This is a genomic window from Flagellimonas amoyensis (genome assembly GCF_003058265.1).
Classification (GTDB): Bacteria; Bacteroidota; Bacteroidia; order Flavobacteriales; family Flavobacteriaceae; genus Flagellimonas; species Flagellimonas amoyensis.
In genome coordinates, this window is the sequence record NZ_QBUK01000007.1 from 57,672 (window position 1) to 173,014 (window position 115,343).

Below are 115,343 nucleotides of genomic sequence, written 5' to 3' on the forward strand. Positions count from 1 at the left end.
TTTTGGCCAGATCAAAATCCAGGGCATTGTTGTCCATATCGATGTTCAACGCCAGACCTGCTTTATCTATTGAGGGATTGATGTCATAGGCCGGGGACAGCAGCCATCCCTTAGGAGTTAAAAGGAACCCATGATTCCTCAAATGGTCATCGGTATTGGAAATGGCAATATTGAACACGATTCGACGCCACAGTTGGTGTAGATTCTTTTCGACATCCACTCCATGGGTCTGGATGAATTCCGCAATGTCCAAATAGCTTGCAGGTTGGTCCCGGATGGTATCCTCATTGTTGCCCGTCATGGTCATGGCAGATGAAAAATGAATTCTTTCCTGTTTATCACGATCAAAGCGTTTGGTAAAAAAAGTATGGTATTTTCCCGTGATTCTTTCAATCCTTGAGGGCGCCATTTTGACACCACAATTGATTCCCAACAGGTAGGCCAGAAATTCCCAGCCTCCTTTATCGATGGTATCGTTCTTGGATGGAAACTTGGCTATCCAAAGATTGTCCTCTTCATCTTTTATATTGGCCTTGGGTCTTGCCCCGCCCAAAGATGATCCTGGAGCCATCAAAACGGCCAACCATTTTCCTATTTCGGTACCATCCGTTTCGTTCTCAAAAATATGGGCAGCCTGTTGCAGTTCCCTGACCGAGGTCCATGGAGGTGTTGGTTCCAAGGCGCTATCGTCGAGAAAAGGTCCTTCCGGATCTGTTTTAAATCGCAGCCCCCCCATTCTACTTTCATCGTAGACTCCCAACAAATAATCGATTTCATATAAGGTTCTCGGGGCCATATTGTTAAACCTTGCTTCTTGGGCAGCCCTTCTTTTCATCAATGTCCTTCCCCAAGTATCCGGCATACTGTCGAGGAAGATGCCAAAGTTTTCCTTGCCAGTGGGGTATTGGGGGCCGGAATAAAACTGGATGTCCGGATCCAACACCGATTGTTGGCCGGATTTCATCCAATCCCTATCATACTCAAAACTGAAGGCCTTTTTTCCCTTCGCATAATGTGCTGAAAGTATCCCGATCAGCATTGGCTCGGCCAACCCCTTCCAATGGGCATAAACAAATATGTCGAACTTCTTATTTGCCATTCAATAACGTTCTATAATAAATCCAGATCCTGTAATTTTCTTCCAAACTCATCATCCGATGCCAATTTCAAAAAATCATCCTGTAGGCCAAGAACCCTCAAAACATTGAAATAGGCACCTATGCCCACACTCGGATCTCCCTTTTCGATCAAGTATAGGGTACTTCGTACAATATCAGCCCTTTCCGCAACTTGGGTTGTTGTGAGTTTTCGTCTTTTCCTGGCCAATTTTATATTTTCACCCATGCTTTCCAAGATCTTTAAATGCTTGGGGAAGAGGGTTTGTTTTCTCCTGCTCATTACAATATGATTGTTATTTCATACAAAAGTAGCTTTTTTGACTGAAATAACAATCAAAAAATAATATTATTCCACCAAAACCCAAAGCATCCTATCGAACAACACTTAAATGGCCCCTTTCTTGTACACTTTCTCGGTCCTTGGATTTGGTACTTCTTGTTTCAGATTGCTCTTCCAAAACCTGTTTGAGGGCCTTCATGTCCTTGCTTATCTTTTTCTCCACGACCCTGGCATATTTCTGTGTGGTCGAGAGTTTGTTGTGTCCCAATAGCTTGGCCACGGTTTCTATCGGCACATTGTTCATCAGTGTTATAGTGGTGGCGAAGGTATGTCGTGCAACGTGGAACGTAAGGTGCTTTCCGATGTTGGCCCTTTGCCCAATGATCTTAAGATATTTGTTCACCTTTTGGTTTGAAAACACGGGCAACAACGATTGATCATTGTGGATGTCGGGATGAAGGGCATACTTTTCCAAAATGTCCTTGGCCCTCGCAAGTAAGGGGACCTTTAAAGGTGTCTTGGTCTTCTTTCGCTTGACATTGATCCATTGTTCCCCATCGACCCCGATGACTATGTCCTTAATTTTTAGAAGTTTGACCTCTATATAAGAAAGACCGGTGTAACAGGCGAACAGAAAGATATCCTTGACAATGTCGATCCCTTTTTCGGGAATGGCAAGGGAAAACAGTACTTCCAGTTCCCAATCTTCCAAGAAATCACTGTCATAGTCCTCATATTTCAATCTGTATTGGAGAAACGGGTCTATCGGCAAACATCTCAGTTTATAGGCAATGCCCACAAACTTCTTGAACCGTTCCAGGTGTTTCATGATCCCATTGTTGGTCAAGGGCTGGTGTTTATTGATAGGGTTACAGGTCCGAAGGAAACTCTCAAATTCCACAACGAATGAATAATCGATAAAGGACAATCTGATATCCTTGGCATGGAATCTTTTTTTGATGAAGCGTTTGAGATATGTTTCGGTGGCGCCATAGTTCTTGGTCGTACCAGGGGCCAGTTTGGGTATCTCGTGCGTCCGGTGGTATTCAAAAATATCCTCTAGGGTAAGAATCTTTTTATCTTTTCCCAGGTATCGCTGTTTTATGGCATTGGGGGAAATGGGAAGTCCCTCTGAAAAGAGTTGACGATGGCAATCCAAGAGTTTGGCACGGACCTCGTCCAGATACTTGTTGGTACTATTGGCTTCAGAGGACCTATGGTCCATCCTGCCCAATTTGGGACACCATCGTTCTTCCAAGGTCGATCTATGGACACTGAGGTCACAATAGCGCCCCTCAAATCTGATCCGGGCATAAATGGGAATCAGGCCATCACCCTTCTTGGCCGTTTTCTTCAGCCAATAGCCAATGCTAAAGGAATTTGAACAGTTCATGTGTATTCGCTTCAAGTGGAACAATCCGTTGAGCGAAAGTCAAATCACACGAAAAATCAGATCAGAACGTACAAGTTAAGGAATTTGCCCCTAAGAAAATAGGACATCGAATAGGACATCCTCAATATTGGTTCCAAATGGGCATAAAAAAAACCAGAAAATATTTAATCTTCTGGTTTTTAATGAATTATGATTTCGTTTATATTCACAAAATCATGGTTCGTCGGGGTGGCAGGCCCATCCCTATAAACGTAAATAGTTGATTTTCATTATTTTACACCGTTAACTTGGACCAGTTAACCGAACCCTGAACCGTGTTCAAATCGGTACATCCAGAGGCAAAACTTATGGGAGTTTCGCACCTCTAATTTAGGCATTAATTTTTGAATAATTATAAATCAATCTTGGAGAAAAGTAATATTTCGTTAAAGTCTTTTCTTAGTTATCAAAATCTTAATAAATTGTATATGCCATTGGTGGACATTGAAAATGCAAAATAATGGGAAAATTTGAAATAAAAACAGACAAATCCGGTAAGTTCCGATTTAATTTAAAAGCTGGAAATGGTCATGTAATTCTGAGCAGTGAGCCTTATGCCACTAAGGCAGACTGTGAAAAAGGTATTGCTTCCGTCATTAAAAATGCTTCTATTAAAACTAGATTCGAGAAACGGAAGGCATCAGATGGAAGCCCCTACTTTAACTTAAAGACCTCCAATGGTCAAGTTATCGGGGCAAGTGAAATGTATTCTAGCATAGCTGCCATGGAAAATGGCATTGTGTCTGTTATAAAGAATGTAAGTTCTATTAAAGAAAAAAGGAGTAAAAGAAATAGCCCTAATTTCAGGAACCAAAAAGTATATCTATCAAAAGAGGTGAATGCAAACAAAAAACAAGTTGAATTGACCCAAAAACTAAACCATAATAAAACTGTAGAAAGTAAAAACATAAAACCTAAACCTTGGATATTTAAGGGAACCTACTTCAAAGAAAACCCAAAAAGTACCTCAATTGATTCTAAAAATACCTATGACATATTTCTTCCATTATTTGAGTTTTTGAATTTTAGACAAGCAGATATTGCTAAAATTTTGGACGTGGATGTTTCCACAATATCTAGGTGGGGGCAATCTAATGTTGAATTATCACCTCTTCAATTAGCATATTTACTAAGAATCGAAAGAATAGTATCCGACGGAGAGCAGGTCTTTGGTTCCAAGGATGAATTTAAAGATTGGCTGTTTTCCAATAATATCACTTTGGGTGATAAAAAACCAGTTAATCTTTTAACTGATCCTTTTAGTATTGAACTAGTTGAAGAAGTTATTGATGCTCTTAGCTGGGGAAATTTTGTTTAATGGTCTATTATCGTTTATATCAAGATTCATCTGGAAGAACGTCCACTGGGTATGGGACAGGTGGAGCCAGATGGAACAAGAAGGGAACTCCAGTAATCTATTGCGCAAGTAGTATATCAATAGCCACATTTGAAATTCTTACTATCATGGGAAGTAAAGTATCTTCTAATCCCTTCATTATAGCCACAGTAGAAGTAACAGGCGTTTTGAATTATATTAGAGAAATTGATTTACCAAAAGATTGGAACGCAATTCCACGTCCAACTAGCACTCAAGAAATTGGTACTGCATGGGCTAAATCCATGAATAGCCTTGGCCTTATGGTTCCTTCAGCAAGATTACCACTTTCAGCATATCCTAACGAACATAACTTATTAATCAATCCTCTTTCTTCAGATTTTGCAACCCATTTTAATGTGATAAAGGAAGAAAAGTTTATTTTTAATTTAGGATCTTAGGTCTTAGACACACAGTTATTTAGCACGTGCTAACTAAATAATCCAGTATAATTATCAAATAGCTTTCTTAATTATAAGAGAGCCCACGCGTTGTATATGCTCTTGGCATTTAGTGAGTGTCACTGACCTCACCTTACGGGTGTACAAGTACCCTCGACCATTCTATTCAATCAATAATTAATTCAAGACCAGCTTTCTTAGCTTTGTATTCTATTTTGGTAATCAAATCACAATAGCTCCAATTTCTCAATACAAATCCCTCTTCTTTAGCAATCTCAGTTTTTTCCTTCTGATTCAAAAGTATGAGGGTTCCCGCTCTATGTTTAACGCAAAAATCAATCAACCTCCGGCTATAGACATGCAAACGGTTATGTACATATTTACGTTCCGTTTGCCCAAGCCTTTCAACTGCCTTTAATTTTCTTTTTATGCCCTTACCCGACTTGGAATATGTTGCCCCAATCTTAGCCCGTCTGTGAGCCGATTGTATCGCCAGTCTTCGGTATAAAAATTCTTCCTTTGTACCAATGGTAAGCCTTGCCTCACCAATCTTTACAACAATAGGATATTCAAGGGACAGAGAAGCCTCTGCAATAATCTCAGCTCTTAAATCATTCCTTTCCTTTTCAATTTCAAATACTGCCAATAAGAACACCTTGCCACCTTGAAGTTTTATATGTGAAGTGCACAGCTTGGTCTTGCCCTCCACTACCCGCTCCAACAACGTCCGTTTATCCGTAAAATCCTTTCCCAAGTAGGTTTTAATGGGAATCCGAAATAAACGAAAGCAAAAGGCTTTTTTCTCATCGTTATAGGCTAATCCACTCATACCCTCCAAGTCAAAGGGAAAGGCCATATCCCTTCTGAAATTTTTCAAAGAACGTTCACCATTCCAATACTCTGGTTGGTTCTTTTTGAAAGAGGAAATCAAGGCTTGGTTCAAATTGGACAGTACGTTTGTGGGGATTTCTCCTTTAAAACGGTCCGATACCACTCTATAGGTAGTGTTTATCCTAGAACGGTTAAGCATTCCTTGTTCATCTTTCTTTTCATCAGCCAATTTATATTTTACTCCCTCTGATAGATAAAAGAATTCCCTTATCATTTCCTGCACATAAAGGTGTGTCACTATTAGGTTGGCTGCCCTAAAGCATCTGTTCTGCCACTGGTACAGTTTATCCAAGGCCTCTTTTTTCTCTTCTTTGGTAGGGAGGTCGATTAGGAGTTGAATCTTTCGAGTCAGTTTTAGTGTTGACTTTTCCATGCTAGGCCGATTGCAATTGATGTTTTGCTTCCATTAGCCTATAGGCTATCATGAATTCCCGATGCACCTCCTTTTGGGAGAGATTAAGTTCATTGGCTATTTCGGAAAAGGAACACCTCAGTTCACAACGCATTTTAAGCACCTTTGTCTGTTCTGCGGTCATCTCGCCGGTAAACTTTATCTCATCCATATTGTTATTACTGGAATCGAGCTTATTGCCTCGATGAAGAATGGTTTTAATATCATCAATGGCTTCCTTTATCTCACTACAGGTTTCATTGATGCCTCTTCCCATTGCTATGGAAATAGCTTTATACTGGAAACCGTATTTCAAACACAGATTGATTACATGTCTTTTACTGTCATCCAATAAGGGAAGGACGCGTTGGATACTTTCAAACTTCTCTTGTTCCCCTTCCTGTAGTTTAAAATTCTTATTGTCTTCCGCAGGGTCATACCCTACCATATAGTCTTGGTAATTCTCAAAACTCTCCAAGGAGTGGACTTTCCTAAAAAACCTATTCTTGGGGCGTGTATAGTATGAAATGCACTCCCTTTTCATAACAAACCGAAGGAAAAAATAAATGTGCTTGGGTGATTCCAAGCTGTCCCTACTCACCCACAACTTTAAGAATACATCTTGTACCAAAGTTTCCACAACAAAACCATCATCAAGAAAGCTCTTTCCCAACCAGAAAATCTGTTTGTGATATTTGGTGTAGATTTCAGTAAAGGAAATAGCACAACCCTTTTTTAGGCGTTCATAGCATTCTTCTAGGGAATTTTGATTTTCCATTCATTTGTTTTTTGAGGTTCTCAGGTGTTGATGAACTTCTTATTCTTTGGTTTGGGATTTCTCCAAGCTGAAATTTTCGTTTAAATTAGTCGTGTTGAAAAATGTAACCCACCACAACCGATTGTAAATTACCAGTATAAGGTTGTATTTTACCAAAAGGGGGAAACAAAGGAATATTTTAAATATCTTTAAGTTATGCCGACAGAGACAAAAACTAATCATATAGGACGAAAGATTGCCCGAATAAGAGAACTCCGGGGAATGAAGCAAGAAACCCTAGCTGAGGAATTGGGAATCAGTCAGCAGAGTGTCTCAACCTTGGAAAAAAGCGAAATCATAGAGGATAAGAAACTTGAAGAAATCGCAAAGGCCTTAGGAGTAACTAAAGAAGGAATTGAGAATTTTTCCGAAGAATCTGTTTTAAACATTATTTCAAATTCTTTTCACGATCAATCAGCATTAAATGCAATTTTAAATCAACCTACTTTTAATCCGATTGATAAAGTAGTTGAACTTTATGAACGTCTAGTTCAAGCAGAAAAAGACAAGGTTTCTTACTTGGAGCAGTTGCTGAAGGACAAATAAATACCTCTTAATAAATAGATTACTTCTTCTGGATAAATAGATTACTTCTTCTGGAATAAAATGACATTTTGGCCCCTAAGGAGTTAACAGATGTAGTTGCATTTCTGAAACTTGCATCTTGATGAATCAAACTATACGATAAAGAATGCCCCCTTACATCGGCTTTATTCATATATTGGATGTATATAAGTGCCTTTTACATCTACATAAAAGTTGTGTGTAATACGGACAAAACATTTAGAATGAACATCAAAATGCAAAAAAAAGTCTTTAAAAAGACCAATTACTTATACGGATTAAAATAACATAAAAAAGGGCGAGGCTTCATCACGGGCATTTGGATTTAAGAATTACCTTTTTTGTAGTCAGACTTACTCATTTTCTTATTCAACAAAGCATGTAAAAGAGTATGATTAGAGTCCTCTGTCATTCATTTATATTTGCGAATCATATTAATTTATTATGGACCTGAAGGATTACAATATTCAAGAAGTATTTCAAAAATTGATTAAAATTGAACCAAAGGTAATGGCCATTGAAACAATGTTTAACAACCAGCGCAGATTGGAGAAAACAAACTATGCCCCACCATATCAAAGAAATTACGTTTGGGATAATGAGAAGGCCACTTTTTTTCTAGAAAGTATTATACTCGGAACAGAAATACCTCCTTTAATTTTTTTCAAAACAGATGAAAAAATTGAGGTTATCGATGGTCGACAAAGATATGAGACAATTTATAATTTTGTCCGTCAAAACTCAAAACAAAAATTGACCCCAAGCGGACTTTGGAAATTTAATGACCTTAAAAACAAGAAATTCAATGATTTAAATAAATCTATCAAAGATGTTTTTTGGGACACCAAACTTAGACTTATTGAATTCAGTTTTATCGATGAGAATGAATCAATTCAATACGAAGAAATTGTTAAACGCGAGGTCTTTAAAAGATATAATTCTGGGATAACACCTTTAAGAGCAACAGAAGTGGATAAGGCCAAATATCTAGATAATAACCTTAATTCACATTTTAAACAAAACATTCTTTCGGACAGAATTGTTCTAGATGATTTGAAACAAATTTTCCACTATGACAAAGTGGATATCGAAATTATTCTTAAAGAGATTCGCAAAATAATCGTATTGGACAATATTCCAATAAAGTATTACTCCACAAAAAAGGATATAATAATAAATAAGTTTTATGATTTCTTATACGGAGATTCAGAAGTAGATGTGGCATTCATTTATCTTAACTTTTTGAAAAAAATAGGATATATAGACAATATTCTTCGAAAGCTCAAAAATGTAGAAACGAATCGACTAATGGTAGAATGCCTTTATTGGGCTATTTCTGTATTAGAAAAAGAAGGGATTGAACTAGATTTAGTATTCTCAAAACTCAAGGAAAAGGAAAGCGAATTGGTGAACTTTATAGAAGAGAAAGTAAACATCTATACTATCGAAAGGAACTCCTTTGCTCCGCAAATTATTGAGCGATATTCTACTACAGCTGACTTTTTTTCAGAACTCTTTGTAATTGATTACGAAAATTATATTAACAATAATCAGGAGTTTAAAGATGAAAATAAAAAAATCGATAAAATGGAAATTACAGATTCATCGATTTTGGGCAAGTTTGAAAGTTTGAGACTAAACAAACCAGATGCATCATCTATTACAATCGATGATATTTGCCGTCAAATGCAGAGAAACCGTTTTTTGGTTAGGCCACCATACCAAAGGAACGAAGTGATTAACACGAGTAAATCTTCTGCTATTATTGAAAGTATTATACTAGGCATTAAATTACCTCCTATTTTCATCTATAAAAGACTTGACGGAGTATCTGAGGTAATCGATGGTCAACAAAGGCTTTTATCAATTATTGGGTTCATTGGTAAAAATTATATCGATGAAAAAAATAGGCAACAACTTTCAAAAAAAAATAAATTTAAGCTAAATCTCAAAAACGGCATACTCAAAGATTTAGATAGAATAAGCTTTGCCAATTTACCAGAGAAAGTTAGGAGTAAGATTATGGACTATGATTTATGGATTATAGAAATTAACCAAAAGAATAATCCTGAGTTCGAGCCAATAGATTTGTATCTCCGATTAAATACAAAACCTTTTCCCATAAAAGAGAATACATTCGAAATGTGGAATTCTTATGTACAACGTAACACTATAGATAGCATAAAGACTTTGCAAAAAGCTCATAATGAATGGTTCTATTTGAGGAAAAATAATCGAAGGATGAACAATGAAGACCTTGTTACGAGTTTAATTTACCTAAATTTTAAAAACTCAAATTCGTATCGAAATCTAAACAAGATTTATTCATTTCTAGATATATATAAAACCGGCGAAAGGATTGGTATAAGGATAAAATCTAAAAATGATATTACATCTATTTTAGAATCGAATGAACAGATAGTGCCCTTTAAAAATGCTGTAGAAAGTTTTTTTGATAATTTCATTCTAGTCCTAAAAAATCTTCTTGATAAGGAAGAATTTGCTGAGTTAAGTAATGAGCTTGATTATTTAATCGATGGAGCCAATCGAAGAACCGCTAAAAATTTCTACGCTCTTTGGTTACTTATTGCAAATTCAAAGCCAGAGCAATTATATTTAAACAAATCTGAAACAAAGTCAGACATACAGAAAATAATACGAATGACTAATGAAATTGACTCAAAAAAAGCTTTTGAGAATCATATAGTAGAGTTTTGGGAAAAATATAATATATGAAAAACATTTATAAAGAGTTTTACCCTCTTTCTGAGGCACAAACCAAAAAATTGTTCTTAAACTCAATCTTTGTTTTAGATACCAACGTCCTTCTAAATTTCTATAGATATTCCACAAATACTGTAAAAAATTATATTGATGCACTGTCCTCTATTAAAAATAAGTTATGGCTACCGTACCAAGTTGGACATGAATTCCATAGGAATAGAGTTAATGAGATATATAATCAGTGTAAAATTTATAATGAATCGATAAAGGAGCTGAATTTGATTCGAGAAAAATTTACCAATGTCCATCGAAACCCATTTTTGGATGAAAAGCATATTGATAATCTTGACAAGATTATTGAGGAATTGACTGCAACTAAGAATTATTTTGAGAATTTACCTCAGAATGACAAGATGCTAAAAGAAATCGAAATTCTTTTCAACAAAAGAACGTCGACAAGTCTTTTGCCAGAGGAACTTCAATTAATTTATACTGAAGGAGCAAAGAGATTTAAAAACAACGTCCCTCCTGGTTATATGGATGAAAAACAGAAACCGGAGGAACATAGAAAATATGGAGATTTGATAATATGGAAGGAAATCATAAAAATAGCAAAAGAGAAAAAGCAGAATATAATTTTTGTAACCTCTGAAAAAAAAGAAGACTGGTGGAGCGTTATTAATGGCAAGTTAATTGGTCCAAGACCGGAGCTGAGAAGAGAATTTTTTCAATTGGCGGATAGACAGTATTACTCTTATCAGCCATTTAGGTTTTTAGAATTGATAAAGAAGTATTTTGATTTACAATTGGATATTGAAACAATACGCGAAGTTAAAGAGGTAAATAATTCAGTTAAGACTAGTAGTGTAGCATACTCCTATCCTGTTATAATAGAAAGTTTATCCGTTATACCTGCCTTTACAAAAGAGCTGGAATCTTTTGGATATGATATTGCTGTTGAAGTTTATAGAGATGATTACCACGAGGTAAAAGTTAATCTACCTGAAATACCTGACTTAAAGAGAAAATTTGAAGATCGGCTGAGTTCGACTTTAATAAAATATCCAATTTACCTTGTTTAAAATCTGGAAGTAAATAAAAGTAAATGTATAAGGAAGTATTAATATGTGTAGACTCCCTTAAAACCGAACTTTTTAAAAGTAGAATAACAAAGACCCCAAATCTTACCCCAACTTTTGCGCATGGATCCTATCGGGTTTTTGTAGTGTTCCGGTAGATAAGCGTGAAGCAAAAACCCGATAGGGCGCAACCTACTTTTTGAATTTCAGTAGCCCATATCCTCACCCGTACCCCTAGCCTTATCAATGCCCCTTCCAAGAGCCTTGATGATCTTGGCAGCCATCTGTACTTTATTGGTTGGTATACTGGGAGCTTTGACTCCCATCGTTTTAAGTAGTTTAAAGGCCATGTCCTTTTCCTTGGTGGGCAGTCCCATCACCTTGGCAAAGAACTTTCCCGGTTCCTTGGCATGGGCCTTTCTCCCAACATAGGATTCCACATAGTTCCTTTTGAACCCTGTTGTTCTATCAAAGGTCTTCTCCGCTGCTTGGTAAAAACTGTCCCTATCAAATCCCCTCTTGACCGTCTTTCCGTTCAGTTCCACTTCGGATGCCTTATGCTTGGCCATGGGTGAAAGCGTATAGGTGTTCGTTACATCCCTTCTACTGACAATGATATGGATATGCGTCTGTAGCCCCTCTTTTTGCATACCCGCCGCCACCAATTGTCCGCTCTGTTTGTGTGGTGCCAATCTTTCCTGCTCTTTGATTCTTTTTTCAAGCTCTTTGACATTCCCGATGGACTCGCCCCGTTCCACTTTCCTTATCTCGTTCCTGAGCCTTGCTATCTCGCCACGGTAGGGAGCATTCTCCTGAACCTGTTTGTCAAAGCCCCTATAGGTGCGCTCATGTTCTATTTTGGCGTAATATTTCAGGTTTTCGGCCATTACCTCTTGGTTACGGTGGAAACTCTTGGCATAGTCCTCCATAAGCTTCCTTGTGTATTCCCTTAGCAGGTTCGGATCATTACCGATGGCCTTCAGTTCCCTTTTATTGGGACTGACCACGATGGAATAGAATTTTGGGTCTTTCTGCCTAAGTTTGGCCGTATTGGCATCTATTTCATCGACGACCGTTTGAGGGCTTACGCTGTCGTTCTCTTGGTCAAAAAATTCCTCCATTTGTTCGGGCAACCTATCCTCGTTTTCCTTTTCCAGATAGTCCACATAGTTCCCTACACTGGAGTGGTAGGTACTGCCCATTTTCTGTGCTGAGATGGTAAGGTACATGAGCGTTATCTTAATTGATATTTCAAACTTTCAAAATCCCCGATGCCCATATTGATTTTCAGATATGGCTTTCCCATCATTGGCTCAACCTTCTCTACATTTAGAAGCATTTCATTGCAACGCTTTTTATATTCTTTGAATTCTAGCAATATTCTGTCATGCTCCACTTTTGGAACAGTGTTTCTAGGCTCCAAAAAATCCATTCGTTCTTCCTGTATCTGGACGGGTTCCCTTCTCGGTTTCCTCCCATCCTTCACATAGGCTTCATAAAGAATCAACATCATTTCATAGGTGGGCCGTATACTGGTCTTCTCCATGTTCTTGATAATGGCGATGAGCCTATCGAATTTTTTCATCATCTGACGCTCCATCTTTTTGATACTGTCAAGGATGATCTTTGTTCCCTCTCCATAAGGGTCAAGGTTGTTATCCTTAAAGTATTGTATCATTCCATCCAAAACCTCGCTATGGGATTTGTTGAACCTTTTGGAATAGCTCCGAAAACGTGTGGCCGTTTCTTTCTTTACGGTGATGTTCGAATAACCCCCCGTCCCTTTCTTTGTTCTGCCATTTGTGGATTGCTTTTCCATAGGTGCGATTTTGTTTTTTAGTGAAATTGCGTCAATTTTTTCGTCAAAAATTTCCAGTGTTTATTGGACTTCCCTAAGGGTTTACTGTAGATTTTGGAAAAGTCTACTGTAGCCCCTGATTTTGCAAAGTATTCCAAAATCTATTCAATCAACTGGTTTTCAACTTGTTGAATACCCGAAAACAACCGTGATGGCGCAATTTGCGCATCACCCTCTTGCTATTCCTACGTCCCGCAAGCGGGACCGAATGAATACAGCCTTATTATCCTTCGGCTGCTTTTTTGGTCTGCATATGTTCTATAAGGTTTTGCATGTCCTCCCCTATCTTATGTTCCAAAACCCTTGCATAGATCTGGGTAGTGGTCAATTTGGTATGGCCTAGCATTTTGGAAACGGTTTCAATTGGAACACCATTGGAGAGTGTTACCGTTGTGGCAAAAGTGTGCCTGGCAGTATGGAAAGAAATATTCTTATAGATTCCACAAGCCTTTGTAATCTCCTTTAAATAACTGTTGGTCTTTTGGTTGCTCAATACAGGTAACAACTTTCCGTGTATCAATCTTTCATTGCAGTTTTTATATTTATCCAAGATTTGTTTTGCTTTGGGAAGTAAGGGAACCTTGACCGCTTCATCAGTTTTTTCCCTTTTCGTATGGATCCAAAGGTTTCCATCGATACCCAACCGCATATTATCAATATCCAGTGCCTTTACATCTCCATAGGCCAATCCTGTATAACAAGAAAAAAGAAAGGTGTCCTTGACCCTCTCATACCCCCTTCCTGAAAATGTTGTTTCCTCAATAAGCCTGAGTTCCCTTTCAGTCAAAAAAGAGCGTTCATTCTTCTTATAATGCTTTTTATAGTTCACAAAGGGGTCTTTGTCCAACCATTCCAACCTCACGGCAAGGTTCACCATTTTCCTTAACCGCTCCAAATGTTTCATGGCCCCATTATTGGTACACTTCTTTCCCTTTTGTAGATCAGGCCCATTTATCAAATAGTTCTCAAAGTCGGTAATGAATTTATAGTTCAATCGCTTTAAGTTGATGTCCTGAATTCTTCGGGTATGCTCCAAAAACCTTTTGAGATATTTTTCTGTACCATAATAGTTTTTCATGGTTCCCGGGCGAAGCTTACTCTTTTGTGATTCGTAATGGTACTTGATAAGCTCCATAAGGGTCTTGTGCTCTTCATCTTGTCCAAGATAACGGGCCTTGATGGCCTGTGAAGTTATAATCTTGTCCTCACGCAACAACTGTTTATGGGTGTCCATAATCTCACCGTAAACCTCATCCAAATAGCTGTTCAATAAACGGGCCTTGTGGGTAAGTCCATGGAGCCTTCCCTTATTTTCATCCCATTCATTCACCGAAACATAACGTTTCAAACTTATCTCGGCACGTTTTCCATTGACGGTGATACGGGCATAAATGGTCAATTTTTCAGGGTTGTTGGAAATGTCCCTAGTGAAGATTATAACCTTTAAAGTGTTGGAATTGCGCATAATACATAATTTTTGGGTTTGACAAAACTGGTTTGCAAAACACCCATAAACAGCGTCAAACTGAAGCTAAATTATGCACAAGAAACGTACCGAACCATTCACCGAACTCTACACCTTTTATATGGTTTTATTTGATATCAGATGAATGCATAAAAAACAAAAAGCACTGTCAATCAGTCGATTAACAGTGCTTTAATACCACCTATTTAGTGGTTCGTCGGGGTGGCAGCACCAAGTTGATTCCACTACACCGCTATATATCAATAAGTTACATCAATTTTTCAAAATCAGGTAACCGAATAGGTAACTTTTGACCGTTCCGAGTTACTTTTCAGATTAAAAATAGTAAAATCCAACTTGAATTGATACGAGGGTAAATAAAATAGTTAACAAAAGTAAATTACCATAGAAGACCAGACCTTACATAATCTATAGTTGGGTTTTTACTTAAAACGCTTACCAAAAATTTAGCGGGGACACTCAATAAATCAAAATGCCCCCGCTGCAAACTAGCTAACTCAAATCTCAAAATTTTACTCTAACCAAATATGCTTTCAGAAAATATTCAAATGTTTTTTAATGGGCATCAAGTTAAAAGATTCCCGTTCTCGTCCCATTCGGCCACGATGTTGCGCTTGCCCTGGTCCACACACTTGGCCAGCCATTCCGGGTCGTACGATACCCCGTGCTGTGCCAGCACATCATCGGGTACCCCGTCCCATACATTGGGCATGTTCCCCTTGTAGCCCAGTTCCTCGATCCCGATCTTCGAGGTGTAGAAACCCGTCATGGTCAGGTTCCTCACCATCGAGAAGAAGTTCACCTCGAAGGGACGCTCGTTGCCCGGCACCTCCGGGTCGTAGTATGCGATCGTGTCCAGTATGGCCTTCTGCTGCGCTTCCGTGGCCGCCTTGAACTCCACCCCATGGTCCAGGTTGCTCCTGTGGTCCAGCCACATCACCCCACCGCGAAGGTCCACCTGCATCGTTGGTATGTCCTTGGCCATGAACTCGATGAAGGACACCACATCCGCATCCGAGGCACTCTTATATTCTTCGCTCCCCGGCAATATCAGGTCGCACAGTATTGTGAGGGTCTCCTCCTCATGGGCCGTCAGGAAACGTTCCGCCTCCAGTTCGGCCAACTGCTCGTTCTCCCTGGCCGTGCGCCACTTCAGCATCGGCACCTCTTGTACCGCTGTCTCTGGGACCGTGGGCTCCGGCCTGCAGCCATGTATGGCCAGTCCCCCGGCCACGGATCCCAACACTATCGATTTCAGACTCTTCCTTCTGTCCATTTCCTTACAGGTTTTGTTGTTTCAATTGCTCCACTATATAGTCCGAGGCCCTCCAGGAGAGTGCCAATATCGTCCAGGTACAGTTCTTGTCCGCCTGCGAGGTGAACACCCCGGCGTCCACCACGAAGACATTGTCCACGTCGTGCAACTGTTGGTACCTGTTGGTCACAGAGGTCTTCGGGTCATCGCCCATACGGGTGGTGCCCACCTCGTGGATGATCCTCCCGGGGGCGTGAAGGCCATAGTCCACTTCTTTCCCTGGTTTATCGCCTAGAGGCTCACCCCCCATTTTAATGATTATTTCTTCAAAAGTATCTTGCATGTGCTTGGCCTGGTTCTTTTCATAGTCCGACCATTTGTAATGGAAGCGCAATACGGGAATCCCCCATTCGTCCACCGTGGTCGGGTCGATCTCGCAGTAGTTGCTCTTCAGGGCGATGGATTCCCCTCGACCGCTCATCCCCACCAAAGCACCATAGTATTTTTTGGCATCGCTACGGAGGATGTCCCCATAGCCGCCCACCTTTGTCCCGAAGAACTTGTTGAACTCGTTCACGTTGAAGCCGAAGCCATATCCTGGCATTCGCATACCACCACCAATTTCAATATGATATCCCCGTGGAAAGTCCAGCTTGGAGTTGTCCCCCCACCATGGCGAATAGACGTGCATACCGCCCACACCGTCCTCATTGTAGGACACCTTGCGGTTCATTAGATCAGGAACAAATCCGACTCTATCCGCACCTGTAGAATCATGCAGGTACTTGCCCACATGGTCGCTGCTGTTGCCCAGCCCGTTGGGGTGCTGCGGGCTCTTGGAGTTGAGCAGGATCCTCGCCGTGCTACAGGCCGATGCACCGAGCACCACGACCCGGCCCTTGAGCTTGTATTCCTTGCGGTCCTCCTTGTTGATGTAGGAAACGCCCGTGGCACGGCCCTCCCCGTCCACCGTCACCTCACGCACCATACAGTTCACGAACAGGTCCACCTGCCCACGGCTCTTCTGCGCGGGGAAGATCAGGCAGGTGCCCGCCGAGAAGTCCGCATACACCTGGCAGGCCCTGGAGCACTGCCCGCAGTAGAAGCACACCCCGCGATCGTTGTTGATCCGCTTGGTGAGCATCGACATCCGGGAGGGGTATACCGGCACCCCGGACTTCTTCGCACCCCTGATGTAGAACAGTTCGTGCAGCCTTGGTTTGGGCGGGGGAAGGAAGAACCCGTCGGGGTCGTTGCGAAGCCCCTCGTTGGTGCCGAACACCCCGATCAGCTTGTCCACCTTGTCATAGTACGGTTTTACATCGTCGTAACCGATCGGCCAGTCGTCCCCGTGCCCATCGATGCTCTTGTGCTTGAAGTCGTCGGGGCCGAAACGGAGCGATATCCGCCCCCAGTGGTTCGTGCGGCCGCCCAGCATGTGCGAGCGGAACCAGTCGAACTTCGTGCCGTCCTTGTGCGTGTACGGCTCACCTTCTATCTCCCAGCCCCCATAGGCGGCATCGAAGTCCCCGAAGGGACGTACCGTGCCCGCACCGCGCCTGGGCGACTCGTAGGGCCAGCGCAACTGGGTCTTCTGCTCCGGGTCCGCAGGGTCGAAGAAAGGGCCCGCCTCCACCACGGCCACCTTAAGCCCAGCGTCCGCCAGCACCTTGGTCGCCATGCCCCCGCCGGCGCCCGAGCCCACTACTATCGCATCGTATACCGTTCCGTTTTCCTTTATCTGCATTTTAATCCTTTTTTAAATTTAAAAATCCATTTTTTGGCTCAAACTCTACCATTGCTATACTCCGATCAAATATTTTCAACTATACTTGGATTTAATTTTAAATCATTGTCGTTTATTGCCTTTAAATAGGCTAGCTAAAGAAATTGAACTTTAATCATCAAAGTTATCTGTACGAAATGCAGAAGCAGGCAAATCATGACTATTGTACAAATTTGGCAAGGCTTTATCATAGAACGCAAATCGAACTGCAATTGGATTTTTAACTTTAGATGAGCTTACAATAACAGTGTTTCCATCAATTTTTGCCTTTGCCGGATAAAACTTTTCATCTACACCAGCAATGTAAAACTCGTTTAATTCCTTTCCCTTTTTCCTTAATCCATGTTCAGCATATTCAAAATGAACAACAATTTTATTCTTATTAATCTCCATTGATTTATAAACCGGCCCACTAAAAGGGATACCTTTAATTCCATAGGTTTTGGCCAAAGCCCATAAAGCCAACCTATGACCAACTTCCTGCTTATTCCTGGGATGAATGTCATCCAGGTTTCCAATATCATTGGTAACAGCCATTCCTGTATTTTCCACAGACTTTAAGGTTGTCAATTGTGCATCCCTTATCAAAGCGGCTTTTAAATCTTGGGTATCCCTTACATAAGTATATGGGGCTATTTGAGCATACAAAAAAGGAAAGTCTTCCTCCCATAGGGCTCTCCAAGAACGAATCAACATTGGAAATGACTTATAATAGGATTTTGCATTGACACGATTTGATTCTCCTTGGTACCAAATGACTCCTGCAATCTTGAATTTTGCCAGTGGGTAAATCATACCATTGTAAAGAGTACCCAAAGTTTTAGGTGCCCCTGCACTACCTTCGAGGTATACCTTTGCATCATTCAATTCCTTGTCATTTTCAATTAAATTTCGGGCCATCCAAACTTCAATAGGAGTCCCACCCCAATTTGAGCTTATAATGCCTATTGGGATTGATAGATCCTTATGTAATTTTCTTCCGAAAAAATAACCGACAGAACTAAAATTCTGCATTGTTTTCGGTGAAGAAGACACCCATTCGCCATAAGTGTCCTCAACAGGCACATCTGAAACAAACTTGGGAACTGTGAAGAACCTAATATTTGGATAATCTGCATTCTGAATTTCTTCATCAGCATTGTCCAAGCCCATATTCGGGGTCCATTCCATATTGGATTGGCCTGAGGCAATCCATACTTCCCCTATCATTATGTTATCAAAATTTATGGTTTCATGACCGCTAATCGTTAGTGTAAAAGGACCTCCCGCACTTGGTGTTGAAAGCTTTACTGACCAAGAACCTTGATAAGCTCTTGTAGTGACTTCATTATCATTCCAAGACCCTTTCACTGTAATAGTTTCTGCCGCCTCTGTTGTCCACCCCCAAATGGTCACGGTAGATTGTTGCTGCAAAACCATATTGTCCGAGATGATCCTAGGTGTCCATATTTTTGCAAAACAAAAGTTTGAACAAAAAAATACTATCAATAACCCTAGGAATGTGTTTTTTGTACTATTCATATTTTGATTTTAGGTTCACCTATTAGACCCCAACCACAACTTCCAATTAAACTATTTTGATGCTTAAGGCTTCCTTTATACTATAGCCAAACTCAAAAAGATGTTGAACTGGAACCATAAACATTTCAAGGGTAGGTCCCAATCCCAGTTGGAAATATTATGTACTCTTTAATTCTTATAAAAAACAATTATAAAAAGCTATCATTTTTGGATAACCTTTAAACCATTTGGGGCTACTATCTCCGTATGAACCGTTCCGGTTTTATTCTTTTTATGACTGATTTTCAATTCTCCAAATTTGGTAGGATAAGTGCCCTTTACCCATTCCAAATTTCCCAGATGAGGCTCAATTACTACTGTGTTTCCACCATCTTTCACCTTGACGCCTAGAACATGTCTACTGAGCCAAGCTGTGGGACCACTGGCCCACCCATGGCAAAGGCTATGTCTATAACCTATATAGCAATAATCCCCAAAATCACCGTGGATGTCATTGACATCTTCTGCATTTAGTTCGTCTATTCGACCAGAATACTCCATATTATCAACATTAAAATCTTCCCAGAAGGTAGTTGCGCCTAAATCAAGCATGCCCCCCCAGTAATCCTTAATCAAGTCAATGGCAGTTTCGTATGCTCCCGCTTTTGACATTGCCTCCAATATGTAATAGCCATAAAATGTGGACATATTTCTAGGTCCATCCTTTTTAAGAATCCTATCATGGATTTCTGTGGCGTTCCCAAGTCCACCCAGAGCTACTAATGCCCCTGCTTGTTTGCTTGAAAATTCCTTAGGCAGATAATCCCTAAGCTTGTTTGCGACTTCCTTATAATGAGCAGATTTTTTTGGCAAATCCATAACTTCCATGATATCCGCACCTGAATCAAACGTCAAGGCCATCAATGCCTGTAAGCCTGCATGGATCTCCTTTGGACTTTCACTTGTTGGCCAATCCAAAAATCTATGGCCATCAAGCTTCTCTACACCCTTAGAATCGATATATGACTCGAATTTAGCCAGCAACTTAAGTATGTAAGGTTGTTGTTCCATCAAATATTCCATGTCGCCATGTGCGTCATACCACTCTTTATGAATAATCAACCACCACATGGAGTACGAACTTATTCCATTCATCCATTCCAGTGACGCATGTTGATCTCTGGCAAAATCCAAGCTTTTGGGTACCACTTCATTCTTTCCGAAAACAGTATTGATGGTCATTACCTCAGGGTGCATATCCCCAACCCATACCAATCTATCTCTTTTGATACCGTCCCAAAGAAAATCCTGCATGTTCAAATGGACAGTATAAGCCCCTGTCTTCCATATCGAATCCAATCGGGAATCGCTCGACTCAAAAGAACCCAAATAGGGGATATCCCTAAATTGAAAAATAGCCTCAACCGATTTCAATGGTAAAGTAACATTAGGGTCCACTAAATCCAGCCTGACAAATCTAAAGCCTGAATTCCCCACCTCAATGCTGCCCAACCAAGGCAGTTCCACAATAAAATCACGCATGGAGTGTTCATTCGTAGCATTCTGATCGCCACCGATTTCTGCCATTGCTTCTCCAGCAGATTCCCCAAATCGAACCCTTACCTTGATAGGCAACTTACTTTCCCCTATGGCTCGCGTTAAACGGATGCCCCCATAAATTTCTTTTCCAAAATCCAGTAAAATTCCAGGTTTGTCTATAGCGTTACTGACCAGTTTGACAATTTCCGGTTCATTTACCGATACCTGACCACTGCCCTTTTTTAGGAGAACACCCGGATTCCCCACAATAGTACCTTCAGCACTTGACTTCCATACAATGCGCTGGGCCGTCAGGTTCACTTTGGTCATTTCGGTGGTACGAACCTTATCTTGAAACTCGTTACCGAAAACTGGTGGTAACTGACCATATACCCTTGGGAAAAGGGCCAAGAATAAAATGGCTATTGTAATTCTTAGTTTCATTTTTCTTTTATTGTGCTTCAATGGTTACTGGCCCTATCAAGCCCGAAGTTGGCAATTCTTCATCCTCTTTAACATCACTGACTAAAAACCAGGTGCTTCGGTCTTTTTCATCAAGTCCCATATCTCCCTTGAGCCTGTTCCTCCATAGATTTGCCACTGTAACCTCAATACTATTCTCCCCTATTTTCAGGTTATTGACATCCACAGCCAATCGGAATGGAGCCATCCAAGTAGTACCAAGATCTACCCCGTTCACCTTCACTTTTCCCATGACCCCTACGTCGCCTAGGTTGATAAAAACCTTTTCCTGTGTCGGAAGCTGTTCCAATTGAAAGTTCGATTTGTATGTTACGCTACCGGAATAATATTTTATAGAATCGTTATCCGATGAACTTAAATCCATTAACTTTTCCAAAACCACTTCCTTCCCAGGACCAGCCCTCTTGTCAAATTGAAGCGCCCAAGGATCGTCCAAAGTTTGGATCGTTTTAAACTCTGGAAAGTTTTTTGTTTGGTTTTGGGTTATTCCATCTTCCGCAACGAACACTACAAACCAACTCTCATCAATTTCAAATTGGAGTGGGACAGATGTTCTGTCCTCATCGACTCGATATTCCGGTAGATTACGAATTTCTCCTGTTACCGCATTCCAAAGTTGTGGTTTTTTTCCACTTACCCTAAACGATGGCTCAACTTGCATAGGTTTTCCACTTTGATTGGTCAAAAAGTAGATGTCGGCTCCTTCTTTTATGTTTCTATGGGTCCAAAGAATGTCCTTTTCGTCTGTATCTGGAATCAACACGTCAGGTGCTATTCCAAAATCACTTAAAGCCTTCCCTAATTTTTGAGCCATTTGTTCAGGGGATTCATCGAATGATTCCACCTCAATGAAGTATTTTTCATTCCGAAGTGACCTGCTCAGTGCAGCCACCTCATCATCTGCTTCCGGATAATCAGTATAGCTTGGCGATTGCTCTGGCAATTTACCAAAGACAGGTACTCCATTTTTGACCAAAAACTGAAGTTTTTTTAACACGGCGGGCCTCATTTTAACAGTCGGAGGTAACACCAACATACTATAGGCTACACCACTTGGTAAAACCATTTTATTGTTCTTCACACTGATATCGCTTAATATCACCTCAGCATTGATATAGTCATAAGAATAACTTTTGGACAATTCCGGCTTACGCTCCCCAGTCATAATTGGGGCGTCCTCACTTATAAAATAACATACATCGGCCACATAGTTTCCAGACTCCAGGAGAACTTGACTTCTTCGTAGATAGTCTATCCAAGCTTTACTCTGTTCAAACCATGTATTATGGCGATTGATCTCTGTGCCGAACCACGCATTAACACCAGGTTCGCGTTCATCATCCGGTTGATGGATATAAACGTGCAATACAAAGTGATTGATCCCTTCGGTAAAGCTCCAATCTCCTCTTTTTCTCAATTTTGCAGGATGTCTCAAAAAGACTTGCTGAGAGGATGTGAATGCTTCGGCCGAAACTCGATTTTTACCATAAATATGTGCTGCAGATGAGGCTGCTTTACACTCAATATCCCCTAATGTTCCTTCGTTCCAAAATTCACCACTCACAAGGTCAGATTGCCCTCCGTACATTAAGAATTCCGAGGGATATCCCCAGTGTCCATAATTCTCAAGCCATAATTTCAATCCATTTTCGTTACTGATCTTTCTGAGGCCACCAACATATTCATAGGCCACCAAATCAGCAACAATCCTGCGTAAATCCCATAAAAACCGTTCTGATGCATCTACACTTTCTACAACCATACCTGAAAAAACAGGGAGGAATCTTACAGGGTCATACCCAAATTTACTTTGGAACTTTTGGGCAAAATCATCCGTCCAATTGGTGCTCCCCATCTCATAACTATCGGCAACGATATATTTCAGGGCATCCTTGGATTCCTCTGGAATCCTTTTAATCAACTCACCAACGAAGTTTTCAAAGTGAAACCGGGCTAAAGAATCATTCATCTTATCGATTTCAAATCCTTTCCCTTGAGGTGCTGAAGGTGTGTTCCGTGTTCCGGTTGGACTCATGCCAAAGCGCTGCACACGCCATTTCCCTTGGGGCACTTCCCATTTCAAAACACCATTGTCGCCCAACTTATTGGATATATCCATAACCTTGGAGGGATCGACGACGCCTTTGCCATTAATGGGTTCCTCTTGGGCATCCCAACGGTAACTGGCATATGTTGGTTGTGGTGTTGGGTACATTTTTCCCAATTGTTTTTCAACGTAATGGTCCAGAACCAATTTTGAACTCAACTTGATTTCCGAAAAGCCAAGACCATTTGATCCCTTCAAAATACTTCCGTAAGTCCTTCGTATTCCAGAGCATGTCAACCTAAACTTTGTTGACTTTCTAGACGGGAAAGATATACTTAATTCACCTTGCTGGATAGGACCTATGTTCACATCCATGTTTTGTCGGTCAAACTCAAACGTTTTGACGACTTCATACTTATCCCCTTCAAGTGATTCCAAGGTACAATCACATTTAAATGGCGTACCCATTGGAGCAATGCTTAAATTCTGTACTGAATTTGCTTCCTTAAGTTCAAAATCAATGATCAATTGATTTCCTTTGGATAAATCCAACGGAACCCCTGTGGTCACATCATTGTCGAACCATGAAGAAAGGTTTCCTAGGTTCTTTGGTGTTGTGGATAATTTGGCATTGTTCAGATCAAGTAAGAACTCATTTTCGGAAGATACCGGGGTAGCAAGTAGATAGGTGTCTTGAAAATCCAGCGTAGGCTTATCCAGTTTAACCTCTACCATGGCTGGTCCTTCTACTATAGTTGAAGAATACGTTACGTAACGCATAGCCTTATCCGAAGTCACCCACGGCCCTCCTGATTGACTCCATCCCGGGCAGTTGAAAACGCCAATGTCAATACCGAGTCTTTTACCTTCTTCCACAGCATGAACCATGGTTTCCCACCACGCTTCGCTCAAAATGGGAACCCTGCCATCTTTCTCATCCGGATTGACATTTCCAATCAAGGCAGCTCCGATCCCAACCCGTTTCATTGCTTCCAAATCCTTGGTAACACCTTCTTTCGAAATATCATCATTGATCCAATACCAGTACACCCATGGTTTTGCAGAATCGGGTGGTGAGGTAAACTCACTTGCGAGTTTCGAATAAGTCAAACTCTCAGGATCAGCCCCAGGTATTTTCTGGCATCCACTGATGATTAAAATCAACATTGGAACCATTGAAGAAAATAAAATAAAAATGCATCGAGTATGCTTAGCAGATAAGGTCATTTTATGAAAATTTTCAAACCGTTAGCAAACTAAACAAAGTAAAAGGGGTAAATTATCCTGTACTATGCTGTATCTATAATTAAATGTTTGATTAGATTCTTACGTGATTAGGTCAATTAAACTTTTTCTACCACAAATCCCTTTTGACAATAACGCAATAAGACCGGACTTGGAGAAATCACATTGACAACCTATCTATGAAATCAAATTCGTTTTTCACAGCACCGGACTGTTTATTCAATAACATGCTAGCAGCCGTTTTGCCCATTGCCCGGAAGTTCGTTGAAATCACAGTAATTCCAAGCAGTTCCTTCAAAGGGGTGTCATTGTAGGAAATCACACCGATTTCTTTGCCAAGATTCAACCCAATCTCCCTGATTCTTTTCAACAGTGTCACCAGGTCAGCTTCCTCGATAACTATGAAAAGATCCCCCTTCTTTAAAATCATTTCATCATATATCTCATCATACACCTCGAAATCCAAATGATGATGCGAACAAAATTTTCGGAAACCATGTAAAATTCGTTTTGGATAAGGATAGATTGTTTTTTGAGGATATACCAATACCAGTTTATTATAGTTGACTATTTTATCCAAACCTTCAACAAGAGCGCTGTAAATATCATTTTCAAAGTCTTGATAAATTTCAAATTGGCATTTCCCGTCGTAACCTTTATTATTATCCAAAATCGCCAATTTCTCAAATGGAATCCGCTCCAAAATCTTCTTTACTTCATCCGTGGAGCTCAGATGATGTAATTCTTCCGTTTTGAAATGGGGCATTATTACATAGAAGTCAAATGCCCCCAAACTTTTGTTCAATAGGTTTAAAAACAGGGATTCGTCGCAGTGGTACACTTGTAAATCGACATGGGCCTCAGCACCAACAGTTTCAATAAAAGAATTATAAATTCGCATTTTATAATTGCTTGCCTTATTGATCAGGAACAAGACATTGGTTTTTGAAATCAGTGGTGTCTTATTCACAAAATATCCTTTTCCTTTTATGGAAACAATAACCTTTTGATCCTTTAGTATACTATAGGCTTTTTCCACTGTGTCCCGGGACAAGTAAAACTCCTCGCTTAAATTGTTGATAGAGGGCAATTTCTCATCGATCGGTAAATTACCAGAGGCTATATTGGCAATTATGCTTTCAACAATTTGCAGATATTTCGGTTTCCGAGACTTTGGGTCAACCTCTATGTAACTATACGAATCCATAATTTCCAGGGGGTTTCAATTTCTGGCAATAATAATCTAATTTACTGGAAATATTAAAAAAGTAAAAATTACGGTACACCACAGGATAGCCGAAGAATATCGATCAATTAAGTTAGCGGTTCCAACATTAATCAAACACCAATGAGCATAGACATCAAGGAATTTAAGCACGTAAACTATCTGTGGGACGAGGAGCGGGCCCTGGAACTCGGCGACGACCAGGTCGCCCTGTTCCTCTACAGGTCCAACATCCTGGGAGCCGACCTGAGGATCACCAACTACGGCGGGGGGAACACCAGCTGCAAGACCATCGAGAAGGACCCGCTCAACGGCGGAGATGTCGAGGTCATGTGGATCAAGGGCTCCGGGGGCGACATCGGCACTCTGGACCGCAGCGGTATCGCCGGGCTCTACACCGAGAGGCTCAGGAACCTCAAGCACGTCTACAGGGGGCTGCACGACGAGGACCGGATGGTCGGACTGTTCAACCACTGCATCTATGATCTGGATAGCCGTGCCCCTTCCATCGACACCCCTTTGCACGGGCTGCTGCCCTTCAAGCACATCGACCACCTGCACCCCGATGCGCTCATTGCCGTGGCTGCGGCCAAGGACAGTGAAAGGGTCACCAAGGAAATCTGGGGGGACACCATGGGATGGGTCCCGTGGCAGAGGCCAGGGTTCGACCTCGGCCTACAGCTCGAAAAATGCCTCAACGACAATCCCGGCATCAGGGGGATCGTTCTGGGGAGCCACGGCCTGTTCACCTGGGGGGACACCTCCCATGAATGTTACATCAACAGTTTGGAGGTCATTGAAAAGGCATCGGACTATATCGAAAAGAAAATAAAGGGGAAAGGAAGTGTCTTTGGCGGGGCCAAGGTAAAATCCCTCCCATCCGAAGGGCGTAAAGAAAAGGCCGCACGGTTGATGCCCCTTCTCCGTGGCCTTTGCTCCTCCGAAAAACGAATGATCGGCCATTTTACCGATGCGGACGTGGTGATGGAGTATATCAACAGCAACGACCTGCAAAGGCTCGCTCCCATGGGGACCTCGTGCCCAGACCACTTCCTCAGGACCAAGATCCAACCGTTGGTGTTGACACTTGACCCCAAAGAAGATGTGTCAGATCCAGAGGAAGTTCTTAAAAAATTGGAACCTGCCTTTGAACAGTACCGGAAAGAATATAAAGAATACTACGAGAACTGTAAACACGATAACAGCCCTGCAATGAGGGACCCCAACCCCGTGATCATCATTTACCCCGGGGTCGGGATGTTCAGCTTCTCGAAGGACAAGCAGACCACCCGGGTCGCCAGCGAGTTCTATGTCAACGCCATCAACGTCATGAGGGGGGCCGAGGCCATATCGGCCTACACCTCACTCCCAAGACAGGAGGCCTTCGACATCGAGTACTGGCTCCTGGAGGAGGCCAAGCTACAGCGCATGCCCAAGGAAAAACCGCTCTCCAGAAAAATCGCCCTTGTCACAGGGGCCGGTGGGGGGATCGGCAAGGCCATTGCCGACAAACTTGCAGAACAAGGCGCAAATGTCGTACTGGCCGATATTGCAGAAGACCGATTGAAAGAAGCCATCGGCACCTATAAAAGAGACGTGGCAGGCTATGTTGTTTGTGATGTCACCGACAAAAAGTCCATTCAGGAAGCCTTCAAAACAGCATGCCTTGAATTTGGTGGTGTAGATATAATCATCCACAGTGCCGGGCTAGCCATCTCAAAACCTCTGGAAGAAACCACAAGTGAAGATTGGGACCTGCTACAGAATGTTTTGGTAAAAGGCCAATTTGAGCTCTTCAAGCAAGGCGTTGAAGTCATGGACAAACAAGATCTGGGGGGGGATATTATAAGCATCGCCAGTAAGAATGGACTGGTTTCCGGCCCCAATAATGTAGCCTACGGAACGGCCAAGGCCGCCCAACAGCACATGGTACGACTACTAGCTGCTGAGCTCGGGCCAAAAGACATTCGCGTGAATACCGTAAATCCGGACGGCGTCATCGTGGGCAGCAAGATCTGGGAGGGCGAATGGGCCGAAGGCCGTGCAAAGGCATATGGGATAAAAGTAGAGGAGCTCCCGGCACACTATGCCAAGCGTAATCTAATGAACAAAATAATCTATCCCGGTGACATTGCCAATGGTGTATTTGCCTTGGTGGGCATTTTGGATAAGAGTACAGGTTCAATCATAAATGTCGACGGTGGAATGGCCAATGCATTCGTCAGATAAAGAAAAGAGTAAGTTGGTTTAGTTTAATTCAAGTATCCCCGGGCCAGTTCATCTGGTCTACGGATTTTAAAAGTTTAAGAAATGAAGTTAGATAGAGTGCAAATAGAATCGGTCAACAAACCTAAAATCGAGTTACAACAAAAAAAATTCGAGGCTTTGGGTATTGATTTGGAGCATCAAGGCATTGAAGTAAAACAACTATTAAAGAAAATAAAGGAATTTCAAGTTGCCATTCCCAGTTGGGCATTGGGAGCAGGTGGAACCAGATTCGGTAGATTTTCAGGGCAGGGCGAACCCGGGACATTGGAACAAAAAATAGAAGATGTGGGACTTATACACGCCCTAACCAATGCAGCTGGTTCCATCTCTTTACATATTCCTTGGGACACCCCTCAAAACATTGAGGAAATCAAAGCAAAATCAAAAAGTCAAGGGTTAAGCTTTGACGCAATGAACTCAAATACTTTCCAAGACCAGCTTAACCAAAAGCATTCCTATAAATTTGGTTCATTAAGCAGTCTAAATCATGCTTCAAGAGAACAAGCAATTCAACACAATATTGAAGTCATTGAATTAGGTAAAAAATTAGGTTCCAAAAGTTTAACGGTTTGGTTGGCCGATGGATCAAACTTCCCTGGGCAGAACAATTTTCAAACGGTACTAAAGAACACACAAGATAGTCTTCATAAAATCTATAAGGCACTTCCACCGGATTGGAAATTGTTAATAGAATATAAACCGTACGAACCTAACTTTTATAGCACTGTGATTCAAGATTGGGGAACTTCATTTATGTTGGCCAATGAATGTGGGCCAAACGCATATACCTTGGTGGATTTGGGCCATCATCTCCCCAACACAAATATCGAACAAATTGTCTCCACCCTTATGCTAAAGGGAAAACTGGGAGGCTTTCATTTCAATGACAGTAAATATGGGGACGACGACCTAACCGTTGGCAGCATTAAGCCCTATGCCCTTTTTCTAATATTCAACGAACTGGTATATGGTATAGCAAACAATCCCCAAAATCCATACCCTTCATGGATGATCGATGCCAGCCATAATATCAAGGATCCGATGGAAGATCTGACCCAGTCACTGGAGGCAATATTGGAAGCATATACCAAGGCACTGCTGATCGATCAACATAAATTAAAGGAAGCACAATCAGTCCAAGATGTTGTGGCATGCCAAGAAATTCTCCAAGCCGCTTATCGTACCGATGTACGTCCGTTATTGGCTGAGTCGAGGCTACAGTCTGGGGCAGCACTGGATCCCATCGACGCCTTTCGAAAGCTAAAAGTAAGAGAACAACTGGTGAAGGAACGGGGAAAAGCAACCATTGCATCCGGCCTATAAAATGTATATATGGAATTAGAAGTTACAGGTGTTTTTGATATAGGGAAAACGAATAAAAAGTTCTTCCTTTTTGATGCCAATTTCGAGGAGGTATATCGAGAATACACACAATTGGATTTGATAGAGGATGAGGATGGCTATCCTACAGAAGACTTGGAAGGACTCTGTAATTGGATCAAGGGAGTATTTGAAAGAACCATTAAGTCCAAAGAGTATAGTATAACAGCTCTAAATTTCTCCACATATGGGGCAAGCCTGGTCCATTTGGATGAATTTGGCGAACCGTTGACCCCACTTTATAATTATACCAAGCCATACCCAGAAGAAATAAGACAAGAATTCTTTCAAACGTATGGCCCAAAAAATGATTTTCTAAAAGCAACCGGGTCAGACGATTCAGGAATGTTAAATTCGGGGCTTCAGCTCTATTGGCTAAAGCGAACAAAACCTGAAATATTCAAACGTATAAAATTCTCCATCCATCTTCCCCAATACCTTAGTTATATATTTACAGGAATCCCGGTCAGTGAATATACCAGTATTGGATGTCATACCGGAATGTGGGATTATGGTAAAAAAGACTACCATGATTGGATCTACAAAGAGAATTTGGCACAGCTTCTCCCCAAAATAGTCCCAACGGAAACTAGTCTCAACATGAATTATGACGGCCATCGCATTAAAATCGGTGTCGGAATACATGATAGTTCCGCAGCCCTCCTCCCCTATGTGAGAAGTTCGGAACAACCCTTTATCCTTTTGTCCACGGGTACCTGGAGCATAGCATTTAACCCATATCAAGATGGTCAACTGACCGATTTGGACATTGCCGATGATTGCATCAATTATATGCGTATCAACGGCAAATCAGTTAAGGCATCCAGACTTTTCCTTGGCAATGAATATAGGGAACAAGTAGCTTTTTTGACCAGGTATTACGACGTCGACACCAACTATCACAGAACTGTAAAGTTTGATTATGACGCCTATTATGATATTACCAAGGATTTCGAGCATATTTTCAGCTGGTATAGCCTAAAGTCCGAAAATATGCCACATAAGACAGTTATAAAGTATACCTCCTTCGAACATGCGTATCACCATTTAATGATAGAATTGGTAATGCTGCAATTGGGAAAAATAAAAAAAATATCAAGTTTAAACCATGAGGGCAATCTATATATAGATGGTGGATTCAGTGACAACGACATATACATCAATTTGCTTTCACATTCATTGCGGAATATGAAAATAATGACGACCGATTCGTCATTGGGAAGCGCCATAGGTGCAGCAGTCGTAATTTCTGATAAGAAATTGAATTCCAAATTCTTAAAAAAGAACTATGCTTTAAAAAAGCATGTTCCGTTCATCATCAAATAAATCAAATCACATTTTGGGAGGCCAATATTGTTAAAAACCATTCAATTATGAAACTAGCCATACAATTGCCCAGTTTAATTTTAATAACCGTACTATTTTTCTCCTGTGGGAGGAACCTTTCCGATGGGCCAAAAGTCACCGGCCTGAAAGTAGAGCACATGATCTCACCCATCGGGATAGATGAAAGTGCCCCAAGGTTTTCATGGAAAATGGACAGTGAGAGTAGTTTTGGTAACCAAAAAGCCTACCAAATCCTAATCGATACGGATTCTTCCGAAGTTGCATCAGGGAGAGGGTATCTATGGACCGCGGAAGTCGAATCGGACAGTTCATTGATTGTGTATAAAGGTAGCCCACTCCAAGCCAACACCAAATACTATTGGGGTATAAAAATACGAACAGCAGAGGAACATTATGGCCCCATATCCATCTCTTCATTTGAAACTGGATTGATGGACTCGGTAAAATGGCAGGGGCAATGGATTACGGACCAAGAAGATGTTCATCTAAAGGAGGCCCCCTATTTTAGAAAAGAATTGCGCACTTCAAAGGAAGTTATCAGGGCACGGGCCTATATCACTGCTGCCGGTTTATATGAGTTGACCATCAATGGACAAAAGATCGGAGATCATTGGTTAGACCCCATATATACGAGGTTCGATAGGCGTAATCTCTATGTAACCCATGATATAACCCCTTTCTTTCAGAAGGAACAAGTTGCTATTGGTGTACAGTTGGGCAACGGTTGGTACAATCATCAATCCACGGCAGTGTGGAATTTTCATGAAGCAGGTTGGAGGAAAAGACCCCGATTCTTGATGAATATCAAACTTTGGTACGCAGACGGCACCTCTGAAACCGTAGCAACAGACGCTACTTGGAAAACCCATTTAAGCCCCCTTGTCTTTAATAGTATTTATACGGCAGAACACTTTGATGCCAGGCTTGAGTTGGAGGGTTGGGATAAAAGTGGTTTCGATGACAGTCAATGGAGAAATGCAATCACTGTAAACGCCCCTTCGGCTAAAATCAGTGCCCAGGCCTTACCGCCCATAACAGGGGAAAAACTGAAGTTTGCCTCCATGGACAAACGTACCGACCAACAATACATTTTTGATCTGGGCAGAAACATAGCCGGGGTTACCGAGCTCAAGGTCAAGGGAGAAAAAGGAACACAAATTAGGGTCACACATGCTGAGCAATTGGACAGCATCGGCAATCTAGATCTTTCCAACATCATTGTACATTACCGTCCAAAGGACAGTTTGGACCCCTTCCAAACTGATGTATATACACTGCAAGGAAAGGGCGAAGAGGTTTTCAGGCCCCGATTCAACTATAAGGGCTTTCAATATGTCCAAGTTGAAAGCAATCAACCAATCGACATTGATTTGGGTAACATTTCAGCATACTTCATGCATAGTGATGTCACACCTATCGGAAAAATAAATACATCCAACGAGGTCATCAATAAAATTTGGGAGGCCACCAATGCCAGCTATTTGTCCAATCTATTTGGTTATCCAACGGATTGTCCACAACGTGAGAAAAATGGTTGGACAGGTGACGCACACATCAATATCGAAACGGGGCTCTATAATTTTGACGCCATATCCGTATATGAAAAATGGATGGACGACCATAGGGACGAACAACTGGAAAATGGGGTGCTCCCATCCATTATACCAACTTGGGGCGGATGGGGATATGATTGGGGTAATGGTCCGGATTGGACCAGTACCATAGCCATCATTCCGTGGCAATTGTACCAATTCTATGGAGATGACAGGGCACTAAAAGAAATGTACGAGCCCATGAAAAAATATGTTGACTATATCACTTCCATTAGCTATGATGGAGGATTGACCAATTGGGGTCTAGGTGACTGGGTCCCCGTAAATTCGGTCACTCCCAAGGAGTTTACATCCTCCATCTATTATTATGTTGATGCACTGATCCTGTCAAAGGCCGCACTTCATTTTGGCAAGCATGAGGACCACCAAGAATATGCCCATTTGGCACACAATATCAAAAAGGCCATAAACGACAAATACTTGAATAGGGAAACAGGTATCTATGGCAGTGGATACCAAACTGAGCTGAGTGCACCACTCTATTGGGGCATTGTCCCAGATGCGTTAAAGGATAGGGTAGCTGAAAACCTAGCGTTGGAAGTACAAAAAACCAATCATATTGATGTTGGTCTTTTGGGCACTCGAACCATTTTGGGTGCATTGAGTGAAAATGGATATGCCGACCTTGCCTATATGCTGGCCTCTCAAGAATCCTATCCTTCGTGGGGGTGGTGGATCAAAAATGGCGCTACAACCTTATATGAGAATTGGGATATTGATGCATCTTCGGATTTGTCCCGAAACCATATCATGTTTGGTGCGATCAGTGGATGGTTCTATAAAGGATTGGGAGGAATCAGACCGGATGAGGCAGCGCCAGGATTCAAACATTTTCTTTTGGAACCCAACTTCGTCAAGAAGTTGCAACAATTTGAAGCCACCTACAATAGTGTCCAAGGGCCCATAATTTCAAATTGGGAATGGGCAGGCAACGATGTCCTATATTCTTGTGAGGTGCCCTCAAATAGTTCAGCAACGCTTAGATTCAAGGGTAAATCTGCTACTATGGATGGCAAGGCCATAGGGGAAATTTCGGGAGGAATCGTAATGATTCCACTTGCTCCAGGTAATTACAGTATACGAATTGCCTTTGATTAAAGCATCTTGTTATGAAAAATTGAGGAAGGGGCCTTTCACAGTATTGATTGGCCCCACTTTGTAAAGTTTACCGGAACCATCGGAGCATGTCTAAAATCAATCTGTCGAGTCAAAAAATATACCGCTTACTGCTGCATTTTCACCTCGAACTTGGTTTATCCTAATTCGAATTGGACCTTCGGCCATAAAACTAAGGTATTTGCCTTTTTCATAGTTTTTGATTAGCTGGACTGGACCACTTAGGGTCAAGTTATTTAAATCAAAGACTTCGACTGCACTTCGTCTTTTCTTTCTATCCCAATCCAAAAAATAAAGTGACACCTTGTACGAGGACTTTTTGTTGGCATGTACATCTATAGTCATGCTCTGACCCGTCGGTTGTGGATCTCGAGTAATCATTGCGGATGAATGTCTACCTTTCGTTCCATTTCCCTTCAATTCCAAGTTTCGGGAATCACTGCCATTCCAATTTACTGTTATGTTTTGTGTTGTTTGAATACTATCAATGTAATTGGGCAACTCCCCATCCTGTACGTCAATGGGCTTACCTAGCAACCTAAATCCATGCTTTCCATATTTCCCTTTCCAATCACCAGAGGTCATACTATCTTGAACAAACGACTCAATTTCATAGTTGTAACCCTCCTCTTTGGATGAAGTTGACTCGGATAAATCAGTATATTTCAATTGTAGATTATAAGTGCCTGTATACAGATTTTTTAAGTAAACGAAAGATTTATCCTGTTCAATATCACGCTTTTCTTTTAAGGTTTTCGTGTTATGGGACCAAAGTTCCTTCCCATTCATACCAATGGACTTTAATCGGTTCCCCAATTTTGGGATTACGACCTCGTCTGCTTTGGTATTAGGGGGAACTATAAGATGGCCATTGCCAGATTTGAGGTCAAAACTAGCCTCGATTTTTCCATGGGGTGTTGGTAAACTTCCTTTCAATTGATATATCGCATCACTAAGAAATGGAAATACTGTAAAGGACTTAAAACCCGCTTGATTCGGTTTTATTCCCAACACATTTTCCGTCAACCATTGTGTAACACCGGCCCCCCACGGGTGGGTAAAACTTGTGTAACCACATTGGTTGTTCGGTGGGGCATCATTATTACCCAGTATAGTGTTCCACGAAGGGCGATACACTTCAAAAAAGGTAGTTCCTCCATATTCTAATTGGCCTCCCCAACTGTCCTTGATGGTTTGCAAGGCTACATCCTTTTTGCCTGCTTTGGCCATGGCTTGGATTATGAAAGTTTGATTAAAAGGTGAGTATGAAAGTCGGTTCAACCTATTACTGAACAACTTATCAGACATGGAGGCCACGGACTCCAAATCCAACAAACCTGCATTGACCACTTCTGAAATAGCATGCACACCAAACTGGCCAACAAGTCTATCATTACTTTCCAACTCATTGTATTTTTCACTTACATAACCATCATATTTATTAGCTAAAGCATGTTTCCCAACGGCGGCCAATACTTTCGAAAACTTAGTCCAAGCATGTAAACAAAGCATTTTATACGTGTTCTGGGCCTCTAAAATATTTGGGTTCTCAAAACCCGCTCCCAGTCGCTCGTCCCAACCCATAAAATGGAGATCGGGTAAGTTGTCATAATGATTGTATGCATTCTCCAAGCGATTATTGGCATTATCGATGAAGGAGAGTAAAAAATCCTTGTCCCCACTATAGAGATAGTAATCTAAAAGTCCCAGCACCCAATAAATGGAATAGGACGCAATTCCATTGTCTTGTTTTGAGGTGAAAACGATGTTCTTTTTAACAAAATCATAGTTACCGAATGCCACTAATGATGCGGCTTGGGCTGGGTATGCGTCCCCTGTCCAGGAGTGTCTATCACTCCGTTCCATCAAAATGGCGCCAAAATATTCCTGCAATAAATTTAGTTTTACCGTATAGGCACCGGTGTACCAAATTTGATTCAGTGTCGAATCATTTGAAATAAAACTTCCCTCATAATTTGTTGGCTTGATTTGACAAACAAGCCTAATGTTCTTAATATGCCAAGGTTTGGAGAAATTTTTTATGTGGATCCAACCGAATCTTACACCTTCATATAAATAATCATTTAATTCCAGCCTGTAAACATTCCCATATTTGACAGGACGTTTAGTTTTCACTGGGTTCTGAGCCCCGGTATTCAAAACCGCAGGTTCATTATATTCGCTTATGCTCATTTCCACCTCCCCCGAAAGGTCATCGGATTCAAATTCCAGCCAACCAGCACTTACCCTTCCAAAATCAAGCATTATTTCACCTTTTCCTGAAATCAAAATCGTAGAATCCTTAATTTGGTTGAAAGATTGCGGTGGATAGAAATTTATTTTTTCCGGATTCAAGTAGTAAATCTGTAAAGAATCAGATGCACTTGGTGAATCCCAAACATAGTTTATCAAGGGATCTGGAGAATATACATTTTTATCCTTCAAATAATTCCCTCCGTGGAGGGATTGATACGGTTGGCTAACTTGGCAGTACGCCACCAATGTTCCCGCTAGCCATACCAATCCCACCAAAAGCAATATATTTTTAGGCAAGTGAAATTTACCTGGAAATGATTTCAAACCACAAATATTTAGGTGGACAAACAAAAACCTTTGACAAAAACTACTTGGGAAAACCATAATTACATTCTTTAAGAAAATGAAATTACCAAGATGGTTTTGGAGATCTATTATAGTAAATGTGCCATTATTTATATTTTGTGATAAAACTTGAATACCAGTCTTAATAACAATTGGCAACACAACTCTTGATGCCCTGTAGAAATTGCATTAATCCATTTGGCCTCAATGCTAACAGATTCTGGTATTATTGATAAACAGGCTAGGGAACACCTAAGCTTATAGAGGTTTTTCAATCTTTCACTTCATTCATTCCTGGGGATAAATGATACTTTCCATTCTATATTTCTTTGGTGAAATGCCATATTTCTTTTTGAATAATTTTGAAAAATAAAAGACATTGTCGAACCCAACTTGGTGGCCTATCTCACTTATGTTCAAAGCAGTCATATTCAATAGATTTTGGGCTCTTTCCAATCTTAAGTTAAGTAGGTACTGATTTGGTGAATGGCCATTGATCTGTTTAAACTTTTTCCGAAAAGTGGAATATCCCATGGGAAGTTCACGTGAAAGTGCTTCCATACTAATGGAGTGCTCAAAAGAATCCTGCATGATATGTTTCGCCTTGGCAATCAGTTTTTCATCCAGGCTATTCATTGGGCTTTCATGATTTGCCTTCGTATTGATCAGCCCCAAAATTTGCAGTGCAATACCTGAAATCTGTTGTGCATAACCAATCTGCGATGCCTTGACAATTTCGATCATTTTGGTGAAAAGTGTCAGAATATTACTGTTGAAACCTACCTCAATGATTGGACTATGCTCATCAAAAAACCCTTGTTTCATCAAATATTGGATTTGTTTACCATTAAAACCAACCCAATATTCCTCCCAACCAAATTTAGCATTTGGCTTATATCGATGTCTAACACCCGGAAACAGAAAAAAGCAATTCCCAGCTCCAATTTCCGTAGGTGGGGTAAGATCTGAGCTATATAACCCTTTTCCTTTCGAAATAAAGACTACATAATAATCATTCAATATGCGCCCCTTGTTCCAAGTTAGGTGATGGCTTTCTGGGTGTTGTTCGGCTGGATATTGATGATATGAACCCACCTTGGAAAAACCGACGGAAGTCACATAAGTTCCCCATTGGTGCTCCGTAGGAGAAATGGTTAAATACTTAAAATAGTTTCGTGCCATTTTCTTTCCTTACCACATTAATATTTCATTTCTCGAACAAATGATGCGTTCATTTTAAGCATTAAACAAATTTTATGCCTCAAAAATAGTTATTTGATTAAAAAATATCAAAAAGTACAAAAAAAGAAAGATTTAAACCAGTAGGTATCCCACTGCACTATCCTATTTTTGAAGGAATATCCAAGCACTATGTGCAATAAAATTAATTAACTATGAACTACACACTAACAAATGATCAGATTCAGAGCTACCGCTCCAATGGATTTTTGATCCTCGAAGACTTTCTGACTCCTGATGAAACAAAGTATTGGAGAGACACCATCGATTTGGCCGTCAAAAATAGGAAAGGAAGGAAATTTCCCCATTCAGAAGTCAAAACTGGGGAATCCGATGGCATCAATGACAATGCTGAATATTTCGGCAAGGTGTTCGACCAGATCGTGAATTTGTGGATGACCGACGATAAGGTAAAGGAACTGATGTTGGACAAGAGGATAGGTAAAATGGCATGTCAACTGGCCGATGTTGATGGCATACGCGTCTGGCATGACCAATCATTGGTCAAACAACCTTGGGGCAATCCAACAGCGTGGCATTTGGATACACCGTTTTGGTCTTTTGAACATAAGGAAGCGCTCAGCATTTGGGTAGCTTTGGAGGATGTGACTCTTCAAAATGGGTGTATGTACTTTTTGCCGGGGACACAACTTGAAACCGAATTTACCGAACCGGGTATTGGTTCCAACATGGACGATGTATTTAGAACCTATCCAAAGTTTAGGACAAACAACCCTGTGCCTGCTGTAATAAAGGCCGGAAGTTGTACTTTCCACAATGGATTGACCATCCATGCCGCTGGTGTGAATATGACCCCGAATACCAGAAAAGCCATGACTTGCGCATATATGCCCGATGGATCGGTGTTCAATGGAAAGAAAAATGTATTGCCCGAAGACTATTTCAATAGTCTTACCATCGGTGACCTTTTGAACAATGAAGCACAAAACCCATTGATCTACCATAAAGATTGGGAAAAAGAGGCTGTATGACAAAATGGGGGTTCTATGAAGCAATGAGGCCTACTGAAATTGAGGCCATTTTGGAAAACAATCCCATAGTCTTTCTTCCATGGGGCGCCCTTGAATATCATGGCCAACACAACCCAATTGGCTTGGACAGCATCAAAGCCCATCATCTGTGCATTGATTTGGCAAAACAAGTTGGCGGTTTGGTGATGCCAGCGGTCAACTTGGCCGCCAACCTTATCAAATCTTATCCAGGCCATGGCTTTAAGAAACATTCCATCGAATTTTCCGAACAACTTATAAAAACAATCTGTGAGGAATATTTGGGTCAACTTGCGGAGCAAGATGTAAAGATTATTGTTTTATTATCAGGGCATGCCGGAGAACCACATTTACAGATCCTGAAGGATGTCGCTGCCGAATTCAATAAAAAGAATCCAGACAAATTCTGTTGGACCTTTGCTGAATTCGAAATTGTTCCAGACAGTTTACTGGTTGCCAATCATTCTGCGTTGGGAGAAACATCCCTACAGCTCCATTATGCGGAAAACACTGTCGATTTAAGTGTGTTACCAAAGGATAGGCCCATTACGTTGCAATTGGATGCTGTTTCAGGGGAAGACCCCAGATCGGCAACCGCGTCCAAAGGTGGACAGATTGCAAAAGTATTTGTTGAAAATGCTACAATTGAAATACAAAGACTAATCAAAAAATACAAAAGCGAATGAACTATAGGACACTTGGCAGAACAAACTTGGAAATCAGTGAAATCAGTTTGGGCACATGGGCCTTTGGAAACAATGTATATGGCGGTGTCGACGAAAAAGAGGCAATAGACACTATCCATACCGCAATGGACCTGGGCATCAACCTTTTTGATACTGCGCCACAGTATGGAACGGCCCAACAGGACGGCATTGCTGAAATTGTTCTGGGAAAAGGACTTAAAGGGATCAGGGACAAAGTCTGTATTTCAACAAAATTTGGAAGAAACCCTTGTATTTCCAAGGGTGCTTCACAATTTTATAAATCAAGGGTGGTCAATTCTGTCGAAGAGAGTCTAAAACGATTGCAAACGGATTACATAGATGTACTGTTCTTTCACTCCCCTTTTTTCCCATCCGAGATACATGATGATGTTTGGGAAGGAATAGATCAGGTTAAAGAACAGGGGAAAGTACGATTTGTTGGGCACTCCATATCCAATTTTGCGGAAACCAAAGATATGGCACTACATTGGGCACTTGAAAAAAAGATTGATGTTGTGCAGGTGGTACTGAGCTTGATGAACCGGGAAGCAGAAGCATTGATCCAACAATTGCAGGCCATTGGGGTTGGCGTTTTCGCACGGGAGTGCTTGGCCAACGGCTTTTTGTCCGGAACAATCAAAGAGACCACCAAGTTTGCTCCTGGTTCTTTAAATTCTAGATACTCCAAGGAGGAACTACGAAAGCGGATCGATCAGGTCGAAGCCTTTAAATTTTTGACACGCGACAACAAAATAAGTATGCCTCAGGCTGCATTGCGTTGGACATTGGATCAAAATGGAGTTTCCACAGTCTTGTCTGGAGCAAAAAATAAACGAGAGCTCCAAGAAGCTGCAGCGTCTTCAGAGATAGAACCTTTTGATTCCATAAATTTGAACAAGGCCAAAGAGGTACTTCGAGAAAATTTTGAAGCTGCCTAGTGGGTTCTTTACTAGGATTGTTTTTACACGCAATAGGAGGCTTTGTGGCCAGAAGTTTTTTCTGCCATTTAAACCCTCAACGTTTTACGGGTACATGAAGGACTTCGATTTGGAAAACTATTGTAATAGGTCAGAAGACCACAGCCTAACGGAAAGGACAAACATCGATAGCCCAAGGACAAAATGAACTTCCAACAGCAACTCAACCGATCTGTCCATGAGGATTTGAATCTAAAACAAATGAAGGAGTTTAAAACCTTTATAGATGTCAGTGAGACTTCAAGGAAAGAACCCTGACGAGTTTAAGCCTTTACTTCAAAAGATTTTACCCAGTGCCATTTATTTATAATTTCATAGCGAACTTCAAACGGCCAATAAAGAATATTCCATTATTCCAACTATATATGGTTTGTATTCCTTCTTTATTAGTGTAAGTCAAGGACAGGATAGTACATGACAGGAATCCGTCCTATGCTCAATAAATTGCATTTATTTAGGTAGTATGAAGAAATTAAATGTCCATGTCAGGGCCTTACTGGAAGTTGGTAGCCTCAATTTCCAAAAACCAAACCAAGCAAGGCTACTTTGAATTGTAGACATATATTGAATTCCCGTTACCTTTTTTACAAGGTAGTTGATTGATAAATTTTAGAGAAATGAAGAAAGTAATTTTTGTTTGTTTAAGTATAGGCCTTTTGATTCTAGTTGCCACAGGTTGTTCAGAACAGGAACAACTGCCCGAATGGAAAAGAAAGTATGAGAACACCCAAACTGTTCGTTCCATGTTCATGGATCCCCCGATGTTTTATGCACCTCATGCCTTCTGGTTTTGGAACGACACCATTAGGGATACCCATTTTCCTGCTTCCATGGCCCAAGAGATGGCTAAACAAAGATTGAACCCAGGTTACGCCCATCCCCGGAGTTCGATGAGTCGTTTAAATCCCAAATTTCCTTCACTTCCCTACAGTCAATATTTAGAGGACATATGGTTCGACAGTTTTGGAAATGCCTTGAATATTGCCAAAGAAGAAGGTCTGACCCTAGGATATTGTGATGAATATGACTGGCCAAGTGGTCAAGCCGCTGGTCGTGTTCTGAAAGAACGCCCAGAATTGGAAGCCAAACATTTGGATTGGCAAAGGTTTGAAATAGCGGGTGGCCAAACAGTCAGATATGATTCTATTGATTTTGCCGTGGCCGCCAAGTTAATCGATAATAAAATCAACTCAAATACCCTGGAGTTAATTGGTGAAGGCAAGAACATCAGTTGGAACGTTCCTGAAGGCAATTGGGTCATTTACACCTATACAAAAAAACACCATAGGGGATATGATGGAGGCAAAGTAAATTATCTCGACCCCAAACTAATGGAATACTTTATACCCCTAGTCCATGAGCAATACTCCGAACGATTTGGGGAAGAAATGGGCAAATCTATACCAGGGGTCTTTGTTGACCATGAGGGGGATTATGGTTGGCGAATGGCCTGGTCGGAATACCTTCCAATACGATATCAGGAAATAAAAGGTCGCGATATGCGTCTTTGGCTTCCCCTCCTAACCGAAAAGGATAATGAAGGGCTATACCCAAAAGCGCGTGTTGATTGGTTTGAAGTGATATCAGATGTCTATGAAGAATGCTTTTTTACACCCATGATAGACTATTTGAATGAGCATGAAATGTATTATATTTCAAATTTATGGGAAGAGTCACTTATGTTCCAAGCCGTAGCAATGGGTGATTTTATGAGGGTTACCAGAAAGGCGACGATGCCAGGCACAGATTGTCTTTTAATGAAATCCCAAGATGTACATGACTTTAAGGAAGTACAAACAATTTCAGAATTTGAGGATAGGCCTTTTATGAGTGAGATAATGGGTGTCGCAGGCTGGGTTCAAACCCCTGAAATGATGAAAATGACCATAAATTCAATTACATCATTTGGCGTAAATCATGTGGTCCCACACGGCATCAATTTAAATCGCCGACATGAAACCAATCCATTCCCGGCTGATTGGTTCAATGATAACCCTTTTTGGCCCTATTTGCACAACTGGACTGATTTTTCCAGGAGGGCCTCATTTGTGAATAGACAAAGTAGCTTGGTTGCCGATGCCTTGTTGTTTAATCCCCAGGAAAGTGTATGGGCCAATTCTGAGGGGATTTTTTCAAATGATCCAAATCGTCATATTTCAGACGGAGCCGAGGATTGGGATAGCCTTGCAATTAAGGTTAATCAGATTTATTCGGATGCAATGAGAACAATGAACAAAAACAATATTGATTTTTTAATTGCCGATAACCATTATTTGCAATTAGGCAAAGTATTGGATAAAAAAGAGCAATCTAAAATTTCGGTTAAGAACCACGAGTTCTCTTCCATAATCCTTCCGCCTGTTTTTGTCATGTCAACAGTTTCGATGGGCAAGATTTTGGAATTTGCCAAAGCAGGTGGATTGGTCATTGTTTTGGGGGATTTACCTAAAGGGTCCGTTGAGAATGGCATAGGTGATTTAAAAATTCTAAATCAAAATGAGGAATTGATCAAGTTGCCAAATGTAATTGATCTTTCGCGCTCGGAAAATACTCTGAACGAGATGATAGAGGTTTTGAACAAAAAAGTACCCCCCCAAATAAAAATAAAAAATTCGGGGAGACTTTTTACCTCCCACCGTAAGAAAGATAAAGATCATTTCTACTGGTTTGCCAACAATTCGGACAGCCTCCAAGTTTTTGATGCTTGGTTAAGGGAAGGGAAGGGAGTAGCGGAGATATGGGATTGTGAAACCGGTAAAATCCGTACTATCCCATCAAAAGAAGAACAAGGCTACCAAAAGGTTTCCCTCCAATTAAAACCCTATGAGGCCTATTGGTTGGTATTCAATGAGGAAGGTAAAAAATTCCACCAGAATACAGTAACGGAGGACAATTCCATTAAAAAAACCATTCCTACCGAAGATTGGTTGGTGAGCTATCCGATGACAGACACCATCTATCGTACTTCGTCCTTATCGGAACTATCTTTGGACATAAACATTGATCAAAAGAAATTGGGCCTTGGTTTTAACGATTCAGATTGGAGCTACAAATCATTTATAAATAAAGAGCCCTCAGAGGCTACCGCCAAATCAAATCAACTTGAATATTGGCGTATTACGATACCTATTGGTTCAAAAGCCTTGATCTTTCCAGATGAAATGAATGGTTGGGAAGTCTGGTTGGATGGAAAAAAACAGCTTCTTTCGAACAATAAAACCAATTTATCCAAAGAAAATAGACTATTGGCCTTTGTTGCCACACCCAACAGTAAAAATCTACCTAAAGAGTCATTGAAATTTGTGGTTGGTAAAAACTCGAAGACTGAACTGAAATCCTGGTACACCTATGGTCTAGAGCAATATACAGGATTTATGGATTATGAAACCACCGTTACCATGGAATCCGAATGGGATAAAGCTACGATTGATTTAGGGGATGTGAAATATGTGGCAGAAGTCTTCATCAATGACACATCGGTCGGTTCACGAATGTGGACCCCATTCAATTTCAATATATCCAATTATTTGAAAAAGGGTAAAAACCAAATCAGGATACGGGTTGGCAACTTAATGGTCAATGAGATTTGGAAGTTCTATGATTTGGGGGAGCTTCGTACTTGGGGTTGGACGGGAGTTCCTGACTATAAGGACTATGATGCTGGTTTATTTGGCCCTATTACTTTGAATGTTTCAAATTAATGCTTCTTGATTCCATAAATTTGACCAGGGCCAAAAGGACACTTGAACAAAGTTTTGACGAAGCCCCATGGGTGCTTAACCAGAAGTTACTTTTTAATGGAACAAACTCTTAAAACTGAATAAAAAACAAAACAATGGGTTCATTAATAGGATTGTTTTTACACGCAATTGGAGGCTTTGCGGCCGGAAGTTTTTATATGCCATTCAAGCTGATCAAAAAATGGCAATGGGAGTCATCTTGGTTGGTTCTTGGAGTCGCGGCTTGGATATTGACCCCAATGTTCGTGGCATGGTTGACCTTACCCAACCTATTTGAAGTATTCAATGCCTCTCCATGGGATGCAAAACTGTATGCTTTTCTGTTTGGGGTACTTTGGGGCATAGGCGGTTTAACCTTTGGCCTTTCCATGCGGTATTTGGGTATGTCCCTCGGTATGGGGATTGCTCTCGGTTTCACAGCAGCGTTCGGCACGCTGATTCCCCCCATCTATGACGGAAGGATACTGGACTTGGTCCAGACCAAAGGGGGATTGTTCACCTTGGCAGGCGTGGCTATTTGTCTTTTTGGGATCAGTATTACCGGAAAAGCAGGGATATTGAAAGAGAAAGAACTGAATGACGATGAAAAACAGACGAGTGTTCCAGATTATAATCTAAAGAAAGGAATTGTAATTGCCATCATATCAGGCATTCTAAGTGCATGTTTTGCATTTGGGCTTCAAGCGGGGAAACCCATTGCCGATAAAGCGGTCGAATACGGAACAACCGATATATTCATGAACAATGGTATCCTGGTTTGGATTCTTTGGGGTGGGTTTGCAACTAACTTTATTTGGACAGCCATCCTTAGTATTCGGAAAGGCAGTTATCGTGACTTCTACGATCCAAAAAATAACAGGAAAACCCGAAATTATCTCCTGGCAGCAGCTGGCGGAATTACGTGGTACTTTCAATTTTTCTTTTACGGAATGGGTGCCACTTTTCTGGGTGAGGAGTTTGAGTTTGCCAGTTGGACCCTACATATTTCTTTCATTCTTTTCTTCAGTACCATGTGGGGCATAATCTTCAAGGAATGGAAAGGCGTTTCCAAGAAAACAATGCTAACATTGGGTCTTGGTCTTGTGATAATTCTTTTGGCAACCATACTAATTAGTTTGGGAAACAATGTCTAGGAATTTTAGTCGCGGGAAAAGCTTCTAAATAAACCGTGAAGTTTGAAATTAAACTATACGTAACACCATTCGCTCCACCGAGGCGCAGAATAAATATCTGGGTTGGACCAACTCAATTTGAGAGAGACTAAAGGGATGATAAGGAAACCCTTAAAACTCTACAGAAAAATGGACTTAAAGAAATTAGAAATAAATCTAAAGATTTATGACCAAGACTTCATCCGACATTCTTAATAAATAAGTTTAACCCTTAAATTGGATTTGTCAGATAAGTACAGAAGAAAAAATCATCAAACCAAAGTCAGAACTGCTGGAACTTCTTTAAATTGAAAAATCAAAAACATCTCTTATAACCAAATTCCAAGTTTTCCATAAGATAAAATAGCTACAAAAATCACTTCTTAAATTATAAAACATAGTTTCGCGAGTGAACGTCTACCTACAAACCTAAACTTTTTGATTTTTGATTCGTACTTCATTATGTATGAAAACACGTAGTCCCAGGTAGTCATGGATTTCATCATCCTATCTGTATGTTAAAATTACATAATTGATCCTATTCCAATCATTCATGCTCTTGAAAGTCGTTTACCAAAATCACAAAGATGGTTTTCTCAAGCAATAATTTCCAATTTATGATTATGTCTTTATTAGGTTTCCAATACTTTTTGATAGTGTTTGCAGGCCCTTTGCATTTATTGGTAAGTTGAGAAATTCTTTAGGTTATTATGATTTGGCAGTTTTTTACAATTTACTATCTCGTCAATTATTACTTTTTGTTTTTAACAGCCTTATGTTCTACTAATTTTATCATAACTAAACGAGCTTTATTAATATAGTAGCTGATAATTCATCCATTATTAGGGAAGCCTATATAAGCGTTCTGAAGGCCCGGACACAATCAAAAATACAGGATAGTGCAGGATGGGATTCTTGCATCGGATTAATAATCTTGTTAGACTGAACAAACAAATTATTAACTAACAAACCATTAAATTATGAATCTTGCAAATAAGTTGAAATTAAAGATTGTAATTCTAATTTGCTCATTCTTTTTCAGCAATATGATTATTGCTCAAGAAATCTTGGTTTCTGGAATTGTGTCGGGGGCCGATGGGGCAATTTTGCCTGGAGCAAATATTTTAGAAAAGGGCACACTAAATGGAACACAATCAGATTTTGAAGGGAAATACTCTTTAAATATCACAAATGAAGATGCGGTGTTGATTGTCTCTTTTTTAGGCTTTGTTACGATTGAAGAGGCTGTTGATTCAAGGACCGAAATAAATTTTACCCTTCAAGAGGCAGCAGAAAGCCTAGATCAAGTTGTAGTGGTTGGTTACGGCACTCAAAAAAGGCAAAGTGTGACTGGATCGGTTGCCACAGTAGATTCAGAAGAACTTAGCGTAGTTCCTGTAGCAAATACCACAAATACATTAGCTGGTCGCCTTCCTGGTCTGATAACCAAACAAGAGAGTGGATTACCTGGATCTGATGGTTCATCATTAAGTATTCGTGGTTTTGGATCACCACTTATTATTGTTGATGGGATTCAAACCGACTTCAATAATATAGACGCCAATGAAATAGAATCCATTACAATTTTAAAAGATGCCTCTGCAGCCATTTATGGGGCTCGGGCTGGTAATGGAGTTGTTCTTGTTACAACAAAAAGAGGAAAAGAAGGAAAAATCAATATTGCATTTAATACTTCTACGACGTTTCAAAAGCCAACTTTTCTCCCAAAAATGGCTAGCTCTGGTCAAATGGCCGAATTACATAGAGAGGCCCATATCAATCGAGGTTTGCCTGAAGAAAATCAACGATTTTCAGAAGAAGATGTTCGAATATTCTATGCAGGAAATAATCCTGACTATCCAAATACAAATTGGTATGATGAGGTCACTCGTGACTCCGCGCCTCTTCAGCAATATAACCTATCTGTTAGAGGTGGGAGTGATAAAATTAAATACTATGGATTTTTAGGATATTCCAATCAAGAAACCATTTTTAAAGGAAATGCTGGCGATTACAAGCGTTTTAACCTTAGATCTAATGTGGATGCAAACATTACTGATAATTTAAGTGCCAATATTGATATAAGTCATATTTGGGAAGATAGAGATTTTTCATGGCGCCTTACGGATGATCCGGGGAATACCGTTTGGCAAGAGTTGTGGGATACAGAACCATTCTTTAATCCAACCAATCCTGATGGAAGTCTTGCCTATGGTGGTGCTGGTGGAGCAGTTGGCATACATGCTTTGGTAAACAAAGATCATACTGGGTATAATAAGAATGTCAATGAACGGTTAATGGGAAGCATAGCGCTCAATTATAATTTCGATTCGGTCTTAAACGGTTTGAAAGCAAGAGCTTTTGTAAGTATAAATAAGGACAATGGTTATGGAAAGTATTGGAGATACTTGCCCAGCAGTTATACATATGTATATGAATCAGATAGTTATATCCAAAATACTTCCCAATCTGCTCCAGATTTAATCCATACAGACAATAGAACCCGTCAATTAACGGGCCAGTTGTCATTAAGCTATAACACAACAATTGCTGATAATCATGATATTTCAGCATTAGCCCTGTACGAAGTTATAGACAATTACAACGAATGGATTCGAGCCGGACGTGGAGGATATACTTCTACCGCAATCCAATATTTATTCAATGGTGGGCTAAGTGCTCAAACAAGTGATGGAAGAGCTGATGAAATGGGGCGCCAAAGTTTTGTGTCGCGTTTAAATTATTCTTTTAAATCAAAATATTTACTGGAATTGGCCATGCGGGTGGATGAATCCGCAAAATTTAACAAAGAAAATAGGACAGGTTATTTTCCAAGTATTTCACTAGGTTGGCGGTTGTCCGAGGAAGGCTTTTTTAGAGATAATATCACCTTCATAGATAGACTCAAATTAAGATTGAGTTACAGTGAAACCGGTTTTGACAATGTGGGAAATTTTAAATATTTGTCAGGATATCAAGCTGGGGGGGTTTATTTTGTAGGCTCTTCACCTTCAACAGCCATTACAACCACTGGCTTGGCCAATCCTAACTTGACTTGGGAAAGTATGAAAACCTATAATTTAGGGGTCGATTTTTCACTATTTAATGGAAAACTGAATGGAGAATTTGACATGTTCAAACGGAACCGGGAAGGAATTCCTGGATTGAGGACCGGGTCATTACCTTCAACTTTTGGGGCAACGTTACCAACAGAAAATTTAAATGCCATTGAAACAAAGGGCTTTGAACTAATCTTGGGTTATGAAAATAATATTAGCGACTTTAATTATAAAATTACGGGCAATGTTTCTAAATCCCGATCAAAATGGACATATTTTGATGAGCCTGTTTATGAAGATCCAGATCAGGAGCGAATTTCTAAATTAACCGGACAATGGACTGATCGTACTTTTGGATATATTTCTGAAGGTTTGTTTACAAGCCAAGAGGAGATTGATGCTCTCGATTATGTATATGATGAAGTTCAAGGCAATTCTTCGTTAGCGCCAGGTGACATAAAATATCGAGATGTCAATGAGGATGGCCTATTGGATTGGAGAGATCAAGTTGAAATTGGAAAGGGAACTACTCCGAATATCATTGCTGGACTGAATTTGGATCTATCCTATAAAAACGCATTTTTAAATGCTCTATTTCAAGGAGGTTTCGGTTTCAACCAAACTTTAGTACTACAACGTCAAAAAAATTATTCAGAGCTAAACTATAATGAAAGATGGACGCCTGAAAACAACGATGCTTCTGCATTGTTCCCAAGGACAGGCGGACCAGCTTCCAATTATGCAACTTCAACATTCTACCTCAAAAATTCAGACTATGTTCGGTTGAGAACTATTTCCATTGGATATAGTTTTCCAGAATCAATTCTGAAACCGTCCGGAATCCAAACTCTTAAGTTGTATTTAGCTGGCACAAATTTATTTACTGTAAGTGATGTTGTCAAATATTCAATTGACCCAGAGTCTCCATCGGGGCGTGGAGGGTTCTATTATCCTCAAATGAAATCTATCGCGATAGGTTTAAATTTAACTTTATAAAAAAAATTAGTTATGAAAAACTATAAAATATTAGTATTTGTTTCAATCATTTTTATGTGTTCCTGTGAAGATGTATTGGAAAAGGAACCGTTGGATCTAATCACAGATGCAACAGTATGGAAAGACCCTGTTCTAAGTGATAGTTATCTAGACCAATGTTATGCTGAAATGAAATTTTATTTCGAAAGCGATTATGGTTTTAGATATGGAGATTATTTTGATCAGTTTACAATGGTACACGCCTATGGAATTGCAGATGAAGCTTTAAAGTCTTGGGATGAAAATTTTGGCTTTGGTTTCTCAATTACTGTTAATGGAGGAGTATACGAATGGTGGGGGTATCCGACAATCAGGAAATTGAACATATTTATTGAAGAAATGGAGGTTTCCAGTCTATCCGATTCATATAGAATACAACGGACGGCCGAAGCTCGTTTCTTAAGAGCATTTGCCTATTTTAATTTGGTTAAACGATATGGAGGCGTTCCTTTGATCACTAAATCTCTTTTATTGGATGATTCTGAGGAAGAACTCTATCCGGTTAGAAACAAAGAAATGGAAATATATGATTTCATTTTGTCAGAACTCAATGCTATAGAATCAGATTTATTGGATGAAGAAGAAGGTAGACCATCTGGGCATGCCGCACTTGCATTAAAAAGTAGAGTTGCTATGTATGCTGGAAGTATAGCAAGTTGGGGAACTCCTGCTCTTGATGGGATTGTAGGAATTCCACAGAATATGTCAACTTCATATTGGCAAGCAAGTTTCGATGCCTCAAAGCAAATTATTGATAGTGGCGTTTTTGAGCTTTATAACCAGGACTCTGATAAGGTTACGAACTTTAGAAATCTCTTTTTAGATGAAGGAAACAGTGAAGTTATATTCAGCGAGCGATTCAATGGTTTATCTGGGAAGGGACATTCCTGGGATATGTGGCAGGCACCGTTTAGTTATCATCCATGGGGCAAAGGGCAGTATTCTTCGCTTTATTTAGAAATGGTTGAATCCTTTGATAATATTGATGGGACAGCAGGTATAATTGATAGAGATAAAATTGCTTCAGGTTATGCATGGACAGTTGAGGAATTATGGGGAAATAAAGATCCTCGGTTTAAAGCATCCGTATATACTCAAGGAACTTCATGGTTAAATGGTTCGATTAACCTTGATTTTCATGCACAGACTAAAACTCCGGAGGGTACAACAAATGTAGGCTTCTACAAAGGTGTTCCTACAAAATCAGTTGCCTTCGGAAGAAAAACTCCTTTTGGGATCTTAAAGTACCTTGACGAAGAAGAACGTAGTGTTCAAATGGAAAGAAATTTCTCAGATACAGATTACATAATTTTCAGATTAGGAGAAATTTATTTGAATTATGCCGAAGCGGCCATCGAACTTGGCAATGATGGTGAGGCTCTATGGGCTATAAACAAAATCCGGGAACGGGCTGGGATGCCCCTATATACGAGTATATCTCGAGATTTAGTTCGTAAGGAACGAAAGGTTGAATTGGCTTTTGAGGGTAATAGGTATTTTGACTTAAGAAGATGGCGGGTCGCTGAGAATGAATTGTCCCAAGGTTTTCATGGATTGCAATTTACGTTGGACGGAAGTTCTTTTGAGGAAGGAAGCTATGATGTTTTAACAGCTAAATATATTCTAACAATCGAGAATAATGTCAATGGAACGCCAACGCCAATTTTTGATGAAAGAAATTACTATTTACCTATAGGCTTGAGTCGTACCGGGCAAAATCCCAATTTAGAAGAAAATCCTGGCTATAGGTAAATCATGATAATTTGGTTAAACTGGACAAAGGAACCAGTAAAATATTTGCGTAATCACCCCAATATTTGAGCCAAAAATTAATTAAGACACGGTAAAAATTAAGATAAATTATTTCATAATGAAAGGAAATTATAGTTTAACAATGAAAACATCAAAAGCGCTATATTTAGTTATCATCCTGAATTGGGGGTTCTTTCAACTTGGCATGGCCCAAAAGAAAGACAGTGATTATAAAGTTGCTGCATATTATTGGCCCGCTTATCACAATGAACCTAGATGGCGAACATTTTTTGATGGCCGCGAGGGCGAATGGGAAATAATACATAGGGCTTTACCAAAGTACGAAGGTCATAGACAACCAAGAGTTCCAGTATGGGGATATGAGGACGAAACCAATCCTAAAGTGATGGAAAAGAAAATAGATGCTGCCGTTTCCCATGGAGTTAATGTTTTCATTTTTGACTGGTACTGGTATGAAGAGGAACCCTTTTTAGAGAAAACGATCAACGATGGATTTCTAAAGGCGAAGAACAATGATAAAATCGACTTTTATATTATGTGGGCAAATCATGCCGCCACAACGCTTTGGGATAAACGCCGTTCCCATAAAATGGATACTATTTGGAATGGAGAGGTAGACCGTAAAAATTTTAATATTGTCACAGATCGGATCATTGAAAAGTATATGAAACATCCTTCTTATTTAAAAATTGATGGTAAGCCTGTTTTTTCAATATACGAATTGGGTACCTTAATTCAAGGGCTTGGGGGAATAGAAGAAACCAAAGACGCACTTGATTCCTTTCGGGAAAAAGTTAAAAATGCAGGGTTTCCGGGACTTCATCTTCAGGCTATACTATGGTCCAATATTCCAGACACAAAGTCCAATGTTCCTGGCGACAATGCGAAAACACAGAATAACACCATTGAGGTTCTCGGTATAAATAGTCTAACCAATTATCAGTTTGTACATGTGTCTAGCCCCGTTGACAATTATTTGGATTGGGCTAACAAGGCTGTTGATAAATGGCAAGATTGGGACAATGAATTTTCAGTTCCTTTTTTCCCACATGTTGCAGTTGATTGGGATACTAATTCCAGATTTTACGACTATAAACCCAATATTAAAGAAGGGGTGAACCCGACAAATTTTAAAAAATATCTAATAAAAGCAAAATCATACATGGATAAACATCCTCAACAATATAAGTTAATGACCATTAACTCATGGAATGAGTGGAGTGAAGGCAGTTATCTTGAACCAGATACTGAACACGGCTATGGATATTTGGAAGCAATAAAGGCGGTGTTTGGCTCAAATTAGTGTAAAAAGGGTGTTTTAGTATAAATTGAGGTTGAATTTCATTTAAATGCAAAAATGTTTCTAGCATTATCCAATCAAAATGAAGATCTTCCGAAAATATGATATAAAGCACTAACCAAAAAGTATGAGAAGAATCCAAGACAATTATAGTGTTTGAATTGATTAGGTGGCTTTACCCAAATTCAATTAATAATTGGTGTTATGAAGGCTTTGAAGAACCAAAAACAAGATTAATGCTAAAAATGTTGGCAATTTATGGATAAAAGCCACTTTCTCTTAAAGTGAGTAAAAAGAATGTTAGCGGGGAGGGAATATGTCCCCGCTAATTTTTTTATCTTATTTTGAGTATTTGCTACCTAACGTGGTAAGAGAATTTGTTCAACCCTGATTTTCAAGGGCAGTTTTTCTCGGAATCAGGGACCAACATTATTTTGATGGAACTCTCAAATTAGGTCTTCAGTTGACATTAGGGTGAGAGCATGATGCCCAGGATTTTATGAAATAACCAACATTCATTCACAGCCAATAAGAGAAATGGACATTCTAAGAATAAAAATTTCTTACGAAGATTCAGAGATAACCGTCCCGAGTGCCAAAAATACATTCATCAAATCCATTATAGTCACTAAACGCCAAGGCAGTTTGGTGGACAATCCCTAGCCAATTATTTTACCGTATCGAACGGTAAATTACCAGAGGCTATATTGGCAATTATGCTTTCAACAATTTGCAGATATTTCGGTTTCCGAGACTTTGGGTCAACCTCTATGTAACTATACGAATCCATAATTTCCAGGGGGTTTCAATTTCTGGCAATAACAATCTAATTTACTGGAAATATTAAAAAAGTAAAAATTACGGTACACCACAGGATAGCCGAAGAATATCGATCAATTAAGTTAGCGGTTCCAACATTAATCAAACACCAATGAGCATAGACATCAAGGAATTTAAGCACGTAAACTATCTGTGGGACGAGGAGCGGGCCCTGGAACTCGGCGACGACCAGGTCGCCCTGTTCCTCTACAGGTCCAACATCCTGGGAGCCGACCTGAGGATCACCAACTACGGCGGGGGGAACACCAGCTGCAAGACCATCGAGAAGGACCCGCTCAACGGCGGAGATGTCGAGGTCATGTGGATCAAGGGCTCCGGGGGCGACATCGGCACTCTGGACCGCAGCGGTATCGCCGGGCTCTACACCGAGAGGCTCAGGAACCTCAAGCACGTCTACAGGGGGCTGCACGACGAGGACCGGATGGTCGGACTGTTCAACCACTGCATCTATGATCTGGATAGCCGTGCCCCTTCCATCGACACCCCTTTGCACGGGCTGCTGCCCTTCAAGCACATCGACCACCTGCACCCCGATGCGCTCATTGCCGTGGCTGCGGCCAAGGACAGTGAAAGGGTCACCAAGGAAATCTGGGGGGACACCATGGGATGGGTCCCGTGGCAGAGGCCAGGGTTCGACCTCGGCCTACAGCTCGAAAAATGCCTCAACGACAATCCCGGCATCAGGGGGATCGTTCTGGGGAGCCACGGCCTGTTCACCTGGGGGGACACCTCCCATGAATGTTACATCAACAGTTTGGAGGTCATTGAAAAGGCATCGGACTATATCGAAAAGAAAATAAAGGGGAAAGGAAGTGTCTTTGGCGGGGCCAAGGTAAAATCCCTCCCATCCGAAGGGCGTAAAGAAAAGGCCGCACGGTTGATGCCCCTTCTCCGTGGCCTTTGCTCCTCCGAAAAACGAATGATCGGCCATTTTACCGATGCGGACGTGGTGATGGAGTATATCAACAGCAACGACCTGCAAAGGCTCGCTCCCATGGGGACCTCGTGCCCAGACCACTTCCTCAGGACCAAGATCCAACCGTTGGTGTTGACACTTGACCCCAAAGAAGATGTGTCAGATCCAGAGGAAGTTCTTAAAAAATTGGAACCTGCCTTTGAACAGTACCGGAAAGAATATAAAGAATACTACGAGAACTGTAAACACGATAACAGCCCTGCAATGAGGGACCCCAACCCCGTGATCATCATTTACCCCGGGGTCGGGATGTTCAGCTTCTCGAAGGACAAGCAGACCACCCGGGTCGCCAGCGAGTTCTATGTCAACGCCATCAACGTCATGAGGGGGGCCGAGGCCATATCGGCCTACACCTCACTCCCAAGACAGGAGGCCTTCGACATCGAGTACTGGCTCCTGGAGGAGGCCAAGCTACAGCGCATGCCCAAGGAAAAACCGCTCTCCAGAAAAATCGCCCTTGTCACAGGGGCCGGTGGGGGGATCGGCAAGGCCATTGCCGACAAACTTGCAGAACAAGGCGCAAATGTCGTACTGGCCGATATTGCAGAAGACCGATTGAAAGAAGCCATCGGCACCTATAAAAGAGACGTGGCAGGCTATGTTGTTTGTGATGTCACCGACAAAAAGTCCATTCAGGAAGCCTTCAAAACAGCATGCCTTGAATTTGGTGGTGTAGATATAATCATCCACAGTGCCGGGCTAGCCATCTCAAAACCTCTGGAAGAAACCACAAGTGAAGATTGGGACCTGCTACAGAATGTTTTGGTAAAAGGCCAATTTGAGCTCTTCAAGCAAGGCGTTGAAGTCATGGACAAACAAGATCTGGGGGGGGATATTATAAGCATCGCCAGTAAGAATGGACTGGTTTCCGGCCCCAATAATGTAGCCTACGGAACGGCCAAGGCCGCCCAACAGCACATGGTACGACTACTAGCTGCTGAGCTCGGGCCAAAAGACATTCGCGTGAATACCGTAAATCCGGACGGCGTCATCGTGGGCAGCAAGATCTGGGAGGGCGAATGGGCCGAAGGCCGTGCAAAGGCATATGGGATAAAAGTAGAGGAGCTCCCGGCACACTATGCCAAGCGTAATCTAATGAACAAAATAATCTATCCCGGTGACATTGCCAATGGTGTATTTGCCTTGGTGGGCATTTTGGATAAGAGTACAGGTTCAATCATAAATGTCGACGGTGGAATGGCCAATGCATTCGTCAGATAAAGAAAAGAGTAAGTTGGTTTAGTTTAATTCAAGTATCCCCGGGCCTGCATGAATGGTCCGGGGTTACCCCAAAAAATCAAGCAGATGAAACTACAGGACAGCACCAAAAGCCACCAACAGGAAAACATAAGAAAATTTGAGGCCATTGCCCTAAGACTTATAAAATTTTGAATCGCCAATCCCTGCACTGTAAAAAATAATTATTTCCAATTTTAAGCTGTTAAAAAAGCAATAGCATGACCCTACGTTTTGATACCCGATACCCATCCGTTGACGACCTAAGGGAAAAGGCCAAAAAAAGGATACCTCGATTTGCCTTTGAATATTTGGACGGTGGGTGCAACGAGGACGTCAATCTTTTGAGGAACACTTCCGAGATAAGGGACATTACCTTAAAACCCACCTACATCAAGGATTTTAAGTCGGCCTCCATACAAACAAGATTGTTCGGGGAAACATATGATGCCCCTTTTGGTGTTGCCCCTGTGGGCCTTCAGGGCTTGATGTGGCCCAATTCCCCCGAAATCTTGGCTAAAGCAGCGCTCCAACACAACATTCCCTTTATCCTGAGTACAGTGACCACAATGGATATCGAGCGGGCCAGTGAACTTACCGAGGGCAAGGCCTGGTTCCAACTGTACAATCCATCAGAGGATGCCGTACGGAACAGCATCATAGATCGCGCCTCGGCCTCAGGTTGCCCAGTACTGGTGTTGCTCTGTGACGTACCCACCTTCGGATACCGACCACGGGACTTCAAAAATGGTCTGGCCCTTCCACCAAAAATGACCTTGGCCAATATCCTACAGGTCTTGGGCAAGCCAAGCTGGGCCATACAGACCTTGAAATATGGCATTCCTACCTTTGAGACCCTTCGACCCTATACCCCAGAAGGCCTTAATCTGAAACAATTGGGCAAATTTATGGACAGGACATTTTCCGGCCGTTTGAACGAGGAACGCATCAAACCTATCAGGGATCGATGGAAAGGCAAATTGGTACTGAAGGGCGTGGCATCCGAGGAGGATACCGAACAGGCCATTCGATTGGGGTTTGATGGTATCATTGTCTCGAACCACGGCGGACGGCAATTGGATGCAGGAGAGTCCTCCATTGCACCATTGACACGGATTGCAGCCAAATATAAGGACCAGATCACCATAATGATGGACAGTGGCATGCGCTCGGGTCCCGATATTGCCCGGTCCTTGGCCAAGGGTGCGGAGTTTACCTTTATGGGTCGCTCCTTTATGTATGGGGCAGCCGCCTTGGGAACCAAAGGTGGCGACCATACCATGTCCATCCTCAAGGTACAGCTCCAACAAATCATGGATCAATTGTGCTGTGAAAACATACAAGACCTCCACAAACACGTAATATGACAAACGCACAAAAAGCAAGCTAGCACTAAAAAATTAACAAACAAACCAAACCACATGAGCCAATTCAATATTGAAGCAGAAATCGAAGAAATAGCAGGTGGAGAATTTGAAAGGGAACCGGTACCCCAATCCAAACTTAAAAGTTGGAAAAGTTTTTTGGGGATGTATGCAGGAGAGCATGCCGCAGGTACGGAGTTCGTGATAGGCCCCTTGTTTCTGACCACTGGTGTTAGCGCCTTCGATTTGATCATTGGTCTTTTAATCGGTAATCTATTGGCGGTTCTTAGCTGGCGATTTTTAACCGCCGAAATCGCTGTTAAACACCGACTCACACTTTATTACCAATTAGAGAAAATTTGTGGTAAAAAGCTGGTCATTGGATATAACCTTGCCAACGGAATCTTGTTCTGTTTCCTAGCTGGGGCCATGATCACTGTTTCTGCCACCGCTGTCGGGATTCCTTTCAACATGGAAATGCCAAAATTGACAGATACAGTTCCCAATGGCATGACCTGGGTCATTATTGTGATTGCCATCGGAACAGTCATTTCATTGATTGCCGCCAGGGGTTATGAAACCGTCTCAATTGCTGCCAACTGGATGGCACCCATAATTGTTCTTGCCTTCTTGGCAAGCGGCTTTGTTGCCTTGCGCGAATTGGATGTGAGGAGTTTTTCTGATTTTTGGAATATTTGGGGCGAAGGCACAGATCCGTTTCCAGGTCAAACCAAGTATACTTTTTGGCATGTAGTGATATGGTCATGGTTTGCCAATGCTGCCATGCACGTGGGCATGTCTGACCTTTCTGTGTTTCGATTTGCCAAAAAAGCGAATGCAGGATGGACCACTGCCGCTGGAATGTACGTTGGTCATTATATGGCTTGGATAGCTGCTGCATTACTCTATGCAGTATATTTAAAATCCCCCGAAGCCCAACTAGCATTGGCTGAGGGAAATCCCCCCACTGTTGCACCTGGACCATTGGCTTACAATGCCTTGGGTATTTTCGGTGCAGTAGCAGTGGTTTTGGCTGGCTGGACAACAGCAAATCCAACAATATATAGGGCGGGATTGGCCTTTCAAGCAATAATGCCCAAAACTTCAACTTTCTGGGTGACCATTATAGCAGGAAGTGTTGCCACAATTGCAGGTCTGTTTCCAGCATTTGCCATGAAATTGTTGGATTTTGTTGCCCTCTATGGTTTTATTCTTGCCCCTGTTGGAGCCATAATAGTTTTTGAACACTTTTTTGGCAAAAAAATGGGGATTGTGCAGGACTATGCAGAAAATCAAAATAAGTCTTTCAACGTTGCTGTTCTTTTGGCTTGGCTTTTAAGCTTTGGTCTGTTCTATTCCCTTGCACACTATTTTGGAATATTCTTATCCTTTGTCATCCTTCCCACTTGGATACTATGCGGTCTTTTATATTTACTCATGGCAAAGAAAAGGCGTTAGCCTTGAACTCATAAAAATAAGGAGCCATTGATTTTATGGAATATGTAACCCTCATTTCTAATACTTTATATTCGATGAGCCTGGAAAAAAATTTTAGTAACCCCATTGTCCCCTTAGTGTTCTTTCTATCTTTATTTTCATTGTCTCCCTAAAAAATGGCTCTTTACCACACTATTGACACCCTCCTGCATTTGAAACATATAATTCTATTATTCGCTTCATTTGGGTCATTATTTGATCACCACAGATCGGTGCAGCACAAACCATAAAGGTATTGGTAATATTAAAGTCAAGGGAAGGAAAACACCATCGTCGATTGTTGAATTGGAACCCTACTCCGGATGAATTTCCAAAAGTTTTACAATCATGACAAGTTCAATGCTATTTTCCAACCACAAGTACCCGATTCCCATGCTGTTCCCTCAATATCAACCGCAACCGTTCGTTATCACCAAGAACAAACTTGGGCAAGACCATTACAAAACGGATGTCATCCCCATGGGCCAGTATTTTTGGCAATCCAATGGTCTGATCTACCTTCAATGGAATCTCCTGGTATGAGGCCCTTCGTTTTTTGGAACCATTGACCAAGTGAACATCCCAATGATCCACTTCAAAATCAACTTCCGATCGATTCTTAAGGCCACAGACCAAATAAACCTTTTGATCGGAATAATGGACGTTCTCCAATCGGAACACCAGTCCCATCTTTCGTCTGCGCGCCAAGGTCGTAGGAGCAGTATCCAAAAGCCTTCGAGCCATTTCTGAAATCACGACACGATCTTTCTTGGCCGTTTTGGCCAAAGGTACATTGGTTGGAACGGGACGTTCCGATCCAATATGTTCCCCAGCTTGTATAAAATAATTCAACCGAGGAATTTCTTCTGTATAGGTTAAGATATAAGCATATACAAGACCATCGTTGGTGATCACCAACAAATTACTGTCTTCCGCCTCCACTCCTTGCAACAAGCCAACATGGCCCGCCCTTTTCCTATCATAGGAAAAGACAAAACCCTCATGGCCGGTCACGGCACGCTTGATGGGGCTTGGAAAGAACAAGGCCACACTCATGGTCCCGTTCACATAAAGGGTATCCAAGACCTGTTGCCCCCTCAAACCCATGGTGCATAACAAACCTAAGGTCAAAAAAATGATTTGTTCGTTTTTCATAATTTAGGTTTTAGCATCAATTGATAATTACCCTTCACCTCCACCTTTATGGCCCGATTGTGCCGTTGGAAGATTCGGTTCAAGCCACCGATCTGTGGGAGGCCCGGTACATTCATCTCGCCGATGGCCTCATCCAAGCCCTTTTCCATGAGCTCACCTTTCAGGTGGTTTTCCACATAAATCCCTTCTTGGTCGTCCTGCAAATCATAGGCTTTCCAAGGGATTCCATTTTCCCCAAATGCTGGAAGGTCCACCATCACCCGGTTGGGGCGTATCTTGACAAACCCATAAAGGCGGGTTCCCTTCGGAACCCAATTCCCAGCCAGATAAACCGAATCGGACAACCGCAGGTCCAAGCGTTGTCCATCCCTTAAGGTTTGATCCCCATCCACATATACCTTGACCGTAATATTATTTGGCAAACCTTCAACGATATCGTGTTCTTTTGGGTTGGAAGCAAAAAAAAGCTGATGGGACAACCCCAATTCCTTTATCGGGTTTTGCAGGTTCGTTTCCACAATTCGAGTTAAGGTGTCCGTCACTCCTGCTTTGGGAGCAGGAGGGTGCAGCTCTGGGTTTATGATTGGTTTTATTCCAGTTTGCAGGGCTCCGGCATCAAAAACACTATCTATGATCCGTTGTTTTTCATATTCCATATAATCCGGGTTGAAATAGCCCTTGTCATCAATCATATGGTCGGGATAGATGGGAGGAGCGGTAACCTCCCGTTCCTCTTTCATGGCTTCCAACGCCTTTAATTTGCTGTCGTACTCGACCTGAGTTTCTTCCAAATCGGGTATGGGTATCCGTTCGGGATCCAATTCCGCTTTCTTGTCCTTTCCAAAGATCATGATGCCATAGATGGTAATGAACAATACAACGCAGACCAGTACAAGGGCAAATACAATCTTATTCTTCTGTGTTTTCATTGGCTTCAATTTTACGTAGTGAGTTTTCAAAAAAGTCCGTGATCAACAACCCATGCGGGTTGTGTGGAAAGTTCCGTTCCACTTTTAATAAATGACCCGAGGTGACCAGTTCATAATTATCCGTTGCAGAACCTCTATGGATGATAAGGACTATACGGGTTCGGAACCCCATGGATTCCTTTCCTATATTGACCTTGGTATCGATGCGCTCCACTTGTTGTACCAGGGAATATTGTAACAATCGATTAAAGAACCCATCTGCCTTCTTCTGCTGGAAGATCTCGGTGACGCTACCATTGCCCAACCACAGGGCCCTTTCCATGTTACTTTCATAGCTTCCCGCATCCACCCCATAGAATAGCCGATGGAATCGTTCCAGATGGGCCAGGGCCTCCACTTCGAGATTTTTCCGTTGGTCCACCCAGGTCAAAGGGATTACCTCCCCTTCCCCATTCACAACAAAGGCATGATCCAAGGCTTCCCTGTGCATTTGGGCCATCAAAACAACAGACAGGGTACTGACCACACCTGAACAAACGACCACGGATATTGCGATCCAGCGGTTGAACCGCAAGACCTTTTGAATAGGTATAAAGGGTGTTTTCATTGCATTGTTTTTTATCCGGTGAACAATCGAAGGGTAAAACGGGTCGCCCGTCGATACAGTTTGAATTTCAAAAAGACGATAAATCCAATGGTCCCGATCTCGATGATGGAGGCAAAGAATTCACTCCCCCAATCAAACCCAAAGAGGTTCCCCCAAAAATTGGTACTGATTTGGGTATAGAGGTTATTCACAAATACATTGACCAGAAAGAAGGCAGGTACCAGCATATACACTGCTGCATACAGCTTGAAATAGTTGTAGGCCAAGGGACGGAACCTCTCAAATACGGCCAGACTGATGACCAAGGGGAAAAAGGCCTGTAGAATCCCCAGCAGGAAATACCGCTCTGCCAGGAACAGCGGATAGATGAACAAGTCCATCAACCACAACACCACCCCGATGATAAAGGCCAACACCTTCAATCCGTACAAGGGGGTGACCAAGGCTTCGTACAACAGGGCCATGGCCTTTTTGGCGGCTTCCAGGGCACCCACATCCCGTTCCAGATCCACGTCCTGTAGCTGCAATGGGAGGAGTGCCGGAGCCGTATCCCGATATTGTGCCTCAATGGCCACCAGTATCCCATCGAATACCCCTAAAACTTCTGTGGAGAAGATGACCAAGAGCACAACCAAGAAATTCTTGGCGAGTTCGGTGGGGGTCAATCCCCAGGTATGCCCATCGGTACTGGCTATGCCCTCATTGTATTTCTTCAGTATATTGACCAAAAAGAACAGGACGGCCAAGGTCTTCATGCCTACTATGGTGTATTGGGAAAAATCACTGTCCTTGATGGTCTGGAAGACCGCATCCACATATTCCAGGCCTATGCCCAAAAAGTAGCCTGCCATCAGTAGTTGGTTTCCCGGTTATTGATGATGTCCTGCATCCGACGGAAGGAGATGATCTCCCGATAGCGTCGCGTCTTGACCTCCAGTTCGGCCACCATTTCTTGGGACTGTACCTTCTTTTCCATCAGGATGGCCGTCCGCTCCGCATCGGTCATCTTCAAAAAATCACTGGACAAGATCTGGTTGACAAAATCCAAATCATCTATGGCTGTGTCCATGATCCGCTCAAAGGCACGGGACACTTGTTCCACCTCACTTGCCTTTATATAAGGGGAGTTCAAAATCTCCCGTAAATCGGTCTGGACGGTACGGAATAAAATCTCATTGTTCCGGGCCAGTTCCCTTACTGCCTTCAACTGCCGGATGGTGTTGTTCACCTTGACAATATTGTCTTTCTGTTCTTTTAGGAACTCCACGGTCTTCAACAGCTCTGCTGTCTGCTTGGCCGATTCCACCAGGGACTTGGTCATACTGATAAAGTTGGTGTTGTCATACACCGGCATCCCCTGGCAGGCAGCGCCTGCAGGCAATAAAATGGCCATGGACAGTACCATAATCCATGTTCGGGGATTGTTCCAAAAGATTTGTTTCCAACCTATTTTCATATCGTTTTCTTTTTTTGGTTTATAAATTCCTTGATGGCCTTTTCCATGTCATTGGTCCGTTCATACAATTGCATGATGGACTCGTTTTCCGTTCCATCGGTGAGATAGGCGGCATATACCTCAGGGGGCACCTCCAATCGGAAAATGTTGCTTTCTCTCCCGATCTTGACAAAGAACTCGGTATACTTCCGATACCCGGTCAGGTTGTTGCGAATGGACCGGAGCTGGTCCAGGTCATGGTCCGAAAGGTTGAGCCTACGTTTGAGGTCCGTATATCCCTTTTCGTTGCGCAGGCTATAGATGACCTGGGTGTTTTCTAGGATACTGGCCGCTGTAGTATTTTCGGGCAATTGGTTGATGGATTGCAGGATGATACCAATGGCCCCGTTCTGTTTTCGGATGGCCTGATAATAAAACTCCACGCTTTCCAAGACGTTGGGAAACTTCAACTGTTTGGCGAACTCATCAAAAAGGATGATGCCCCTTTCTGATCGGTTCCGCCATATCGTCCTTTGGATGGCCGACTTTATCAGTTTGAGCATCACTGAGAGGATTTCCTTGTTGTCCCGCACTTCGTCCAGTTCAAAGACGATCAGGTGCTTGTCCTCGATCTTGTGGGACTGATCATTGCCAACAGTGAACAGAAAGCTGTACAGTCCCCCATCCACATATTCGGATAGGATGTGCAAAAAGCCATATACATTGAAATCGGTCTCCGCCACTTGGACTTCCTTGACCAAGGTATCCTTATGGTCATCCACGAATTGGTATAGGGAAGCCAGGGAGTGTCCTGATCGGACCGATCTGTAATAGCACAACAACACCTTTTTGATGGCCACCTCCCTGGACTTGGTCACCATGGTTTCGGCCAAAAGTTCCAATAGAAAGACCGATAGGTCCTCCAGACGCTCCGGGGTCAGGTCGGCTTCATCGGCAATATAAAAGGGATTGATCCCAAGGTTCTTACCCTCCTCGAACCGAAGGATCAGGTGGGCATCGGGATAGAGCTTGGCAAATTTCGCATAGGAGCCCCCAAGATCGATAATGACCAACCGGACACCCGCCTCGAAGAATTGGCGTAAAATGTTGTTGGCCAAGAAGGATTTCCCTTCCCCTGTGGGGGCAAAAATGGCAAAATTCCTAGCCTTGATGCGCTTTTTAGCCTCGTCCCACACATCCTTTAACACAGGGATATTGTACTGCCGGTCATTGAAAAGAATCCCTTGTGCATCCGATCCGTAGTTGGTATTGTTGATATACAGGCATAGGGCATGCTTGAGATCGGTGACATATAGGTCCGCATTGGAAAAATTGGACGCATGGCAGAAGTGGGAGTTCAGGAAATAGTGCAACCGTTCCTGTCCGTTGGGACGGTAGGGCATCATATCCAGTTCCTTGAACTCAGCCTTGACTTTGGACGCTATCCGTTTTAGTATTTCTTCCTCTGAATGCCAGAATACCACATTGAGGTGCCCCCTGATGATCCGTGCACTGTCATCCGAATTGATCTGGTCCAGGATGTGTTCTATTTTCTTCAGGACCGCTTTATTCTGGGAGCCGAAATTGGAACTCTTGCCCAGCTCTTCCACCTTTTTGTCCAGGAGTTTGCGCCACTTGTGTTTGTCATCGAGGTACAGGATATGGTTGACCATGTGGTTTTCCCCCAATTCCAGCCCAAGACCGTCCAAAAACCCTTGGTGAAAGCTGAACCCATCCGAACTGAAGCGTTCGTTGGGTCTGCTGCTCTGCACGTACTCCCCAAAACTGTGTTCATGGGTAATGGCCATGGCATCAAAAAAATGGTCCCCTATCTCCATGGGTCCCTTCCCCCAATGGATATCCGTATCAAAACCCTCATTGAAGCCATTGAAATGGGCATTGTTGATGTCCATGATCTGCCCCTCTTCCAAAGGTCTCACTTCCAGACTCTGCCCATTGTTCAAATAGACCACGGCATCGGTAACTGCAGTGATAAACCCCGCCACCTGTACATCCAATTTGTGATGGAGGCCCTTTTCCATTTTCCGGAAGGGATTGACATATTTGGCCGCATTGAGCGTCTTGTCCAAGGGCAAGGTAAAGAACAGCAAACTTCGGTGCACCAAGTGTTCCCTGCCCTTGAAGTATGAACGGGTGGCCCTTTGTAAAAAGGATGTATTGGGAAGCGGTCCAGGATCAAAGCCTTTCTTTTGATAGATTTCCTGTTTATGGACGACGGTACCCACGGGCAGCGACTTGAAAGCCTGGAACCAGATATCGTGCATGTTCTCAAAGTCACGTTCCGACTGGCTATAGATCTCTGGAAGCTCTACTTCATAACAGAGCACCACATTGCCGTTGTTGGCAAAGACCACATTGTTCTGAATGTCCAGTATGGGATGGTGTGCTTTGATATCAATCCTGTCCATACGCATAGGGGTTTCTATTTTTATTGCTCAGGGAACTGGGAAATACCTGTGTAAAACCAGTCTGAAAGGGCTTTTTGACCCACTGTACCAATGCCCCATAGAGCAGGGCATTGGCTAGCAGCAGGCCCACGATGACACCAAAACTGAAGGAGAAAATGATGATCAACAGGGAGCAGATCACCGATACCATCATCAGGGCAAAAAAGGAAATGGGCAGTCCCATGACCATGGCGCGCTTCCGAATATTTCTATAGACCTCGTAACGCTTCATCAGACCACGATTCCAATAAGATAGGTAAAGATGCCCACGACGGCCCCTGCGATCAGAACAAAGACCAGTACGCGGGTGATCCCCTTTTTAAGGTCAGCGTTCTCCCCAAAGAAGTGTCCAGCATTGAACAGGAAGCCCACCAAAAAAATGACCCCCAGGATAATGGGAAAGATGGCCCGAATGGTATCGGATATATCATTGACCGAATCCTCGATGCCCCCGATCTGGGCCAGAAGAGCACTCGATGAAAAGAGCAACACTAAGGAGATGAAGAAAGATTTTCGCATATCGTAAACGTTTAAGGGTTAGACGATTGTTGATATGTGAAAATTAGTGGATTATATATATCAAATAACTGATAATCAGCTATTTGTGAATATCATTATTGCTGCATCAAAACAGGTTCAATTGGTCTGGAATCCATGCAGATTTAATGAAAAAGCGAACACTCCCTGTTGATAAGTGCCATCTGGTTCCAATCCCTCCGCCCCAAAAACGTCAAATTCGACTGATCGGCCCATCAAAAAGTGCAGCAATTCACCCAAATTCAAGGCTACATGCTACACCAGCCACAAAACCTTATTTTCTTTTGTCCTTACAATCCTTATCGAATCCCACCAGGTTAAAGAGTTCCCTCATTCTTGACCTTACCCGGTTCCCATACCTTGCTTCCAGTTCCTGGGCATTGAGATTGGTGGTGGCGTGGGTCTTGATCTTATGGTCCGTGAACAGTTCATAGCGGGACAGCAAGATCTCCCCCATCACATTACATTCCTTCCCAAAATGGACGCCATCGGGTTCCACACCCAGATCATCAAAACAAAAGGATTGGGAATTCCCATAGTCCCCAATGATCTTAAAGCCCAAATGGTTGAAGCCAAAGACAATGTTCCTCGACGGAATGACCTCATAAGGCCTTTGGTGGGGCACCATGAACTTGAACAGTTTCATCAGGCTGGTCTTCCCACAGCCTACCGGACCTGAGAGGAGGAGGCCCTTATCCACATCGATACCCAACTGTTTACAACGCTCCCGGTCCCTGATAAAGTAGAGACTAAGCTTGTACAGCATCTCTTGGTCCTCACGATGGATCCTGAACTTCTTGCCGAACAGGAGTTTTCCCTTGGCATCGAGGTAGACCAAGATCTTTTCGAAATCGTATTTGATCTCCCTGCCCTTCAAGGAGCCCAGTTCATAACTTATGTCACCTTCGGTGATGATATGTGGGGACTTAAGATTCATAGCGGTTCGTTGTAGTCCTTGTCCTTGCTGGTCCCTAAGTTGTCCCGATATGGGACAGTGGGAGGATGTTCGGCATTGTTTTCTTCAATATCAAAAACTTTCTTTTTCATTTTCTTTTGTTTCTTCCCGTTTGTATTGTTTTTTGTTGTTTGTATAAGTTTGTTTATAGGTACCAATGCTTGTCCAGGGCTTGTCCCGATTTTGGTACGGTACTGGTCCAGGGCTTGTCCAGTACTTGTCCCAAAATCGAACATCTTGATCCTGCTGCCCTTATAAGGATTGTGGGATGGGGAGTAAAGGATATAGTTCCAATGGCTGAGCTCGCGGATGCAGCGGTGATAGGTCGATTTGGACCCGATCTTGGCATAGGCCATGGCCTCTTCCCTACTGATATAGAACTCGGCCACAAAATAGTTTTGGTTCCACAATTGGAAGAGTCCTATATACAGGCTGATATGGGTCGGGTTCAAACGGTTGTCCTTGGCAAACTGGGCAAACACCCCGTTCAGGTGTTTGATATAATTGATGTCCTCCACCCTATATGCGGTTATGGACCTTGTTCTGCTCCAGTACTTCCATGATCTCATGATATTCATAGTAGAGTACACCTCCTATCTTGGTATAGGGCAGGGTCCCGTTGACCCTGAGGTTTTGGAGAGTGCCCGGGGATATGCCCAAGAGGTCCCGCACCTCATTGGATTTGAGCCATTTTTTGTTGCGCTGTCTCTTTTCGTTCTGCAAAAGGTCCTTGATCTCCTCCAACAGTTCAATCTTGAATTCCCTTAAATCTTCGGTGGTAATGATGGTAGCTCCCATGTGTTTTGTGTTTTAAAAGAAAGGGCCACTGCATGAATTTCATTTCAATTGGTGGCCCGTCCACTGATTTAGCTCACGAACTTTATGATTTTATACCATAGGTGTTCGTGAATCTGCGATTTGACTTTCAGGGACAAAACTCAACAACGGAATTGGAATAACTTCCCAAGTTGGTACCTAGGTGGGTGATTTTTTTTGCACATAGGAAATGATGGTATTTAGTTCAATTTGAACATGGTACATCCAATAAAACGCCCAAAACCCTCAAGATTTTACCCTGACGACCCATCAAAATGCAAATTCCCAAGTTGGTACCAACTTGGGAAAAAATAAAGACTCATTCATCCAGGGATTCCATACGTTGGTGGAGCATCTCGATGAGCTTGTCCAAAAAGCGGGTCTTACTGGTCTTCCGGGACCGGATATCGATAAACGTGTGATAGTAGTTCCCTAGGTCAACATTATAAAAGTGTTCGAAATGGGCGGCCAAATCCTTGATGTCCACAGTACCGCTGTTGATGCATTTACTGGCGTGAAGGGCATATAAAAGTTCGATCAGGTCGGTCTTGGTACCGGTCCAGAACAGTTTTGAAGGTTTTTCCATAGCTATGTTTTTAGGGGGTTCCAAAATTTTGTCCAGATCATCCACTTCCTTTCGGAGGTAGACGATCAACATATCGTAGGCCATGATGGTGGCGACGGTCCCATCCTGACAGGTGGAGAACTGGTCATCGATCAAAAAATGGAAGGATTCCAGAGGTAGGCGCAGGTCCCGGTTGCCCCGGACAAAATATTGCTCGTCCAGGGACATGGCCCCTCTCCGATAGTAATTATAGAATTCCAGGTTGTCATTAAAAAAGGTCTGGAACTTATCGATCTGGTGCTGGAGGTATTTGACTTGGGCGGCATCGTTTCCCCTGGGACGTTTGCTCTCGATATTGAACAATTTGACATAATAGATCAGCTTGCTGAAGATTTGGGGCTTCACGTGCTTAAAAAAATAGATCTCATCGGCTTGTGTGGCAAAGGGCTTTCCCGTGATCTGTTTTTGCAGCTTTCGGATACTCTTCTCCACGAGGACGATTCCTTTCTCCGCTTTAAAAAGGATATCCCCGTTCCCGCTTTCCAACGCATCCAATTGTCCCTCAAATTCCGATAACAGCTTTTGGTATTTCATGACAATCTTCCCTCACTGCTGGCCTTCCATGACCCCGAGCATTTCCAAGATGAAATTGTCATTGGTCTGGAGATAGGCATACTTTTCATGCACGATGGCACCGAGTTTCCGTTTTTCAAAGGCTGCGGTCATTCCAAAATCGATCTTGGCGATGCCCAAACCTACTGCCCGCTCAATGGTCCTGTAGAGCAATTGCCGATAGGTGGCAAAGGTGTCCAAATGATCGTAGTCCATACCCACAAAGGCAGGGATATAGACTCGGCCCAGATTGGTAAAACAGAACATCACGCCAAGGATGGTATCGGGCCCATCCACTGGGGTCAGCACGATAAATTCCCATAAGGGATGTTGGTTCATTTCCTCAAAGAGGCGGTCGGGAAATGAAAAAGTGTTGAGTCCAAGATTTCGGGATTGAACTTCACCAAATAACCGCTTAAATTCCAACAATTCAGAACGGGTAACTTTGCCAACCACTTTGGTTTGTGCCAATTCCAAATAGGGTTGGACATCCTTACGAAAATGCCTTCGGTTCCTGGCTGACAATTGCTCCAAATAGGCTTCCATGGACGCCTGTCCCAAAAGGTCCACCGTGCAACTGTTCGGCATTTGCACCCTTAAAAAGCCATGCCCATAGAGGTCGTTGTGCCAAGGGGTATTCCCTTTGAAATCCCGCAACACGGTCATCTTGGCCCCAAACTGATGTTCCAATTTCTCCATGGTTTCCAAAAGACGGCCCATGGCCTTGTCCGCCATGGGATGGGAAGGATCCAGGAACAGATGATCCCCTTCCGTGAACAGGCATCCCAGGGAAAGTACCTTTGAGGATAGATGGTATTGATCCGTTTTTCGTTCGACCTCTATGGCCTCGGACACTTGTGCGGGTGCGAGCATATCATCCTTCCAAAGGCCAAGGGTCAGGAAGGTCATCAAGATGGGAGTTCCCCTTTTATCTTTTATGGTGACATACCAAAACTTCCAATTATGTTCTTGAAGGTCATTGTTGCTAAAAGACCTTTCCAAGAATCGCAGCCCTTCCCAATCAAAGGTCCCTTGGCCACCAAGATGACGGTTCCATAGCACTTTATCTACCAGTTCGATGGAGGCATGGATTTCAACACACAGTTCTGACTTTTCATTAGAAATAGCCTGATTTCGAGGTTCCAGCTTAAAGGCATGGAATACCCGGTCCGCTGTGGTATGGGTATCCTCCAAAGCCTTGGGAAAATGATGTTCCATGGCCTCGACCAATGCCTTGATCTCCTCCAGTTGGTTATGTCTGGAAATGGTGATCCTCACTCCGGTGTTCTTGACCGGGACGGCCGGAAAAATCCCTAGGTTCACATAAAAGCCCTCGTGCATCAACCGATTGACAAAATTGTACCCCGTCTTGGGCATTCCGGTACCGATGTAGAAGACCGGGGAGGTATTTTGATCGATCAAGGGCAGATCTGTAGCACGTAAACGTTCATTGAAATGGTCTATCCGTTCCCTTAGTTCGTCTTGCAGCCCATAGATCTCCGGGGAAAGGTGGATCTTTGCCGAAGCGATGGCCGCGGCCACCGAAGCCGGTTCCAATTGGGCAGAAAAGGTCAAGGGACCTCCAAAGGTCTTGATTTTATCGTACATCGAAGCATTGGAACAGGCCAACACGGCACCGCTGGCCCCAAAGGTCTTGCTCAAGGTACCGAAGAGCAGCACGTTTTCTGGCAGCTCCCCCAATTGGTCCAGGACATATCCAGTCCCGTTCCTACCTACCCAACTCATACCATGCACATCATCGAAGTACAAACGGAGTTGCGGATACTTTTGGGCAAGTTCCATCAATGCTTTTACAGGGGCATAGTCCCCATACATGGAATAGATCCCATCAGCCATGTACCAAATATGTTGTTTGGTGTGCTGGTACTTTTTGATTTTGTCCTCCAGCATCTCCAAATGGTTGTGTCGTATCATCTCAATCGGGACACTTCGGGTCTTAAGCATCTTGGCCGCATTCTGTACACTCCAATGGACCTGATGATCCAAGATAATCACATCCCCATCTTCCACTACACTGGGGATAACCCCTAAGTGCCCAAGGGTACTGTTTTTGGTAATGACAATGGGATGGCCGTATATGCTGCCAACATGGTCCTCCAATTCCTCATAGAGGGGATTGGAGATATAGGATTTGGACAGGGGAAATTGGGTGCCATATTGCCCAATGGCCGAAATGGCGGCCTCCTTCAATCTAGGATCCTGCTCCAATCCCAGATAACCGGTGGTCCCAAAATGGAACAGTTCCCTGTCCCCTACCCTTATGGTCCGTCCCGAAAAGGATGCTCCCCCTGCGTAGAGGTGCAACACCCCTGCCTGTTTGGCATCAGTGAATACTTCGTGTACGGTGTTCAGAAAATTGTGGTGCTTGATCTTTGCCATATCCTTTGGTTTAAATTGTGCTAAAAAGTAATGTCATTTGTAGGATTTTGAATAATAACCAATTCGTTTACTCCGTTTCAGTCAAGCATTATTCCGTTTTAGTCAAGTCAAATACCTTTAATTTGGGACAGCACTCCCCCTGAAGCGAACCCAATAGAACAATTTTTGTAAATTCAAGGATTTTACCAGTTTTCGCCATATGAGGATATCACATGAAAACCAATATGCCATTTATCTGTTGACCGAAGAGCTACTGCACATCATTTATAAGAAGAGCCTTTGTATCGACCTCAAAGCCGCCCAACTTATCGTAAGGGACCGGATGATGCTCCAAAAAGGAAGGAAAATGCCCGTACTCTGTGACATCCGTGAGGTGTTGAGGGTAAATAAACCGGCTCGGGACTATTTGGCTTTGGAAGGGTCACAATGGATCACCGCCCTGGCCTTTTTGATTGATCCCCCGGTCAGCGATGTGATCAGCAGCATTTATTTGGGAACCCATGCAGAGACCGTACCGACCCGTTCCTTTACCAAAAAATCGGAGGCCCTTGCCTTTTTAAAAATGAATGGACGCATATGAAATCCCAAGCAATAGAAAGCACCCAATGTTTAAAAATCGCCAACCATGCCGAACACTGATGATTTTAGGGTAAAACGCATCCATAAGATGCTTCTTGAAATGGCCAGGGGCAACTTTTTCTATTCCCTTGAACCTTCCGATAAAAATGACAATATCGCCTCCTTGGTGGTCATGCTCAACATGGTCAATGAGGAAATTGGGGCAGCCTTTATCCATCAGGGTTTTGCCAATGCCCACAACACCCCACAATGTATCATCCAACTTTCCTTGCTCCTGGACACCAACGGTACCATCGAGATGGTCACTAACGGTTCCTGTTCCCTTTTGTCCGCATTGCCCAAAGAGATCATTGGAAAGAATATCATGGAACTCATGACCGAGCCCTCCAAAAAGATATGGGCAAAAAAGATGGTGAAACATTTGAAGCGGGATAGATCGGAAACGGTATTGTTCCTGGAACTGATTACAAAGGATGGTCTTTTAGTGGCCCAGAATTGTCAAATCTCGGTCTTCCAGGCCTTGGACGGGAGTGGCCGGAAAATCGTTTTGAACTCCGTATTCTTTTCCAAGGGGGAACCTTTTGAGACCGGTCTGCCCAAAAATAAACTCAAAGTAACGAAGGGAATCAAGGAACACAAGGTCACTTTGACCCCAGAGGACATCCAAATGATCAGGGAGGTCCATGACATGATCCTTAACAACTTGGACAAGGATCTTCCCTTGCTCAAGGACCTTGCCCTCCAAAAGGGGACCAATGAATACAAATTGAAGTATGGCTTCAAGCAGATCTATGGCACCTCGGTATTCCGTTTCCTGACCCAGGAACGTCTTAGGAAGTCAAAGACCTTGATCCAGCACAGCAACCTTTCCCTAAAGGAAATCGCCCATATGACCGGGTTTAAGAGTCCGGCCCATTTCTCCAGGGCCTTTCGGGGCAAATACGGTAAAACCCCAACCGACTTGAGGGGGTAAACCTCTCAAAACATGTAATTTACTCCGTTTGGGTCAAGGAATACTCCGTTTAGAGTAAATCAGACCTCCGAACTTTGTCATATCAAATCAAAAGATATGTCAATCAAGGGAATCCACTCGAAACTTACAACACTGTTCAGCATTTTGTTGACCCTACTTTTCGTGTATACAGCGGTCAGTAAATTGATGCATTTGGATACCTTTCAATTGAGGGTGGAGCGTATGCCCTACATTGCATCCTATGCTACTCTGATTTCATGGGCCGTGCCCTTTTTGGAGTTGGTGATCGCTGGCCTATTGTGGTTCACAAGATACCGCACCCTGGCCCTATATGCCAGTTTCGTCTTATTGGGATCATTCACCATCTATATCATTATAGTCCTAAAATACAGTGAGTCCATCCCATGCTCCTGCGGCGGGGTCATTTCGGCTCTGGGATGGAAGGACCACATACTATTGAATATCTCCTTTATGGTCCTTGCCCTATTGGGAATTCTGTGGTCGAAAAAACAGTACAACATCCAAGAAACTCAAAAATCTGTACAGTAGGGGAAGCCGAAAACCTAGAAAAGAGTAGGCATTAACTTTTATACTTAGTATTATGAAATCTAATTTTTTAAAACTTGTTTTACCGGCCTTCGCCATCCTTTTAGCGGTCGGTATAGCCTTCGCAACTGAAGAAAGCAATCTGATGCAACCTGGGTATGCGGATACCCCATCGGGTCCTTTGCCCGTCCAGACCGATTGTCTGGACGAGGGCCAGATCCAATGTAAGGCTGGAGCTTATTTTGTGTACAAGGATATTGATTTATCCGACCCCTTGTATGAAAGGGAAGAATAGTTCCATTCAGCTAATTAAAGATATAAAGGTGTCCCTAGGGACACCTTTATTGCTAATCCAAAAAATCACCACGTAAACCCTATCCGTGGGTTCTCTTGTAAAAAGGAAGTATTGCCAATCCTCTTTATTCCATTCCTAGTTTATCCAATTTTTTCAAGCAGAGGTTCCAATGTCCCAAGGATTCCATTTGCTTGTTTCTTTTCATTTGTTTTTCTATTCCGCTCTTCAGGTCCATCAGATTGCCCATCATCAGACCTTTGGTATGGTCTGAATGGACAAAACCTTTTTTGGGAGCCTCATAGATTTTCCGTTCCTCTTCAATGACATCAAGTATCCGATCCAAGTAAGTCAGCTGAACTTCCTGCTTTCTTCGACCTACATGACCAAGATTTGTATGCAATTCCTTGAATAGACCCTTCTGTAGATCATTCAAATAGGCCTCCAATATTCCTTCGAATCCTTGGATGGTCTGCATATGCTCCAATCTTTTCATCCGTTTGGGGCGTAAGAGCTCGAACAGCAATAACTGCTGATGGGTCAAAACCTGATCCGGATATGTCGAATACCTGATCTTCGTCTTGAAATTTGGTCGAGTCAACCAATCTGGTGGATCAAAAGCCCATTCCATTAAAAAATCGAGGGCCTCCTTTTGGGATTCCCAAGAAATTGGGGTATACATCTCACCGGGTTGATTGGCCGATTTATAGAAGACTTCATAGCCCCCAATTAACGAAAGGACATTTCTCATGGTATCGTTCCATAGCTCCAATGCCTCCCCGTACATTCGTTCCACCCTATGGTTGTCCTTTTGATCTTGGTTCACCGTGGGCATGAGTGCCATGGCACGCTCCAGGTTCTTCAGCCCCAACTGTGCCGCTCTGATTGGATCATCGGTTTCCACTACCTCATTGGTGGCCCCGGGCCCTAGAATTTCCTGTTCCGCATTGATAAACCGGTACCAAGGAACGGAATCCTGTTGCCGGATAATGCGCTCCAACCGATTCTCTTTTTCCCTTAGCGATAGACCTTTTGGAAATTCAGAATATGCCCATTCGATATAGTAGTGGTCCGTAGGGCCCACCTTTTGCAGCAAAAGGTAGGGAGGTACACTATCCTCCGGCTGGGCGATATTATTGTGCCTAGCATAGCTCATGATACTTGGGGTATGCCCCATTTTTTCCAACCAAATGGAATTTCCCATTTTTTCAAGGGGATAGCTGTGCTCACCATAGTGGTTGTCCCGTATCCCGAAAGCATGCCCAGTCTCATGGGCAGTTAGAAATTGCAACAGTCCCCCTATGAGTTCATCGGGAAAGGGATAGTCCTGCGCCCTTGGATCCAAAGGAGCACATCGAACAAAATACTCATCCATCAACCGTGTAATGGGGCTGCCCAAAAGAATATCCGATTTGATGATCTCCCCCGATCTAAGGTCGACAACCCTGTTCACAGATGAGCTTGTAATGGACTCTTCCAAGTCACGGATATTTTGGTTGCCAAGCCACTTCACAACTGAATTACCTAGACCAAATTCCGTCCACTGATCCAGACTATCCACTTCCTTTACCACAATGGCGTCTTTGAACCCTGCGGATTCGAAGGCCGGTAACCACTCCTCGATTCCTGCTTTGACATAAGGTCTCCATTTTTCGGGAATATCCGGTGATAGGATATAGGAAATTGGTTCGATGGGTACACTTACATCCTGGTCCTTGAACTTTTTCTCCAAACGCCTTCTCGTGATGCTTCCCAGGATGACCTTGCCATTACTTCGTACTTCTTGGTAGTCCTCTATCCAAAAGCTCATTCGATAATCAAAATTTCTGTGTTCCATGGGTTCTGACAAGACCACAAAGCTGAAAAATACGGATAGGGCATAGTTGACCCCTTCCTTTGATATTCCCAGATGGAATTTGACCATGACCTCTCCATCCAGTTGTTTGGTTCCCACGAGTTCATTCAACTCAGGAGCCTTTTGCCCATCGGGAAAATAGTACCATCCCAATGAAGGATCGGAGAGCAAATCAGTGATGTCAATTTGGTATCCATGTTTGGAACCTTCAATTATAGGAAAAACACCCAAAATGTTCCGTTCCAGTTTCCGATCCCCGTTCAATGGAATCCAAATCCCGGCTTCTGACCAAATGCGATGCTCTTCCATATAGATCTTGTCCCCCGCCTTTCTGAACCTTATCTGCTTGTAATCATATCGATTCCCGTCATCTATTCTGGTCCAGAGTATGGGTTCGTCCATAGCGCTAATGGGGATATCCAATACCAATCTACCCTCCACAATGGCCGCTGATAAATTTGGGGGTTCTGAATTCCTATGGTGGATCGAACCAACGGGTCCTATGCCCTGGCCCATACCCATAAAGGGCATCATCCAAAAACCCAGTATGCTTAAAAAGTATTTCATTTTTTTTGTTTTATGTGTGACATCCCATACCACCTAGATCGTCTTCGGAATTAGGTGGCCGGGTTTCTTTTACAGGTTCAATAACCGTCATTTTGGGGCAATAGATTGGGGTTGCGCTCCAGCTCTGCCTCAGGAATGGGAAGCAATATATCCGACGGGTCCCAATTGGGTTTGAGATCTCCCAATGCAGCATTGGCCAGCCCTAAACGTTTCAGGTCAAAAAAACGGTGCCCCTGTTCTGTGAATAATTCGATGCGCCTTTCCCTGACAATGGCATCCAATACTGCATTTGCTCCAACTGCCGTTGTATTCGGCAAGCCTGCACGATTTCGAACCGCATTTAGGTCCTGTTGTGCCCCATTGGCATCACCGGATTGTACCCTAGCCTCTGCCCTGATCAAATACTGCTCCGCCAAACGGAATCTTATGGAATATTCCAAGGATTGGGTTTCCGTTATCCATGCCTTATATTTATGGGAAAAGGAAAGTGTGACCGTGTTCCCGGCATTGGATATACTATCGATCCAAGCCACTTTTCGCCCATCCCCATTTTCAAAAGCTGCTAGAAGGCCTTCGGACAAGCCATAGGTTTGCCCGGGTACGGCATTGATGATCATTTGGCCGGCTTCATAGGTATTCACGGGCGAGTTTCCCGGTTTCAATTGCCATATGGTTTCCATGGATTCCTTTAGGAAAACCCTGTTCAGATTATCCTCCAAATCAAAGCCATCGATAAGAACGGTAGAAACGGATTCCGCTAGTTCCCATTGGTCCGTATAGAGATACATCCGTGCCAAGAGGGCCTGGGCCACATAGTGGTCGGGCACCACCCGTTCCTCGTTTTCCACCTCGGCAGTTTCCAAAAGATTGATAGCATCCAAAAGGTCGGTGATAATGGCATCATATACCTCCTCCTGTGGTAAACGCGACACCTTATTGTTCTGGGTATAATCCGTTGTGGTGATATAGGGCACATCCCCGAACAGGGACACCAAAATACTGTGCATATAGGCCCGGGCAAAAAAGGCTTGCCCCATGTATCTATCTTTATCAGTGTTTACCAAAGAAGTGGAATCCTCCAACCCTTCAATAATGGCATTGGCGCCATAGATGACCTGATAAGCTTGGCCCCACCAGGTCAAAATATCTGCATTGTGCGGCAATACCCGGTTTTGGTGGAACTCCAATAGTTCGGGATCCATCCCAAAATAATCCAGTTCATCGGTATAAATGCCCATTCTTGTGGTCAGTCCAAAGTTGCCCGAGACAAGTCCCTGTTCCCTCATGGCAAGATACAGATTGGCCAATGCGGACTCCACCGTTGCCGGATCTTCGAAAACCGTCTTTGAGACCAATGTATTTTTGGGCGGCCCCACTTCGACAAAATCGGTACAACCGATCAGGCCAATTAAAGCGAACATAAGTAGGCAAGCCCGACCAAAAAAGTTGCTTAAACCACTCTTGATAAAATTTTTGAAATCTTTCATGCTAGTTTATTTTTAGTTAAAAGCCCACTTGTACACCTAAAGTCAACTGCCGTAACGGGGGCAATCTCGTATTGGAAGTCTGTTCGGGGTCCGGCCCCCTGTAATCTGTCAAGGTCCATAGATTTTGCCCTTGCAGGTACACATTGATCTCCAACCCATTGTCCAAATTGGGTATCTTATAGTTCAGGGATATATTCCGTAATCGAACAAAGGAGGCATCCGAGACCGCGGCATTGCTTCTTCGTTGCAATGCACCCCTATCCTCTCCAAAGATCAACCCTGCCGATGCTATTTGAAAGGATTTGATATCGCCTGGCTCCTGCCATCTATCCAATAACTCCACGCTCCCATTTTCTGGATACCCAGGAGTGGTATTGAACTGAAGGGTATTATAGGCCTTTTGTTTTTTAAATTGGAAGAATACATCCAAGGTCAGATTCCCCAAAGCAAGGGTATTGCCCAACCCTCCATAAAAGTTTGGGGCCAGGTCTTCCACCCATTTGCGGTCCTCGGAACTGGTGATGGCACCGTCACCATTGAAATCCTCGAATTGGTATTGACCGGTCTCGGGGTCCACGCCCAAGGAATGGTAAAGATTGGTAATGGTCAATGGCTTCCCTATGATATATCTGCTGGAGAATGTGGAGTTTTCCAAATCCTCAAATTCCACCAATTTGCTTTTGGGCACGGTAAGGTTTAAACTTGTGGACCACTTGAAAGTTCCGTAAACAAGGTTTACCGAACGGACGTCCACTTCCACCCCTGAATTCTCCACAACGGCATCGAAATTCCCTGTCAATTCCGTGAAGCCCGTGGTGGCCGCCAATGGAATTCCGATCAATTGGTTGGAGGAACGGTTCCGGTACCACGAGGCATTGAGGTTCAATCGTTCCTTGAAAAAACCGAGTTCCAGGCCCAGCTCCAGCTTTTTGTTCTCCTCCCATCCAAAAAGGGGATTGAATATGCCGGTAGGCCTTAAGGCAGAAACCCCATCGTAGTCGTCCCCCGTTATCGTATAGGTATCCAAAAACTGGTAATCCCCGATATTATCACTACCTGTTGTCCCATAGCTCCCCCGCAATTTCCCGAAACTCAATACGGAGTCATCTTGAAAGATGGACGCTTCGGAAAAGACCCAGGCTAGGCCCACTGCGCCAAAATTCCCAAACTGTCTATCAGGCCCGAAACGGGACGATCCGTCCCTCCGTCCGGTCAAGTTGAGGATATATCGATCAATGTACTTGAAATTGACCCTGCCAAATACGGCATTGTATTTATAGTCACTGTCCACATCGGTCAAAGATTCCACCAGTTCCGCTGCCGCCAGGTTCTCAATCAAACTATTATTGGGAAAACCACGTCCACGCAACACCAACTGTTGGGTAGTTTCCTGCTGAAAGGTGGTTCCTACCAATACATCGACCGAAACGTCCTTCCATTCCCTGTTCCAATTCAATTGGGGCTCCACGATCCATGATTTTCGCTGTGATTGGTTCAGGCTCATATTGGAATAGCCCTGTGGTGTCAGGTTGAGCCTGGGGTTTCGTGCGGAACTGGGCAATGTCCGATACGATTCCAAGCGGTAATCGGTAAAGCCCAGACTAGTCCTCACCTCCACATTTTCAAATACTTTATACGAAACCATAGCATTGGCCATAAGGGTATTGGTCTTCACCTCGAACTTTTCCTCCAATGAGGCCAAGGGATTGTCCCAAGTATTGTTTTCCCAGTTCAGGTTACCCCCTTCATCATAAAGTGCCGGTGCATTCGGCGCAAGTGTATAGGCCTTCAGGGTAAAGTCCGTCCGGGGCAAAAGGTTGTTCTCATGTGCATATTGGGTAGACAGATCGATGCGGAAACGATCGTTGTTAGATCGATGATTGACATTACTATGAATATTTGTCCTTTTATAGTTTGCATCCCCGGGGAACACCGTGGTTTCCCGTTGATGGGAACCACTGATCAAAAATTGGGTCCGTGCACTACCCCCTGATATCGAGAGTTGGGCATTGTTCCGATAGGCCGTCCCACCGATCAGTTCCTTTTGCCAATCCGTATAACGATTGTTGTCCCACAAAGTGATATCGGGCCAAAAACTATCGTATGCAGGGTTTTCAAGGGCATCCCCAAATCCATCATTGATGACCCCTTCACGCCTTAACTCCAGATATTGTGGGGTATTCAACAAATCCATAAAATGGGAGACCCGTCCCAGGGAGGAACTGAACTGTGCATCGAATCGGGTCTTCCCTTCCCTACCTTTTTTGGTAGTGATCAAAACCACTCCATTGGCTCCTCTGGACCCATATATCGCTGTGGCATCGGCATCTTTGAGCACTTCAATGCTTTCAATATCATTGGGGTTGATGGCATTGAGCGGACTGATATTGCCCGAAAAAATCTGTCCTGACACATTTGTGGACCCCATGGATAGTGAACCAAAGGGCACCCCGTCCACGATAAACAAGGGATCGGATACCCCATTGATGAAATTCCGTCCACGGACCTCTATTTCAAAACCACCACCAGGAACCCCAGTGGATTGTACTATGTTCACACCGGAAAGATGCCCTTGCATCGCTGCCAATGGATTTCCCACTGGTTGTTTGTCAATGATATCTGCCTTTATGGTTGCGATATTACCTGTACGATCCCGATCGGAAACCGTATAATATCCTGCATTGAGCACCACTTCCCCCAATGCCGTGACATCCTCTTCCAATTGGACGATAACCTCCTCTCTTCCAGCAATGGGAACAGTAACGGATTTAAAGCCCACCATGGAAAAGATAAGCACATCGGTAGGACCCGCATTGATAGAAAAGGAACCATCAAAATCTGAGATTGTTCCAATTTGCTTGGATTCCACCACAAGGTTCACCCCGGCAAGGGGATTCCCGGAAGTATCGGTCACGGTGCCTGAAACGGTAATCTGTGGTGGTTCCAAGACAGTGCCCGCTTGCACATGAAATGAAAAAAATGACATTAAAATGACATATAGGAGCATAAACAGGATTCCCCTGCGCACGCTTGATATTGAATGTTGCATAAATTGAGTTTGTTTGATTTCTTAGTTAGTTATTCTCCACACTGCCCACAAGTCACCATAAAATCGTAACTTCCAAAAAGGACATCAAGGTTCGGACAAAGGCCACCCTGCCCAGATAAAAACATATCTGGAAGTAGGGTCCCAAAAAGGACATGAAACCGAAAACTAGGGCCGGAAACCCAAAAGTGGAATCGTCAGGAATGGGACAAGGAGTTATCGTTTACCGGAAAGGCGCAGCGTGTATCCCAAACCTACCAAAGAGGATTAAACTGGATTCTTGGGCTTTTTCTTGAACAGGATATCAAATACCGAAAGCGTGCTCACCAAAAAGGACCCCACCGATACCCAACCAAAAAAAACAAAGCCAACGTTTCCCATAAACCCATTGGTTAAGCGAAACCCGAATAACAATAAAGAAAACAAAAGCTTAGAAAAAGTTGGGCGTGGAACTCAACTTATCTCTTTTGAGGCACTGGTGGAGCCTTGCAATCGATAAGCAGCCCACGCCCGGGTCGTGAGCCATCCTGCTTATCATCTCGATTGCATAAAAATTACCAGTTTTCAAAAGCGAGACTCTAAGCGATAGCTTCAAATATGTTTTAAACGAAGAATCGCAATATATGTAATTGGGGATAAATATAATAAACCTTTTTGTATTAACACATATATGTGTTGATGAAATCTAATTGATTTGGCAAATTTTGAAAGATGTCAGATGTTGAACTCTATAAACTTAAACAAAACATAGGTGCTATCATTAAAAAGCATCGAGAAGAAAAGGGAGTATCCCAGTTAAATATGGGCATCGACATTGAAATGTCCGCAAATCAAATTGGAAGAATCGAGAGAGCTGAAAGTAACCCTACTGTTGAAACTTTATATACTATCGCTAAATATTTAGATTTTGACATAAGCGAATTCTTCAAAAAGTAATATTCTAACTTCCTCCACTCTAATTGCTTCTCTCATTTTAAATTACCTTACGGAATTCTGCATTTTCCTTCTCTTTTAATATCTTACATTTAACCTCATCTCCCCAAATTATCTTAGTTGAACAAATGAAAACTATGCTATGCCTTATTGAGCAAAACTTGGACATAGCCAACCGACTTGGTATTATATGCCCAACAAAGTTAAGCATATAACCAAGTTGGCATTCATTTTGAGCACATCTGCAAAATAGAGTTAAAAAGGAATAAAAATTTATGTTACCAGTAATACTTGGAGTCGGAATAGCCGCATTGATTGCAAAATCGATTTTCGATAATAATTCAGAAGAGAAAAGAATATTTATTAGTTTCTCTATGAAAGACGAGAAATATAGAAACTATTTGGTAAAACAGTCTAAAGAAGAACGTTCACCTTTCAGTTTTGTAGATATGTCCGTAAAGAAACCTTGGGCAGAAGAAAAATGGAAAACTGAATGCAGAAAACGAATTGTTTCTTGCGATGCTGTAATTGTGCTTTTAAGTAAAAATACCTGGCATTCAAGCGGAACAAGATGGGAAATAAAATGTGCTAAAGAAGAAGGTATTCCAATTTATGGAATGCACATTCAGAAAAATAAAAAAGGTGCAATTCCAAAAGAATTAAAAGGTTCAAAAATAATAACTTGGACTTGGGATAATTTAGAAAGCATTATAGAATCTGTATAAATGAAATTATTTGTATGTAATAGAAGTACTGATTTATCAGCAACACAAAGTGTAATTGATGAACTGCTTATTGAGTCAAAAAACTTTATCGCTGTTCAACAAGAAATTGAACATTCTGAAAATTGGAAAACACTTGTAGAAAATAAAATGAACGAATCAGATTTTGTTCTTTTTATAGTTGGAGAAAACACATTTGAAAGTGAACAAATAATTTGGGAATATGCAAAAGCAAAAGATTTAAACAAAAGAATAATTGGTTATAAGTTACCAACTGCAACAGAAGAATCCATTCTATTCTGCCAAGGGTTTCAAGTTTTTGATAATGTTAAAAATTGTTTTGAATTCTTAACGAAAGTCTTCGATGATGACCGAAAACTAAAATTTGAACAATACAAAATAATGGTAAGTTCAACTGAAAAGGTAACCGACAGTCGTTTAAAAGTAAATAATCTTTTCCTTACAGTAAGTTCTACTATAATATCTATTGGTTTCGTTTTAGGTAAAACATTTGGATTTACAATTCCTGTTGTAATTGGTATGTTAGTTTTAACTGCATTAGCTCTTTTGATTTCCTATTCTTGGGAGAAATTAATAAACTCATATGCACTATTAAATCAAGGAAAATTTAGAGTTATAGATAAAATCGAAAAACAGTTGAGGACAAATATGTTTGAGGACGAATGGAAAATTCTAACGCAGGAGATAAAATATAAACCAAACTCGGAAACTGAAAAAAACATAGTAAAGTATTTTAGAGTATTTGTTATCATTTTAGGGATTTTAGAAATAGTATATCTCGGATATTTAATCTTTCCTCATTTACCACAATGCGGATGCTAAAAACATAATTATATGAACAAAAAAAGAGTATTTGTTGCTTTCGCAATAGAAGATAAAACAACCAAAATATTATTTACTGGTATGGCTAAAAATGCAAAAGTACCATACGAATTTGTGGATATGTCAGTAAAAGAGCCTTGGAGTGAACAATGGAAAACAAAATGTAGAACAAAAATAAAAGGATGTCACGGAATGATAGTTTTGGTTTCTAAAAATTTAGCAAAAGCTGATGGAGTACTTTGGGAAGTAAAATGTGCGAAAGAGGAAGGAGTAAAAGTTCGTGGAATTTACATAGATGGGGCTACTATTTTACACAAACCAAAAGAATTATATGGAACATTAACTGAATCTTGGACTTGGGAAAATGTAAAAAACTTCATCGAATCACTATAAAAAACGAAATGCCAACATCGGCTATAGCAAATGTAAGATTACTGCTTAAAAATGAAGATATTGCAACTAAATAACATTCGGTCTGGCGACAAAGATTCGGTTTCCAAATCCCGCACTTGCCATAGTTGGGGCCGTTGCCCACAATAAAAACCAACCACTATAAATTGGAAAAAAGAAAAGAAAAAGAATACAACAAAGCCGACCTAAACTTTACTGCGGAGACATAATTAAAGTGGAATTACCTGAGTTAGTGAAAAACTTATTTGGGGTATCTATTAACCAAATAAATAATCAGTGAAAAAGCCAAATGAGAAACAGAAGCTGACCCTCTCCTTTCTTCAAAAAATGGAAGAAGAAGACAGAGAATTTACGGACAAAGAATTAGCAAATGCTTCGTCCTATCCGTTAGGGGCTTCACTGCGGGCCAAACTCAACAGAAATGAATTCGGAGAGTTCATTCTCAAACAGGCTAATGGCTTGTATAAAGCTCAACATACCCTTGGGATTTCGCTAAATGAGTATGCTTTGAAGGTTAGTTCCAAATATCGCCATGCAAATCCTGTAAGTCACTCTACTGGAACCTCACCTAGCAAACCTTCTGATCAACTGACCGACAAAAGTATACAAGCGGCCCTTGCAGCAATTGAGATTTATAATAAACCAGATTTTAAATATCGTGAAGAGACCTTTTCAATTCTCCTAATCAATGCTTGGGAGTCCTTGCTAAAGGCTAGGATCCTCCAAAATGAATTAGAGCACATAGAAGTACTATACATCAAGGATAATAAAAATCCAGGTGGTTTCATACTTTCCCGCTCAGGAAATTACAGAACAATTTCTATTGGTGACGCAATTAACAAAGTGGAATTAGACCCTACCTTAAAAGCCAACCTTTTCATATTGGTTGAACTTCGAGATAATGCAATCCATTTTCGCAATGATAGCCCCGTACTGAACACAAAGCTTCTTGAAATCGGAACTGCAAGTCTTCATAGTTATCTAGAAATGTGTAAAGATTGGTTCAAGAGAGACCTCAGTAAATACAATTTCTTTATAATGCCTATGTCTTTCTTTCATGCTCATGAAGTGAAAAGTTATTCGGTAAACTCTGAATCAATTCAGACTCAGAATTTACTAAGATATATTGGAAATAAAGAAAAAGAACATCCACATGATCCACTCTCGGCGCATAGTATCTCACTTAGATTGGAAACAAAATTTGTAAAGAGCAAAATGCTTATCGATCCCAATGACCCTGATGCTATTTCGATCACGGTTGATGAGGAAGATGCATTTAAAAAAACCTTTATTTGGGAGTGTAGAAAAGATCTCCTACCAAGATTAAGTAACCGATATTCTGATTTTAAACAGACTCCTGAATTCTGGAACTTACTTAGACAACTAAAGAAGAACCCGAAATTCTGCAGAGTACGTTATTTAAATACTAAAACGAAGACTGGTGTAAAACAAGAATTTTATAACCCAAATATTGTTCAAGAACTAGATAAACACTATACTAAAAGGCAATAAAACGTTACAACAATAATAGGTAATTGTTCTTATGGTTAATAAAAGTACTAGGTTGAAAATAAATGATTCCAACATCACTCATTTAATCTGCAAATTCAAACGACCTTCTAAACTCGACCAACTTCTTATTTTCACTTAATTGCCTTCACTGTTCCTAAAATGAATTTGTGGCTAATCAATGTAACCATTTACTGAATAAGGAGACATTAGATTTCCGGCCATACTAAACTACAAATCAAAACGTTAGAAGTAATACTAACCATGATTCACATCCACGGCCAAATAGAATCCCTTAAACGTATCCGGGAAATCTTGGACCATCATGGCATTACTTGGTTTACATCCACTGGTCAAATAAACAGATTCCTCAAAACCTTCGAAAACGAAAAGGAATCGTTGCTCTTTAATATTGAACGTCAATATGAACTGGAACTTGAAATTCTCGTAACAAAGGTACATCACTACCAAAAGGAGTATGAATCCGTAAAAGACCATGTAGAAAACACGCTCAACAACAGAATCTCCAGCTTAAAGGCAAAATCCAAAACCCTTTCACTTCCAGCCAAAAATGCCGTGATTGAACTCCTGAATTGGTACCGGCAGCAAATCCTTCTAGGTTATACGTTCATCCTCGATAAGGGCACAAAATACATTATAAAACTTAAGACCAAACCTTACCAAAAACGTTTGGATCCCACACAAAAAGAGCTTGAAGCATACATAGCCAACCGTCAGAATAGCATTTCGGAACGCTTTGAAACTAAGTTTAAGGAATTGGAGTTCACACAAAAAATTACTGAGGGCCTCTACCCTCTCATTGCTGGTGCCATAGGGGAACATAAAGTGGCCAAAGAGCTAGAAAAACTACCAAGACCATTTGTCCTGATCAATGATTTTTCGCTTGCTTTCAACAAACCTATATACAACCGACGTGAAAATGACCGGATATTCAGTATCCAAATCGACCATTTATTGGTCACACCTGCAGGAATCTTTATCATTGAGACCAAGAACTGGAGTAAGAAATCCCTGGAGCGTTATGACTTTCGCTCTCCGGTCAAACAAGTGAGACGGGCCAATTTTGCCCTGTATACCTTACTAAACAGCCCGAACACCTCCAACAGAGTTATCAAACCGCATCATTGGGGACAGAGAAAGTTGCCTGTAAAAAGTATTGTTGCCATGATTCATCACAAACCCAAGGAACGGTTCAAGCACGTTGCTATCAAAACGTTACAGGAACTCAATGGGCACATCAAGTATTTTGATCCGCTTTTTGATAACGAGGAGGTGGAAAGCATCGGAACGTTTTTGATCAACCTCAAAAATTAAGGAAATCAATTAAGTTTTCACTACCCCATTCAAAATGGATAACATCATATGCTGCCCTTCAGCCACATCTTGTTTGCACTAAACCTTTGGAGTCTGTTTTTCATTACGTTATCCCGTATTTCCCCTAGCACTATTTTATTAAATTTATCTTTTACTAAACCAACCAACCTCATGCTACGAAGACTAGTACTATCAATACTGATATTCTTCCATTTTGTCACATTTGCCCAAAATGACGAAATCAAATTGGTCTCCTGGAACATCAAGGACTTTGGCAAGACCAAGAACAATGAGGAGCTAAATAAGATCGCCGAAATTATAAAGGACACTGATATTCTGGCCATACAAGAAGTGGTGGCCGGATTTGGGGGTGCCCAAGCAGTGGCAAAACTTACGGATATCCTTAATCGAAAAGGCAGCAAATGGGACTATGTAATCAGTAATCCTACCAACAGCCCCAAATATGTATCCGAACGTTATGCCTTTATCTGGAAGACCCATAGGATCAAGATCAAAAACAGGGGTTGGCTTGTTTCTGGTTTGGATACTTCGATAGACAGAGAACCATTCTTACTTAATTTCTACCTTGACAGCAAACAATTTACCGTGATCAACTTTCATTCCAGACCCTATAACAAGGATCCGGAAAGTGAGATCAAGGCACTTACTAGATTTGTAATTGATTCCCTAAAAACTCCCTTGATCATTGCCGGAGATTTTAATGTGGATGAAAAAATGCCCGTTTTCAACACCTTAAAAAAATTAGGATATCAAACCACAATCACTGGTCAAAAGACCACTTTAAAATGGACCTGCGAAGGAAACCAATACCTCAACCATCCCATTGACAATATTTTTTATTCGAAGGATATCTTCAAGGTGGAAGGCAAGGTTATTGACTTCGTACGATTTTGCGAAGAGTTGGAAAATGCCCGTAAACTATCAGATCATTTACCCATATTCTTACGATTCAAATTGCAATAAATGGCTCATGAAAGGTAAATCAGTCGATAGCCGTCATCAACGACCATATCATTTTTCGGTGAAAGGATAGACTCGTTCCGATGGTCAATCACGCCCAACAAGGTTTCATTCTTTTCGAGTAAAAACAGTTTCACTTCCTTTACCTTGGTTGGAACAGAGAGCCCCAGCTCCGTTGGTCTCAAACTTTTCACACGTTCCCCTTCCCCGCCAAAAAGCTGATAGAATAAATTGGATACATTGGGATGGCCAATACATGTGGAGATAATCTTGGCATCGATCAGTTCCTTAAACAGGATTTCGTCCCCCATGATCTTGTCCTTGATGATTTCAGCATTGACCTCATCGTTAATTTCAGCAATCGTATGGGTATTCGGTGCTTCCTTTTCAATATGGAAAACCGTCATGACGGTTCTCAAGTCTACATCGCGGATAGTATCGTGTTCATTGAACTCTGCAAAGACGATGGCAAATTTAGCCTCTTTGATTTGCACCAACTTTAAGGTATTGAAATCCGTATAATCGGCATTCACATAAATCAGACCATCCTTATCGGCAATGGTCTTTTGGGTGATTAGGACAATTTTATTGCAATACCTCCGATCACGCAAAAGGTCCTGAATCACCTTTTCTGCAGATTTGGTATAGCCACATATCACGACATGGTTCTTGATGTTAAGGCGGGTTATTTTCCCTGAGGTAATGGCATTCATGACCAACGATATTTTATTGAGAATGATTGAAATGAAAAAGCCAAAAATGGCCATATTGAAAATCAAAAGAAGGATCGACAAAAGTTTCCCGAAAAATGTCTTGGGCGTGGTGTCCGCCAACTCAATCAATTTGAGGGAATACCAGAACGAATCTGTAAAACTGTAGAAGGCCTCCTTATTTCGGGTATGCTCCACGCTGTACAACCCAAAACTCAGTACCAGCAATATGGCAAGCGTTACCGTAAAAAAGATATAGAACATCCGATTGTGTTCCCGCATCCCTTGAAGAATGATATGGAGCTTGTCCATTTCACGAAATATCTTGAAGGCCCTAAACAATCGGAACAACCGAAAAAATCGGAGAAAGCGGAGTACCCGAAAGGCCCTAAAGAAGGCCAACGAGGGCAATATGGCCAACAGATCGATGATCGACACAGGTTTGGCCATCCAATGAAGCTTTTGGCGTATTGCAAAAAGCAATCCATTGCCTTTGTAATCATCTCTAAAATCTGAACAGATGTAAAAGCGGATTCCATACTCTGCTATAAAAAACAATAGTATGGCCTTATCCACAAATTCGAAATTCTTGGAAAGGTACTGGTCCTCATTTTGAAAAAAGATGAGTACTATGGAAAGTAGAATCATAAAGCCGGTAAAGACATCCAAAAGATATTTCTTTGGATTTTCCTCATCGAGGAACCAATATCTCAAAAACTGCTTCATGACCAGGCCGTGTTGCACCACAAGCTATTAATCCTCAATCCCATGTGTAGAGATCCAAATCCAGTGAGCTGAATGTTCAAAAAATCAATGAACATGAAAATGACCCCATGATGATCAGAATAAAAAACAAAGTCACCATGCAACCGCTATTTTTTGATCTTGAAAATGATTTTCGGTAGGTCAGGCCAGGAATCCCGGTCCGGATAGAATAACCTCTCGAACTTATACTTCCTCGTTTTCCACGAACGCTGGGCGTAATTCCCGATTTACTAATATGGACGCCAAAACCTTTGCCCAAATTGACCCTTTTGTTGAACCTGAAGGACATGGTTACTTTTTTAAGATGAAATCTCGAATGATTTTATCCATATGAGAAGGTAAATCGGCTTGTTTGATTTCGAAGTCATTTACTTTCAATTCACCAAACCATTTACTCCAATAGGCCCGAATGACATCTTCCTCATAGGGATTGCCTTTCACCGGGTTTATACCCAAAACCAGTACATCCAAATTAGATAAATCCTTCTTTGGCACGATGAATCCAAAATCCTTTTCATCGAAACGCTTTTGCCAATCTGACTTGTTTAAACCGTTCTTTTGAATAAGTTGTGGAATTATGTAGCTTGTCTGATTGTCTTCCTCCATTTTGGAATCTTTATGGAACATATACCCATCGGTCAAAATCACCAAGATATTTCTATACCCCTCATCAACACAATAGTCATCCACTTTGTTCTTGAAAAACCCCCAAATGTCCGACCCCACATAATTATTGTCGGCTATGGCAGCCTCATAGATGGTTTTTGATATGGTCCCGTATTTATTGGATACCCTTAAAATGGAGTCTTTGTCCACATCGACTTTTGTAAAATGGGTCTTCAACTCTGCGACCTTTTTGTTCAGGGTTTGGTCCGATGGTTCGGGATCTATGAATACTTGAATCTTATCATCAATTTGATTCACTTTTTTGTTCAATAGATGCCATTCGAAACTTTCTACCACCGATTCGAGATATCCAATATCCCTCATATAAAATTCCATGGCAGGTGAAGGATGCTTTTGAGGGTCTATCCTATCAGAAAGATCGATCAAAACACTAATGTTCAAATTGCTATTTAGACGTACTTTCTTACTAATTGGATTACGTATTGTTTCCTCTGGCTCCAGTTCAACTTTTGGATCTTGTTTACAGGATTGTAGATGGCCTACAACAAACATCAACAAAACGGTTCTAAAAATGTTTTTCATACGATCAATTAATAAGTTTGTACAACCTTCCTTCATAACTTTCATCTGCTATTTCATGCTCCTCCAAGTGCTTTCGTTCCTCTTCCCTGCATTTAGCCAACAACTCATCCCTTCTTTTTAGGGCATCGAAATTATCGGCTATGGCCAAAAACCAGCCCTTTACATATTCTGCATGGTAGGTGAGGTAATGTTTGTTGGAAAAAATGAACCCATCAATGGTCCTTTGCAAATCATTTATCTTTCCCTCTGTTCCAGCTATTTCTTCCTTGATAGGATTGATTTTCCCCATTAATTTGTTGATTTCCTGTTGGGTATTTTCAATATCTTCCCTTCTAGATCGGATAAAGGATTTTATCTTGTCGAAATTGTCATATTCTTTCATGACAAAATCAAACACCAATCCCCAAATGATATAGACCACAAAGCCAGCAAAGATGATGCCCCAGAATTCAGGGGAGGCAAAAGCTATTTTCAAATCAAAGGGAGGAGAATTCAGGGTTTTGTCAAATTCATAAATCTTCTTCTCAATTTGATAAGCCAGAATAGCATCAAATATGAAAGTGACCACGAACAAGGTTCCTATTTTTATATAGGACAACCAATTCTTATGCTTTTGGAACATATGGATCAAATACCCCAACCCCATGAATGCAAACGGAATGGTCGCCACGAACACGCCTTCCAACCATCCATCCGCAATCGCTTTTGATAAAGCATTGGCATCGAAAATTGCAGCGGTAAGTTCATCATCTGGATCAAAGGTTTTGAAAAAGGCCGAATATGAAGCCGATATATAGAAGACCAACAAATAAAAAGTAATAGGAATCAACACGATCAATCCCAGATAAAATTGAGCTTTGGGTTTTTTGTCCGCGTCCTCCACATACTTTTCGGGATTGTGTTTTACATCGGTAATCTCAGATTTAAACTGTTGTATTTTCTCTTCCCAGATGCCAATCGTCTCTTCTAGAATAAGTTTGGCCGTCTTCCGCTTCTTCAGTTCAATTTCATACTTGCCCCTTTCTTGTATATAAGGTTCTTTTAGGGACTTTTGGAGTCTCTCATCCTCCCTACACTTACCTTTATAATCCATATACACATCCTGCAAACAGGCTTTAAAAATCATATGGTTTCCCTCGGCCTGTTTGGATGAGCCATAACCACTTTCAAAAAAGGTGAGTTTTATTTTTTTAACATCTTCTTCCTTGTCATGTACTACTTCGGCCTCTGGGTTCTTTTTTATCGAGAATATTTTTTTCAGTGCACTCATGTCAATCGTTCATTAGGTTCATCAATTGTGTTTTTGAAACATTCTGTTCGGCATTCTCCAACAAAAAACCACAGATGTCCTCCACGTTTTCTTCCAGAAATCCAAACTTTAGACAATACTTTCTCAGGGTGTTCACTTCATCCTCCGTTGCAACCCCATCGGCCCAAATCATGAGTGCCAAATCGTATAAATACTCGATTTTATCCTTTAGCTCTTGCGGTACGCTAGAATCCTGGGAAGGGTTAAGCAGAACCTCATTTAATTGTTCTTGCCCTACGCCCCTTTCCTCTGCAAATCGATACAGCATTTGAAGTTCAAGGACATCAAAATTGTCATCGGAGAAAGCCATTTGGTAAAGTCTTAGGAAATGACTTTTCAATTCCAATGAAATGTTCATTTTTTCCATGGTTGATTATTTGATTAGTTTTCACAAGCTATTCCATCATTATCCCTATCCAGGTTAGAATAACAGGTTTTGTTGGTTTCAAAAGTTGATTGTGCCTCTTCTTGGGATGAAAAATCAGAACAGTTTTTCTTGATGCAGGACGATTCACTTTCACTCGTACAAGCAATGGATACCACCATTATCACGAAAGGCAATAACAGGCTTAGAAAACAGCCTTTATTATTCCTGCCTTGAAATGCTTTTGATCTTTTGCTTACAAAATGTCCCTGGACATAGGTTCCATCTTTTCGGTAATATCCCTTACGGTACCCCATGGTTTATGAAAATAAGGTCAAGTCATCCGCCTCGGCAACCGGGGCATCACGTTTTACGGCAGCAATCCCATTCTTACAGTTCTGTTTTGAGCTGTACATTTCACTGGTGGCAATAATCTCCCCGTTTCCTTTGGATCGGAGGTTGAAATAATAATCGCCGCTTTTGCTTTTTTTGATTTCAAATTTTGGAAAGGCCATTTGTATTGGTTTTTATGGTTTGAGTCCCAAACGTAAATCCAATACTGACCAAATCCTTACAGAATTCCGTAATGCCATAACTAATTAAGATGTGGCCCACAGGAAAATATTCATAACAAAAAGAAATAAAGGCAGGATATATTAACCCCACCTTTTTTATCGAATTAAATGATTATCAGGCACAAAAAAGAAGTCTCAAATCGTTTTTAATCCTCCCAACCGCAAAGGGTGCGGCCCAATTCCTTGGCCTTAGCCAAAGTGACTTCGTGGATTTTAGTGGAACAATTGGAGAGTCCCCTACAGGATTTGCGGTAATGGTACTTTTTACTCCCCTTCCCCATGCAGACAAAGACATTGGTATCCAAAGAAGTGGACCTATTGATACTAGTGGTCAATACAAAAAGTAAGGGCAAAAAAAGAATGCTAATCCTCATAGAAATCAATGGTTTGCAACAAAAGCTCCTCAAACTGGTAGATATCGTCCACCGAATTGATCAAATGCCGAGTCTCCTCTTTACGTCCATTAAAAGTACCAAGGTACTTATTCCCGCCATTCAAGTGGAGCCTACACAAGGGTTTGCGGTTGTTGTCATCCAACAAGATACCAAAATAAGATTGCATTATCCCTATGGACAATGCGATTGACAGGGAGTTTTCTACGCAAAATGGCCACCACTATTCGGTATCCGTCCATTTCCTCTTCAGAGGTAGTTACTTTACTGATTTTTTCGGGCTCCTTATGTTCTTCTTGTTGCTTTTCCGATTCCTTGTCTAGAGCTGCATTCAGGCGATCGTTCACCTTTTCGCCGATGGTCTGGGCAAAGGCCTTGCTTACCAAATCGGTGAATTCCCCCATTACCTTTTCAGTAAGCCGGCCTGTGTAAACCCTTGATGCGAACAATCGCACAAAATTGTATGAAGGGGTTTGAAGTTCTTCAGAAATCATCTTTTTCAATTCCTTGGTATACTTTAGGGAGCTGGCGTTGTCCACAATCTCATCCACATTGAAGTTGGACTTGTGGAACTTCCCAATTTCATTGATGACATTCTCCTTTAATTGGGTTATATCAAACTCCAAAAAGGGTTTCTCGTCCATCTTGTTGACCGCCTCAAGATCCGCATAAAACTGGTATTCGATACCGTTGGTCAATAAAGCAAAACGGGTTTTGGTCGTATGGAAGTAACGGAACAACTGGGAGTTGTGCGGATTCAACTTTTCCTTCCAGTTTTTACATTCAACAATAATGATGGGCTCCCCATTCTGAAAAATGGCATAGTCTACCTTCTCCCCTTTTTTAAGCCCGAGATCTGCAGTAAATTCCGGGACCACTTCGGTGGGATTAAAGGTATCGTACCCCAACAGGTTGATGAACGGCAACACAAAGGCGTGCTTGGTGGATTCTTCGGTATCGATCTGTCCTTTTAAATTGACGACCTTTTCGGCTAAGGTTTTAAGTTGGTTTTGGAGTTCCATTTTTACAATTAATATTTTTTTTCTTCCATTTCAGCAATGCTCAATCTTTTCATTTCCTTAAATTTTCCAGAATTATCATATAAACTGAGGTTCCCATTTTCTTCTATTAAATAATACTCTCCATGATTATTTTCATAATCATATCTAGTAGCGTTGCTCTGCTTTTTCTCAAAAACCTCTTCAATTAGTTGTCCTCCCTTGCCAAGAAGACCGTTATCTGCATAAATAGATTTCATAAATAGTTTCTCTTTTTCTTTAACCAAAAATTTTTTATTGGGGAGCATTGCGTCATTATCATACCATGAAGCAATTATTTCTCCTGACACCTTCTCATCATTCATTTTTTTATATGCTTCCCCAGAAGCTCCCATAATTTCTAGCTCAAGTTCTGGTTTAAAATGAGATATTGCCCAAGCTCCATATTCAGTTTCCTGTTCAGGTAAATAGTAAAAAATCCATAGTTTTTCATAGTTAGCTCTTTCATCCTTTAGATTAAAAGCTAAAGTTCTGAGCTCTTTTTTACTCATTGGTCTTTGCAACCTTATTTTGAGGTTGGCTTTCCTTAACGATATATCTACATCTTCTCTTATTATAGAATATGTTTGTTCAAGAGGATTACCACTATCATGACTCTGATTATTTTTGTGATTGTTACACCCTATTGTTTCAAGTAGAACAATTATGAGAATTAATCTTTTCATCAAATAACCTAACTAGTATGACAATCTTTTGAGCAATGTACACAGCCGTTAGATTGCTTATAGGTTTTCTTTGCCTCATTTACGGCAGATTCGCAATGAGTGTGATATCCTAAATCTTTTTTACTAACAACAAGTGTTAACCAATAACAGCCTTCCTTATGAACCTCATGGTCGCCATTTGGCTGAGCTGTCTTGTTGACATAATATTTCGGCATGGTTTTAATTTTTAAAAATTGCATTCCAAACCTAGCCCCTTAAAAAAACAATCCCTTACAGAAATCCGTAAGGGATGTTATTTTGTTCAAAAGAATTAATGGCCAGTGTCCTGAACAGGATTTTATTCACTCACTTGTACCAGATAACTTTTCCACTCGGCTGGAATTTCATTTATGTCATAAACTTCAAGCCCTTCCTGTTGCATACTGGCTGTTGATTGAATCAACGTTTCATTCAGAAATTCCGTTTCCAACTTATACATGGCCCCGGTTGCAGGATCGACTATCAACATACCAATAAGACCTCCCAAAAGGATATTGCCAAAGTACCACCCATCCAATTTAAATTCTACAGGAACTGTTTTGGTATCATATCCTGTTTTAGAAAAAGTAACTTGATACCTTGCCTTTCCAAAAAATCCGCTCCCAGCTTTTAGCTTTAAGGTTGCAGGGGTTTGACCTGAGAAAATTTCAATGCCTTTTTTATCCTTGATCATGATTTTAGCCTCACTTGGAGCACTGTTGATAGAGATGGGATAACTTCCTTTACTGACAATGGAAGCACAGCTTGAAAGAAGAACGGAAGTAGCCATAAAAATGGCTATCACTTTGAAGGTTGATTTTTTAATCATTAAAAAGGTTTGGTTTGATTTGTCCAAATTGTATGGCTTTTCGGATTTGCCTCGTTTTTTATAGTGGTTCCTGAGCTCCACTTCAAGTTGTTTTTAAAAGACCTTTAACTTGCAACAAACCTAACCTCATAAAAACCCAATCCCTTACAGATATCCGTATGGGATTTAGATTTATTCAAATAAATAAGGGAATGATCAGATTCTATCTTTTCGGATAAGCTTGGCCAGCAAGTGATTGGTGTTCTTGGCCCCGAACTCATCGAACAGTTTGCTCACCCTTTTATCGATGGTGCTTTCGCTATTCGGTGTAATGTTCTTTTGTTTGAGCCGTTCTGAGATTTCCTTTTTGGTAAGACCATCCGCCAAATCCTTTAGGATAAGGATATCGAACTCGTCCAATTCAAACACATTGTCGGAAACATTCAAACTGATCTGTGTGGAAACAAAGGTACGGTTGTGATATACCTCCTGCACAGCTTTGACCAACTCGGACAAGCCATGACGCCCTTTACAGACATAGGCATTTATCTTTTCTTCCCTGAAAAGGGTATTTACCTTTGCCGGATTGTCCTCCATGGAATTAACAATAACCTTTAGATTGGGCTGCAATTCCCTTACGGCCTTGATGAGTTCCAGTCCTGAGGTCAACTTTCGATCCACATGGTCCTTTTTAAAGAACAGATCGGTAACAAGCAATTCAAAAGGTTCATTTTGCGCCAAGGCCAGTTTGAGGCGGTTAAAGGCTTTATCACAATAGAACTCTTCTTGGATGACCGGAATGTTGAATTCGGTTCGAAGGGTTTCCACAATACCTTGGTTGGTATCCTGAAAATCTTCCGTAATCAGCACTTTTTTGAACATAGTAGGTACGTGTTTATCTTGGAATAACAAGGCTGGCCTTAAAACCTTCCCCTTTACCAGAACCAAATGTAATGGTTCCCCCTATGGCCTGGATACGCTTTTCTGTATTACGAAGCCCATTCCTGTATTTAAGGTCTTGTTCGGATGCCCCTTCGCCATTATCCGAATACAATACTTTAAGTATTTTTTCACTTTCGACAAAACCAATAGTGACCAATGTTGCCATACTGTGCTTCCCCATATTGATCATGAGTTCCTGAAGGACCTTGAACAATACTTTTTTCGCCAAAGGGTCCATTCCTTCCCAATCCACCTCCTTGCTTCCTGAAATAAGAAGTTTGGCATGATCTGGTGTCCGGTAGCGGAGCATTTCCAAAAACTCCTCCTTAAACTGTGAACCAGTATCGACTTCGTTGATCTCCCTGGAGAAGTTACGGCTTTGGTCATAGAGGCCTTCCAATTTGTCCAAGACCTTGATTTGGTCCGTATTCCCCTGAAGCATTAACATGGCTTGGTTTAGACCTGCCCCAAAATCATCGTGGAGTCTCCGGGACATTTCCGCTTCAGTCTCCAATGTAGCTTCCAATTTCGCCATGGTATTCTCATGTGTCAATCGCTTGGTACGCTGTTTAAAAGCATATATCAGAAAACCCAATACGATCAAAAGGAAAGCCACTCCAAAAAAGGAAACCAACTTCTGGTTCCGCTGCCGGGTAACTTCCAGTTCCTTTTGGGTATTTTCCTTTTCTAGTCGAAGGCTTTTTTCCTGTGTCACCTGATAGTCGTACTTATACATGGCAAATTGGGTCTTCACATTTAATTCTTCTTTATACAGACTATCCTGCAAAAAAATATAGCGATCTCGTAAACCTACATTGTTCGGTTCCAATTTCATCAAAAACCCCAAGGCATCCGTTTCGGCCCTTGGCGCTTTCAAGGATACTGAGAGATGGATTACAGAATCAAAATAAGCTTTCGCCAGCACAGGTCTATCATTGGAATAAAACTCTCCCAAATGGGTGTAACTTGCAATCTGACCCCTCCTATCCTTATTCGTTTGTCTTATTTCCAGTGGACTCATAAATTCTTCAACCTCCGTTTTATTTCCAGAAAGCCATTGGGCATAGGACAAATTGTCCAGCACTCTCGCATATTGTGAGGATGTTTTGACCAAAGTACTATCCAAACTTATTCTTGTGAGCATTTCAACGGCGTCACCATATTTCCCCATATCCATAAGAGTGGTCGCTATATTGTTCCTAACAGCCAATCTTTCATTTTGGGAATCTATAAAGTTCATGGCCATTTGATAATAAGTAATGGCCTCCTCATGGTTCAACAATTTTCGATGGTTCGTTGCCAAGGTATTATAGCAAATGGAGAGATAGGTGGAGTCTTTTTTTGCATCCAAATAAGGTATGGCTTCCGTAATGGTTTCCTTACTTCCAAAAAAATCATTCTGATTCTTTTGAATGACCCCCATGTTCAAAATAGACCTTGCGATCCAACTGCTATCTTGGACCTCCATGAAACTTCCTTTTGCATTGGTATAGTTCAAAAACGCGCTGTCTGGACGATGTTCAATTTGATCATAATAATAGCCCATCAAATAATATTGCCTACCCAATATTGCATAATCGCCAAGGGCCTTGGCTTGTCTCAATATATTTCTATTGTAAGTTTGAAGACTGTCGAATGCTTTCAGATCATACAGAATCAAATTTTTTCGGTGGAGTAACTTCAAGTAGAACGTATCCTTGACATCATCTTTTGAGAAGTACAAGGCCTTATTGATGGCTCCATATTGTTGTTCTGCAGTCAAGTCCTTTTGTTTGGATTGATTGAAATAATGAAGAACACTATCATGTGGCACACCCGTTGTTGGAGCGGAATCACCACTTCCCCATTTACAGGAAACAAAAAGGCATGTCAATAGCACTATCCAAAACTTCTGCATACATTTTAATTTGGACTAAATGTATTAAAAAAGGCCACACCTATTGGGTATGACCTTTTAAATCAATGAGATGGATTAATCATCTTCTTCATCAGGTGGAGGTGGTGGGAGATCCTCATCATCTCCTTCTGTTGCCAGGGTCCGGTACATTCCTTCAGTTTCTGCGACACTTTCGGTGGTGCAGGAAAACATGAACATATTTAAGATAACGGCCAGTACGGCCAAATACACTTTTTTCATTTTTACGATTTTTCGAGTTAAACAAAAGGGTGGCCGTCCGGGATTTTCCCAGAATTGTTTGTTTAGCCTTTCAGCCACCCGTGAGCTTTGGAGTACTCCCTTGTTTTTGGAAAGTGGAAACTGTAAGCGGTAGATCTGACTACTCTCCAACGGGTCAAATACTGACCGCTTAACAGAATCCCGTAAAAATGAATTTTCTAGAAACGCTATGTTAGCAAGGCATAGCTGAATTCATTTTCTTGGACAAATTTATCTGTGCACATCAGCTATCTTTATAAGGAATTCCAGAGATTCCAATAATTCCAAGGAATTCCAGAACTATTCCTAAAATTCCAACCCGACCATGAAACCAAGGACCAGTAAAAGCTATCAAGAGGAGGTTTTAAAAAAGTATAGAAGAGAAAAAGGAGGGGAAATGAGCGGTTATCTTGCCAACCCTACCCGAAGGCAAATTCGGGAAGCCTGTATTTGGTTGTTGGATAAAAGAAAAATGAGATATGACGAACATACCCTTATTAGATTCTTTCAATTTCAAGAAGGGAAAAGTAAGATTGTTCAGATGCAACAATTTAAGCCAGACCGCTTTTTACCCATTGTTAATTTTCTAAAGGGAAAAACAAATGATACTGGACCTGAAAACTTGGAGCTCATTGCTTGGCTAATTGATTTTCAACCTAGACCTTATGAAGAATTTTTAAAGTCATATGGTTCAACCCATGCTTTTGAAACTGATGAACAAGAACCTGAGTACATAACCCTACGCGTAGCATCTGAAGTTCCAATATCTCCCCCTGAAAAAAAAGAAGAAGAAGAGCTAAAAAAAAGACGAAGACTGATCATTACCATCAGTATCGTCTTTACAACTCTTTTATTTATAATATTGGTGATAAAACCCTCGCTTTTCAATTCCAATCCAATTCCCAATACTGAGAATCATTGTATGGCTTGGGCCGACTCTTTATATGTTGAAGTGTCCTGCACTTCCAATCCCTACTCAGATTTCGGAACCAAAGTAGAACCCATGGACAGAGTAAAACTGAACAGCTTTAAAAAAGTGGAAGTTTCCATGGCAACTGATTTCTTTTCAGAAGATGAAAAGCCCCTGATATGGTATTTCAAAACTAAGGATGGGGAAATGGAATTTTTCACGGCTCCTGGCTTGCACCCTATTACAGGCGAAACATTGCGCAAAATCACACCCTATATCATTGAGACTTACGTGCCATTACATATCAATAACACAGACTCCTTTTTACCAAGAAACCAAGAATAAGAATTCGCTGGAGAATACCAGAACCCGCGTGAGGGATTGCAGTGAAAAGCCCGACCCGTGCAAAGGACGGCCTTGCAACGCAAAGCCCGGCCCTCTGGGACACGCCCACACAGAGCTTCAAACAAAAACCAGCCCTTATCATCCGTTTTGATATTCCAATCCTAAAACGGGTTTCCCTGAAAATTCTTGGATTGAATAGGGCGTTTCCCAAGGTAGTTTGGAACAATAATGGAACAATTATTTTTTTTACACAGTTGCCCCACCCTTACTACCATTTCTGTTTTTGGTCTATATTTGGGTAAACCCTCTTACCAAAGGGCACACTGGATAATCCACCAAGGATGACCGACCGATCCCTAGACCGTATCCAGACCATTTTCCAATGGTTGTCCATTGCCATATTGGTGGCCAGTTTTGTCTTTGCTGCCCTTTGGGTCTATAATACCTCCATGAACCTAGAACCCATTTTGGCGTTTCTGGGCCTGTTCTATTCCGTCGTGGCCCTCTTGGGCAACTGGGTCACCAAACAATTGGAAAAACGGGTCAAGGAAGAGGAACTCAGCATCACCTATGCCCTGGCCCATGGTTATATGTACAATTATCTGGCTCCCGTGGTGCGTGGACTTCGCAAGAAACTCTCCGACCCTTCCGCCATGAGGTTCATCGTCTATATTCCCAAAACCCTGAACGAGTTCAGGTCCCATGCCATCGACGAGGTCATGACGGAACTGTCCAACAAGCAGTACATCGTGGACACGGTCGAACTGGTGTTCGAAAATGAAAAAAGAAAAATGGACTATCGCACTGCCAAGAAGTCCAAGGACAGTGCCATTCACTATTTTGACTTTCCAACGACCCTGCTCACCCTTGAAAAGGTCATTGAGTATAAATTGAAGACCGATAAGGACAGTCGTCCTGACAAGGAGATAGCAAAGCTGTCGGAAGTGTATATCTCCAACTTTGGGAAGCAGTTGACCTCTATTTTGGAAAAGGAGGAGTTCGATGCCATCAGGGGGAACATTAAGATCGTATCATCGGGACGCTTTGATTTTTTGGAAACAAATAATGCCCTGTAGCCCAACAGGACCCTTTTATCATTTCCGGTTCTCTAGAAGTTCGTAATATTGCCGACCATTTATGAAAACTAAAAAATAAACCAACCCAAAACACTTTTGAAAACCCAAAGGGAACGCATACCATTTTATATAATAACGGGAGGCCCAGGTGTCGGGAAGACCACCCTATTGGAAGAACTTCAAAACAGGGGCTTTGGAACAGTTCCCGAAATCGCACGGAAACTGATCAAAGAACAACAGGAAATTGACGGCGAAGCTTTGCCCTGGAAGAACAAAAAACGGTACATGACGCTGATGTTCCATCGCTCCGTGGAAAGTTTAAAAACAACAATCAAGGCGTACAGTGGGACCCAACCCGTATTCTTTGACCGTGGTTTTTTGGACGCCCTCTGCTATGCCTCTATGGAAGGCATCCCGATTGACCAAGAAATGAAAACGGTATCGGAAACCTTACGGTACAATACCTCCGTCTTCATATTACCTCCTTGGCAGGAAATCTACCAAACGGACGAACAACGCAAACAAGATTGGAATGAGGCCGTGTTCACCTACAATAAAATGATCCAGACCTATCGAGGATACCAATACGACCTTATTGAAGTTCCCAAGACTTCTGTCCAAGACAGGGCTGACTTCATCGTTGACTTTATCAAGAACAATTAATACTGGTCAATTACCTCTCCCCAAAATACCTAATCAAAACAATCCAACTTTTCTTCCAAGACCATTGGCCTATTTTTGCAATTATGTTGCATTCTTTCTGATGGGTTGGCTACTGTTGCACTCGTCTTTATTGGTCATTCAAATGCAACGGTATCCCAATGATTTTGCTCTTTGTGCCTTGCTCGACATAACCGGTCTAATTTCATCTTGGACGAGATTCATAACTGCTTCTTTCAATATACCGCAGGCCTTGAGTTCATGGTAGTCACCTACCTATTATAAAATTCATACTTGTGCACATAGGAATTACTATTGATTCCTGGATGGAGGCCACTACTTTGGCATTAGTCCTTCTTTTTTGGAATGGAATTGAACCGATTTGCAATACACTTTCGAATAATATAGGCTTTACCATATACTAAAGGTAGTTGTCATACCCAGCCTTTTTCCAAACCAAATTTCAACAACTGAAGCACGGAACTGGTCTGCGTTTTTTTAAAGATACGCTTTCGGTGTGTGCTGACCGTATGCGGGCTTATACTCAAGATATCAGCAATCTCGGTCGTTTGGCACTCATCGACCAGTAGCAGGAAAACTTCCATTTCCCTTTTGGTGAGCATGTCCTTCTGTGATGTGTCTTTTTCAGCAGGCAGGATATCAAAATAGGATGGTTCGCCTTCAAGTCCAATGATGGACAACACCATTTTATTGCTCTGCTTTAGGTCAGTGATGTCCGTAAAGATTACAAAAGTCCTGAGTACGGCTCCTTCCTCATCGCTTTGGATGACTGCGACCTGCTGCAGTAGCCTTTTGATTTGACCATCCTTGCACCGGATCCTAAAATCATATCTGGTCTTATACCTGAATACTTTTTCCGTTGGAAGGTTTCCCCAAAAATCGGTTATGGTCGCTTCAAAGTCAAGATAGGTGCCCAGGTCATCGGGATGGATCGCTTCCAGAAATTTTTCCAAGGTAAATTCCTCCAAGGGATAGCCCAACAATTGTGTGATGGACTCATTCTTGTATTCCATCTGCATTTGTGGTGGACTAAAGATGAAATAACAATAATCGCCCACTTGGAAGAGATTGAGTATCTTTTTGTAGATATCCATCTCTATATGTAGTTCCTGAGGGGTCTTGTGCTGGCCAATTTCCTTCCAAATATCAGTGGCCTTTTGGAGTGTGTGCTTGTTCATTCACCGGGGGTTACTGAATCTCTAACGTCAAATATTGGGAATTTTGAAAAAGAATACATTAAAAATACCCTCTGGAGGGTATTTTTTAATAGATGTTCAATTTATAGTTTAGACTTTTGAAAAAAATTGAAGTTTTTGGGTGTCATGATCACTTTTCCGATCATGCCCGATACCACAAGTGAACACCCCTAGCCTACATATCATACCCTGCTTTACTCGCAGCCATAAATCTATAATTAACCAAGTCAATCTGATTGCCATGTTCCTTTTTGGTACCGTCGGGTTTTCCCAAACGGTCCTCAAAAAAGGGGAAGACCATTCCTACCAGGGATATGTATCCACCATCGTTGTATCGGACGACCCATCCGGCTATATGAAATCGTTCGAGATCGGTATCCAGTGGACGACCTTTATGGGAGAACCTGTAGAAAATTATTCCTTCTCCTGGGAGGCCAACGATCGGTTCAGGACAAAGGTCGATGGAAAGACCGTCACCATTTCAAAATACGAACTGGACAAATATCCAGACCTGATAAAGGAACTGGAAGCGGTAAAACCATCCCGGGCGGATGTGGTACTGTACGGAAAGGCAAAGGGAGGGTCTGCAAGCGTCAAACCGGGAAGCCTGCCCAATGAGCCACGTTTGTTCGTGCAAAATGGAGGCTCGGTAAAAAAATCAGGGCAGTCCTACAGGGTCTATAACCTCTTGGGCACATTTGTATATGAGGTATCCGACAGTAACCTCCTCTTTGGCACCAGCGGAAAAAAGATAGCGGGATCCATCGTGGGCGGAAGCCCCAATTGGAACAACTTCATCCAATGGAGGGACAAGCAAACCTATCTCGGCGGGGTTTCAAGTGTGGCAGACTACCATGTGCTCAATTACTCCCCGGCCGAATATGGCAACCTGTCCGCAGATGAAAAGGAAAATGCCGACCGCAGGTTCAAGAACATCTACAAGATAGTGGATGAACTAGAGATAAGGGCATCCTTGAAGACCTTGGAATGGGGATACCAACTGGAATCCATTGCCAGGGAGTACCTGAAAAGGGAAAAGAAAGAAGAAGAAGAGGAGGAGGAAGAGGAAGAAAGCGAAAAAGATGAGGATGATTTTTGGTCCGATGAAGACACTATCGGTGGGGACGATTCCGATTTTTGGGATTCCGATGGGAAGCATCAAGAGGCCACTGATGATGACTTTTGGTCATCGGACCGTTTGCAGGTGGACGTAATCGCCCCAAGGAACGGCTCCACGAGCCAGACCAATGTGATCGACTTTGCCGCCAAATATAATATACAGAGTGATGGCTTCACCGGGGTAGTGCTCTATAATGGCATCGAACAGCAGTTATTGCCATCCGATGGCCAATTCCGGGGAAAACTGGTCCTCAAGGCGGGCACCAACAATATCCGTTTCCAGATCCGCCATGGGGAAACCGTCCTCAATGACCAACAAGTGGTCGTCAACTACACCGGGAAGCCGCTAAAGCTCAGGAGCACCCTAACGTGGAATGGACGTGCCGACATCGACCTACATTTGACCGATCCGAACAATGAGCATTGTTATCACGGGAACAAAAATACGAAACTGGCGGTGTTGGACGTGGACAATACCCAGGCCTATGGGCCGGAGAACATCAGTGTGGAGCACATGATCAGCGGGGAATATACCATAAGCGTTGTGAACTATTCCAATACCCCGGGCATCAAGGCCACGGTCTACATCTTTTTGGACGAAAGGCTCCACACTACCAAGGACATTTATTTTGACCACCAGAGAGAAGTGGTCGTTGAACGTATCAACCATTGACCCATGAAGCACCGATTTTCTTTTCTCTTTTTGATCATATCCCTTGCCGTTTCCCATGCCCAAAATGACAGCGAACTGGCCAAGAGCTTTTTTTCACGGGCAGAAAAAGAGTATGGGGACAAAAACTTTGCGGCCTCCCTGGACTATTTGCAAAAAGTGTCCGAATACCTCAGGGGCTCTACCTATTCCAAGGTCGAGTTCCTCTATGTGATGAACTACTACAAGACAAAAAAATACAAGGAAGCCAATCAGCATGTAAAACGGTTCTTTAATGAAAACCCTTCCTCCTCTTCCTCCATGTACATCGAGATCATGGAAATCTTGCCCGACCTGAAATCCTATGCGGACGAGATCGAACGCCGGGAGAGGGAGCAGGCGGAAGCCGCCGAAAGGGAAAGGATCCGTAGGGAAAAAGAGGCCGAGGCAGCCGCAGAACGCCAACGGATTCGCAAGGAAGAGGAAACACAAAAGATCCAAATGCAGTTGGAACAGGGCATCAAACCCGATAAGTACCACTATGTGGGGAGTTTCACCCCTGAAGGCCTGGCCGTGATCCAAAGCGAACAAAGTAGAAAATATGGTTATGTGGACAAAACGGCAAAAGAGGTCGTCCCGCCCGAGTACGAGGAAGCCGAAGATTTTAAAGAGGGCTTCGCCAAGGTAAAACTAAATGGCAAGTGGGGCCTGATCGACCCCACCGGATGGCAGATGACCCCATTTAAGTACGATGAGATCAGTTTTTTTGCAAACGACATGGCCGCAGTCATGTTAAACCATAAATGGGGATTTGTGAACATTGCCGGGGAAGAAACGGTGCCATTGGTCTACGACGAGGTCCATTATTTCAAAAATGGTCTTACAACCGTGACCAAGAATAATAAAAAAGCACTGATCAATAAAGTGGGCAAAGAGCTGACCGCTTTCAAATATGACACTATTTATAGTTATTACGAGGGTATGGCAGCAGTGTCCATCAATGGCAAATATGGGTTCATTGACACATCCGGAAAGGAAGTCATCCCTTTGATATATGATGATCACGAACCTTTTAAAGGGCCCTTCGCCAAGGTAAAGCTGGACGGAAAATGGTTCCTCATAGATAAAAATGGAAAAGGGCTATAATTATGTATACAACACTGGGAGGATCACGTCATTTTTACAAATATCCGTCTGGGACTGGCTTTATATCAAGCCAAGAATATTCAATCAAATAATTTTACAATGAAAAAAATACTTTTTACCACAACAATGTTGATAGGGCTTTTTGTCCAATTGAACGCTCAAAGCAGTTATGATGGCATCTCTGATTTCTATGAAGGGCTTGCCTCGGTTTCCGTCAATGAGAAATGGGGCTATATAGACCAGACCGGTAAGCTGGTCATACCTATAAAATATGACATTGCCTATCAATTCATTGACGGAATGGCCGCAGTGGCCATAGATGGTAAGTACGGCCATATAAATAAGCAAGGCACTGAGGTCACCCCCTTAAAATATGACTGGGTCTATTATTTCACTGAAGGGGCCGCATTGGTACAAATGGGCGATAAAATTGGCCTGGTCAATAGGGAAGGAAAGGAAATCACACCCATTAAGTACTTGATCAATCCCGATATTCTGCCCGAAGGGACAGGCAGCTATTTTTCCGAAGGATTGCTCGTCGTTCATGTGGGCGATTGGGATACCGGCAAGGCGGCATACATCGATACAAAGGGCAAAGAGGCCATACCTCCAATGTATGATAGAGCCAATCAATTTTCTGAAGGATTGGCTGCTGTTTCAAACGATGGTTATGCTGGTTTTATAGATCGTACGGGTAAAGAAGTCATTCCTTTAAAATACGATGAAGCATGGGGTTTCTCTGAAGGCTCTTCAATTGTCAAACTTGATGGAAAATATGGATTGATCGATACGTCGGGAAAAGAATTGGTCTCTCCCCAATACGATAGAATTGGGTATTTTTCCGAGGGATTGGCCACGGTAAGAAAGGATGGGAAGTATGGCTACATGAATCGAAAGGGGCAATTGGTAATTCCCATAAAATATGACGAGGCCCATGCATTTAGCAACGGAGAGGCAAGTGTCAAAGAAAATGGACAATACTTCACTATCTACAAACCATAAACTCGGTATTGGATATAAAAATTTCAGCTACAAACTTAAATGGATGGATATGGGAACCAAAGCCTGCCCAAAAATAAAGTCGGCCGTCCTGATTCTTATGCTGTGTCTGTGCGCTACGGGCTGTTCCTGTGCCAAAAAATACACCCATCTCCAAGCCAAGTATATGGAGAGTACGGCACTGATGCAGACCAAGGATACTGATCATAAACGACAATTGCAGGAAAAGGACCGGCAAATAGAGGAATTGCTGTTGCACATCAAACGCCTCAACCTGAAAATAAAGGAATTGGACCCCAAATGAAACGTATGCGAAGCTCCGTACTCCTATTACTCTGTTTATGTGGCATAACCCTTGCCGCCCAGGAAAACGAATGGAACAGGCTCATCGGTCTATTGCAAAAAGAGGCCACTTTTTTTGAAGGAAAAAAAGGGTTCATACAATTGGTCAAAAGCGAATACAATACCTTTTCAATGGAGAAAGTGACCGTGACCGATTCGTTGGTCGTGTTCGGTATGCGGCTGCAAGACCGTTTTGGGAACGAGGGATCGGAACAATATCTGGAAGAATTTACCGTGTTTTACAGTCCCGAAACAGAAATTGTCTCGGCGGAATTGTTCTATGGCCATTCGTACTATTTTTCAGATTTTCCCGATTCCCAGTTCCTACTGCTGGAATTTGACGAGAGGTTTCCAATGATACAGAAGACTGTTTCGGTTTACAAAGACCTAAAAACAGGACAAACGGACCGTTCGGAGATGGAGCAGACGACCGATCAGATCATTTTTCCGATCCGCCGTAAAAACAGGGCTGTGATATTTAAGGCGATCGATCAATATCAGCTCAAATCCCTAAAGCCCCGATTGGACGATGACCGTAACCACTGAACCTATAAAGTCAGGCACGGTGATATGGTCGTTTCCCCAAGGTTCGGATAGGTCGATCGCTTGTTCCGTGAAGAAAATGCATGTGCAAAACAAATCATAAAGAGGCTTCAGCATGAAAATAAACAGACCCTTCAACCAGCTCACCAAATCGGAATATTTCCCGATCATTGAAAATCACAAGCAATATTCCGATTTCAATACCTTGGGACTTTATCGTTCCCTTTTGGAAAACCAAAACCTGGACCTGGAGGATAAACTGGAACTTAGGGATTTTGCCAACGGCCATTTTCAAAAGACCTATGATTTCTTGCAGCTCAAAGACCCACAGACCTATTTCGGGGTCTCCACTTTGGGTGAAGAGCTTACGCGGGGCGATGAACTGAACCTCTGGCGGCTGATCCACGAAAACCAGCAAAAAATCCTAAAGGAGAAGAAAATCAAGCACCGTAATTTCGGTGCATACTCCAAACATGATTGTGGCCATGAACATTGCCCCTATAATGGATTGATGATCAGGCAGGGAACTCCTTTGGCCGAAACGTCCATGTGCTTTGCCACCGATCAGGACAAGGATAGGAAAAAACAGAAGTCCCAACGCCTGAAAAAAGAAAAGCGGGATTGGAAGCGGAAAAGACCCTCTTGATAATTGCACAGTAACATTACTTTTCAACTGAATAAGCCAACGCCTGAACAGCTTAATTTCACTGCATTCGAGAAACCAGAAATGGTATTTCCATTGTGGGGCAATCCATTTATCACTTGTTAAAGCTGAACGCTTCTGCACAACTGAAAGACTTCACTGTTCCATTAGGTTCTTTGGAAGATAGAACTTACTTCCTTATGTACTTTAAGGTAGTGCTCTTCCAAATGCCGTTCTGAAAATTCCAATGGTTTGGGCAAACCTCGATCAATCACTGGCCTCGGAAACTGCACCTTCCGGTCCTTTCCATCCGCAAAGACCACAAATTCGCCCTGTCTTAATCGGAAGAACACTTCAGCCCTTCGTTTGGACACCTCCTTCTCCCCTTCCGTTATCCGTCTTTCCAGGTTCAACCCTGAACTTTTGCTCACACTCCGGGTCGGTATCTTGACCAACTCAAAAAACCGCTCATAATATCTTGCCGTGTCCGGGTCATTAACCTTTCCAAAGAACTGATAAGATAGATTAGAGAGAATCGCCTTACTGGCCTTCTCCCCGTACATCATATCGTTCTGCACTTTGTCCTGCAACACATAGACACTAACAATGTCATAACTTCGCAAAGTGGCCGGTATTCGGTGCATGTTCAATAGCCGTATAGTTGAGGCCTCCTCCAACAACATAAAGGAGGGCATGCGTTGCCGGATGGACATCTGTTTGGTGATGGTATGGATGATGGTGGCGATCACCGGGGAAAGGGAAGCATCCTTTTGGGGATTGTTGACCAGGGCAATGACCGAGGGATTCTCGGCATTGTTGATATCCAAAGGGATCTCATCGGCCGACAAGACCATAAATATCTTTCGCGTACTGATCTTTTTAATGGCATTGGCCAAGGTGCTCATGACCCCGGCAGTCTGACGCTCCGACCCCACCCCACTGATAAAGGCATCCGCCATGGCACGAGAGGTAAGGTTCCCCCGAAGGAACTTGATCAAACTCTTGATTCCCAATTGTTGGTAAAGGGCCATCAGATGCGGCAGGGTACAGAAATCGGGATAGTCCGTTTTCAATCGCCAGATCAACCCACTGATCAGCCCCTCTGCCGCATCCTTAAAGAACCTGGAGGTACTGTTCTCATCAGCATCCCGATGCTCCATCAGGTTCTCCAACAAGACCCTCGACACTTCATGGACACTTTCCTCATCGGGCAAGTACCGTGGTGCAATGGGATTCACCCGATGGTATATGGGCCCAAAGGAAACGATCCGGAAAGGCAACTTTTGGTCCTTCCATAGTGGAAAGGCCATTTCGGTGATCTCAAAATCCTTATAATCATGGATAATCCCAGAGAAACCTTGCTTCTTAAAATGCTCCAAAAAACCATAGATGACACTTTCGGTCTTCCCGCTCCCTGCAGAGGCCATCACGGACACCCCTCTACGGATGTTCCCCAGGACCAGGCTCTTACCCTTGACCCGTAACCGTACCTCGAACACCTTGAAGGGTTGTTGGGTATCCTTATAATAGTCCACCATCCCAAAGATGACTACATGGATGAACAACATGGGCAACCAAAACTTCAGGGCCATTTCCAAAAGGGAATCCCATCCCGATGCCAACCCGGTCCCAATGGCCAGGGCTACCAGAACCCCCAAACCAATACCAAATCCATCTCGGAGGTATCGGATGCACGCCCAGGAAACACCTATGCTTCCTATGAGGCAGATTACATTCGCAAACAGTGACAAATTTTCCATGGCTACTATATTCCAATTGATCCCGATTCCATAGCCTTCCCTATCCCTTTTCGTAACTGCATCAGGGCCTTATAGGCCAACTGTGCGGAGTTGACCGGTATGGTGGGCACCTTGATGCCCGCCTTGAACAAAAGCTGTCGTGCGGCCTGTTGTTCATTGGTGGGCAGTCCCAACAGGGCCGAGAAGAACCTTTTAGGATCCTTGTCGAGCAGGTTCCGGGCATGGTAGGTCTCGACATAGTTCCTTCGGTAGCCAAATTGGGCATCAAAGGTCTTCTCCGCCGCCCGATAGAATTGGTCCCGGTCAAAGCCCTGTTTTACAGTCTGACCATGGAGGATGGTTTCCGAGGTCCTAAACTTCGAACCGGGCGATAGGCTATGGGAATTGGTCACATCCATCCGGCTCACGATGATATGGATATGGCTCTGGTCGCCTTCCTTGGCCATACCCGGAACGATACGTTTGCCCTGTTGTTTATGGGGCGCCCCAGCTTCCAAGGTCTTGATCATTTCTTGGAGTTTTGTGACGTCCCCTGTTTCCCTTCCCTCCTTGATGGCCCTAATCTGGTGTTGGAGGTCCAAGATCTTGCTGGCCGAGGCTTGGTTTTCCTTGACCTCCCGGTCCTTTTCCGAATAGGTGCGTTCCCGCTCCAGCTTGGCAAAATACAGGATATCCTTGACGGTAACTTCTTGGTCCCGGTAAAAGGAGGCCGCATAGGCCTTCATGACCTCACGGGTGTATTGACGCAGTTTCTCTGCATCGTTTCCGATATGTTTGAGCTCCCGTTGGGAGGGACTGACCACCAGGGAATAGAACTTGGGTTCCCGTTTCTTGAGCTTGGCGGTGTTGGCATCGATTTCAGTGATGACCTGTTGGGCATCAATGTCATTCTCATTCTGGTTGAAATATAGTTCGTGCATTGCAGGGGCCTTTCCTTCGTTCTCCTTATCGAGGTATCGGACAAAGTCGCGGACGCTGCCCCGGAAATTGTCCCCCAAATGTTGTCGTGTAATGGCGATGTACATGCTTATGGCTTTTTAAGTTTTGTGCGGTATTTTTCGATGGCCCCTGGATTGAGGTCCAATTTTAGATGGTCCTTTCCGAACCGGTTATGGAACAGGGACACATGGTCCAAGACATAGGCAAAGTCCGTTTTGAGTTCCTCGTACCGCTCTTCAAGACGATCGTAGCGGATCTTGGGAACGGTGACCTCGGCATCAAAGGGTTCCATGTCCGTCGGCTTTTTGGTCTCGGTCAACTGCTGTTCGATAAAATCGAAATCATTGTCCCATTCTTCCCCATCGGATGCAAGTTCCTGTTCAAAGAGGGCCTGGATCATACTGACCGTGGGCAGGGTCTGTTCCTTTTCGATGCTGCGCATGATGGCGACCATGGCATTGAAGCGGCGTTTGATCAGGTATTTGAGGCTGGCGATGGTCTCATACATCCGCTCGTTGGGCGAGATCCCATTGTGCTCAAAAAACTCCACCATGGCCAACAGGGTCATGGAATGGGACTTCCCTTGTCGTTTGGAAAATCCTTTGAATTTATGGAGCACCGTTACTTTGATGCACACGGTCCGAAACGGTTCCTTTTCGTATCCTTTATCCATTTTTAGCTTAAAAATTCCTTGGTTTTGTTGGCCTCAGCGCATTTTTACGCTAAAAACGCCCAAGGCCTTATTTCCTAATATCCATGTAAGCCCCATAAACAGGGGCTTTGCGGAGCAACTATGATCGGTAGGACGCGTGAGCGTGCTACCCTCTTGCTTCTCCTTTTTGCGCCAGGGGCCCAAAAAGCATCGCACAAACCATCTTAAAAAGACCATTGTCCCTTATCATATTTTACCTAATGGAGCACGGACTTTTGGAAAGTCAGATCAAGTTGGGATGCCGTGCAAACTTTGCTACGATGTAACATCTTAAATATACCCACATTACATCAGGTACAAAAATGCGTTCTGCGGGCAAATGGCATCATTTGCCCGCAACATATATGAAACGGCCATTTATGGGTTTCCACAACGTCAGGAGTTCCACGGGAACGCCAAAGAAAAGACCCTTTTTCAAGGGTCTTGTTCCCGTCAGTCCTCCTATGGGACTGTAGTGGTCTGTTCCCTGTAATACTCATACCTGAATATCCAGAGATTGACCACTAGGGAGTAGGTTTTGTCCACCGTGGCATCCGCTGTCTTTTTGACAACGCTTTTCTTTGGATGTTTCTTCGCTGGGATCTCCAGTGACTTTTTTACAATTGCTTTCATAATACATCATTTTAAATTATCGATTATTTGAGGGCATTCCCGCACTTCCCAAAAATTTCAGCTCAAAAGGAAACGGAATAAATAGTGAGGTACGAACGGTTTATGCCGTAGTCTTTTGATGGGAACATTTTTGAAGGGCGAACTTGCGGTCAAATAAGGGATAGGTATTCCTTAGGGTTGCCCAACACTTTGCAAACAAGAATTACCCAAATTGGTTTTTGGGTGTTCGACCCACCTAAAAACCAACCATGAACCCATAAAAAAGCCCATCAAAATGAATGGGCTTGGATGGTGGGTTTAAGGGTTCACATATTGAACACGAAATCATAATGGTATAGATTTCGCATGGCCTCCTCTTCCAATAGTGTATCATAGTCCTTATCGTGGGTTTCCGCAAATTGGCGCAGTTCGGCCCCCGAACGGCTTTCCACATCCTCTTTGGAACTGGAAAGCAAACGTTCCTGGGTCTCGCTATCAAGGTTCGTAAAGTTCAAATAGATCATCTTTTTACTTTTTAAAATCAGGTTTACAGATCATATAGGCTTGGATCGAACCCATCGGGATAATACCTAGGGTCGTTTTGTTCTTCCAACCATTCCTCAAATTCGGTCATTTCAGGATCCACTTTCATCGGATTTGGATCAAAGAATTCCATTATCGGCAAAACTGTAGTAACGGCCATCGGGTGCAAGGATGATATGGTCCAAGACCGCGACATCAAAAAACTGTGCCGCCTCTTTGATCTTTTGGGTCAATCGTTTGTCCTCATAACTGGCCTTGAGTTGTCCAGAGGGGTGGTTATGGGCGAGGATGATCCCTACCGAAAGGGTCTTTACGACCACGGCAAAGAGTAGTCGCATATCCACCAAGGTGGTACATATGCCCCCTACGGAGAGCGGATAGATGCCCTTGACCTTATTGGATTGGTTGAGCAGGATGATCTTAAAGGACTCTTGTGCCCCAATAGTACGGGCATCCCAATTTTTGAAAAGTAGCTCGGCCACTTTCTTGGAATCGGTAAGGGAGACGGATTTCAGGGTGCTGAGCTTTTCCCTATAACTTATCTGTATTTCATTGACTCGATGTTCCATTTCATTTTGTTTTAAGGATGAAAAAAGAAAGGGATGCCCAAAGACTGGACACCCCTATCCATTTTACTCGGTGGTATTGTTCTCGCCACCACCCAAAAGCAGGATCTCACTGGCCACCACTTCGGTCACATACTTTTTATTGCCCTCTTTGTCCTCATAGGATCGGGAGGTCAATTTCCCTTCGATGGCCACTTCCTTGCCCTTGGTCACGAAACCTTCGATGATGTCGGCCAGTTTCCCCCATGCGATTACGGTATGCCATTCGGTGTTGGTCAACCGTTCCCCTGCGGAGTTCTTGTAGTGTTCATTGGTGGCCATGGTGAACCGTGCCACACGCTTGCCTTTGTCAAGGTCTGTAATGGTGGGATCCTGCCCCACATTTCCGATCAACTGCACTTTGTTTCTCAATGTACTCATGATAAAAAGTTTTAAAGGTCTGCTGTCTTCCTTTATGGTCAGATCAGCAGACAGGGTTAAAAATTTCCCCTCTATTTTTTTGGTCGTTGTTTCCCAAATTTTAAGGGGCGTTTGTTTGCTTCTTACGTGCGTAGCACAATAAAAGAAGGGGGTTCTGTCAAGGCTTTTGGACAGAAATCGGGAGGCTCCGCGACGTAGCAAAACCTTTAGGTTTTCAAGGAAGTGGAAACCCTATTTGTGGACAAAACCTGCCTTGGCCTTGACAGGTTCGATGAGGGCCCTAGGAATTCCATCTGACCCATTGGCAAGGGAGCGTACGGGAAGTTAAGCGACTGCAGGCGATGGTGTCCTGATAGGAAGTCCTTGGGTCCTGCCCTGTTTTTCGATGCCCCGAAAAACAACAAGGGCTTCTTTTATTATAGACCCCTTAAAATTTGATGGGCGGACGGACGGATTTGCGGTCTTCCACGGCAAATCCCCAAGAAGGGTTTGCAAAGGAAGGACGCACCAAAAATCCGTTTGGACGACTTCCATATTGGCCAAATGGCAACACATCAACTATTGCGACGGTAATGGGTTTGTAATCCTAGAACTTGGTTTCCTTTTAGTCCTTCTGGAACAGCTCTCCCTGATCGTTAGGGGAAGGTCCGCTCAACTTGGGCATTGAAGTTTTCATGCTATCCTTTAAGGCTTGTCTTCGTTTCTCATAGATCCAGACCCTTAACCTTTTCAAAAGACCAATCTCATATTCGGACAGTTGCTTTGGTGCCACCTCCTCCATGGCCTTGATTTGACCTGTTTTCTTGAAAGTCTTGGCATATTGGAGCCCACACCATGTGTAAATGTTCACCCATTCGCTGGGCATGGGCGATTCGAATGTCCTGGGCATCATGTAGGCCACAACCTCGGTCAAGGAAGCCATGTGTTCCCCACGTATCCGGGTCAACATTCGGGCCATGGTAATATTGTTTAAAAGGTCTTTGGGCACAGCATCCTGCCATTGTGATGGGTAGACAATGATGGGGCTTTGCAATAGGTTCATAAAGTCAAGGACAAAATCGGATTTGTCCTTTTTAAAAGACTTGGGTCTTAGATTTGAAATTGTGGTTTTCATTGGCTCCATTTCAAAGCCAAAATCCAGTTGTACTACGTTTTGTTTTTCCATGATTTGCGTTTTAAATTGAACAATAGTGGCAGACAGCCAAACGCAAGGGAAAATTTTGGAGTGGGAAGGAAACGGAATAAAAAGTGACATAGGCAACGGCTTTATGCCGTCCCTTGTCCGAGAAATATTTTCCGGGTTTAATTTTGGATACTATTGGACAGTAAAAAAGCCATCAAGAGAGGTTCATTGTAATTTGATTTACACTTGTGCCATAAACTGTTATATTTCAAAATTTGATTAGATAAGAATTGGGGATGCATTAGCTTGGACAACCTATAATGATATGACCAATTTGTATGAATATGTCTATTTTCGTGTAATTCAAATGTAAAGAGGATTGATTGTGGAACTAGAAAAGATGTTCGAAGAAGCAAAACAATTGGCCATGGTCAAGTATAGTGATGATTCCTTTTATGACGCCAATGGCAATGTGTTATCGGAAAGGGTCCACGATTGGAGAAACCATGTCCCAGAGGAATTCAAGAGAGATTGGGCCTATTTTTCCGAAAGGGAGCGCAAACTCATTTTTATTATGGCCGTTGAAGCAGCATCCAATGAAGAATGGGATTAGTTATCCTATGTAGATATTTTCAACAAAATCTCCTTTCCTTGTTCCCAATTATCCTCGGAAATATCCCATGATTGTTTTCTTTTTATTTTACCCCTAAGAGTACTGACCCCACTTGTCTTGGGTCAGGTTTCAAGGGTTGTTTGACGGTCGTAACCACCTCCAGACTGAAATGCCCGAACTCTTCGGTCACCGTTCCGTGGCATAGATAAATGCCCTTTCCATGTATGGGTGTGGATGCCATCGTTTGGGGAAAGTGGACACAGTCAAAAAAGTGACCTTCCAGATCGAGCATGGTGGTAAAGCGCATGGTGTCTCCTTTGGATGTGGTGTTCAGTCGAGTATGCACCATGGAACCATAGATCCAGATCTTTTGGTTGACTTGGGCCTCAAAATCACTGGCGGTCAACCTACTCTTCACTTTGCCGTCCATAAGTTCATAATACCCACAAAGCGGAAATCCCAAGAGTTCCATTTGGTCATAAGCATCCTCAATAGGATGGGAAGGTAAGTTTGGTAATGTAAAATGCTTGTGGTTGGGTTTAAAAAGCAATTTCTGGATAGTTTCCTTTCGATGGGCCTTGGTCTTGAACACGGCCTGCCATAGCATTTGCTTCTTGGGCACCCCAAAGACACGAAAGGCATCGATACGTACCAAGATGGTCAACTGTTCGATGGCAATCGGGACACGGTCGATAAAATCATCAAAATCCCTGAATTTTCCATGGAGTTGTCTTTCGTTGAGGATGCGTTGGATGACCAAACGTTCCAGACTCCGAAGCTGTCCCAGTCCCAAATAGATGTGCTTTCCATAAATGGTATTGACATGGTCACTGCTGTTGATACATGGCGGATGGATGACACCGCCCCACATCTTGGTCTCATGCACATAAAGTTCGGTATCGTAGAACCCTCCCCCATTGTTGAGCACGGCCACCATAAATTCCAGAGGGAAGTAGTATTTGAGGTAAAGGCTCTGGTAGCTTTCCACGGCATAGGAAGCGGAATGTCCCTTGGCAAAGGCATAGCCCGCAAAACTCTCAATCTGTTCCCAGACCATCTGGGTCAGAGCGGCATCATGCCCCTTATGTCTACAATTTTCAAAAAACTTCAACCTGACCGCTTGGAACTCTTCACGGGAACGGAACTTTCCACTCATCCCCCGCCGTAGCACATCGGCCTCCCCTAGGTCCAGTCC

Annotated in this window: 97 protein-coding genes (2 of these 97 cut by a window edge); 41 read left to right on the forward strand and 56 right to left on the reverse strand. The window is 42.3% G+C overall.

Features of this window, described 5'->3' with window-relative positions; genetic code table 11:
- From DB398_RS11055 to DB398_RS11065, 3 genes are all read right to left on the reverse strand, one after another.
- Nucleotides 1-1,099 carry the 5' portion of a type II toxin-antitoxin system HipA family toxin gene (locus tag DB398_RS11055; RefSeq protein WP_108424460.1) on the reverse strand. The gene continues 155 nt to the left of window position 1, outside the view, so 1,099 of the gene's 1,254 nt are visible here — the first part of the coding sequence; it begins with the start codon at nt 1,097-1,099; its stop codon lies beyond the left edge, outside the window.
- 11 nt (nt 1,100-1,110) lie between these two features.
- The gene (locus DB398_RS11060; protein ID WP_108424461.1) at nt 1,111-1,398 is read right to left on the reverse strand and encodes a helix-turn-helix transcriptional regulator; all 288 of its coding nucleotides are present in this window, start codon (nt 1,396-1,398) and stop codon (nt 1,111-1,113) included.
- A 91-nt stretch (nt 1,399-1,489) separates the two neighbouring features.
- Entirely contained in the window at nt 1,490-2,791 is a 1,302-nt protein-coding gene (locus DB398_RS11065; protein ID WP_159076405.1) for a site-specific integrase, read from the reverse strand.
- A 499-nt stretch (nt 2,792-3,290) separates the two neighbouring features.
- Here DB398_RS11065 and DB398_RS18745 point away from each other — a divergent pair, with 499 nt between their 5' ends.
- Nucleotides 3,291-4,148 carry a DUF1508 domain-containing protein gene (locus DB398_RS18745; RefSeq protein WP_159076406.1) on the forward strand — a complete coding sequence of 286 codons (858 nt, stop codon included), beginning with the start codon at nt 3,291-3,293 and terminating at the stop codon, nt 4,146-4,148.
- Nucleotides 4,148-4,606, forward strand: coding sequence for an RES family NAD+ phosphorylase (locus tag DB398_RS11075; RefSeq protein ID WP_108424462.1), 459 nt, complete (start codon nt 4,148-4,150; stop codon nt 4,604-4,606). The genes DB398_RS18745 and DB398_RS11075 overlap by 1 nt, the downstream gene beginning before the upstream one ends.
- Before the next feature lie 166 nt (nt 4,607-4,772).
- Here the strand turns inward: DB398_RS11075 and DB398_RS11080 are convergent, their stop codons facing one another.
- A complete protein-coding gene (locus DB398_RS11080; RefSeq protein WP_108424463.1) occupies nt 4,773-5,870 on the reverse strand; it encodes a hypothetical protein in 1,098 nt (365 codons plus the stop codon).
- A gap of 1 nt (nt 5,871) precedes the next feature.
- Nucleotides 5,872-6,666: an RNA polymerase sigma factor gene (locus DB398_RS11085; RefSeq protein WP_108424464.1), complete on the reverse strand. Its 795-nt coding sequence runs from the start codon at nt 6,664-6,666 to the stop codon at nt 5,872-5,874.
- A 195-nt stretch (nt 6,667-6,861) separates the two neighbouring features.
- Between DB398_RS11085 and DB398_RS11090 the strand changes: the two genes are divergently transcribed.
- The 3 genes from DB398_RS11090 (at nt 6,862) to DB398_RS11100 (ending at nt 11,075) form a co-directional block, all read left to right on the forward strand.
- Entirely contained in the window at nt 6,862-7,251 is a 390-nt protein-coding gene (locus DB398_RS11090) for a helix-turn-helix domain-containing protein (protein ID WP_108424465.1), read from the forward strand.
- Between the two features lie 462 nt (nt 7,252-7,713).
- The gene (locus tag DB398_RS11095; protein WP_108424466.1) at nt 7,714-10,005 is read left to right on the forward strand and encodes a DUF262 domain-containing protein; all 2,292 of its coding nucleotides are present in this window, start codon (nt 7,714-7,716) and stop codon (nt 10,003-10,005) included.
- Nucleotides 10,002-11,075, forward strand: a complete 1,074-nt coding sequence (locus DB398_RS11100) for a PIN domain-containing protein (RefSeq protein ID WP_108424467.1) — start codon at nt 10,002-10,004, stop codon at nt 11,073-11,075. Before DB398_RS11095 ends, DB398_RS11100 begins: the two co-directional genes overlap by 4 nt.
- 203 nt (nt 11,076-11,278) lie before the next feature.
- Here DB398_RS11100 and mobB (DB398_RS11105) read toward each other — a convergent pair whose 3' ends face one another.
- From mobB (DB398_RS11105) to DB398_RS11145, 9 genes are all read right to left on the reverse strand, one after another.
- Nucleotides 11,279-12,301 carry a MobB family relaxase gene (mobB, locus tag DB398_RS11105; protein WP_108424468.1) on the reverse strand — a complete coding sequence of 341 codons (1,023 nt, stop codon included), beginning with the start codon at nt 12,299-12,301 and terminating at the stop codon, nt 11,279-11,281.
- A 5-nt stretch (nt 12,302-12,306) separates the two neighbouring features.
- Complete coding sequence (locus DB398_RS11110) at nt 12,307-12,891, reverse strand: BfmA/BtgA family mobilization protein (RefSeq protein WP_108424469.1); 585 nt, start codon at nt 12,889-12,891, stop codon at nt 12,307-12,309.
- A gap of 262 nt (nt 12,892-13,153) precedes the next feature.
- The gene (locus DB398_RS11115) at nt 13,154-14,395 is read right to left on the reverse strand and encodes a site-specific integrase (protein WP_108424470.1); all 1,242 of its coding nucleotides are present in this window, start codon (nt 14,393-14,395) and stop codon (nt 13,154-13,156) included.
- A gap of 586 nt (nt 14,396-14,981) precedes the next feature.
- A complete protein-coding gene (locus tag DB398_RS11120; protein ID WP_108424471.1) occupies nt 14,982-15,692 on the reverse strand; it encodes a gluconate 2-dehydrogenase subunit 3 family protein in 711 nt (236 codons plus the stop codon).
- 4 nt (nt 15,693-15,696) lie between these two features.
- Nucleotides 15,697-17,418 (reverse strand): GMC family oxidoreductase, encoded by a 1,722-nt coding sequence (locus DB398_RS11125; protein WP_108424472.1) that lies wholly within the window; start codon nt 17,416-17,418, stop codon nt 15,697-15,699.
- A 150-nt stretch (nt 17,419-17,568) separates the two neighbouring features.
- Nucleotides 17,569-18,978: a sialate O-acetylesterase gene (locus tag DB398_RS11130; protein ID WP_108424473.1), complete on the reverse strand. Its 1,410-nt coding sequence runs from the start codon at nt 18,976-18,978 to the stop codon at nt 17,569-17,571.
- 201 nt (nt 18,979-19,179) lie between these two features.
- The gene (locus tag DB398_RS11135; protein ID WP_108424474.1) at nt 19,180-20,940 is read right to left on the reverse strand and encodes an alpha-L-rhamnosidase-related protein; all 1,761 of its coding nucleotides are present in this window, start codon (nt 20,938-20,940) and stop codon (nt 19,180-19,182) included.
- A 7-nt stretch (nt 20,941-20,947) separates the two neighbouring features.
- A complete protein-coding gene (locus tag DB398_RS11140; RefSeq protein ID WP_108424475.1) occupies nt 20,948-24,253 on the reverse strand; it encodes a glycosyl hydrolase in 3,306 nt (1,101 codons plus the stop codon).
- A gap of 178 nt (nt 24,254-24,431) precedes the next feature.
- On the reverse strand, nt 24,432-25,478 hold the full coding sequence (locus DB398_RS11145; RefSeq protein ID WP_108424476.1) for a GntR family transcriptional regulator: 1,047 nt from the start codon (nt 25,476-25,478) through the stop codon (nt 24,432-24,434).
- A 141-nt stretch (nt 25,479-25,619) separates the two neighbouring features.
- Between DB398_RS11145 and DB398_RS11150 the strand changes: the two genes are divergently transcribed.
- The 4 genes from DB398_RS11150 to DB398_RS11165 all read left to right on the forward strand — a co-directional run bounded on the left by DB398_RS11150 (nt 25,620) and on the right by DB398_RS11165 (nt 33,202).
- On the forward strand, nt 25,620-27,725 hold the full coding sequence (locus DB398_RS11150) for a bifunctional aldolase/short-chain dehydrogenase (RefSeq protein WP_199913386.1): 2,106 nt from the start codon (nt 25,620-25,622) through the stop codon (nt 27,723-27,725).
- A gap of 81 nt (nt 27,726-27,806) precedes the next feature.
- Nucleotides 27,807-29,087, forward strand: a complete 1,281-nt coding sequence (locus DB398_RS11155; RefSeq protein ID WP_108424477.1) for a sugar isomerase — start codon at nt 27,807-27,809, stop codon at nt 29,085-29,087.
- Nucleotides 29,088-29,096: 9 nt separating this feature from the next.
- On the forward strand, nt 29,097-30,470 hold the full coding sequence (locus DB398_RS11160; protein ID WP_108424478.1) for an FGGY-family carbohydrate kinase: 1,374 nt from the start codon (nt 29,097-29,099) through the stop codon (nt 30,468-30,470).
- A 47-nt stretch (nt 30,471-30,517) separates the two neighbouring features.
- A complete protein-coding gene (locus DB398_RS11165) occupies nt 30,518-33,202 on the forward strand; it encodes an alpha-L-rhamnosidase (protein ID WP_108424479.1) in 2,685 nt (894 codons plus the stop codon).
- Between the two features lie 96 nt (nt 33,203-33,298).
- Here DB398_RS11165 and DB398_RS11170 read toward each other — a convergent pair whose 3' ends face one another.
- Together DB398_RS11170 and DB398_RS11175 are read right to left on the reverse strand one after the other, a co-directional pair.
- Nucleotides 33,299-35,800: an alpha-L-rhamnosidase-related protein gene (locus tag DB398_RS11170; protein ID WP_159076407.1), complete on the reverse strand. Its 2,502-nt coding sequence runs from the start codon at nt 35,798-35,800 to the stop codon at nt 33,299-33,301.
- Nucleotides 35,801-36,109: 309 nt separating this feature from the next.
- Nucleotides 36,110-37,003, reverse strand: a complete 894-nt coding sequence (locus tag DB398_RS11175) for an AraC family transcriptional regulator (protein WP_108424481.1) — start codon at nt 37,001-37,003, stop codon at nt 36,110-36,112.
- Between the two features lie 212 nt (nt 37,004-37,215).
- On the opposite strand from DB398_RS11175, the gene DB398_RS11180 reads away from it, so the two are divergent.
- The 11 genes from DB398_RS11180 to DB398_RS11230 all read left to right on the forward strand — a co-directional run bounded on the left by DB398_RS11180 (nt 37,216) and on the right by DB398_RS11230 (nt 57,686).
- Complete coding sequence (locus tag DB398_RS11180) at nt 37,216-38,052, forward strand: phytanoyl-CoA dioxygenase family protein (RefSeq protein ID WP_108424482.1); 837 nt, start codon at nt 37,216-37,218, stop codon at nt 38,050-38,052.
- Nucleotides 38,031-38,756 carry a creatininase family protein gene (locus DB398_RS11185; protein ID WP_159076408.1) on the forward strand — a complete coding sequence of 242 codons (726 nt, stop codon included), beginning with the start codon at nt 38,031-38,033 and terminating at the stop codon, nt 38,754-38,756. The genes DB398_RS11180 and DB398_RS11185 overlap by 22 nt, the downstream gene beginning before the upstream one ends.
- Nucleotides 38,753-39,715 (forward strand): aldo/keto reductase, encoded by a 963-nt coding sequence (locus tag DB398_RS11190; RefSeq protein WP_108424484.1) that lies wholly within the window; start codon nt 38,753-38,755, stop codon nt 39,713-39,715. The genes DB398_RS11185 and DB398_RS11190 overlap by 4 nt, the downstream gene beginning before the upstream one ends.
- A gap of 656 nt (nt 39,716-40,371) precedes the next feature.
- The gene (locus DB398_RS11195) at nt 40,372-43,455 is read left to right on the forward strand and encodes a glycosyl hydrolase (RefSeq protein ID WP_108424485.1); all 3,084 of its coding nucleotides are present in this window, start codon (nt 40,372-40,374) and stop codon (nt 43,453-43,455) included.
- Nucleotides 43,456-43,589: 134 nt separating this feature from the next.
- A complete protein-coding gene (locus DB398_RS11200) occupies nt 43,590-44,627 on the forward strand; it encodes an L-rhamnose/proton symporter RhaT (RefSeq protein WP_108424486.1) in 1,038 nt (345 codons plus the stop codon).
- Between the two features lie 998 nt (nt 44,628-45,625).
- Nucleotides 45,626-48,700 (forward strand): SusC/RagA family TonB-linked outer membrane protein, encoded by a 3,075-nt coding sequence (locus DB398_RS11205; protein ID WP_108424487.1) that lies wholly within the window; start codon nt 45,626-45,628, stop codon nt 48,698-48,700.
- Nucleotides 48,701-48,712: 12 nt separating this feature from the next.
- Nucleotides 48,713-50,491 carry a RagB/SusD family nutrient uptake outer membrane protein gene (locus DB398_RS11210; protein ID WP_108424488.1) on the forward strand — a complete coding sequence of 593 codons (1,779 nt, stop codon included), beginning with the start codon at nt 48,713-48,715 and terminating at the stop codon, nt 50,489-50,491.
- Between the two features lie 118 nt (nt 50,492-50,609).
- Nucleotides 50,610-51,815, forward strand: coding sequence for a glycosyltransferase WbsX family protein (locus DB398_RS11215; protein WP_199913387.1), 1,206 nt, complete (start codon nt 50,610-50,612; stop codon nt 51,813-51,815).
- A gap of 928 nt (nt 51,816-52,743) precedes the next feature.
- The gene (locus DB398_RS11220; RefSeq protein ID WP_199913386.1) at nt 52,744-54,849 is read left to right on the forward strand and encodes a bifunctional aldolase/short-chain dehydrogenase; all 2,106 of its coding nucleotides are present in this window, start codon (nt 52,744-52,746) and stop codon (nt 54,847-54,849) included.
- Nucleotides 54,850-55,085: 236 nt separating this feature from the next.
- Entirely contained in the window at nt 55,086-56,231 is a 1,146-nt protein-coding gene (locus tag DB398_RS11225) for an alpha-hydroxy acid oxidase (protein WP_108424489.1), read from the forward strand.
- A 54-nt stretch (nt 56,232-56,285) separates the two neighbouring features.
- Entirely contained in the window at nt 56,286-57,686 is a 1,401-nt protein-coding gene (locus DB398_RS11230) for a purine-cytosine permease family protein (RefSeq protein ID WP_108424490.1), read from the forward strand.
- A 381-nt stretch (nt 57,687-58,067) separates the two neighbouring features.
- On the opposite strand, the gene DB398_RS11235 is transcribed toward DB398_RS11230, so the two are convergent.
- The 13 genes from DB398_RS11235 to DB398_RS11295 form a co-directional block, all read right to left on the reverse strand.
- Complete coding sequence (locus DB398_RS11235) at nt 58,068-58,859, reverse strand: DUF4138 domain-containing protein (protein WP_108424491.1); 792 nt, start codon at nt 58,857-58,859, stop codon at nt 58,068-58,070.
- Nucleotides 58,856-59,788, reverse strand: coding sequence for a conjugative transposon protein TraM (gene traM / locus DB398_RS11240; protein ID WP_108424492.1), 933 nt, complete (start codon nt 59,786-59,788; stop codon nt 58,856-58,858). Before traM ends, DB398_RS11235 begins: the two co-directional genes overlap by 4 nt.
- Nucleotides 59,769-60,395 (reverse strand): conjugal transfer protein TraK, encoded by a 627-nt coding sequence (locus tag DB398_RS11245; RefSeq protein WP_108424493.1) that lies wholly within the window; start codon nt 60,393-60,395, stop codon nt 59,769-59,771. Before DB398_RS11245 ends, traM begins: the two co-directional genes overlap by 20 nt.
- Nucleotides 60,396-60,406: 11 nt before the next feature.
- Nucleotides 60,407-61,246 (reverse strand): hypothetical protein, encoded by an 840-nt coding sequence (locus DB398_RS11250; RefSeq protein ID WP_108424494.1) that lies wholly within the window; start codon nt 61,244-61,246, stop codon nt 60,407-60,409.
- Nucleotides 61,246-61,851 (reverse strand): conjugal transfer protein, encoded by a 606-nt coding sequence (locus DB398_RS11255; protein WP_199913388.1) that lies wholly within the window; start codon nt 61,849-61,851, stop codon nt 61,246-61,248. The genes DB398_RS11250 and DB398_RS11255 overlap by 1 nt, the downstream gene beginning before the upstream one ends.
- Nucleotides 61,848-64,259, reverse strand: coding sequence for a TraG family conjugative transposon ATPase (locus tag DB398_RS11260; RefSeq protein WP_108424601.1), 2,412 nt, complete (start codon nt 64,257-64,259; stop codon nt 61,848-61,850). Before DB398_RS11260 ends, DB398_RS11255 begins: the two co-directional genes overlap by 4 nt.
- Complete coding sequence (locus DB398_RS11265) at nt 64,246-64,530, reverse strand: hypothetical protein (RefSeq protein WP_108424495.1); 285 nt, start codon at nt 64,528-64,530, stop codon at nt 64,246-64,248. Before DB398_RS11265 ends, DB398_RS11260 begins: the two co-directional genes overlap by 14 nt.
- Nucleotides 64,530-64,817, reverse strand: a complete 288-nt coding sequence (locus DB398_RS11270; protein ID WP_108424496.1) for a hypothetical protein — start codon at nt 64,815-64,817, stop codon at nt 64,530-64,532. Before DB398_RS11270 ends, DB398_RS11265 begins: the two co-directional genes overlap by 1 nt.
- Before the next feature lie 292 nt (nt 64,818-65,109).
- On the reverse strand, nt 65,110-65,772 hold the full coding sequence (locus DB398_RS11275) for an ATPase (RefSeq protein WP_108424497.1): 663 nt from the start codon (nt 65,770-65,772) through the stop codon (nt 65,110-65,112).
- The gene (locus DB398_RS11280; protein ID WP_234416218.1) at nt 65,769-66,359 is read right to left on the reverse strand and encodes a hypothetical protein; all 591 of its coding nucleotides are present in this window, start codon (nt 66,357-66,359) and stop codon (nt 65,769-65,771) included. The genes DB398_RS11275 and DB398_RS11280 overlap by 4 nt, the downstream gene beginning before the upstream one ends.
- A complete protein-coding gene (locus DB398_RS11285) occupies nt 66,310-66,588 on the reverse strand; it encodes a helix-turn-helix domain-containing protein (RefSeq protein ID WP_108424499.1) in 279 nt (92 codons plus the stop codon). Before DB398_RS11285 ends, DB398_RS11280 begins: the two co-directional genes overlap by 50 nt.
- A gap of 337 nt (nt 66,589-66,925) precedes the next feature.
- Nucleotides 66,926-67,765 carry an RteC domain-containing protein gene (locus tag DB398_RS11290; protein WP_108424500.1) on the reverse strand — a complete coding sequence of 280 codons (840 nt, stop codon included), beginning with the start codon at nt 67,763-67,765 and terminating at the stop codon, nt 66,926-66,928.
- Between the two features lie 12 nt (nt 67,766-67,777).
- Nucleotides 67,778-70,183 carry an aminotransferase class I/II-fold pyridoxal phosphate-dependent enzyme gene (locus DB398_RS11295; RefSeq protein WP_108424501.1) on the reverse strand — a complete coding sequence of 802 codons (2,406 nt, stop codon included), beginning with the start codon at nt 70,181-70,183 and terminating at the stop codon, nt 67,778-67,780.
- A gap of 199 nt (nt 70,184-70,382) precedes the next feature.
- On the opposite strand from DB398_RS11295, the gene DB398_RS11300 reads away from it, so the two are divergent.
- The 4 genes from DB398_RS11300 (at nt 70,383) to DB398_RS11315 (ending at nt 72,576) form a co-directional block, all read left to right on the forward strand.
- Nucleotides 70,383-70,763: a DUF7793 family protein gene (locus DB398_RS11300; RefSeq protein ID WP_108424502.1), complete on the forward strand. Its 381-nt coding sequence runs from the start codon at nt 70,383-70,385 to the stop codon at nt 70,761-70,763.
- 45 nt (nt 70,764-70,808) lie between these two features.
- Nucleotides 70,809-71,735: a helix-turn-helix domain-containing protein gene (locus tag DB398_RS11305; RefSeq protein ID WP_108424503.1), complete on the forward strand. Its 927-nt coding sequence runs from the start codon at nt 70,809-70,811 to the stop codon at nt 71,733-71,735.
- A gap of 96 nt (nt 71,736-71,831) precedes the next feature.
- Complete coding sequence (locus DB398_RS11310; RefSeq protein WP_108424504.1) at nt 71,832-72,284, forward strand: MauE/DoxX family redox-associated membrane protein; 453 nt, start codon at nt 71,832-71,834, stop codon at nt 72,282-72,284.
- A gap of 52 nt (nt 72,285-72,336) precedes the next feature.
- The gene (locus tag DB398_RS11315; RefSeq protein WP_108424505.1) at nt 72,337-72,576 is read left to right on the forward strand and encodes a DUF6520 family protein; all 240 of its coding nucleotides are present in this window, start codon (nt 72,337-72,339) and stop codon (nt 72,574-72,576) included.
- 124 nt (nt 72,577-72,700) lie between these two features.
- Here the strand turns inward: DB398_RS11315 and DB398_RS11320 are convergent, their stop codons facing one another.
- From DB398_RS11320 to DB398_RS11330, 3 genes are all read right to left on the reverse strand, one after another.
- Nucleotides 72,701-74,995, reverse strand: a complete 2,295-nt coding sequence (locus DB398_RS11320) for a zinc-dependent metalloprotease (RefSeq protein WP_108424506.1) — start codon at nt 74,993-74,995, stop codon at nt 72,701-72,703.
- A gap of 77 nt (nt 74,996-75,072) precedes the next feature.
- On the reverse strand, nt 75,073-76,482 hold the full coding sequence (locus DB398_RS11325) for a RagB/SusD family nutrient uptake outer membrane protein (RefSeq protein ID WP_234416222.1): 1,410 nt from the start codon (nt 76,480-76,482) through the stop codon (nt 75,073-75,075).
- A gap of 16 nt (nt 76,483-76,498) precedes the next feature.
- Entirely contained in the window at nt 76,499-79,531 is a 3,033-nt protein-coding gene (locus DB398_RS11330) for a SusC/RagA family TonB-linked outer membrane protein (RefSeq protein WP_108424507.1), read from the reverse strand.
- 708 nt (nt 79,532-80,239) lie between these two features.
- Between DB398_RS11330 and DB398_RS11335 the strand changes: the two genes are divergently transcribed.
- From DB398_RS11335 to DB398_RS11365, 7 genes are all read left to right on the forward strand, one after another.
- On the forward strand, nt 80,240-80,464 hold the full coding sequence (locus DB398_RS11335) for a helix-turn-helix domain-containing protein (RefSeq protein ID WP_108424508.1): 225 nt from the start codon (nt 80,240-80,242) through the stop codon (nt 80,462-80,464).
- 272 nt (nt 80,465-80,736) lie between these two features.
- A complete protein-coding gene (locus tag DB398_RS11340) occupies nt 80,737-81,186 on the forward strand; it encodes a TIR domain-containing protein (protein WP_108424509.1) in 450 nt (149 codons plus the stop codon).
- Nucleotides 81,187-82,026, forward strand: coding sequence for a RipA family octameric membrane protein (locus DB398_RS11345; protein ID WP_108424510.1), 840 nt, complete (start codon nt 81,187-81,189; stop codon nt 82,024-82,026). It abuts the gene before it with no gap.
- 12 nt (nt 82,027-82,038) lie between these two features.
- A complete protein-coding gene (locus DB398_RS11350; RefSeq protein WP_108424511.1) occupies nt 82,039-82,419 on the forward strand; it encodes a TIR domain-containing protein in 381 nt (126 codons plus the stop codon).
- 345 nt (nt 82,420-82,764) lie between these two features.
- Nucleotides 82,765-83,949, forward strand: coding sequence for a DUF3644 domain-containing protein (locus DB398_RS11355; protein WP_159076409.1), 1,185 nt, complete (start codon nt 82,765-82,767; stop codon nt 83,947-83,949).
- Between the two features lie 261 nt (nt 83,950-84,210).
- The gene (locus DB398_RS11360; protein ID WP_108424513.1) at nt 84,211-85,281 is read left to right on the forward strand and encodes a nuclease-related domain-containing protein; all 1,071 of its coding nucleotides are present in this window, start codon (nt 84,211-84,213) and stop codon (nt 85,279-85,281) included.
- 171 nt (nt 85,282-85,452) lie between these two features.
- On the forward strand, nt 85,453-86,265 hold the full coding sequence (locus DB398_RS11365; RefSeq protein ID WP_108424514.1) for an endonuclease/exonuclease/phosphatase family protein: 813 nt from the start codon (nt 85,453-85,455) through the stop codon (nt 86,263-86,265).
- Between the two features lie 5 nt (nt 86,266-86,270).
- Here DB398_RS11365 and DB398_RS11370 read toward each other — a convergent pair whose 3' ends face one another.
- The 14 genes from DB398_RS11370 to DB398_RS18345 all read right to left on the reverse strand — a co-directional run bounded on the left by DB398_RS11370 (nt 86,271) and on the right by DB398_RS18345 (nt 97,214).
- Entirely contained in the window at nt 86,271-87,698 is a 1,428-nt protein-coding gene (locus DB398_RS11370; RefSeq protein WP_159076410.1) for an ion transporter, read from the reverse strand.
- Between the two features lie 76 nt (nt 87,699-87,774).
- A complete protein-coding gene (locus DB398_RS18750) occupies nt 87,775-88,026 on the reverse strand; it encodes a DUF4236 domain-containing protein (RefSeq protein WP_108424516.1) in 252 nt (83 codons plus the stop codon).
- 2 nt (nt 88,027-88,028) lie between these two features.
- Nucleotides 88,029-88,991, reverse strand: coding sequence for a hypothetical protein (locus DB398_RS11380; protein ID WP_234416224.1), 963 nt, complete (start codon nt 88,989-88,991; stop codon nt 88,029-88,031).
- Entirely contained in the window at nt 88,951-90,216 is a 1,266-nt protein-coding gene (locus DB398_RS11385) for an ABC transporter permease (protein ID WP_108424518.1), read from the reverse strand. Before DB398_RS11385 ends, DB398_RS11380 begins: the two co-directional genes overlap by 41 nt.
- Nucleotide 90,217: 1 nt before the next feature.
- The gene (locus tag DB398_RS11390; RefSeq protein WP_313777788.1) at nt 90,218-90,622 is read right to left on the reverse strand and encodes a hypothetical protein; all 405 of its coding nucleotides are present in this window, start codon (nt 90,620-90,622) and stop codon (nt 90,218-90,220) included.
- Nucleotides 90,623-90,636: 14 nt separating this feature from the next.
- Nucleotides 90,637-90,936: an excalibur calcium-binding domain-containing protein gene (locus DB398_RS18675; RefSeq protein ID WP_199913389.1), complete on the reverse strand. Its 300-nt coding sequence runs from the start codon at nt 90,934-90,936 to the stop codon at nt 90,637-90,639.
- Nucleotides 90,937-90,939: 3 nt separating this feature from the next.
- On the reverse strand, nt 90,940-91,134 hold the full coding sequence (locus tag DB398_RS11400; protein ID WP_108424519.1) for a YegP family protein: 195 nt from the start codon (nt 91,132-91,134) through the stop codon (nt 90,940-90,942).
- A gap of 206 nt (nt 91,135-91,340) precedes the next feature.
- Nucleotides 91,341-91,568 carry a hypothetical protein gene (locus DB398_RS11405; protein WP_108424520.1) on the reverse strand — a complete coding sequence of 76 codons (228 nt, stop codon included), beginning with the start codon at nt 91,566-91,568 and terminating at the stop codon, nt 91,341-91,343.
- A 155-nt stretch (nt 91,569-91,723) separates the two neighbouring features.
- Nucleotides 91,724-92,608, reverse strand: coding sequence for a type I restriction endonuclease (locus DB398_RS11410; RefSeq protein ID WP_313777789.1), 885 nt, complete (start codon nt 92,606-92,608; stop codon nt 91,724-91,726).
- A gap of 8 nt (nt 92,609-92,616) precedes the next feature.
- Nucleotides 92,617-93,309: a hypothetical protein gene (locus DB398_RS11415; RefSeq protein WP_108424521.1), complete on the reverse strand. Its 693-nt coding sequence runs from the start codon at nt 93,307-93,309 to the stop codon at nt 92,617-92,619.
- A gap of 337 nt (nt 93,310-93,646) precedes the next feature.
- On the reverse strand, nt 93,647-94,156 hold the full coding sequence (locus DB398_RS11425; RefSeq protein WP_159076412.1) for a hypothetical protein: 510 nt from the start codon (nt 94,154-94,156) through the stop codon (nt 93,647-93,649).
- Between the two features lie 195 nt (nt 94,157-94,351).
- Entirely contained in the window at nt 94,352-95,017 is a 666-nt protein-coding gene (locus DB398_RS11430) for a DNA-binding response regulator (RefSeq protein WP_108424523.1), read from the reverse strand.
- A 13-nt stretch (nt 95,018-95,030) separates the two neighbouring features.
- Nucleotides 95,031-96,974: a tetratricopeptide repeat-containing sensor histidine kinase gene (locus DB398_RS11435; protein WP_108424524.1), complete on the reverse strand. Its 1,944-nt coding sequence runs from the start codon at nt 96,972-96,974 to the stop codon at nt 95,031-95,033.
- A 75-nt stretch (nt 96,975-97,049) separates the two neighbouring features.
- Complete coding sequence (locus DB398_RS18345) at nt 97,050-97,214, reverse strand: hypothetical protein (RefSeq protein WP_159076413.1); 165 nt, start codon at nt 97,212-97,214, stop codon at nt 97,050-97,052.
- 343 nt (nt 97,215-97,557) lie between these two features.
- On the opposite strand from DB398_RS18345, the gene DB398_RS11440 reads away from it, so the two are divergent.
- The 3 genes from DB398_RS11440 (at nt 97,558) to DB398_RS11450 (ending at nt 100,226) form a co-directional block, all read left to right on the forward strand.
- On the forward strand, nt 97,558-98,487 hold the full coding sequence (locus tag DB398_RS11440; RefSeq protein WP_108424525.1) for a hypothetical protein: 930 nt from the start codon (nt 97,558-97,560) through the stop codon (nt 98,485-98,487).
- A gap of 341 nt (nt 98,488-98,828) precedes the next feature.
- Entirely contained in the window at nt 98,829-99,563 is a 735-nt protein-coding gene (locus DB398_RS11445) for an STING domain-containing protein (protein WP_108424526.1), read from the forward strand.
- Between the two features lie 96 nt (nt 99,564-99,659).
- A complete protein-coding gene (locus tag DB398_RS11450; RefSeq protein WP_108424527.1) occupies nt 99,660-100,226 on the forward strand; it encodes an AAA family ATPase in 567 nt (188 codons plus the stop codon).
- Between the two features lie 431 nt (nt 100,227-100,657).
- Here the strand turns inward: DB398_RS11450 and DB398_RS11460 are convergent, their stop codons facing one another.
- A complete protein-coding gene (locus tag DB398_RS11460) occupies nt 100,658-101,422 on the reverse strand; it encodes a LuxR C-terminal-related transcriptional regulator (RefSeq protein WP_108424528.1) in 765 nt (254 codons plus the stop codon).
- 259 nt (nt 101,423-101,681) lie between these two features.
- Here DB398_RS11460 and DB398_RS11465 point away from each other — a divergent pair, with 259 nt between their 5' ends.
- From DB398_RS11465 to DB398_RS11490, 6 genes are all read left to right on the forward strand, one after another.
- Nucleotides 101,682-103,232: a YfaP family protein gene (locus DB398_RS11465; protein ID WP_108424529.1), complete on the forward strand. Its 1,551-nt coding sequence runs from the start codon at nt 101,682-101,684 to the stop codon at nt 103,230-103,232.
- 3 nt (nt 103,233-103,235) lie between these two features.
- A complete protein-coding gene (locus DB398_RS11470) occupies nt 103,236-104,354 on the forward strand; it encodes a WG repeat-containing protein (RefSeq protein ID WP_108424530.1) in 1,119 nt (372 codons plus the stop codon).
- A gap of 99 nt (nt 104,355-104,453) precedes the next feature.
- Nucleotides 104,454-105,356 (forward strand): WG repeat-containing protein, encoded by a 903-nt coding sequence (locus DB398_RS11475; RefSeq protein WP_108424531.1) that lies wholly within the window; start codon nt 104,454-104,456, stop codon nt 105,354-105,356.
- A 49-nt stretch (nt 105,357-105,405) separates the two neighbouring features.
- Nucleotides 105,406-105,657, forward strand: coding sequence for a hypothetical protein (locus tag DB398_RS11480; protein WP_159076414.1), 252 nt, complete (start codon nt 105,406-105,408; stop codon nt 105,655-105,657).
- A gap of 5 nt (nt 105,658-105,662) precedes the next feature.
- The gene (locus DB398_RS11485; protein ID WP_159076415.1) at nt 105,663-106,241 is read left to right on the forward strand and encodes a hypothetical protein; all 579 of its coding nucleotides are present in this window, start codon (nt 105,663-105,665) and stop codon (nt 106,239-106,241) included.
- Between the two features lie 112 nt (nt 106,242-106,353).
- Nucleotides 106,354-106,884, forward strand: a complete 531-nt coding sequence (locus DB398_RS11490) for a hypothetical protein (RefSeq protein ID WP_199913390.1) — start codon at nt 106,354-106,356, stop codon at nt 106,882-106,884.
- Between the two features lie 164 nt (nt 106,885-107,048).
- On the opposite strand, the gene DB398_RS11500 is transcribed toward DB398_RS11490, so the two are convergent.
- From DB398_RS11500 to DB398_RS11535, 8 genes are all read right to left on the reverse strand, one after another.
- A complete protein-coding gene (locus DB398_RS11500; RefSeq protein ID WP_108424534.1) occupies nt 107,049-108,641 on the reverse strand; it encodes a type IV secretory system conjugative DNA transfer family protein in 1,593 nt (530 codons plus the stop codon).
- A 5-nt stretch (nt 108,642-108,646) separates the two neighbouring features.
- Entirely contained in the window at nt 108,647-109,666 is a 1,020-nt protein-coding gene (gene mobB, locus DB398_RS11505) for a MobB family relaxase (RefSeq protein ID WP_108424535.1), read from the reverse strand.
- Between the two features lie 2 nt (nt 109,667-109,668).
- Nucleotides 109,669-110,253, reverse strand: a complete 585-nt coding sequence (locus tag DB398_RS11510; protein ID WP_108424536.1) for a BfmA/BtgA family mobilization protein — start codon at nt 110,251-110,253, stop codon at nt 109,669-109,671.
- A gap of 480 nt (nt 110,254-110,733) precedes the next feature.
- The gene (locus DB398_RS18350; RefSeq protein WP_159076416.1) at nt 110,734-110,904 is read right to left on the reverse strand and encodes a hypothetical protein; all 171 of its coding nucleotides are present in this window, start codon (nt 110,902-110,904) and stop codon (nt 110,734-110,736) included.
- Nucleotides 110,905-111,209: 305 nt separating this feature from the next.
- Nucleotides 111,210-111,407, reverse strand: coding sequence for a hypothetical protein (locus tag DB398_RS11515; RefSeq protein WP_108424537.1), 198 nt, complete (start codon nt 111,405-111,407; stop codon nt 111,210-111,212).
- A gap of 138 nt (nt 111,408-111,545) precedes the next feature.
- Nucleotides 111,546-111,995 (reverse strand): JAB domain-containing protein, encoded by a 450-nt coding sequence (locus tag DB398_RS11520; RefSeq protein ID WP_108424538.1) that lies wholly within the window; start codon nt 111,993-111,995, stop codon nt 111,546-111,548.
- Between the two features lie 63 nt (nt 111,996-112,058).
- Entirely contained in the window at nt 112,059-112,412 is a 354-nt protein-coding gene (locus DB398_RS11525; RefSeq protein ID WP_108424539.1) for a single-stranded DNA-binding protein, read from the reverse strand.
- A gap of 604 nt (nt 112,413-113,016) precedes the next feature.
- Nucleotides 113,017-113,577 carry a hypothetical protein gene (locus DB398_RS11535; RefSeq protein WP_108424541.1) on the reverse strand — a complete coding sequence of 187 codons (561 nt, stop codon included), beginning with the start codon at nt 113,575-113,577 and terminating at the stop codon, nt 113,017-113,019.
- Nucleotides 113,578-113,920: 343 nt separating this feature from the next.
- Between DB398_RS11535 and DB398_RS11540 the strand changes: the two genes are divergently transcribed.
- Complete coding sequence (locus tag DB398_RS11540) at nt 113,921-114,148, forward strand: hypothetical protein (RefSeq protein WP_159076417.1); 228 nt, start codon at nt 113,921-113,923, stop codon at nt 114,146-114,148.
- An 82-nt stretch (nt 114,149-114,230) separates the two neighbouring features.
- Here the strand turns inward: DB398_RS11540 and DB398_RS11545 are convergent, their stop codons facing one another.
- On the reverse strand, nt 114,231-115,343 hold the 3' portion of the coding sequence (locus DB398_RS11545; protein WP_108424543.1) for a DNA polymerase III subunit alpha. It continues 1,869 nt past the right edge of the window; the window shows 1,113 of its 2,982 coding nt (coding positions 1,870-2,982); its start codon lies beyond the right edge, outside the window — the gene reads right to left on this strand; it ends in the stop codon at nt 114,231-114,233.

What these genes read in the sequence shown, in the direction of transcription:
- DB398_RS11060 (WP_108424461.1), bottom strand. Translation starts at nt 1,398, where the DNA reads ATGAGCAGGAGAAAACAAACCCTCTTCCCCAAGCATTTAAAGATCTTG.
- DB398_RS11065 (WP_159076405.1), bottom strand. Translation starts at nt 2,791, where the DNA reads ATGAACTGTTCAAATTCCTTTAGCATTGGCTATTGGCTGAAGAAAACG.
- DB398_RS18745 (WP_159076406.1), top strand. Translation starts at nt 3,291, where the DNA reads ATGGGAAAATTTGAAATAAAAACAGACAAATCCGGTAAGTTCCGATTT.
- DB398_RS11075 (WP_108424462.1), top strand. Translation starts at nt 4,148, where the DNA reads ATGGTCTATTATCGTTTATATCAAGATTCATCTGGAAGAACGTCCACT.
- DB398_RS11080 (WP_108424463.1), bottom strand. Translation starts at nt 5,870, where the DNA reads ATGGAAAAGTCAACACTAAAACTGACTCGAAAGATTCAACTCCTAATC.
- DB398_RS11085 (WP_108424464.1), bottom strand. Translation starts at nt 6,666, where the DNA reads ATGGAAAATCAAAATTCCCTAGAAGAATGCTATGAACGCCTAAAAAAG.
- DB398_RS11090 (WP_108424465.1), top strand. Translation starts at nt 6,862, where the DNA reads ATGCCGACAGAGACAAAAACTAATCATATAGGACGAAAGATTGCCCGA.
- DB398_RS11095 (WP_108424466.1), top strand. Translation starts at nt 7,714, where the DNA reads ATGGACCTGAAGGATTACAATATTCAAGAAGTATTTCAAAAATTGATT.
- DB398_RS11100 (WP_108424467.1), top strand. Translation starts at nt 10,002, where the DNA reads ATGAAAAACATTTATAAAGAGTTTTACCCTCTTTCTGAGGCACAAACC.
- mobB (WP_108424468.1), bottom strand. Translation starts at nt 12,301, where the DNA reads ATGTACCTTACCATCTCAGCACAGAAAATGGGCAGTACCTACCACTCC.
- DB398_RS11110 (WP_108424469.1), bottom strand. Translation starts at nt 12,891, where the DNA reads ATGGAAAAGCAATCCACAAATGGCAGAACAAAGAAAGGGACGGGGGGT.
- DB398_RS11115 (WP_108424470.1), bottom strand. Translation starts at nt 14,395, where the DNA reads ATGCGCAATTCCAACACTTTAAAGGTTATAATCTTCACTAGGGACATT.
- DB398_RS11120 (WP_108424471.1), bottom strand. Translation starts at nt 15,692, where the DNA reads ATGGACAGAAGGAAGAGTCTGAAATCGATAGTGTTGGGATCCGTGGCC.
- DB398_RS11125 (WP_108424472.1), bottom strand. Translation starts at nt 17,418, where the DNA reads ATGCAGATAAAGGAAAACGGAACGGTATACGATGCGATAGTAGTGGGC.
- DB398_RS11130 (WP_108424473.1), bottom strand. Translation starts at nt 18,978, where the DNA reads ATGAATAGTACAAAAAACACATTCCTAGGGTTATTGATAGTATTTTTT.
- DB398_RS11135 (WP_108424474.1), bottom strand. Translation starts at nt 20,940, where the DNA reads ATGAAACTAAGAATTACAATAGCCATTTTATTCTTGGCCCTTTTCCCA.
- DB398_RS11140 (WP_108424475.1), bottom strand. Translation starts at nt 24,253, where the DNA reads ATGACCTTATCTGCTAAGCATACTCGATGCATTTTTATTTTATTTTCT.
- DB398_RS11145 (WP_108424476.1), bottom strand. Translation starts at nt 25,478, where the DNA reads ATGGATTCGTATAGTTACATAGAGGTTGACCCAAAGTCTCGGAAACCG.
- DB398_RS11150 (WP_199913386.1), top strand. Translation starts at nt 25,620, where the DNA reads ATGAGCATAGACATCAAGGAATTTAAGCACGTAAACTATCTGTGGGAC.
- DB398_RS11155 (WP_108424477.1), top strand. Translation starts at nt 27,807, where the DNA reads ATGAAGTTAGATAGAGTGCAAATAGAATCGGTCAACAAACCTAAAATC.
- DB398_RS11160 (WP_108424478.1), top strand. Translation starts at nt 29,097, where the DNA reads ATGGAATTAGAAGTTACAGGTGTTTTTGATATAGGGAAAACGAATAAA.
- DB398_RS11165 (WP_108424479.1), top strand. Translation starts at nt 30,518, where the DNA reads ATGAAACTAGCCATACAATTGCCCAGTTTAATTTTAATAACCGTACTA.
- DB398_RS11175 (WP_108424481.1), bottom strand. Translation starts at nt 37,003, where the DNA reads ATGGCACGAAACTATTTTAAGTATTTAACCATTTCTCCTACGGAGCAC.
- DB398_RS11180 (WP_108424482.1), top strand. Translation starts at nt 37,216, where the DNA reads ATGAACTACACACTAACAAATGATCAGATTCAGAGCTACCGCTCCAAT.
- DB398_RS11190 (WP_108424484.1), top strand. Translation starts at nt 38,753, where the DNA reads ATGAACTATAGGACACTTGGCAGAACAAACTTGGAAATCAGTGAAATC.
- DB398_RS11195 (WP_108424485.1), top strand. Translation starts at nt 40,372, where the DNA reads ATGAAGAAAGTAATTTTTGTTTGTTTAAGTATAGGCCTTTTGATTCTA.
- DB398_RS11200 (WP_108424486.1), top strand. Translation starts at nt 43,590, where the DNA reads ATGGGTTCATTAATAGGATTGTTTTTACACGCAATTGGAGGCTTTGCG.
- DB398_RS11205 (WP_108424487.1), top strand. Translation starts at nt 45,626, where the DNA reads ATGAATCTTGCAAATAAGTTGAAATTAAAGATTGTAATTCTAATTTGC.
- DB398_RS11210 (WP_108424488.1), top strand. Translation starts at nt 48,713, where the DNA reads ATGAAAAACTATAAAATATTAGTATTTGTTTCAATCATTTTTATGTGT.
- DB398_RS11215 (WP_199913387.1), top strand. Translation starts at nt 50,610, where the DNA reads ATGAAAGGAAATTATAGTTTAACAATGAAAACATCAAAAGCGCTATAT.
- DB398_RS11220 (WP_199913386.1), top strand. Translation starts at nt 52,744, where the DNA reads ATGAGCATAGACATCAAGGAATTTAAGCACGTAAACTATCTGTGGGAC.
- DB398_RS11225 (WP_108424489.1), top strand. Translation starts at nt 55,086, where the DNA reads ATGACCCTACGTTTTGATACCCGATACCCATCCGTTGACGACCTAAGG.
- DB398_RS11230 (WP_108424490.1), top strand. Translation starts at nt 56,286, where the DNA reads ATGAGCCAATTCAATATTGAAGCAGAAATCGAAGAAATAGCAGGTGGA.
- DB398_RS11235 (WP_108424491.1), bottom strand. Translation starts at nt 58,859, where the DNA reads ATGAAAAACGAACAAATCATTTTTTTGACCTTAGGTTTGTTATGCACC.
- traM (WP_108424492.1), bottom strand. Translation starts at nt 59,788, where the DNA reads ATGAAAACACAGAAGAATAAGATTGTATTTGCCCTTGTACTGGTCTGC.
- DB398_RS11245 (WP_108424493.1), bottom strand. Translation starts at nt 60,395, where the DNA reads ATGAAAACACCCTTTATACCTATTCAAAAGGTCTTGCGGTTCAACCGC.
- DB398_RS11250 (WP_108424494.1), bottom strand. Translation starts at nt 61,246, where the DNA reads ATGGCAGGCTACTTTTTGGGCATAGGCCTGGAATATGTGGATGCGGTC.
- DB398_RS11255 (WP_199913388.1), bottom strand. Translation starts at nt 61,851, where the DNA reads ATGAAAATAGGTTGGAAACAAATCTTTTGGAACAATCCCCGAACATGG.
- DB398_RS11260 (WP_108424601.1), bottom strand. Translation starts at nt 64,259, where the DNA reads ATGGACAGGATTGATATCAAAGCACACCATCCCATACTGGACATTCAG.
- DB398_RS11265 (WP_108424495.1), bottom strand. Translation starts at nt 64,530, where the DNA reads ATGAAGCGTTACGAGGTCTATAGAAATATTCGGAAGCGCGCCATGGTC.
- DB398_RS11270 (WP_108424496.1), bottom strand. Translation starts at nt 64,817, where the DNA reads ATGCGAAAATCTTTCTTCATCTCCTTAGTGTTGCTCTTTTCATCGAGT.
- DB398_RS11275 (WP_108424497.1), bottom strand. Translation starts at nt 65,772, where the DNA reads ATGAATCTTAAGTCCCCACATATCATCACCGAAGGTGACATAAGTTAT.
- DB398_RS11280 (WP_234416218.1), bottom strand. Translation starts at nt 66,359, where the DNA reads ATGAGATCATGGAAGTACTGGAGCAGAACAAGGTCCATAACCGCATAT.
- DB398_RS11285 (WP_108424499.1), bottom strand. Translation starts at nt 66,588, where the DNA reads ATGGGAGCTACCATCATTACCACCGAAGATTTAAGGGAATTCAAGATT.
- DB398_RS11290 (WP_108424500.1), bottom strand. Translation starts at nt 67,765, where the DNA reads ATGAAATACCAAAAGCTGTTATCGGAATTTGAGGGACAATTGGATGCG.
- DB398_RS11295 (WP_108424501.1), bottom strand. Translation starts at nt 70,183, where the DNA reads ATGGCAAAGATCAAGCACCACAATTTTCTGAACACCGTACACGAAGTA.
- DB398_RS11300 (WP_108424502.1), top strand. Translation starts at nt 70,383, where the DNA reads ATGAGGATATCACATGAAAACCAATATGCCATTTATCTGTTGACCGAA.
- DB398_RS11305 (WP_108424503.1), top strand. Translation starts at nt 70,809, where the DNA reads ATGCCGAACACTGATGATTTTAGGGTAAAACGCATCCATAAGATGCTT.
- DB398_RS11310 (WP_108424504.1), top strand. Translation starts at nt 71,832, where the DNA reads ATGTCAATCAAGGGAATCCACTCGAAACTTACAACACTGTTCAGCATT.
- DB398_RS11315 (WP_108424505.1), top strand. Translation starts at nt 72,337, where the DNA reads ATGAAATCTAATTTTTTAAAACTTGTTTTACCGGCCTTCGCCATCCTT.
- DB398_RS11320 (WP_108424506.1), bottom strand. Translation starts at nt 74,995, where the DNA reads ATGAAATACTTTTTAAGCATACTGGGTTTTTGGATGATGCCCTTTATG.
- DB398_RS11325 (WP_234416222.1), bottom strand. Translation starts at nt 76,482, where the DNA reads ATGAAAGATTTCAAAAATTTTATCAAGAGTGGTTTAAGCAACTTTTTT.
- DB398_RS11330 (WP_108424507.1), bottom strand. Translation starts at nt 79,531, where the DNA reads ATGCAACATTCAATATCAAGCGTGCGCAGGGGAATCCTGTTTATGCTC.
- DB398_RS11335 (WP_108424508.1), top strand. Translation starts at nt 80,240, where the DNA reads ATGTCAGATGTTGAACTCTATAAACTTAAACAAAACATAGGTGCTATC.
- DB398_RS11340 (WP_108424509.1), top strand. Translation starts at nt 80,737, where the DNA reads ATGTTACCAGTAATACTTGGAGTCGGAATAGCCGCATTGATTGCAAAA.
- DB398_RS11345 (WP_108424510.1), top strand. Translation starts at nt 81,187, where the DNA reads ATGAAATTATTTGTATGTAATAGAAGTACTGATTTATCAGCAACACAA.
- DB398_RS11350 (WP_108424511.1), top strand. Translation starts at nt 82,039, where the DNA reads ATGAACAAAAAAAGAGTATTTGTTGCTTTCGCAATAGAAGATAAAACA.
- DB398_RS11355 (WP_159076409.1), top strand. Translation starts at nt 82,765, where the DNA reads ATGGAAGAAGAAGACAGAGAATTTACGGACAAAGAATTAGCAAATGCT.
- DB398_RS11360 (WP_108424513.1), top strand. Translation starts at nt 84,211, where the DNA reads ATGATTCACATCCACGGCCAAATAGAATCCCTTAAACGTATCCGGGAA.
- DB398_RS11365 (WP_108424514.1), top strand. Translation starts at nt 85,453, where the DNA reads ATGCTACGAAGACTAGTACTATCAATACTGATATTCTTCCATTTTGTC.
- DB398_RS11370 (WP_159076410.1), bottom strand. Translation starts at nt 87,698, where the DNA reads ATGAAGCAGTTTTTGAGATATTGGTTCCTCGATGAGGAAAATCCAAAG.
- DB398_RS18750 (WP_108424516.1), bottom strand. Translation starts at nt 88,026, where the DNA reads ATGTCCTTCAGGTTCAACAAAAGGGTCAATTTGGGCAAAGGTTTTGGC.
- DB398_RS11380 (WP_234416224.1), bottom strand. Translation starts at nt 88,991, where the DNA reads ATGAAAGTTATGAAGGAAGGTTGTACAAACTTATTAATTGATCGTATG.
- DB398_RS11385 (WP_108424518.1), bottom strand. Translation starts at nt 90,216, where the DNA reads ATGAGTGCACTGAAAAAAATATTCTCGATAAAAAAGAACCCAGAGGCC.
- DB398_RS11390 (WP_313777788.1), bottom strand. Translation starts at nt 90,622, where the DNA reads ATGGAAAAAATGAACATTTCATTGGAATTGAAAAGTCATTTCCTAAGA.
- DB398_RS18675 (WP_199913389.1), bottom strand. Translation starts at nt 90,936, where the DNA reads ATGGGGTACCGTAAGGGATATTACCGAAAAGATGGAACCTATGTCCAG.
- DB398_RS11400 (WP_108424519.1), bottom strand. Translation starts at nt 91,134, where the DNA reads ATGGCCTTTCCAAAATTTGAAATCAAAAAAAGCAAAAGCGGCGATTAT.
- DB398_RS11405 (WP_108424520.1), bottom strand. Translation starts at nt 91,568, where the DNA reads ATGAGGATTAGCATTCTTTTTTTGCCCTTACTTTTTGTATTGACCACT.
- DB398_RS11410 (WP_313777789.1), bottom strand. Translation starts at nt 92,608, where the DNA reads ATGGAACTCCAAAACCAACTTAAAACCTTAGCCGAAAAGGTCGTCAAT.
- DB398_RS11415 (WP_108424521.1), bottom strand. Translation starts at nt 93,309, where the DNA reads ATGAAAAGATTAATTCTCATAATTGTTCTACTTGAAACAATAGGGTGT.
- DB398_RS11425 (WP_159076412.1), bottom strand. Translation starts at nt 94,156, where the DNA reads ATGATTAAAAAATCAACCTTCAAAGTGATAGCCATTTTTATGGCTACT.
- DB398_RS11430 (WP_108424523.1), bottom strand. Translation starts at nt 95,017, where the DNA reads ATGTTCAAAAAAGTGCTGATTACGGAAGATTTTCAGGATACCAACCAA.
- DB398_RS11435 (WP_108424524.1), bottom strand. Translation starts at nt 96,974, where the DNA reads ATGCAGAAGTTTTGGATAGTGCTATTGACATGCCTTTTTGTTTCCTGT.
- DB398_RS18345 (WP_159076413.1), bottom strand. Translation starts at nt 97,214, where the DNA reads ATGAAAAAAGTGTATTTGGCCGTACTGGCCGTTATCTTAAATATGTTC.
- DB398_RS11440 (WP_108424525.1), top strand. Translation starts at nt 97,558, where the DNA reads ATGAAACCAAGGACCAGTAAAAGCTATCAAGAGGAGGTTTTAAAAAAG.
- DB398_RS11445 (WP_108424526.1), top strand. Translation starts at nt 98,829, where the DNA reads ATGACCGACCGATCCCTAGACCGTATCCAGACCATTTTCCAATGGTTG.
- DB398_RS11460 (WP_108424528.1), bottom strand. Translation starts at nt 101,422, where the DNA reads ATGAACAAGCACACACTCCAAAAGGCCACTGATATTTGGAAGGAAATT.
- DB398_RS11465 (WP_108424529.1), top strand. Translation starts at nt 101,682, where the DNA reads ATGTTCCTTTTTGGTACCGTCGGGTTTTCCCAAACGGTCCTCAAAAAA.
- DB398_RS11470 (WP_108424530.1), top strand. Translation starts at nt 103,236, where the DNA reads ATGAAGCACCGATTTTCTTTTCTCTTTTTGATCATATCCCTTGCCGTT.
- DB398_RS11475 (WP_108424531.1), top strand. Translation starts at nt 104,454, where the DNA reads ATGAAAAAAATACTTTTTACCACAACAATGTTGATAGGGCTTTTTGTC.
- DB398_RS11480 (WP_159076414.1), top strand. Translation starts at nt 105,406, where the DNA reads ATGGGAACCAAAGCCTGCCCAAAAATAAAGTCGGCCGTCCTGATTCTT.
- DB398_RS11485 (WP_159076415.1), top strand. Translation starts at nt 105,663, where the DNA reads ATGCGAAGCTCCGTACTCCTATTACTCTGTTTATGTGGCATAACCCTT.
- DB398_RS11490 (WP_199913390.1), top strand. Translation starts at nt 106,354, where the DNA reads ATGAAAATAAACAGACCCTTCAACCAGCTCACCAAATCGGAATATTTC.
- DB398_RS11500 (WP_108424534.1), bottom strand. Translation starts at nt 108,641, where the DNA reads ATGGAAAATTTGTCACTGTTTGCGAATGTAATCTGCCTCATAGGAAGC.
- mobB (WP_108424535.1), bottom strand. Translation starts at nt 109,666, where the DNA reads ATGTACATCGCCATTACACGACAACATTTGGGGGACAATTTCCGGGGC.
- DB398_RS11510 (WP_108424536.1), bottom strand. Translation starts at nt 110,253, where the DNA reads ATGGATAAAGGATACGAAAAGGAACCGTTTCGGACCGTGTGCATCAAA.
- DB398_RS18350 (WP_159076416.1), bottom strand. Translation starts at nt 110,904, where the DNA reads ATGAAAGCAATTGTAAAAAAGTCACTGGAGATCCCAGCGAAGAAACAT.
- DB398_RS11515 (WP_108424537.1), bottom strand. Translation starts at nt 111,407, where the DNA reads ATGATCTATTTGAACTTTACGAACCTTGATAGCGAGACCCAGGAACGT.
- DB398_RS11520 (WP_108424538.1), bottom strand. Translation starts at nt 111,995, where the DNA reads ATGGAACATCGAGTCAATGAAATACAGATAAGTTATAGGGAAAAGCTC.
- DB398_RS11525 (WP_108424539.1), bottom strand. Translation starts at nt 112,412, where the DNA reads ATGAGTACATTGAGAAACAAAGTGCAGTTGATCGGAAATGTGGGGCAG.
- DB398_RS11535 (WP_108424541.1), bottom strand. Translation starts at nt 113,577, where the DNA reads ATGGAAAAACAAAACGTAGTACAACTGGATTTTGGCTTTGAAATGGAG.